102 protein-coding genes and 1 tRNA gene (2 of these 103 cut by a window edge) are annotated in these 114982 nt (G+C 72.8%); 35 read left to right on the plus strand and 68 right to left on the minus strand.

All coding sequences use genetic code 11. The features are described 5' to 3' along the window. Positions 1 to 79: the 5' end (the start) of an ROK family protein gene (locus J3P30_RS00565; RefSeq protein ID WP_210478937.1), read on the minus strand. 842 nt of this gene lie to the left of the window's left edge; 79 of the gene's 921 nt are visible here — the first part of the coding sequence; it begins with the start codon at positions 77 to 79; its stop codon lies off the left edge, out of view. A gap of 105 nt (positions 80 to 184) precedes the next feature. Here J3P30_RS00565 and deoC point away from each other — a divergent pair, with 105 nt between their 5' ends. Genes deoC through J3P30_RS00580 form a run of 3 tightly spaced genes read left to right on the plus strand, consistent with a single transcriptional unit; the run spans position 185 to position 3558 of the window. Then, a complete protein-coding gene (gene deoC, locus J3P30_RS00570) occupies positions 185 to 1225 on the plus strand; it encodes a deoxyribose-phosphate aldolase (protein ID WP_210481787.1) in 1041 nt (346 codons plus the stop codon). Positions 1226 to 1243: 18 nt separating this feature from the next. Then, the gene (locus J3P30_RS00575) at positions 1244 to 2692 is read left to right on the plus strand and encodes an aldehyde dehydrogenase family protein (protein ID WP_210478940.1); all 1449 of its coding nucleotides are present in this window, start codon (positions 1244 to 1246) and stop codon (positions 2690 to 2692) included. Continuing rightward, positions 2689 to 3558 carry an aldehyde dehydrogenase family protein gene (locus J3P30_RS00580; protein ID WP_210478942.1) on the plus strand — a complete coding sequence of 290 codons (870 nt, stop codon included), beginning with the start codon at positions 2689 to 2691 and terminating at the stop codon, positions 3556 to 3558. Before J3P30_RS00575 ends, J3P30_RS00580 begins: the two co-directional genes overlap by 4 nt. A gap of 133 nt (positions 3559 to 3691) precedes the next feature. Here J3P30_RS00580 and J3P30_RS00585 read toward each other — a convergent pair whose 3' ends face one another. Both J3P30_RS00585 and J3P30_RS00590 read right to left on the minus strand, forming a co-directional pair. Then, complete coding sequence (locus tag J3P30_RS00585; protein WP_210478945.1) at positions 3692 to 4648, minus strand: nucleoside hydrolase; 957 nt, start codon at positions 4646 to 4648, stop codon at positions 3692 to 3694. After that, the gene (locus J3P30_RS00590) at positions 4645 to 5889 is read right to left on the minus strand and encodes an MFS transporter (protein WP_210478947.1); all 1245 of its coding nucleotides are present in this window, start codon (positions 5887 to 5889) and stop codon (positions 4645 to 4647) included. The genes J3P30_RS00585 and J3P30_RS00590 overlap by 4 nt, the downstream gene beginning before the upstream one ends. 81 nt (positions 5890 to 5970) lie before the next feature. Here J3P30_RS00590 and J3P30_RS00595 point away from each other — a divergent pair, with 81 nt between their 5' ends. Then, complete coding sequence (locus J3P30_RS00595) at positions 5971 to 6603, plus strand: hypothetical protein (RefSeq protein ID WP_210478948.1); 633 nt, start codon at positions 5971 to 5973, stop codon at positions 6601 to 6603. On the opposite strand, the gene J3P30_RS00600 is transcribed toward J3P30_RS00595, so the two are convergent. The 4 genes from J3P30_RS00600 to truB are packed head-to-tail and all read right to left on the minus strand — an operon-like array spanning position 6594 to position 9292. Beyond that, on the minus strand, positions 6594 to 7541 hold the full coding sequence (locus J3P30_RS00600) for a bifunctional riboflavin kinase/FAD synthetase (RefSeq protein ID WP_210478949.1): 948 nt from the start codon (positions 7539 to 7541) through the stop codon (positions 6594 to 6596). The genes J3P30_RS00595 and J3P30_RS00600 overlap by 10 nt on opposite strands. Then, a complete protein-coding gene (locus J3P30_RS00605) occupies positions 7538 to 7975 on the minus strand; it encodes a hypothetical protein (protein WP_210478950.1) in 438 nt (145 codons plus the stop codon). The genes J3P30_RS00600 and J3P30_RS00605 overlap by 4 nt, the downstream gene beginning before the upstream one ends. Positions 7976 to 8000: 25 nt before the next feature. Next, entirely contained in the window at positions 8001 to 8369 is a 369-nt protein-coding gene (locus tag J3P30_RS00610) for a hypothetical protein (protein ID WP_210478951.1), read from the minus strand. Further along, positions 8366 to 9292 (minus strand): tRNA pseudouridine(55) synthase TruB, encoded by a 927-nt coding sequence (gene truB / locus J3P30_RS00615; protein ID WP_210478952.1) that lies wholly within the window; start codon positions 9290 to 9292, stop codon positions 8366 to 8368. Before truB ends, J3P30_RS00610 begins: the two co-directional genes overlap by 4 nt. A 43-nt stretch (positions 9293 to 9335) precedes the next feature. On the opposite strand from truB, the gene J3P30_RS00620 reads away from it, so the two are divergent. Continuing rightward, positions 9336 to 10328: a ketopantoate reductase family protein gene (locus J3P30_RS00620; RefSeq protein ID WP_210478954.1), complete on the plus strand. Its 993-nt coding sequence runs from the start codon at positions 9336 to 9338 to the stop codon at positions 10326 to 10328. Here J3P30_RS00620 and J3P30_RS00625 read toward each other — a convergent pair. Then, entirely contained in the window at positions 10325 to 13042 is a 2718-nt protein-coding gene (locus J3P30_RS00625) for a BTAD domain-containing putative transcriptional regulator (RefSeq protein ID WP_210478956.1), read from the minus strand. The genes J3P30_RS00620 and J3P30_RS00625 overlap by 4 nt on opposite strands. 81 nt (positions 13043 to 13123) lie before the next feature. Beyond that, positions 13124 to 13399 carry a winged helix-turn-helix domain-containing protein gene (locus J3P30_RS00630; protein ID WP_210478958.1) on the minus strand — a complete coding sequence of 92 codons (276 nt, stop codon included), beginning with the start codon at positions 13397 to 13399 and terminating at the stop codon, positions 13124 to 13126. 125 nt (positions 13400 to 13524) lie between these two features. Between J3P30_RS00630 and J3P30_RS00635 the strand changes: the two genes are divergently transcribed. Next, on the plus strand, positions 13525 to 13923 hold the full coding sequence (locus J3P30_RS00635) for a hypothetical protein (RefSeq protein ID WP_210478960.1): 399 nt from the start codon (positions 13525 to 13527) through the stop codon (positions 13921 to 13923). Between the two features lie 5 nt (positions 13924 to 13928). Here J3P30_RS00635 and J3P30_RS00640 read toward each other — a convergent pair whose 3' ends face one another. Beyond that, positions 13929 to 14531 (minus strand): hypothetical protein, encoded by a 603-nt coding sequence (locus J3P30_RS00640; RefSeq protein ID WP_210478963.1) that lies wholly within the window; start codon positions 14529 to 14531, stop codon positions 13929 to 13931. 42 nt (positions 14532 to 14573) lie between these two features. Here J3P30_RS00640 and J3P30_RS00645 point away from each other — a divergent pair, with 42 nt between their 5' ends. After that, positions 14574 to 15449, plus strand: coding sequence for an A/G-specific adenine glycosylase (locus J3P30_RS00645; protein ID WP_210478965.1), 876 nt, complete (start codon positions 14574 to 14576; stop codon positions 15447 to 15449). Positions 15450 to 15694: 245 nt separating this feature from the next. On the opposite strand, the gene rbfA is transcribed toward J3P30_RS00645, so the two are convergent. The 12 genes from rbfA to J3P30_RS00705 all read right to left on the minus strand — a co-directional run bounded on the left by rbfA (position 15695) and on the right by J3P30_RS00705 (position 29824). Continuing rightward, the gene (gene rbfA / locus J3P30_RS00650) at positions 15695 to 16135 is read right to left on the minus strand and encodes a 30S ribosome-binding factor RbfA (protein WP_210478967.1); all 441 of its coding nucleotides are present in this window, start codon (positions 16133 to 16135) and stop codon (positions 15695 to 15697) included. Between the two features lie 123 nt (positions 16136 to 16258). Then, positions 16259 to 19114, minus strand: coding sequence for a translation initiation factor IF-2 (infB, locus tag J3P30_RS00655; RefSeq protein ID WP_307807337.1), 2856 nt, complete (start codon positions 19112 to 19114; stop codon positions 16259 to 16261). Positions 19115 to 19384: 270 nt separating this feature from the next. Continuing rightward, entirely contained in the window at positions 19385 to 20128 is a 744-nt protein-coding gene (locus J3P30_RS00660; protein ID WP_210478969.1) for a ThuA domain-containing protein, read from the minus strand. A gap of 16 nt (positions 20129 to 20144) precedes the next feature. Then, on the minus strand, positions 20145 to 21182 hold the full coding sequence (locus tag J3P30_RS00665; protein ID WP_210478970.1) for a zinc-binding dehydrogenase: 1038 nt from the start codon (positions 21180 to 21182) through the stop codon (positions 20145 to 20147). A gap of 19 nt (positions 21183 to 21201) precedes the next feature. After that, positions 21202 to 22023, minus strand: coding sequence for a sugar phosphate isomerase/epimerase (locus J3P30_RS00670; protein ID WP_210478971.1), 822 nt, complete (start codon positions 22021 to 22023; stop codon positions 21202 to 21204). A gap of 88 nt (positions 22024 to 22111) precedes the next feature. Next, the gene (locus J3P30_RS00675) at positions 22112 to 22726 is read right to left on the minus strand and encodes a TetR/AcrR family transcriptional regulator (RefSeq protein WP_210478972.1); all 615 of its coding nucleotides are present in this window, start codon (positions 22724 to 22726) and stop codon (positions 22112 to 22114) included. A gap of 9 nt (positions 22727 to 22735) precedes the next feature. Then, positions 22736 to 23548: a hypothetical protein gene (locus J3P30_RS00680; protein ID WP_210478973.1), complete on the minus strand. Its 813-nt coding sequence runs from the start codon at positions 23546 to 23548 to the stop codon at positions 22736 to 22738. Then, a complete protein-coding gene (locus J3P30_RS00685; protein ID WP_210478974.1) occupies positions 23545 to 24603 on the minus strand; it encodes a Gfo/Idh/MocA family protein in 1059 nt (352 codons plus the stop codon). Before J3P30_RS00685 ends, J3P30_RS00680 begins: the two co-directional genes overlap by 4 nt. Positions 24604 to 24796: 193 nt before the next feature. Beyond that, positions 24797 to 25795 (minus strand): transcription termination factor NusA, encoded by a 999-nt coding sequence (nusA, locus tag J3P30_RS00690; RefSeq protein WP_210478975.1) that lies wholly within the window; start codon positions 25793 to 25795, stop codon positions 24797 to 24799. A 212-nt stretch (positions 25796 to 26007) separates the two neighbouring features. Further along, positions 26008 to 27804: a proline--tRNA ligase gene (locus J3P30_RS00695; protein ID WP_210478977.1), complete on the minus strand. Its 1797-nt coding sequence runs from the start codon at positions 27802 to 27804 to the stop codon at positions 26008 to 26010. A gap of 9 nt (positions 27805 to 27813) precedes the next feature. Continuing rightward, on the minus strand, positions 27814 to 28776 hold the full coding sequence (locus J3P30_RS00700) for a hypothetical protein (RefSeq protein WP_210478979.1): 963 nt from the start codon (positions 28774 to 28776) through the stop codon (positions 27814 to 27816). Then, positions 28769 to 29824: a glycoside hydrolase family 43 protein gene (locus J3P30_RS00705; protein ID WP_210478981.1), complete on the minus strand. Its 1056-nt coding sequence runs from the start codon at positions 29822 to 29824 to the stop codon at positions 28769 to 28771. Before J3P30_RS00705 ends, J3P30_RS00700 begins: the two co-directional genes overlap by 8 nt. Before the next feature lie 90 nt (positions 29825 to 29914). Between J3P30_RS00705 and J3P30_RS00710 the strand changes: the two genes are divergently transcribed. From J3P30_RS00710 to J3P30_RS00725, 4 genes are all read left to right on the plus strand, one after another. After that, on the plus strand, positions 29915 to 30973 hold the full coding sequence (locus tag J3P30_RS00710; RefSeq protein ID WP_246852674.1) for a LacI family DNA-binding transcriptional regulator: 1059 nt from the start codon (positions 29915 to 29917) through the stop codon (positions 30971 to 30973). 216 nt (positions 30974 to 31189) lie between these two features. Beyond that, the gene (locus J3P30_RS00715; RefSeq protein WP_210478983.1) at positions 31190 to 32365 is read left to right on the plus strand and encodes a Gfo/Idh/MocA family protein; all 1176 of its coding nucleotides are present in this window, start codon (positions 31190 to 31192) and stop codon (positions 32363 to 32365) included. A gap of 4 nt (positions 32366 to 32369) precedes the next feature. Next, on the plus strand, positions 32370 to 33557 hold the full coding sequence (locus J3P30_RS00720) for a dihydrodipicolinate synthase family protein (RefSeq protein WP_210478985.1): 1188 nt from the start codon (positions 32370 to 32372) through the stop codon (positions 33555 to 33557). Beyond that, a complete protein-coding gene (locus J3P30_RS00725) occupies positions 33557 to 34432 on the plus strand; it encodes a sugar phosphate isomerase/epimerase (RefSeq protein WP_210478987.1) in 876 nt (291 codons plus the stop codon). Before J3P30_RS00720 ends, J3P30_RS00725 begins: the two co-directional genes overlap by 1 nt. Positions 34433 to 34575: 143 nt before the next feature. Here the strand turns inward: J3P30_RS00725 and J3P30_RS00730 are convergent, their stop codons facing one another. From J3P30_RS00730 to J3P30_RS00740, 3 genes are all read right to left on the minus strand, one after another. Beyond that, positions 34576 to 36339, minus strand: coding sequence for an ABC transporter ATP-binding protein (locus J3P30_RS00730; protein WP_210478989.1), 1764 nt, complete (start codon positions 36337 to 36339; stop codon positions 34576 to 34578). 204 nt (positions 36340 to 36543) lie between these two features. Further along, positions 36544 to 37695, minus strand: a complete 1152-nt coding sequence (ispG, locus tag J3P30_RS00735) for a flavodoxin-dependent (E)-4-hydroxy-3-methylbut-2-enyl-diphosphate synthase (RefSeq protein ID WP_210478991.1) — start codon at positions 37693 to 37695, stop codon at positions 36544 to 36546. A gap of 191 nt (positions 37696 to 37886) precedes the next feature. Then, entirely contained in the window at positions 37887 to 39212 is a 1326-nt protein-coding gene (locus J3P30_RS00740; RefSeq protein WP_210478993.1) for a site-2 protease family protein, read from the minus strand. A 98-nt stretch (positions 39213 to 39310) separates the two neighbouring features. Between J3P30_RS00740 and J3P30_RS00745 the strand changes: the two genes are divergently transcribed. The 5 genes from J3P30_RS00745 to J3P30_RS00765 all read left to right on the plus strand — a co-directional run bounded on the left by J3P30_RS00745 (position 39311) and on the right by J3P30_RS00765 (position 44988). Then, the gene (locus tag J3P30_RS00745) at positions 39311 to 40474 is read left to right on the plus strand and encodes a serine/threonine-protein kinase (protein WP_210478995.1); all 1164 of its coding nucleotides are present in this window, start codon (positions 39311 to 39313) and stop codon (positions 40472 to 40474) included. After that, positions 40471 to 41046, plus strand: coding sequence for a hypothetical protein (locus J3P30_RS00750; RefSeq protein WP_210478997.1), 576 nt, complete (start codon positions 40471 to 40473; stop codon positions 41044 to 41046). Before J3P30_RS00745 ends, J3P30_RS00750 begins: the two co-directional genes overlap by 4 nt. Before the next feature lie 84 nt (positions 41047 to 41130). Next, complete coding sequence (locus J3P30_RS00755; protein WP_210478998.1) at positions 41131 to 42486, plus strand: serine/threonine-protein kinase; 1356 nt, start codon at positions 41131 to 41133, stop codon at positions 42484 to 42486. Next, entirely contained in the window at positions 42483 to 43190 is a 708-nt protein-coding gene (locus J3P30_RS15485) for a hypothetical protein (protein WP_210478999.1), read from the plus strand. The genes J3P30_RS00755 and J3P30_RS15485 overlap by 4 nt, the downstream gene beginning before the upstream one ends. Before the next feature lie 103 nt (positions 43191 to 43293). Next, a complete protein-coding gene (locus J3P30_RS00765; RefSeq protein WP_210479000.1) occupies positions 43294 to 44988 on the plus strand; it encodes a serine/threonine-protein kinase in 1695 nt (564 codons plus the stop codon). Here the strand turns inward: J3P30_RS00765 and dxr are convergent. Continuing rightward, a complete protein-coding gene (gene dxr, locus J3P30_RS00770; RefSeq protein ID WP_210479001.1) occupies positions 44985 to 46064 on the minus strand; it encodes a 1-deoxy-D-xylulose-5-phosphate reductoisomerase in 1080 nt (359 codons plus the stop codon). The genes J3P30_RS00765 and dxr overlap by 4 nt on opposite strands. 56 nt (positions 46065 to 46120) lie before the next feature. Between dxr and J3P30_RS00775 the strand changes: the two genes are divergently transcribed. Further along, positions 46121 to 47014, plus strand: coding sequence for a hypothetical protein (locus tag J3P30_RS00775; protein WP_246852823.1), 894 nt, complete (start codon positions 46121 to 46123; stop codon positions 47012 to 47014). Here J3P30_RS00775 and J3P30_RS00780 read toward each other — a convergent pair. Further along, positions 46987 to 47490, minus strand: a complete 504-nt coding sequence (locus tag J3P30_RS00780) for an OsmC family protein (protein ID WP_210479003.1) — start codon at positions 47488 to 47490, stop codon at positions 46987 to 46989. The two genes, J3P30_RS00775 and J3P30_RS00780, sit on opposite strands and share 28 nt — an antisense overlap. A 66-nt stretch (positions 47491 to 47556) precedes the next feature. Here J3P30_RS00780 and gabT point away from each other — a divergent pair, with 66 nt between their 5' ends. After that, the gene (gabT, locus tag J3P30_RS00785) at positions 47557 to 48927 is read left to right on the plus strand and encodes a 4-aminobutyrate--2-oxoglutarate transaminase (protein WP_210479005.1); all 1371 of its coding nucleotides are present in this window, start codon (positions 47557 to 47559) and stop codon (positions 48925 to 48927) included. Between the two features lie 4 nt (positions 48928 to 48931). Further along, positions 48932 to 49957, plus strand: coding sequence for an asparaginase (locus tag J3P30_RS00790; RefSeq protein WP_307807338.1), 1026 nt, complete (start codon positions 48932 to 48934; stop codon positions 49955 to 49957). Between the two features lie 73 nt (positions 49958 to 50030). Here the strand turns inward: J3P30_RS00790 and J3P30_RS00795 are convergent, their stop codons facing one another. From J3P30_RS00795 to J3P30_RS00810, 4 genes are read right to left on the minus strand one after another with little or no spacing between them, the layout of a single operon-like run. Beyond that, positions 50031 to 50864: an ABC transporter permease gene (locus J3P30_RS00795; RefSeq protein ID WP_210481791.1), complete on the minus strand. Its 834-nt coding sequence runs from the start codon at positions 50862 to 50864 to the stop codon at positions 50031 to 50033. A gap of 50 nt (positions 50865 to 50914) precedes the next feature. Next, positions 50915 to 51835: an ABC transporter permease gene (locus J3P30_RS00800; protein ID WP_210479007.1), complete on the minus strand. Its 921-nt coding sequence runs from the start codon at positions 51833 to 51835 to the stop codon at positions 50915 to 50917. Positions 51836 to 51837: 2 nt separating this feature from the next. After that, positions 51838 to 53001 carry an ABC transporter ATP-binding protein gene (locus J3P30_RS00805; RefSeq protein WP_210479008.1) on the minus strand — a complete coding sequence of 388 codons (1164 nt, stop codon included), beginning with the start codon at positions 52999 to 53001 and terminating at the stop codon, positions 51838 to 51840. After that, the gene (locus J3P30_RS00810) at positions 53001 to 54224 is read right to left on the minus strand and encodes a PotD/PotF family extracellular solute-binding protein (protein ID WP_210479010.1); all 1224 of its coding nucleotides are present in this window, start codon (positions 54222 to 54224) and stop codon (positions 53001 to 53003) included. Before J3P30_RS00810 ends, J3P30_RS00805 begins: the two co-directional genes overlap by 1 nt. 321 nt (positions 54225 to 54545) lie before the next feature. On the opposite strand from J3P30_RS00810, the gene ald reads away from it, so the two are divergent. Then, positions 54546 to 55664: an alanine dehydrogenase gene (ald, locus tag J3P30_RS00815; RefSeq protein WP_210479012.1), complete on the plus strand. Its 1119-nt coding sequence runs from the start codon at positions 54546 to 54548 to the stop codon at positions 55662 to 55664. Here the strand turns inward: ald and J3P30_RS00820 are convergent. The 7 genes from J3P30_RS00820 to J3P30_RS00850 form a co-directional block, all read right to left on the minus strand. Continuing rightward, positions 55661 to 58063: an FtsK/SpoIIIE domain-containing protein gene (locus J3P30_RS00820; RefSeq protein WP_210479014.1), complete on the minus strand. Its 2403-nt coding sequence runs from the start codon at positions 58061 to 58063 to the stop codon at positions 55661 to 55663. The genes ald and J3P30_RS00820 overlap by 4 nt on opposite strands. Positions 58064 to 58151: 88 nt before the next feature. Continuing rightward, on the minus strand, positions 58152 to 58658 hold the full coding sequence (locus J3P30_RS00825) for a zinc ribbon domain-containing protein (protein WP_210479016.1): 507 nt from the start codon (positions 58656 to 58658) through the stop codon (positions 58152 to 58154). Further along, a complete protein-coding gene (locus J3P30_RS00830) occupies positions 58655 to 60931 on the minus strand; it encodes a transglutaminase-like domain-containing protein (protein ID WP_307807339.1) in 2277 nt (758 codons plus the stop codon). Before J3P30_RS00830 ends, J3P30_RS00825 begins: the two co-directional genes overlap by 4 nt. After that, positions 60928 to 62328 (minus strand): DUF58 domain-containing protein, encoded by a 1401-nt coding sequence (locus tag J3P30_RS00835; protein ID WP_307807340.1) that lies wholly within the window; start codon positions 62326 to 62328, stop codon positions 60928 to 60930. The genes J3P30_RS00830 and J3P30_RS00835 overlap by 4 nt, the downstream gene beginning before the upstream one ends. After that, entirely contained in the window at positions 62325 to 63296 is a 972-nt protein-coding gene (locus J3P30_RS00840; protein WP_210479018.1) for a MoxR family ATPase, read from the minus strand. The genes J3P30_RS00835 and J3P30_RS00840 overlap by 4 nt, the downstream gene beginning before the upstream one ends. A 17-nt stretch (positions 63297 to 63313) precedes the next feature. Continuing rightward, positions 63314 to 69289 (minus strand): Ig-like domain-containing protein, encoded by a 5976-nt coding sequence (locus J3P30_RS00845; protein WP_210479020.1) that lies wholly within the window; start codon positions 69287 to 69289, stop codon positions 63314 to 63316. Positions 69290 to 69304: 15 nt separating this feature from the next. Then, positions 69305 to 70714: a serine/threonine-protein kinase gene (locus tag J3P30_RS00850; RefSeq protein WP_210479022.1), complete on the minus strand. Its 1410-nt coding sequence runs from the start codon at positions 70712 to 70714 to the stop codon at positions 69305 to 69307. A 605-nt stretch (positions 70715 to 71319) separates the two neighbouring features. Between J3P30_RS00850 and J3P30_RS00855 the strand changes: the two genes are divergently transcribed. Further along, entirely contained in the window at positions 71320 to 72705 is a 1386-nt protein-coding gene (locus J3P30_RS00855) for an HNH endonuclease signature motif containing protein (protein WP_210479024.1), read from the plus strand. Positions 72706 to 72769: 64 nt separating this feature from the next. Here the strand turns inward: J3P30_RS00855 and J3P30_RS00860 are convergent, their stop codons facing one another. From J3P30_RS00860 to J3P30_RS00870, 3 genes are all read right to left on the minus strand, one after another. Further along, a complete protein-coding gene (locus J3P30_RS00860; protein ID WP_210479026.1) occupies positions 72770 to 73609 on the minus strand; it encodes a PP2C family serine/threonine-protein phosphatase in 840 nt (279 codons plus the stop codon). A 63-nt stretch (positions 73610 to 73672) separates the two neighbouring features. Beyond that, positions 73673 to 74965 carry an FHA domain-containing protein gene (locus J3P30_RS15490; protein WP_307807341.1) on the minus strand — a complete coding sequence of 431 codons (1293 nt, stop codon included), beginning with the start codon at positions 74963 to 74965 and terminating at the stop codon, positions 73673 to 73675. Positions 74966 to 74993: 28 nt separating this feature from the next. Beyond that, entirely contained in the window at positions 74994 to 76427 is a 1434-nt protein-coding gene (locus J3P30_RS00870; protein WP_210479028.1) for a gamma-aminobutyraldehyde dehydrogenase, read from the minus strand. Between the two features lie 122 nt (positions 76428 to 76549). Between J3P30_RS00870 and J3P30_RS00875 the strand changes: the two genes are divergently transcribed. The 5 genes from J3P30_RS00875 (at position 76550) to J3P30_RS00895 (ending at position 81179) form a co-directional block, all read left to right on the plus strand. After that, a complete protein-coding gene (locus J3P30_RS00875; protein WP_210479030.1) occupies positions 76550 to 77032 on the plus strand; it encodes an Lrp/AsnC family transcriptional regulator in 483 nt (160 codons plus the stop codon). Next, positions 77029 to 78432 (plus strand): aspartate aminotransferase family protein, encoded by a 1404-nt coding sequence (locus tag J3P30_RS00880; RefSeq protein WP_210479032.1) that lies wholly within the window; start codon positions 77029 to 77031, stop codon positions 78430 to 78432. Before J3P30_RS00875 ends, J3P30_RS00880 begins: the two co-directional genes overlap by 4 nt. Beyond that, positions 78429 to 79850 carry an FAD-binding oxidoreductase gene (locus J3P30_RS00885; RefSeq protein WP_307807342.1) on the plus strand — a complete coding sequence of 474 codons (1422 nt, stop codon included), beginning with the start codon at positions 78429 to 78431 and terminating at the stop codon, positions 79848 to 79850. Before J3P30_RS00880 ends, J3P30_RS00885 begins: the two co-directional genes overlap by 4 nt. A 54-nt stretch (positions 79851 to 79904) precedes the next feature. Continuing rightward, the gene (locus J3P30_RS00890; protein ID WP_210479034.1) at positions 79905 to 80456 is read left to right on the plus strand and encodes a TspO/MBR family protein; all 552 of its coding nucleotides are present in this window, start codon (positions 79905 to 79907) and stop codon (positions 80454 to 80456) included. A gap of 117 nt (positions 80457 to 80573) precedes the next feature. Beyond that, positions 80574 to 81179 (plus strand): DNA-3-methyladenine glycosylase I, encoded by a 606-nt coding sequence (locus tag J3P30_RS00895; RefSeq protein WP_210479037.1) that lies wholly within the window; start codon positions 80574 to 80576, stop codon positions 81177 to 81179. A 33-nt stretch (positions 81180 to 81212) separates the two neighbouring features. Here the strand turns inward: J3P30_RS00895 and J3P30_RS00900 are convergent, their stop codons facing one another. From J3P30_RS00900 to argS, 23 genes are all read right to left on the minus strand, one after another. After that, positions 81213 to 82166, minus strand: coding sequence for an aldo/keto reductase (locus J3P30_RS00900; RefSeq protein ID WP_210479039.1), 954 nt, complete (start codon positions 82164 to 82166; stop codon positions 81213 to 81215). A gap of 20 nt (positions 82167 to 82186) precedes the next feature. Next, a complete protein-coding gene (locus J3P30_RS00905; protein WP_210481796.1) occupies positions 82187 to 82930 on the minus strand; it encodes a YaaA family protein in 744 nt (247 codons plus the stop codon). 1 nt (position 82931) lies between these two features. Further along, positions 82932 to 83192 (minus strand): F0F1 ATP synthase subunit epsilon, encoded by a 261-nt coding sequence (locus J3P30_RS00910; RefSeq protein ID WP_210479041.1) that lies wholly within the window; start codon positions 83190 to 83192, stop codon positions 82932 to 82934. Positions 83193 to 83194: 2 nt separating this feature from the next. Beyond that, entirely contained in the window at positions 83195 to 84658 is a 1464-nt protein-coding gene (gene atpD, locus J3P30_RS00915; RefSeq protein ID WP_210479044.1) for a F0F1 ATP synthase subunit beta, read from the minus strand. Between the two features lie 20 nt (positions 84659 to 84678). Beyond that, positions 84679 to 85578 (minus strand): F0F1 ATP synthase subunit gamma, encoded by a 900-nt coding sequence (locus J3P30_RS00920; protein WP_210479046.1) that lies wholly within the window; start codon positions 85576 to 85578, stop codon positions 84679 to 84681. Beyond that, complete coding sequence (atpA, locus tag J3P30_RS00925; RefSeq protein WP_210479048.1) at positions 85578 to 87215, minus strand: F0F1 ATP synthase subunit alpha; 1638 nt, start codon at positions 87213 to 87215, stop codon at positions 85578 to 85580. The genes J3P30_RS00920 and atpA overlap by 1 nt, the downstream gene beginning before the upstream one ends. Before the next feature lie 28 nt (positions 87216 to 87243). Continuing rightward, positions 87244 to 88032 (minus strand): F0F1 ATP synthase subunit delta, encoded by a 789-nt coding sequence (locus J3P30_RS00930; RefSeq protein ID WP_210479049.1) that lies wholly within the window; start codon positions 88030 to 88032, stop codon positions 87244 to 87246. Continuing rightward, positions 88032 to 88598 carry a F0F1 ATP synthase subunit B gene (locus tag J3P30_RS00935; protein ID WP_210479050.1) on the minus strand — a complete coding sequence of 189 codons (567 nt, stop codon included), beginning with the start codon at positions 88596 to 88598 and terminating at the stop codon, positions 88032 to 88034. Before J3P30_RS00935 ends, J3P30_RS00930 begins: the two co-directional genes overlap by 1 nt. A 5-nt stretch (positions 88599 to 88603) precedes the next feature. Beyond that, positions 88604 to 88837, minus strand: a complete 234-nt coding sequence (atpE, locus tag J3P30_RS00940) for an ATP synthase F0 subunit C (protein WP_210479051.1) — start codon at positions 88835 to 88837, stop codon at positions 88604 to 88606. A gap of 64 nt (positions 88838 to 88901) precedes the next feature. Beyond that, the gene (atpB, locus tag J3P30_RS00945; protein ID WP_210479052.1) at positions 88902 to 89732 is read right to left on the minus strand and encodes a F0F1 ATP synthase subunit A; all 831 of its coding nucleotides are present in this window, start codon (positions 89730 to 89732) and stop codon (positions 88902 to 88904) included. 68 nt (positions 89733 to 89800) lie between these two features. Then, positions 89801 to 90256 (minus strand): hypothetical protein, encoded by a 456-nt coding sequence (locus tag J3P30_RS00950; RefSeq protein WP_210479053.1) that lies wholly within the window; start codon positions 90254 to 90256, stop codon positions 89801 to 89803. Beyond that, positions 90253 to 91467: an MraY family glycosyltransferase gene (locus J3P30_RS00955; protein ID WP_210479055.1), complete on the minus strand. Its 1215-nt coding sequence runs from the start codon at positions 91465 to 91467 to the stop codon at positions 90253 to 90255. The genes J3P30_RS00950 and J3P30_RS00955 overlap by 4 nt, the downstream gene beginning before the upstream one ends. Continuing rightward, on the minus strand, positions 91464 to 92129 hold the full coding sequence (locus J3P30_RS00960; protein WP_210479057.1) for an L-threonylcarbamoyladenylate synthase: 666 nt from the start codon (positions 92127 to 92129) through the stop codon (positions 91464 to 91466). The genes J3P30_RS00955 and J3P30_RS00960 overlap by 4 nt, the downstream gene beginning before the upstream one ends. Positions 92130 to 92347: 218 nt before the next feature. After that, positions 92348 to 93511 carry an MFS transporter gene (locus tag J3P30_RS00965; RefSeq protein ID WP_210479059.1) on the minus strand — a complete coding sequence of 388 codons (1164 nt, stop codon included), beginning with the start codon at positions 93509 to 93511 and terminating at the stop codon, positions 92348 to 92350. Between the two features lie 28 nt (positions 93512 to 93539). After that, on the minus strand, positions 93540 to 94454 hold the full coding sequence (gene prmC / locus J3P30_RS00970; RefSeq protein ID WP_210479061.1) for a peptide chain release factor N(5)-glutamine methyltransferase: 915 nt from the start codon (positions 94452 to 94454) through the stop codon (positions 93540 to 93542). Further along, positions 94447 to 95529 (minus strand): peptide chain release factor 1, encoded by a 1083-nt coding sequence (gene prfA / locus J3P30_RS00975; protein WP_210479063.1) that lies wholly within the window; start codon positions 95527 to 95529, stop codon positions 94447 to 94449. The genes prmC and prfA overlap by 8 nt, the downstream gene beginning before the upstream one ends. 2 nt (positions 95530 to 95531) lie before the next feature. Further along, positions 95532 to 98066 carry a transcription termination factor Rho gene (gene rho, locus J3P30_RS00980; RefSeq protein WP_307807343.1) on the minus strand — a complete coding sequence of 845 codons (2535 nt, stop codon included), beginning with the start codon at positions 98064 to 98066 and terminating at the stop codon, positions 95532 to 95534. Positions 98067 to 98207: 141 nt separating this feature from the next. Beyond that, positions 98208 to 99152: a homoserine kinase gene (thrB, locus tag J3P30_RS00985; RefSeq protein WP_210479072.1), complete on the minus strand. Its 945-nt coding sequence runs from the start codon at positions 99150 to 99152 to the stop codon at positions 98208 to 98210. Further along, positions 99149 to 100237 carry a threonine synthase gene (gene thrC / locus J3P30_RS00990; RefSeq protein ID WP_210479074.1) on the minus strand — a complete coding sequence of 363 codons (1089 nt, stop codon included), beginning with the start codon at positions 100235 to 100237 and terminating at the stop codon, positions 99149 to 99151. The genes thrB and thrC overlap by 4 nt, the downstream gene beginning before the upstream one ends. Positions 100238 to 100239: 2 nt before the next feature. Then, positions 100240 to 101553, minus strand: a complete 1314-nt coding sequence (locus tag J3P30_RS00995) for a homoserine dehydrogenase (RefSeq protein WP_210479076.1) — start codon at positions 101551 to 101553, stop codon at positions 100240 to 100242. After that, complete coding sequence (gene lysA, locus J3P30_RS01000; protein ID WP_210479083.1) at positions 101550 to 102959, minus strand: diaminopimelate decarboxylase; 1410 nt, start codon at positions 102957 to 102959, stop codon at positions 101550 to 101552. Before lysA ends, J3P30_RS00995 begins: the two co-directional genes overlap by 4 nt. A gap of 98 nt (positions 102960 to 103057) precedes the next feature. Further along, a complete protein-coding gene (locus J3P30_RS01005) occupies positions 103058 to 103768 on the minus strand; it encodes a DUF2993 domain-containing protein (RefSeq protein ID WP_210479086.1) in 711 nt (236 codons plus the stop codon). Positions 103769 to 103821: 53 nt separating this feature from the next. Next, a complete protein-coding gene (gene argS, locus J3P30_RS01010) occupies positions 103822 to 105498 on the minus strand; it encodes an arginine--tRNA ligase (protein ID WP_210479088.1) in 1677 nt (558 codons plus the stop codon). Between the two features lie 162 nt (positions 105499 to 105660). Between argS and J3P30_RS01015 the strand changes: the two genes are divergently transcribed. The 3 genes from J3P30_RS01015 (at position 105661) to J3P30_RS01025 (ending at position 107130) form a co-directional block, all read left to right on the plus strand. After that, positions 105661 to 106248, plus strand: coding sequence for a hypothetical protein (locus J3P30_RS01015; RefSeq protein WP_210479091.1), 588 nt, complete (start codon positions 105661 to 105663; stop codon positions 106246 to 106248). Positions 106249 to 106350: 102 nt separating this feature from the next. Further along, entirely contained in the window at positions 106351 to 106998 is a 648-nt protein-coding gene (locus J3P30_RS01020; protein WP_210481797.1) for an NADPH-dependent F420 reductase, read from the plus strand. Between the two features lie 57 nt (positions 106999 to 107055). Next, positions 107056 to 107130, plus strand: a tRNA-Arg gene (locus J3P30_RS01025). A gap of 59 nt (positions 107131 to 107189) precedes the next feature. Here the strand turns inward: J3P30_RS01025 and J3P30_RS14985 are convergent. The 3 genes from J3P30_RS14985 to J3P30_RS01040 all read right to left on the minus strand — a co-directional run bounded on the left by J3P30_RS14985 (position 107190) and on the right by J3P30_RS01040 (position 109495). After that, positions 107190 to 108266, minus strand: a complete 1077-nt coding sequence (locus J3P30_RS14985) for a NosD domain-containing protein (RefSeq protein ID WP_210479094.1) — start codon at positions 108264 to 108266, stop codon at positions 107190 to 107192. Positions 108267 to 108584: 318 nt separating this feature from the next. Beyond that, positions 108585 to 108923, minus strand: a complete 339-nt coding sequence (locus J3P30_RS01035) for a hypothetical protein (RefSeq protein ID WP_210479096.1) — start codon at positions 108921 to 108923, stop codon at positions 108585 to 108587. 227 nt (positions 108924 to 109150) lie between these two features. After that, positions 109151 to 109495 (minus strand): hypothetical protein, encoded by a 345-nt coding sequence (locus J3P30_RS01040; protein ID WP_210479098.1) that lies wholly within the window; start codon positions 109493 to 109495, stop codon positions 109151 to 109153. A 192-nt stretch (positions 109496 to 109687) separates the two neighbouring features. On the opposite strand from J3P30_RS01040, the gene J3P30_RS01045 reads away from it, so the two are divergent. Then, positions 109688 to 110287: a DUF1992 domain-containing protein gene (locus J3P30_RS01045; protein WP_210479101.1), complete on the plus strand. Its 600-nt coding sequence runs from the start codon at positions 109688 to 109690 to the stop codon at positions 110285 to 110287. Between the two features lie 290 nt (positions 110288 to 110577). Here J3P30_RS01045 and J3P30_RS15315 read toward each other — a convergent pair whose 3' ends face one another. After that, the gene (locus J3P30_RS15315) at positions 110578 to 110712 is read right to left on the minus strand and encodes a hypothetical protein (protein ID WP_282593720.1); all 135 of its coding nucleotides are present in this window, start codon (positions 110710 to 110712) and stop codon (positions 110578 to 110580) included. Positions 110713 to 110791: 79 nt separating this feature from the next. Between J3P30_RS15315 and J3P30_RS01050 the strand changes: the two genes are divergently transcribed. The 5 genes in view from J3P30_RS01050 to J3P30_RS01070 are tightly spaced (at most 45 nt apart) and all read left to right on the plus strand, a layout consistent with a single transcriptional unit that may run on beyond the window. Beyond that, on the plus strand, positions 110792 to 111508 hold the full coding sequence (locus tag J3P30_RS01050) for a YcnI family protein (protein ID WP_307807344.1): 717 nt from the start codon (positions 110792 to 110794) through the stop codon (positions 111506 to 111508). A gap of 45 nt (positions 111509 to 111553) precedes the next feature. After that, positions 111554 to 112375, plus strand: a complete 822-nt coding sequence (locus J3P30_RS01055; RefSeq protein WP_307807345.1) for an arginase family protein — start codon at positions 111554 to 111556, stop codon at positions 112373 to 112375. Positions 112376 to 112385: 10 nt separating this feature from the next. Next, complete coding sequence (locus J3P30_RS01060) at positions 112386 to 113177, plus strand: crotonase/enoyl-CoA hydratase family protein (RefSeq protein ID WP_210479105.1); 792 nt, start codon at positions 112386 to 112388, stop codon at positions 113175 to 113177. Between the two features lie 15 nt (positions 113178 to 113192). Next, a complete protein-coding gene (locus J3P30_RS01065) occupies positions 113193 to 114629 on the plus strand; it encodes an NAD(P)/FAD-dependent oxidoreductase (RefSeq protein ID WP_210479107.1) in 1437 nt (478 codons plus the stop codon). Next, a protein-coding gene (locus tag J3P30_RS01070; RefSeq protein WP_210479109.1) for a Fe-S oxidoreductase crosses the window boundary here: on the plus strand, positions 114626 to 114982 show its 5' portion. 24 nt of this gene lie beyond the right edge of the window; only the first 357 of its 381 coding nucleotides appear in the window; its start codon is at positions 114626 to 114628; the stop codon falls past the right edge of the window. The genes J3P30_RS01065 and J3P30_RS01070 overlap by 4 nt, the downstream gene beginning before the upstream one ends.

Raw genomic sequence — 114982 nt, forward strand, 5'->3', positions numbered from 1 at the left:
GCACCACGGCGCCGTTCCCGTCGACGAGGGCCGCCTCCACCTTGGTCCCGCCGAGGTCGAGGGCGAGGGCGAGGTCCACCCGCTCAGCCTAGGAGCGTTCCCGGACGAGCCGTCCCCGCTGACGTAGTCTGGGGACCGCCGCGCGCAGTCCGCTCGGCACCCGAACGGGAGAGAAGCAGTGACCATCGACACCGGCGCCGGGCCCCGCTCGGCGGCGACGACGCGCGGTGCAGCCCGGGCCCTCGACCTCCTCGACGGCCCCGTCACCGACACCACCCTCCGCCGCTACCTCGAGGGCATCCCCGGGGTCGACGCCGTCGGCCTCGACCAGCGGGCGGCCGGGCTCGGCACCCGCTCGATCAAGACCACGTCGAAGGCGATGGCCCTCGACCGCATCATCGAGCTCATCGACCTGACGACGCTCGAGGGCGCGGACACCCCCGGGAAGGTCCGCTCGCTCGTCGCCAAGGGGATCACGCCCGACCCGTCCGACCCGACCTGCCCTCGCGTCGCCGCGGTCTGCGTGTACGGGGACCTCGTCCCCGTCGCGATCGACGCGCTCGGCGCGCTGCACGCTCCCCGGTCGCGCGAGGCCGGCACGGGCCCCGGCATCTCCGTCGCCGCCGTCGCCACCGCCTTCCCGAGCGGCCGCGCCTCGCTGCGGGTCAAGCTCGCGGACGTCGAGGACGCCGTCGCGGGCGGCGCCGATGAGATCGACATGGTCATCGATCGCGGGGCGTTCCTCGCCGGTCGCTACAGCCAGGTGTTCGAGGAGATCGTCGCCGTGAAGGAGGCCTGCCGCCGCCCGGACGGCGAGGACGCCCACCTCAAGGTCATCCTCGAGGTCGGCGAGCTCGTCACGTACGACAACGTGCGGCGCGCGTCGTGGCTGGCCGTCCTCGCGGGCGCCGACTTCATCAAGACGTCCACGGGCAAGGTGACGAGCAACGCGACCCTGCCCGTGACCCTGCTGATGCTCGAGGTCGTCCGGGACTGGCACCGCCTCACCGGCGAGAAGGTCGGCGTGAAGCCCGCGGGCGGCATCCGCACCTCGAAGGACGCCATCAAGTACCTCGTGACCGTCGCCGAGACCGCCGGGGAGGATTGGCTGCAGCCGCACCTGTTCCGCTTCGGCGCCTCGAGCCTGCTCAACGACGTCCTGCTGCAGCGGCAGAAGACGAAGAGCGGGCACTACTCCGGCGCCGACTACGTGACGATCGACTGACCCGGAGGACCCCGGACCATGAGCTTCCTCGACTACGCGCCCGCGCCCGAGTCCCGGGCGATCGTGCGCCTCCGGCCCTCCTACGGGCTGTTCCTCGACGGCGAGTTCGTCGACGGGCACGGCACGCCGTTCCCCACGATCTCCCCCGCGACCGAGGAGCACCTCGCCGAGGTCGCGACCGCGGACGAGCACGACGTCGACCTCGCGGTCGCCGCCGCCCGCCGCGCGTACGACGAGGTCTGGTCGAAGCTCAGCGGATCGGACCGGGGCAAGTACCTCTTCCGCATCGCGCGCCTCGTGCAGGAGCGTGCACGCGAGCTCGCCGTCGCGGAGAGCCTCAACAACGGCAAGCCGATCAAGGAGAGCCGCGACCTCGACATCCCGCTCGTCGCCGCCTGGTTCTTCTACTACGCCGGCTGGGCGGACAAGCTCGACTACGCGGGCCTCGGCGCGAACCCCAAGGCCCTCGGGGTCGCCGGGCAGATCATCCCGTGGAACTTCCCGCTGCTCATGCTGGCCTGGAAGATCGCGCCCGCGCTCGCCGCCGGCAACACGGTGGTCCTGAAGCCCGCCGAGACGACGCCGCTCACCGCGCTGCTGTTCGCCGAGATCCTCCAGCAGGCCGACCTGCCGCCGGGCGTCGTCAACATCGTCACCGGCGCGGGGGCGACCGGGCAGGCCCTGGTCCGGCACCCGGGCGTCGACAAGATCGCGTTCACCGGGTCGACGGCCGTCGGTCGCGAGATCGCGCGGGCGACGGCCGGCACCGGCAAGAAGCTCACGCTCGAGCTCGGCGGCAAGGCCGCGAACATCGTGTTCGACGACGCCCCGATCGACCAGGCGATCGAGGGCGTCGTGAACGGGATCTTCTTCAACCAGGGCCACGTGTGCTGCGCCGGCTCCCGGCTGCTCGTGCAGGAGAACGTCCACGACGACGTCGTGGAGCGGCTCAAGCACCGCCTGTCGACCCTGCGCCTCGGCGACCCCCTCGACAAGAACACCGACATCGGCGCGATCAACAGCCAGGAGCAGCTCGACCGCATCCGGGAGCTGACCGCGGCCGGCGAGCAGGAGGGCGCGACCCCGTGGAGCCCGCCGTGCGAGCTCCCGGCGAACGGCTTCTGGTACGCGCCGACGATCTTCACCGGCGTGCAGGCGAGCTCGCGGATCGCCCGCGAGGAGATCTTCGGACCCGTCCTGTCGATCCTCACCTTCCGGACGCCGCAGGAGGCGATCGCGAAGGCCAACAACACGCCGTACGGCCTCTCCGCCGGCATCTGGAGCGACAAGGGCAGCCGCATCCTGGCCGTCGCGGACGGCCTCAAGGCCGGCGTCGTGTGGTCGAACACCTTCAACCGGTTCGACCCTGCGTCGCCCTTCGGCGGCTACAAGGAGTCCGGCTACGGCCGCGAGGGCGGCAAGCAGGGCCTGTCCGCCTATCTCGCCCCCTCGGGAGGAGCCCAGTGACCCGCCTCGCGGTCCCGAAGACCTACAAGCTCTACATCGGCGGCAAGTTCCCGCGCAGCGAGTCGGGGCGCACCTACGAGGTGGCGTCGAAGGACGGCGCCTTCCTCGCGAACGCCGCCCTCGCGTCCCGCAAGGACGCCCGGGACGCGGTCGTCGCTGCCCGCGCCGCGGTCAAGGGCTGGGCCGGCACGACCGCGTACAACCGCGGGCAGGTGCTTTACCGGATCGCGGAGGTGCTCGAGGGGCGCCGGGCGCAGTTCGCGGACGAGCTGGTCCGCACGGAGGGCCTCCCCGCGGTGACGGCGGAGGCGGCCGTGGACCTCGCGATCGACCGCTGGGTCTGGTACGCGGGCTGGGCGGACAAGTACGCCCAGGTGCTCGGCAACGGCAACCCGGTGGCCGGGCCCTACTTCAACATCTCGGTGCCCGAGCCCACCGGCGTCGTCGCGATCGTCGCGCCGCAGGCCGGGCCGGCGCACTCCCTGGTCGGCCTCATCAGCGCCGTCGCCCCCGCCCTGGTGTCGGGCAACACGGTCGTCGTGGTCGCCAGCCAGGCCGCGCCGCTGTCCGCGATCAGCCTGGGCGAGGTCCTCGCGACGAGCGACGTGCCGGGCGGCGTCGTGAACGTCCTCACCGGGTCCCCGGCCGAGATCGCCCCCTGGCTCGCCTCGCACGCGGACGTGAACGCGCTCGACCTCGTCGGCGCCGGCGCGCTCGACTGGGTGCAGCTCCAGATGGACGCGGCGGAGACGCTCAAGCGCGTGCTGATCCCGGAGGACGGCGCGGACCCCGCGGCCCCGTCCCTCGACCGCATCGCGGCCTTCACCGAGACGAAGACGGTCTGGCACACGAAGGGCCTCCTCTAGTACGCACCCCTCCTGCGCGGATCAGGAGAATCAACGCCGATCAGGAGGAGCCCGCGTTCCCGCACGCGGATCAGGAGGACACGCCGTGCTGCACGGCGGATCTCCTGATCCGCGCACACCCCGAGGTTCCGGTTCACGCGTCGAGGGACTCCAGCCGGGCCACCAGCCGGTCGACGAACCCGCCTGTCGTCCGCAGGACCACACGCACCGTCGCGCCCTCCTGATCCGGGTGCCCGCGGTACCGGCCGCGCGTGTCCGCGACCGTCGCCCCGCGCGCCGGTCCGTTGCCGCACTCCACCTCGACGCGCACCCGCGGGCAGACCGTGGGCACGACCTCCCCGGTGAGCACTCCCGCGGCGAGCGCGTCGTGCTGGGGCGCCGCCCGGCGTCCGAGGATCGGGGTGTAGAAGTCCATGTAGTGGTCGCTGATCGCGGCGACGAAGCGCCCCACCGCGCCGCCCTCCGCCAGCCGGGCGCAGTGCTCCTCGGTGAGCTGCTCGGGCACCGTCACATCGAGCGGGACGAGGGTGACCGGCCACCCGGCCGACAGCACCACCTGCGCGGCCTCAGGGTCGTGGGCGATGTTCGCCTCGGCCGCCGGCGTCCGGTTGCCGGGGACCTCGGCGGCTCCGCCCATCACGACCACGTCCCGGATCCGCGACGGCAGGGACGGATCCGCCCGCAGTGCGAGCGCGAGGTTGGTGAGCGCGCCCGTGGCGAGGATCCGCAGCCGGCCCTCGTGCTCGCGGGAGAGGTCGTCGAGGAGCCGAAGCGCGGGGCGCGGATCGACCAGCGACTCGTCGGCCTCCCCGAGCCCCGCGTCGCCCATCCCGTCGGCGCCGTGCACGTGCGTCGAGTGGGGCAGCGGGTCCGCGAGGAGCGGCCGCTCAGCACCGACCGCGACCGGGATCCCGGTGCGCCCGGCGAGGGCGAGCACGCGCAGCGTGTTGAGCGCGCCCGCACGCGCCGCCGTGTTGCCGGCGACGGTGGTGATCCCCACGATCTCCACGTCCGGGACTGCGAGGAGGTAGAGCAGCGCGACCGCGTCGTCGATGCCGGTGTCGCAGTCGACGAGCACCGAAACCGTCATCGCGCCGTCCCCGAGCGCGGCGCCAGGTCGTCCTCCAGCATCCGGGGCCGCGCGAGCGCGATGGCGGCGGGGATCGCCGCGACGCCCAGCGCGGAGACGAGCAGCAGCGGCAGGGTCCAGCCGCCCGAGACCTGATGGAGCAGTCCGACGAGCAGGGGGCCTGTGGCGCCGACCGTGTAGCCGACGCCCTGCGTGAACCCGCTGAGCGCCGCCGAGCCCTCGTGCGTGCGCGTCCGCAGGTTGATGAGGATGATCGCGAGCGGGAACAGGAGCGGGCCGAGACCGGCGGCGGTCACCCACAGCCACGTCGCCGTTCCGGGCGCCAGCAGGAGCCCGACGTACCCGAGCAGGAAGAACGCGACGCCCGGGTAGACGAGCAGGCCCGCGTTGCGCATCCGCACCGCGAGCAGCGGGACGAGCACCGCGACCGGGAAGCCCGCGATCGAGTAGAGGGACAGCAGCGCGCCGGCGGCGAACATGTCGATCCCAGCGGTGTCCACGAGGATCTGCGGCAGCCAGGCGAACATGGCGTAGGCGTTGAAGCTCGAGGACGCGAACACCGTCGCGGTCGACCAGGCGACCGGCGAGCGCCAGGTGCGGCCGAGCGGCGGCGGCTCCTCGACCTCCGGGTCGTTGCCGAGGGCCGCGGCGGAGCGGAGGCGGCGCTCCCGCAGCCAGACCGCGATCCAGGGCGCCACCGCCGTGAGGGCGACGAAACCCCAGACCGCGAGGTCGAGGCGCCAGCCGGCGGTCGCCGCCAGCGGGGCGGACACGAGCGGCGGCACCGCGGCGCTCGTCGCGAGCAGCGCGCTCGACAGCGCGGTGAGCGTCCCGATCCGGTCCGGGAAGTACCGCTTCACGGCGGGCGGGAGCAGGACGTTGCCGACGCCCACGGCGGCGAGCGTGAGGAGGCTGCCGCCGAACAGCACGCCGTAGTCGGGGGCGATGCTGCGAACGAGGTGCCCGGCCGTCATCGCGGCGGCGGCCACGAGGATCGCGGTGTCGAGGCCGATCCGGCGCCCGATCGCCGGCGCGAGGAGCCCGAAGACCGCGAACGAGATGGGCGGCAGCGTCCCGAGGATGCCGATGCCGACGCTCGTCAGCACGATGTCCTCGCCGATCTCGCCGAAGACGGGCGACAGGGAGGCGACGGCCGTACGCAGGTTGAGCGCCAGCAGCACGATCGCGGCGAGCGTGAGGAGACGGCCGGTCCGCGTCGGGAGGGCTGGCGCGGCGCTCACCGATCCAGCCTAGGCCGCGCCGCGGAACAGGGACGCCGGGTGGGGCATGTGCCGCGGCGCCACGGGACCTAGGCTGTGCGCATGTCGGACCTTCGGCGGCGTCTTCCCCGGCTGAGGCTGAGGCGCGGGGCCGCGAGCTCGGCCCCTCCCCGCGACTGGCGGCCCCGCATCGCCTCGGCCGTGCGTGCGCTCGCCGAGCAGCTCGCCGTGCTGCCGGAGGAGGGCTGGTCGGCGCAGACGCTGTCCCCGCGGCCGGGAGGCGGACGGGTGGAGGACGTCGTGGCGGACCTCGCGCGCCGTCTCTCCTCCCCCCGACTGCGGCTCGTCCTGCCCGCGAGAGCGGACGCCCCGGCCAGGGACGAGCTGCTCCTGCGGCTCCGCTCCGCGGCCGACCGGGCGGGGTCCGGGCGGGGCCGCCACGGCCTCGGCGAGCTGACCGCCGTCGTCCAGGCGTGCTACGACATCACGGTGCCGCTGGGGCTCCCCGACCCGGTGGCGCCCGACGCATCCCAGGCGGTCGCGCGCGGACGTGTCGCGCTGGGCTCCGCCGAGCTCCGCGCGCTGCTGCGGGGTCGCTCCCTCGTCGCGGACGACGCAGGCTGGCGCATCGGATCCGGACCGGAGATCCGCGGCCCGGCAGGCGTGCTGGTGTCCTGGCTCTGCGGCCGTCCCGTCGTGCCGGTCTTCCCGCCGAGGGGAACCGGTCAGGCCTGAGCCGCGAGCAGCGTCCGCGCCTGCGAGACGTCGCGGCCCATCTGCTCGATCAGCGGACCGATGCCCTCGTAGGCCACCATGCCGCGCAGCCGGTGGGCGAACTCCACGTCGACGAGGTGACCGTACAGGTCGAGGTCCTCGTCGAGCACGTACGCCTCGACCTGCTTGCGCGCCACGTCGCCGAAGGTCGGGTTGGTGCCGACCGAGATCGCGGCGGGGTAGCGGGGCGTCCCGGGCGCCGACCGGTCGGTGAGCCAGCCGGCGTAGACGCCGTCCCCCGGCGCCAGGCCCTCCGACTCGGCGGCCAGGTTCGCCGTCGGGTAGCCGAGCTCCCGGCCCCTCCGCAGGCCCGGGACCACGACCCCGCGCACCCGAGGCGCCCTGCCGAGGAGGATGGCCGCGCCGTCCACGTCGCCCTCGTCGAGGAGCGCACGGATGCGGGACGACGAGGCCCGTCCCCCCTCCGACACGACGTCGCCGACGACGACCACCTCGAAGCCGTGGAGGCGGCCGAGCTCGCGCAGGGTCTCGACGTTCCCCGCGCCTCCGGCGCCGAAGCGGAAGTCGTCGCCGACGAGGACGACCCGGGCCTCGAGCGCCGTGGCGAGGACCCGCTCCGCGAACTCCTCCGGCGTCCACGACGCGAGCCGGTGGTCGAAGGCGAGGACGACCGTGGCGGCGACCCCCGCCTCCTCGAGCAGCTCGAGCTTCTGGGGCAGGCTCACGAGGTTCTGCGGGCAGGCCTCGGGGCGCAGCACGGCGAGCGGGTTCCGGTCGAAGGTGACGACGACCGGGGTGACGCCGCGCCGCGCCGCCTCCTCGAGGAGGGCACCGATGACGGCGCGGTGCCCGGCGTGGACGCCGTCGAACTTGCCGATCGTCACGGCGCTCGGGCGGACGCCCTCCGGCACCCGGTCGAGCGACTCGACGACGATCATGACGCGTCCCGGACGGTGCCCGGCCGGTGCCGCGCGAGCCAGAGCATGCCGAGGACGGGCACGACGAGCGGCACGAAGAGGTAGCCGCCTCCGTAGTAGGACCAGACGGTGTCCCGCGGGAAGAGCTCGGCGTCGACGATGCTCAGCGTTCCGACCGTGAGCACGAACAGGAGCTCGAACCCGATCGTGATCCAGGCGACCCGGTACCACCCCCGGCCGGGCGCCACGAGCGCCACCGTGGCGAGGATGTAGACCACCGCCGCGAGCGCGGACAGCGAGTAGGCGAGCGGGGCCTCCGAGTAGTCGCTCAGGATCTGCACGGTGGACCGGCCGGTCGCTGCGAGCGCGAGGATGCCGTACACCGCGACGAGGACGAGCCCGATCCCGCTGATCCGCCGGCGCCGCGAGGTGGAGGCGGGCGAGGTCGCTGTCATGGCCCTTCGATTATCCCGCACCTCGTCAGGCCAGCTGCACCGTCCAGATCACGTGCATGCGGTAGAGCATCACGGCGACCGCGAGGCAGGCGACCCCGACGACGACCGTGCTCCAGCGGCTCCGCTCGAGCAGGGCCCAGAGGATCGCGACCGGCGGGAGGATGAACGCCGAGATCAGGTACGCCCAGAACTCGTACGGGTTGCCGGTCGGGTCGTTGCCGGTGAGCGGGGCGACGATCGCCATCACGATCTGCGCGAGCAGGAGCACCCCGAGCAGCGCGGCGCCCGCCATCGTGAGGTCGGAGGGCGGACGCTTGGCGAGGCCGAACGCCACGGCGAGGAGTCCCGCGAGGACCGCCACGACGATCTGGACGACGGTGTACCACAGGATCATCGGGCCGCCTCCGGCTGCACGGACGAGGGGAAGCCGGTCAGCACCCGCGCTCGGCCCGCCGCCACCGTGACGAGGGCGACGAGCCGCCCCGAGGACACGACGGCGAGCGGTCCCCCGTCCGGGCGCTCGAGCGGGATGCGCTTGCCGTGTCCGAGGTCCACGGCGGCGGCCGCGTCCACCTCGGCGGTCGGCAGGACGCGCGCGGCGGCCTCGGCCGGTGCGAGCAGGGGCGTCGCAGGGCCGAGCCCGTCGAGGGCGGCCGCGTCGGCGACCGAGAAGGGACCGACCGCCACGCGGCGCAAGGCCGTCAGGTGGCCGCCGACGCCGAGCGCGCGCCCGAGATCGCGGGCGAGGGCCCGGATGTAGGTGCCGGAGGAGCAGGCGACCCGCACGTCGAGGTCCACCGCCCCCTCGGCGTCACCGGGGAGGGACCGCCCGAGCACCGCGAACTCGGAGACCCGCACGGGCCGTGCCGCCAGCTCGACGTCCTCGCCCGCGCGCACCCGCGCATAGCTGCGGCGGCCGTCCACCTTGATCGCGCTGACCGAGCTCGGCACCTGCTCCAGGTCCCCGGTCAGAGCCGCCACGGCGTCCCGGATGCGCGAATCGTCGACGGAACGGGCGTCGGCCGGCTCCCCGATCGCCTCGCCCTCGCGGTCGTCCGTCGTGGTGGCGGAGCCGAGGCGGACGGTCGCCAGGTACACCTTGTCCAGCCCGACCAGGTAGGTGAGGAGCCGGGTCGAAGGACCGAGTCCCAGGAGGAGCAGGCCGGTCGCCATCGGGTCCAGCGTCCCCGCGTGCCCGACCTTCCGCGTCCCGTACGCGCGGCGTGCGCGGGCGACGACACCGTGGCTCGTGATGCCCTCCGGTTTGTCGACGAGGACCACGCCGTCGGGCTCGTCGATCTCGAGCGGGCCCGGCATGCTCGCACTCTAACAGCGCCCGTCCCCGGCCTAGGATCGGGGCGTGCGGGTCGGCGTTCTCGGGGTGGGCGCCGTCGGAGGGGCGCTCGCCGCCGTCCTCGACCGCGCCGGCCACCGCGTGTCCGTCGCGGTGCGCGCGGACGCCGCGGCCGGGATCACCGAGCGGGGCATCCGGCTGACGGGCGCCTGGGGCGACACGACGGCGCGCGTCGAGGCGGCCACCGGGCTCACCGAGCCGCACGAGCTGGTGCTGGTGGCGACCAAGGCGATGGACGCCCGGGCGGCGATCGAGGCGAGCCGGGACGCCTGCCGCGGCGGGACCGTCGTGGTGGTGCAGAACGGCCTCGAGGGCGCCGACCGCGCGAGGGAGCTGCTCCCGGAGTCGCGGGTCCTCGGCGGGCTCGCGCTCTTCGCCGCGTCCCTGGTCGGACCCGGCGAGGTCCGGATCACCGCTCCGGGCGACCTGTACGTGGGTCCCGCCGCGCCGGAGGATCCGATCGTCGCCGTCCTCGCCGGGGCGCTGCCCACTCGGGCGGTGCAGGACCTCCGAGGCATGCAGTGGACCAAGCTCGTCGTCAATCAGGTGAACGCGCTGCCCGCCATCACCGGGCTCAGCGTCCAGGAGGTCGTCGCGCATCCCGCCCTCCGCCGCGTCCTGACGCTCAGCATCCGGGAGACTGTGCGCACCGGCCGTGCAGCAGGCGTGCGGTTCGGCAGCATGAACGGTCTCGGCGACCTCGTCCTCCGCGTCGCCGCCGCAGCGCCCGCCGGAGCCGCCGAGCTGCTCCCCCGTCGCATGGCACGCGGGATGGGCGACGTGCCGAACCCGGGATCCACGCTGCAGAGCATCCGGCGCGGCAAGCCGACGGAGATCGACTACCTGAATGGCGCCGTCGTGGCGGAGGCCACCCGGCTCGGGCGGACCGCGCCCGTCAACGAGGCCCTCACCCGCCTCGTGCACGAGGTCGAGCGGACCGGGCGCTTCCTGACGCCGGACGAGGTCGCACGGCGAGTGCGCCTCGCCATCGCGCCCTAGGCGGGGACGGGACGGGGAGCGTCGAGGAGGGCGAAGAGGTCCTCGAAGCCGAGCCGGCTCCCCCTGCGGTACTCGAGGTCGAAGTCCTCGGCGGGGAGTGCCTGGGCCACGCGGTCCCTGTGCTTCCGGGCCTCCTCCCCCTCGGCGACGACCGGGTTGTAGCCGTAGCGCACGCCGAGGCGGTCGACGGCGCCGAAGATGCGCGCCGCCTCCCGGTGCCGCTCGAGGAGGGCGAAGGCGCCGGCCAGCTGGTGGAAGCCGGCGAGCATCGACGCTCCATCGGCCGCCGACGCGGCGAGCCCGATCGAGCGTCGCAGCTCGGCGATCGCGTCCCGCCCCTTCCGCTCGTCGGTCAGCACCTTGGCCGCGACGTAGCTGGCGGAGGCCGCCATCCAGGTGTACCCGAGCCGGATGGACAGGTCGTAGGAGGCGTTGAGGCTCTCGAGCGCCTCCGCCGACTCCCCGAAGGCGCGCAGCATCTGGCCCTGGCACATGAGGAACTCGGCCTTGGCCCAGTCCTCCGCCGACTCGGCGTAGGCCTTCGCCTCCGCCATGCACCGCCGCGCCGTCTCCGGGTCGCCGAACAGCGAGCGCGCATAGCCCGTGCGCGCGAGCGCGACGGCCGGGACGGTCGTGTCCCCGGCCGCCACGGCGAGCTCGTACGCGCGGTCGAGCAGCTGGAAGGTCCGGACGGCGTCGCCCGTCTGGTACGTGAGGACCATGAGGCCGATGAGCGTGTGCGCCTCGATCATCGGGGGCAGCTCGCCCGGCACGGCGAGGGCGCGGTCGATGCTTCGGATGCCGTCGACGAGCAGTCCGCGCGTGAACCAGTGGTGGGCCTGGCTGCCCGCAGTCCTCACCGCCGCGGTCCGGTCCCCCGCCGCGATGCTGTTGTCAAGCGCGACCCGGAGGTCCGGCCGGAGCAGGTCGAGCTCGGCGTTCGCCGCCGGCGCCCGTCCGGTGCGCGTGAGCGGTCCCAGGTGCGCGGCGCGGTCGGCGAGCCACAGCCGGTGCCGCTCGAGCCAGGCGGGATCCGGCTCGTCCAGGGCGGCCGCCACCTGCTTGACCGTGTCGAGCAGCCGGTAGCGCCGATCGCCCTCGTCGCCGCGCGTGACCGCGACGAGGGACTTGTCGGCGAGCCTCGCGAGCACCGCGGCGGGGTCGTCGTCGTCGCACTCGCAGATGCCGAGCACGGCCTCCTCGGGGAAGCCGCCGGCGAAGCGCGAGAGCTGGAGGAGCAGGCTGAGCTGGGCGGGGGTGAGGAGGTCGATGCTCCAGCGCACGGCGTTCTCGACGCTGTCGTGCCGCGCCTCGCCCGAGCCCCGCTCGTCCGGTCCTGCGCCCGCGCGGACGGCCTCCAGGAGCTCCGCCCCGCTCAGCACGTCGAGGCGCGCCGCCGTGAGCTCGAGCGCGAGCGGGATCGCGTCGAGCCGGTCGCAGATCTCGCCGAACAGCTCCTCGTCGTCCCCCCTGCGCCCGCCGCGCGCGTCCGCTGCGCGCTCGGAGAACACGGCGAGGGCGTCCTCTCGGAGCAGGGGCGCGACCGGCACCACCAGCTCGCCGGGCAGGCGGAGCGGCTCCCGGCTCGTGACGAGCACCGTCACCAGGTCGCTGCGGCGGAGGATGCCGGACGCGGCTGCCGCGGCGGCGCCGACCACGTGCTCGGCGTTGTCGAGCACGATCAGCGTGGGGCGGTCGGCGAGGCGGGGCGCGAGAGCGTCGAGCGTGTGGGCGGCCGCCCCCACGGTGTCCGCGATCGCGGGCAGCACTCGGTCCGGGTCGCTCACCGAGGCGAGGTCGACGAACCACTGCTCGTCGTCCTGTCCGGAGGCGCGCGCGGCCTCGATCGCGAGCCGAGTCTTGCCCACGCCACCGGGGCCGACGAGGGTGATGAGCCGGTGCCGGCGGCGGGCTGCGGCGACGGCGTCGAGCTCGTCCTGTCGTCCGACGAAGCGGGTCAGCGGGTTGGGGACACCGGTGCGGGCCGGAGGGCGGGGTGCGCGCCCCAGCGTCGCCGGGTCGCGGCGGAGGATCCCGGATCGCAGCTCCCGCAGACGGGAGGGGATCGGACCGCCGAACCCGTCGAGCGCGTCGAGCGCCTCGGCGACTCGTCCGGAGCGAGCGAGGGCGAGCGCTGTCAGGTGGGCGACGACCTCGTCCCGCGGGTGCGCTCCGCCGTGCCGCTCCAGGGCGGCGAGCGCCTCCTCAGGCCTGCCGGCGGCGAGCAGCTCGTCGGCGTGGCGCTCCAGCACCCCCCTCCGCTCCTCGGCGAGCAGTGACCGGACGCCGGTCGCGAAGGGAGCGTCGATGCCCGCGAGCGGCACGTCGGACGAGTCCTGGAGCAGACGGGCCGAGAGCGCGGCCGCCCTCGGGCTGCCGAGCGGCAGGGCGCGCAGCTCGCCGACTCGGGCGGTGAAGGAGGGGATGTCGACGTCCTCCTCGGCGACGTCGAGGAGGTAGCCCGAGCGGTCTCCGCGGAGGACGCCTTCGAGCCCGGCGCCACGGAGGCGCGAGAGGTACGCGCGCAGGCTCGCCACCGTGTGGTCGCCCGGCTCGTCCCAGACGTCCGCGATCAGGTCCTCGGCGGGCACCGTCCTGCCGGCGTCGAGAGCGAGCCGGGCGACGATCGCACGCGGCAGCATCCCGGGCAGGGGCACAGGGCGGCCGTCGCGGACGACCGTCACGGGACCGAACAGCTCCACCGAGACGCTCATGGGTCGAGGGTACGGAAGCGCGATCGTCCCGTCCGCGCGCACGCTCGGCCTGTTGCGCCCCTGCAACCTTCCGAGACGCGCTCAGTCCTTGGTCAGAGTGCCGAGGAGCTCCCGGATCTGGTGGTGCTGCTCCATCGGGTGGCGCAGCGGCAGGTCGTCGTGGATCTCGTAGTAGTTGCGGCGTCCGTCCTTGTGGCGCTCGAGGTAGCCGGCCTCGGCCAGCTCGGCGACGATCCGCTGTGCGGCACGCTCGGTGATCCCGACCCGCTCGGACACGTCACGCAGGCGGATGCCCGGGTCGCGCGCGACGCAGAGCAGCACGCGGGCATGATTCGTGAGAAAGGTCCAGTCGGCCACGGTCCCAGGTTAGCGGACTCCTAAGACGCGACACCATATGCGCGTACTGTGTGACGCGTCAAGAGTTACGCGACTCTCTAAACGCGTTTGACAAAACACGATTTTCGCGTCGTATATTGGTCCCCATGAACCCCCCGCCGACGCCCCTCGTCCCCTCCGCGCCTCCCGCCGGCTCGTTCGCCACGGACCTGCTCGTCTACGCCGGGCGCCTCCTCGAGACCCCTTCCGGACTCGCACAGGCGGTCCTCGACTACGCGCACGCTGTGGCGCAGCGGGGAACGTCGGACGTCGTCACGGTGCCGGTCCTGCACGACGGGCAGCCCCACGAGGTCCGCCTCCTCGTCGGCGGCGCCGTGCCCCTGGCCGCGCTGTCCCCGGCGGAGGCGAGGACCAGGGAGCAGGCGCAGGCCGACCTGGACGCGCTCCGATCCCGGGTCTCGTCGTCCCCGCGCATCAGCGACGGGAACGGGTCCGAGGACGACGACTACTGGCAGACCGCCGCGTACAGCGAGTGGGAGTACTGAGCGGCTCAGCAGCTGTCGGCGAAGGTCCGCCGGGGATGCTCCGGGTCGGTGGCGTCGATGTTCGCGTTCGCTCTGGCCCGGGGCTGCACCCGGTCGAGGTAGAGCCGCTGCGCCAGGGCCCGCGGCGAGCCGGGCGCGAGACCGGCGCGCGAGAAGGCCTCCTCCGCCGGCACGAAGAGGCAGATGGTCGAGCTCCAGGAGCCGAGGAGCTCCGGTCGCAGCAGGAGAGGCCCGTCGACGATCAGGACCGCATCCCCCTCCAGCCGCCTGTCGGGCTCCTCACCCGCCGAGAGCGCGAAGGGCCGTTCCCGCCGGAAGGGCCGGACCAGCCGCTCCTGGACCGCGGTGTAGTCGTAGGCGTCGGCGTAGTACCGCTGCGCCGCCGCGTCCCCCTCGGGCTCGGCGACCAGGAAGGCGTCGATGGAGGCGCGCACGGGCATGACTCCCGCTCGCCGGAACGCCTCCGCGAGGTCGTCCGCGAACGGAGCCGTGCCGGAGCCGTCCAGACCGTCGACCGCGACGACGAGCCGGCCTCGAGGGTAGTTGTGGCGGATCTCGCCCACGAGCTCGTCGAGGACGTCGGCCTTGGCGGGAGCCCAGCGTGCCATGGCCTCACCCTACGCCGACGGGAGGGACCCTAGAGTGTCCGGGTGACGGAGGAGCTGGCGCCCGCGATCACCGGCTGGTTCGCCGTGGCGGCCCGGGATCTCCCGTGGCGCCGGCCCGGCTTCCCGGCCTGGGGCACGCTCGTGAGCGAGTTCATGCTCCAGCAGACGCCCGTGGCCCGGGTCGTCCCTCTCCTCCTCGAGTGGCTGGAGAGATGGCCCACTCCCGCGCACCTCGCGGCGGTTCCGCCCGGCGAGGCCGTCCGGGCGTGGGGCCGGCTCGGCTATCCCCGCCGAGCCCTGGCCCTGCACGGCTGCGCGGTCGCGATCGCGGAGCGGCACGGCGATCGGGTCCCGGAGGACGTCGAGGAGCTGCTCGCGCTTCCCGGGGTCGGCCCGTACACCGCGAGAGCCGTCGCCGCCTTCGCCTACGGGCACCGTCATCCGGTGGTGGACACGAACGTCCGCCGAGTCCTCGCCCGCGCGATCCGCGGCGAGGCGGAGCCGGGACCGCCGTCGACGGCCCGTGATCTGGCGCTCATGGACGAGCACCTGCCGCTTGCTCGCGAGGAGGCGCGCGCCTTCAACGCGGGGATGATGGAGCTCGGTGCGATCGTGTGCACCGCACGGGCCCCGCGCTGCGCGGAGTGCCCGATCGCGTCGCTCTGCGCCTGGCGGAACGCGGGCTACCCCGAGTACGGCGGCCCCCGGAAGCCGCGGCAGAAGCGCTACGAGGGCTCGGACCGGCAGGCCCGCGGCCGTCTCCTGGCACTCCTCCGGTCGGCCACCGCGCCCGTCGAGGAGGAGGAGCTGCTCGCGGGGTTGGAGGACCCGGAACGGGCGGCACGCGCACTCGAGGGCCTTCTCCGCGACGGCCTGGCCGAGCGGACCGCCCTCGGCGTCGTCCTGCCCGCCGCCTGAGAGGTTCCGCCCCCCCGGACTGGGTCTGTGCTGGGTGGCAGCCGGGAGCCAGCATTGTGGGTGAGCGTCGGCGGCCCGCCACCCGGCCGCCGACGCTCCCTCGAACGGCCGCGCCGGCTCCTTCCGAGCCGCAGCCGCGGGTTCAGCGTTGGAGCGCTGCCGCTGCCGCCGTGAGGGTCGCCACCCGGCCCTCGCGGCGGTCAGTGGCGCCGCAGTCCGGTCACCGCGCGCGCTCCCGGCGAGGATCAGTCCTCGTCGTCGACCTGCTCGCGCGGCTTGACGTACGGGTCGGGCTCCCCCGCGTACTGGGCCGTGCGCGCGAGCGCCCTGGCCTCCTCGTCGCGCTGCCGCGCCTCCTCGAGGAGCGACTGGATGCGAGCAGCGTTCTCGGGGACCGCGTCGAGGATGAACTCGAGGCTCGGGGTCGTCCGAGCCGTGATGTTGCGGCCCACCTCGGTGCGGAGCATCCCGGTCGCCGCCTTGAGCGCGGCGGCGCTGTCCGCCCGCTCCTCCTCGGTGCCGTAGACGGTGTAGAAGACCGACGCGTGCTGCAGATCGCCCGTCATGCGGACGTCCGTGATCGTCACGAAGCCGAGGCGCGGGTCACGGATGCCCTTGTCCAGCCGGCGGGCGATGATCTCCTTGATCCGGTCCGCGAGCTTGGCGGCGCGAGTGGGGTCGGCCATGGCGTGTCTCCTTCGAGAACGGGGTTAACCGGCAGTTCCGGCGCGGGATGCCTCTACAGGCACCCTGCGCCGGAACCCGGCTCGTGGAAAGGGGGTTGCTAGGACCGGACGCTGGTCGCGTCCTTAGGCCCGGACCTTCTCCTTCATCTCGATCGTCTCGATCTCGTCGCCGATCTGGATGTCGTTGAACTTGCCCAGGCCGATACCGCACTCGTAGCCCTCGCGGACCTCGGTGACGTCGTCCTTGAACCGGCGCAGCGACTCGATCGCCAGCTTGTCGCCGACCACGACGCCGTTCCGGATGACCCGGGCCTGGGCGTTGCGGGTGATCGTCCCGGAACGGACGAGCACACCGGCGATGTTGCCGAACTTGGACGAGCGGAAGACCTCGCGGATCTCCGCGACACCCGACTGGACCTCCTCGAACTCGGGCTTGAGCATGCCCTTGAGCGAGTTCTCGATGTCCTCGAGTGCCGAGTAGATGACGGAGTAGAACCGGATGTCCACACCCTCGCGGGCGGCCCGCTCGCGCGCCTTGTTGTCGGGGCGCACGTTGAAGCCGACGATGATGGCGTTGTCGACGGTCGCGAGGTTGACGTCGCTCTCCGTGACCGCACCGACACCGCGGTGGATGATCCGCAGCTGCACCGACTCGTCCACGTCGATCTTGAGCATCGCCTCCTCCAGCGCCTCGACGGCACCGGAGACGTCGCCCTTGATGATGAGGTTGAGCGAGTCGACCTTGCCCTCTTCGAGGGCGCGGGTGAAGTCCTCGAGCGAGATGCGCTTGCGGGCCTTCGCGAGCGACGCGTTGCGCTCGACGGCCTCGCGCTTCTCGGCGATCTGCCGCGCGGTGCGGTCCTCCTCGGTGACGAGGAAGGTGTCACCGGCGCGGGGCACCGTGGACAGACCCTGCACCTGGACCGGACGCGACGGGTAGGCCTCCGCCACCGTCTCGCCGTTCTCGTCCATCATCGCCCGCACACGGCCGTAGGCCGTGCCGGCGACGATCGCGTCCCCGACGCGCAGCGTCCCGGACTGGATGAGCACGGTCGCGACCGCACCGCGGCCCTTGTCGAGGCGGGCCTCGATGGCGACGCCGCGCGCGTCCTTGTTCGGGTTCGCGCGGAGATCCAGGCCGGCGTCGGCGGTCAGCAGCACGGCGTCGAGGAGGTCCTCGATGCCGAGGCCGGTCAGCGCCGAGACGTCGACGAACATCGTGTCGCCGCCGTACTCCTCGGCCACGAGACCGAACTCGGTGAGCTGCTGGCGGACCTTGGCGGGGTTGGCCCCCTCCTTGTCCACCTTGTTCACCGCGACGACGATCGGGACGTTCGCCGCCTGGGCGTGGTTCAGGGCCTCCACCGTCTGCGGCATGATGCCGTCGTCGGCGGCGACCACGAGGATCGCCAGGTCGGTCACCTGCGCACCCCGGGCACGCATGGCGGTGAACGCCTCGTGACCGGGGGTGTCGATGAAGGTGATGGCACGCTCGATGCCCTCGTGTTCCGTCCACACCTGGTACGCACCGATGTGCTGCGTGATGCCTCCGGCCTCGCCCGCGATGACATTCGTCTTGCGGATGGCGTCGAGCAGGCGCGTCTTTCCGTGGTCGACGTGACCCATGACGGTGACGACCGGCGGGCGGACGACGAGGTCCTCGTCGGTCTCGTCCTCGAGCTCCTGGTCGAGGTCGATGTCGAAGCCCTCGAGGAGCTCCTTGTCCTCGTCCTCGGGCGAGACCATCTGGATCTTGTAGCCGAGCTCCTCGCCGAGCACCGCGAAGGTGGCCTCGTCGAGCGACTCCGTCGCGGTCGCCATCTCACCGAGGTGGAAGAGGACCGTGACGATGTTGCCGGGACTCGCGTCGATCTTGTCGGCGAAGTCCGTGATGGACGCGCCCCGACGCAGGCGGATGACGGTGCTGCCGTCGCCGCGCGGGACGCTCACGCCGCCGAGCGACGGGGCCTCCCGCATCTCGAACTCTTGGCGCTTCGTCCGCTTCGACTTGCGAGCCTTGCTCTTGCCGCCGCCACGGCCGAAGGCACCCGCGGTGCCGCCGCCGGGACCGCGACCACGGCCGCCGCCACCGCCGGCCGGGCGGGGACCGCCGAAGCCGGTGCTGGGAGCGCCGCCGGGACGCTGGAAGCCGCCGCCGGCGCCTGCCGGGCGGCCGGGGCCGCCGGGACGCTGGAAGCCGCCGGGACGCTGACCAGGAGCACCGGGACGGGCGCCGGGAGCGCCGGGGCGGGCGCCCTGACCGGGAGCGCCGGGACGCGGCGCGCCGGGACGCGGAGCGGCGGGACGCGGGATGTTGCCCGCGGGGCCGCGGCCCATGCCCTGGCTGCTCGCGAACGGGTTGTTGCCCGGGCGCGGGGCGCCGGGACGCTGCATCCCCTGGCTGCTCGCATAGGGGTTGTTGCCCGGGCGCGGGGCGCCGGGACGCGGAACGGGACGCGGGATCGCGCCGGCACCGGGGGTCTGCGCGGCCGGGGTCTGCGGGGCCGGCGCCTGCGCGGCGGGTCGCTCCGACTCGGCGGGGCGGGGCGCGGCCGGCTGACCCGGGCGGGGACCGGTGCTGCGGGGGCCGTCGGGACGGGGGCCGTCCTGACGGGGGCCGTCCTGGCGGGGGACGTCGGTGCGTGGGGCCTCGGTGCGAGGCGCCTCCGAGCGCGGGGCCTGAGCCCGCGGGGCCGGCGTGCGGGCGGGCTGGGGAGCCTGCGGTGCCGCAGGCGCGGCCGCCCGGGGTGCCTCGGCGGGACGCGCCGGGCCGGGGGTCGGGGCCGACGGGGCCTTGCCGTTGCCGTCGACCTTGCCCTCCGCCTGAAGCGCCGCCCTCAGCTTGCGGGCGACGGGCGGCTCGATGCTCGACGACGGTCCCTTGACGAACTCTCCCATCTCCTTGAGCTTCGCCAGGGCGACCTTGGTGTCGACGCCGAGGTCACTCGCGACCTCGTGCACGCGTGGTTTCGCTGCCACATTTCTCCTGTCTGGGATCCACCCAGACAGGGTGGACCGTTAGTGGTGAGGGGAACTCATTTCGAGTCGCTCATCAGTTGTCCATAAGCCGTTCAGCCTGTTCTCTCGGTCGAACCTCCGTCCCGCATGCAGGCGGGACGCGTCCCGAAGGACGCGTGGAGGAGGGAACCTGTCCAGTGTACCCGCAACCCTGGAGGGCGCGAGGCGGGCCGGTGCGCTCGAGGCGCTTCCGGGACAACGGCACTCGCCGCCGCCGTATTCCGTCCGCCGCTAGGCGAACCACTCCCTCGACGGGTTGGTGACGGCGGGGACCTCCCGCTCGATGCGGGGCTGCGCCGCCCAGCGCGCGCCGTTCGCGAGGACCCGCCGCACGGTCGGGTGGTTGTAGACGGGGTACTCCTGGTCGCCCGGGCTGAAGTAGAAGATGCGCCCGCGCCCGCGGGTGAAGGTGACGCCGGAGCGGAAGACCTCGCCGCCCTCGAAGGAGCTGATGAAGATCAGCTCGTCGGGCGCCGGGATGTCGAAGAGCTCGCCGTACATCTCCTGCTCGGGGATGACGATCGGGCTCTCGATGCCCTCGGCGATGGGATGAGCGGGGGCGACGGTCCAGACGAGCTCCCGGCCGCCGTCGTTACGCCAGGCGAGGGAGCAGGTCGTGCCCATGAGCCGGGTGAAGATCTTCGAGAAGTGCCCGGAATGGAGGACGAGCAGTCCCATCCCGCCGAGAACGTGCCGCTGCACGCGGTCGACGACCTCGTCGGACACGTCGCCGTGCGCGGCGTGCCCCCACCACAGGAGCACGTCGGTGCCGGCGAGCGCCTCCTCGGTCAGCCCGTGCTCGGGCTCGTCGAGGACCGCGGTGCGGATCGTCGCGTCCGGGAGATGCTCGGCGAGGCCCTCGGCGATCGCGCCGTGCATGCCGTTCGGGTAGTTCTGCCCGATCGAGGGCGGGGAGTTGCGGCGCTCGTGCACGCCCTCGTTCCAGACGGTGATCCGCAGCCCTGTGCTCTGCACGTGCCCTGCCCTTCGATCAGACCGGCTGGAGCGGGGATCCGTCCAGCTCGCCGTGCGGGAGGAGGATGATCTTCCCGCACACGCCCGCGTCCTGGATGTCCATCGCCTCCGAGACGTCCTCGAGCGGCAGAGCGTGCGTGACCATTGTGTCGATGAGCGGCCCCGCCTTGCGCACGGTCCGCCACATCTCCTCCGCGTGGGTGAGGCTGTTCCAGTGCCAGACGCCGAAGATGTCGAGCCCCTGCTTCACGAGCGGCGGGAAGGTGACATCGCCTGCCCACGCCACGACGCTCAGCTTGCCGCGTGACCGGATGGAGAGCGCGAGCGCCTTCGCCGCGTTCGGGGCGCCGCTCGTCTCGATGCCCGCATCCGCTCCCCGGCCCGTGAGCTCCCGGACGAGGGCGGGCACGTCCTCCTCCATCGGGTTGAGCACGCGCTCGGCCCCGAGCTTCCGGGCGAGCTCCGCGCGGTAGGGGTGCGTCTCGATCGCGAGCACACGGGCGCCGCGGGTCACGCCCTGGACGATGGCGCCGAGCCCGACCGGGCCGCAGCCGGACACGACGAGCACGTCGAGGGCGTCGACGCCCATCCGCTCCAGGGCGCCGAAGGTGGGGCCGAAGCCGCAGCACGCCATGGCGCCGTGCACGAGAGAGATGTCGTCCGGGATCTTCACGACGAGCCAGTCGGGCTTCAGGAGGTACTGCGCGTAGGTCGCCGCGCCGTACTCCTGCCCGGTCTCGGCCAGGACGTCCCGCTGGTTCGGGCAGTGCATGTAGTCGCCGGAGGTGCAGAGGTAGCACCGGCCGCAGCCGTAGTGCGGCATGACCGCGACGCGGTCGCCGACGGCGACACGGCGGGAGTCGCCCGCGTCCACCACGACGCCCACCGCCTCGTGGCCGAGAGCGCGGTCCTCCTCGCCGTCCCGGCGCTTCTTGAACTCGGTGCACATCGGCGCCACGAGGACCTTCACCACGATCAGGTCCCCGGTCGCCTTCGGGACCGCGCGGTCCACGACCTCGACGACGCCCTGGCCGGTGATCTCCGCCGCTCTCATGCTCGCTCTCCTTCTCGTGTCAGGCGACGCTGGGCTCGGGCTCCGCGAGGAGCTCGGCCAGGCGGTCCCGGCTCCGGACCACCTCGGGGAACGGGTCGTAGTGCTCGGGCTCGTGCTCGACGCTGATGCCGCCGGTGTACCCGATCTCGCGGAGAGCGCGGACGCAGTCCTCGATCGGGACGACGCCGTCCCCGTAGGCGCACGTGTCGTGGGCGCCCGCCGCGCGCACGTCCTTGAGGTGCACGTAGAACACGCTGTCGCCGAGCTCGCGGATCGCCCGCGCGGCGTCGTACCCCTGGGTGGCGAACCAGCCGGTGTCGACCGTCGCGCCGAGCACGCCGTCGTGGTCGGTCCCGATCTCCTCGAGCAGCTCCGCCGACGACTTCTGCGGGTGGTTCTCGAGTCCGAGCACGTTGCCGTGCTCCTTGAGGATCGCGATCACCGAGGCCCGGTCGGACGCGAGCAGGGGCGTCACACCGCCGAGGATGCGAGTGCCCAGAGCGCTCGCGACCTCGTTGGCGCGACGGAACTTCTCGACCGTGTCGCCGTAGTTGCTGCCGTAGCTCGCCACCGTGACCCCGTGCCGCTGCAGCACACGCTGGGCTGCGGCGATGTGCTCATCCGTGGCCCACTCGTAGTTGAGTTGCGGATGCCACACGTCGACGGTGTCGAAGCCCGCCTCGACAGCGCTCGCGACGAAGGCGTCGAAGCGCTCCTCGAACGTCTCGATAGGGCGGTACCACTCGTCGGCGGCCCGCTCGCCCTGGTGCCACCCCTCGGTCATGTTCCAGCCGAGCTGCTGGGCGACCAGGTTCGCGCCCATGAACGAGATGCTGTTCACTGTCCTCCTCCTCGAGGGTCCGAGACGTCGGCGCGGCCGATCCTGCGCCCCTCCTCGCAAAAGTATATGCGTGGATACCTTTCGCGCGTCAGACGCCGGGGCCGCGCAGCCGCTCGAGGACGCGCTCGGTGTAGAGCCGGAACGACCGCTCGAGGTCGAACTCGGGGATGAGCAGGAACTGGATCTCGAGCCCGTCGAGCGCGGCGAGCAGGTACTCCGCCTCGTGGGCGATGTCCTCGTCGGTCAGAGGGCGCAGGTGCCCGGCCTCGGAGGACTCCCGGAAGAAGCGGCGCATGTCCTCGAGCGCGTTCCGGTACCGCCGGGTCATGAACTCGTGAGCCGGGTGCTGCGGCGAGGACGCCTCCGCCGCCATCGTCGTGTACAGCTGGAGCAGCCCCTTGTGCGCGACGTGGTAGCTCATCAGCTTCACGAAGCCGTCGAGGTGCGCGTTCTCGATGCTGCCCTCGAGCACGATGTCCGCGGTCACCCTCCCCCAGTGCTCGAGCACCGCGATGAGGAGCTTCTCCTTGGTGCCGAACAGCTTGAGTACGGCGGCGGGCGTGCCGCCCACGCGGTCCGCGACCTGCTGCAGCGTGCCGCCGCGGAAGCCGTGCTCGCCGAACACCTCCGTCGCGGTGATGACCACCTGGCGCCGCCGCTCGATGCCCCGCTTGTAGGGTCCCCGGAGCACGGGCGTGGTCATCGCGCCAGCCTAGAGGGAGCCGCGGGCCGGGCCGGGCGCCTCCCTCAGGAGGCGCAGGTCTGCCGCGAATCCTGCCAGGTCGTCCGAGTCCTCGCCGTCCAGCACCAGGGCGTGGAGGCGGCGCCACGCCGCCCGGTGGGCCGTCTCGTACCGGGTCTCGAGCAGCGTCTCGCCGTCGCGCCGGCCCACCAGGACCCGACCCGGGGCGGCGGCGGCGGGGGCGGGGACGGTGAGCACGACGGAGTCGACGGGCCCGAGGATGCGCACGGTCGCCGACGGCGGGAGGGAGTCGGTGAGGACGACGCCCAGGGTCGCCGAGGCTCCGCCCTCGACCGCGGCGACCGCGTCCCAGCCGGTCCTGCCCCGGCGCACGACGCGGAGCCCGGCGGCGGGCGCCACGGCGCGCCGCACGAGCGCCAGCAGGTCGAGCGCGCCCTGCTCGGGATCGGACCCCACCGGAAGGTCGGCACGGGCCTCGACGAGCGATCCGGGACCCAGCAGCGCCGAGAACGGCGGCGCGCTCTGCGCCACGGCGGGATTGCCCGCCCAGGGCGAGTCGAGGACCACGGGCACGCGGCGCTCGGTCGCCAGCGCCTCGAGCTCGGCGGTGTCGGCGGCGACGGGCGCGACGACGAGGATGCCGCGCGCGCCCGATCGGATCGCGTCGGCGGCGACGGCGGGCCATCCCGCCGCGCCCCGGATCCCGATCAGGTCCGCCGGTCCCGACGCCTCGCGCAGCGACTCCGGCAGCGTCACGATGGCCGCGAGCTGCTCCGCGAAGGGCGCGTCCGAGGCGGAGGCGACCGTGAGCTGCCGGGTCATGCCGTCACCTCGGCCTTCTCGGCGGCCGCCCGCACGACCGCCGTCGCGGACTCGGCGATCCCGATCGCGAAGACGACGTCGTCGACGAGGACCTGCGTGTCGAGGGGGTCCGCGGCGCCCGTGACGAGCTTCGAGAGATACCGCCACTCCTCCTCGTACCCGTTCGTGTCGTAGGGGCCGAAGATGCGGCTCTCGCCCCGGGCACGGAAGGTCGCGGTCCCGGAGCCCGCGTGCACGTAGGGCGGAGGGAAGTCGACCACCAGCGAGACGTCGTCGGCGATCGCCTCGACGCGCCACTCGGGACGCCAGGAGGTGGTGTGGTGGCCGTACACCTGCACGCTGCGGTCCCCGATCCTCAGGTCGAGGAGGTAGCCGGGCGACAGCGTCTGCGCGGACAGCAGCTCGACGTCCCGGAAGTCGGGGCAGAGCCGTCGCACGAGCGGCAGATCGTGGATGGCGAGCCCCATGATGTTGCCGAACATCTCGCCCGCCGCCCGCTCCGCGGCGCTCAGCTCGGGCGCGGTCCTCGTGGGCCGCGAATGGATCTCGGTGGCGAAGTCCTCCGAGCGCGTGTTGGGAGTGAGGACGATCGAGTACCGGATGGTGTGGATCCGGTCGACGAGGTCGCCCCAGTTCTCGACCGCGGCGATCCATCCGGGGTCGAACGTGTGCATCGCGCCGACGACGACGGGGACGCCCGTCTCGGCGGAGGCCTCCGCGATCCGGCGTGCCTCCTCGCGGGTCACGGCGAGCGGCTTCTCGCAGAGCACCGCACGCTTCCCCGCGCGGCAGGCGGCGATGACCTGCTCCGCGTGGAACTGGTTGGGGCTGCACACGACGACCACCTGCACGTCCTCGTCGGCGATGACCTCGTCGGCGCTGGTCGTCCAGGCGCTGCCTGCCCTGTCCGCGACGGCACGGGCGACCTCGGCGTCGACGTCCATCACCCGGGCGACGTGGAACGTGTCGCGGAACCGGGCCAGCGTCGGCAGGTGGATCGCCTGGGTGACCGGGCCGCATCCCAGGATGCCCACCCCGAGCGTCGCGACGTCCATCCGCACTCCTCCCGCCGTCGGCAGGAAAAGTACATGACCTTTTACCTTTGGCGCTAGTCCTCGTCGAGGATCGACAGCGCCTATGGACTCAGTCCTCGTCGAGGATCGGCAGCGCCTACGGACTCGATCCTCGTCGAGGATCGACAGCGCCTATGGACTCGATCCTCGTCGAGGATCGGCAGCGCCTATGGACTCAATCCTCGTCGAGGATTGAGTCTGGCTGGATGTCGATCTTTGCGCCCGTCAGCTTCGCCGCGAGGCGGGCGTTCTGGCCCTCCTTGCCGATGGCGAGGGACAGCTGGTAGTCCGGCACGAGGGCGCGGACGGCCTTGATGCTCTTGTCGATCACGAACGCGCTCGAGACCTTCGCGGGCGACAGCGCGTTCGCGACGAAGGTGGGCAGGTCGTCCGAGTAGTCGACGATGTCGATCTTCTCGCCGCCGAGCTCCGCGCTCACGGCGCGCACGCGCTGGCCGAGCTCGCCGATGCAGGCGCCCTTCGCGTTGACGCCGGGCTCGGTCGCGCGGACCGCGATCTTGCTGCGGTGGCCCGCCTCCCGCGCGAGGGAGACGATCTCGACCACGCCGCTCGCGATCTCGGGAACCTCGAGGGCGAAGAGCTTCCGCACGAGGGACGGGTGGGTCCGGGATACGGTGATCGAGGGGCCCTTCGAGCCCTTGGCGACACTCGTCACGTAGACGCGGATCCGCTCGCCGTGCGGGTACGTCTCCCCCGGCACCTGCTCCTCGGGCGGCAGGATCGCCTCGACGGAGCCGAGGTCGACGTGCACCATGCGCGGGTTGGGCCCCTGCTGGATGACACCGGCGACGATGTCGCCCTCCTTGCCCCGGAACTCGCCGAGGATGCGGTCGTCGCCGATGTCGCGCAGCCGCTGGTTGATGACCTGCTTGGCGGCGAAGGCGGCGATCCGCCCGAAGTCGCTGGGGCTGTCCTCGGCCTCGCCGATGACGGCGCCCTCCTCGTCCAGCTCGGGGACGAAGACGGACACGTGGCCGGTCTTGCGGTCGAGGTGCACGCGCGCCGGAGCCGGCTCGCCGTGCTTCGGCTCGGGCTTGCCCACATGCTTGAGGTACGCGGTGAGGATCGCCTGCTCGATGATCCGCACCAGCTCCTCGAACGGGATCTCGCGCTCGCGCTCCATGAGGCGCAGAACACTCAGGTCGATGTCCACGGCCGTCTCCACTGTTCGCGCTTGTACACCTCCCCCTGGGGAGGCTCCGTCTACGGTACCCGATCCCGCCGACCCGTTCCCCCACAGTCCTGCGCGGATCAGGAGATCGGGTGACGGGCTCGGCGTGTTCTCCTGATCCGCGCGCGGAAGGCGCCGGAAGTCCTGATCCGCGTGGCATCTCCTGATCCGCGCAGCAGCGGCGGACGGGAGGGTCAGGCGCGGACCGGCACTCCCTGGGCCCGCAACTCCGCGGCGAGCGCCGACGCGGCCTGCTCGACGGGGACGGCGGTGCGGTTCCCGGTCGCGCGGTCCCACAGCTCCACGTTCCCCTCGGCGAGGCCCCGGCCCACGACGAGGATCGTGGGGATGCCGAGGAGCTCGGCGTCGCCGAACTTCACCCCCGGGGAGACCTTGGGCCGGTCGTCGTAGAGCACCTCGACGCCGAGCGTCTCCAGCTCGGCGGCCACAGCGTCCGCCGCCGTGTAGACCGCCTCGTCCTTGCCGGTGGCGACGATGTGGACGTCGAACGGCGCGATCTCGCGCGGCCAGAGAAGGCCGCGCTCGTCCGAGTTCGCCTCCGCGACGAGCGCGAGGTCGCGGGTCACGCCGATCCCGTACGAGCCCATGGTGACGGTCACGAGCTTGCCGTTGGGGTCGAGCACCTGCAGCCCGAGCGCCTCCGCGTACTTCCGGCCGAGCTGGAAGACGTGCCCGATCTCCGTGCCGCGGTCGAGCGCGACCGGGCCGGACCCGTCCGGCGCCGGGTCGCCCGCGCGGACCTCCGCGACCTCCACGATGCCGTCGTGGCCGAAGTCGCGCCCCGCGACGAGGCTCAGCACGTGCTTCTCGTTCTCGTTGGCGCCGGTGACCCACGCGGTCCCGTCGACGACCCGGGGGTCGACGAGGTACCGGATGCCCGTCGCCGACTCGAGCCCGAGCACGGCGCCGAGCGGCGACCACGGCCCGATGTAGCCCTTGACGAGCGAGGTGGACCTGTCGAAGTCGGCCTCGGTCGCTGCCTCCACCTCGGCGGGCTGGAAGGCGACCTCCGCACGCTTCATGTCGACGTCGCGGTCGCCGGGGAGGCCGACGACGACGAGCTCCCGGCTGCCGTCGAGGTGCGTGAGCGCGAGGACCACGTTCTTCAGCGTGTCCGCAGCGGTCCACGCCCGGTCATCCCGCGGCTGCTCGGCGTTGAGGAGGTCGACGAGCGTGTCGATGGTCGGGGTGTTCGGCGAGTCGAACACGAGCGCGTCCGGCTGCCCGTCGATGGGCAGGGGATCCGGGGCGAGGGTCGTGAACGCCTCGACGTTCGCGGTGTAGCCGCCCGCCGAGCGGACGAACGTGTCCTCGCCGATCGGCGTCGGATGCAGGAACTCCTCGCTCTTGGAGCCGCCCATGGCGCCGGCGTCGGCCGCGACGATCACGTACTCGAGGCCGAGCCGGGTGAAGATCCGCTCGTACGCGTCGCGCTGGGCTGAGTAGCTCGCGTCCAGTCCCTCGTCGGTCCAGTCGAACGAGTACGCGTCCTTCATGCTGAACTCGCGCCCGCGCAGCAGGCCCGCCCGCGGCCGGGCCTCGTCGCGGTACTTGTCCTGGATCTGGTAGATCGTGAGCGGGAGGTCCTTGTAGGACGAGTAGAGGTCCTTCACGAGCAGCGTGAAGACCTCCTCATGGGTCGGCGCGAGCAGGTAGTCCGCGCCCTTGCGGTCCTTCAGCCGGAAGATCCCGTCGCCGTACTCCTCCCAGCGGCCGGTCGCCTCGTAGGGCTCGCGGGGCAGCAGCGCGGGGAACAGCACCTCCTGCGCGCCCGCGGCCGCCATCTCCTCGCGGATGATCCGCTCGACCTTCGTCCGCACGCGCAGGCCCAGCGGCAGCCACGCGAAGATCCCCGGCGCCTGCCGGCGGATGTAGCCGGCACGGACGAGCAGGCGGTGGCTCGTGACCTCGGCGTCCGACGGGTCCTCGCGGAGGGTGCGGACGAACAGCTGGGAGAGGCGGGTAGGCACCGGACAAATCTACCGAGCGCCGGGAGCGGGCCCCTCCCCCGACGGAGCGCCCGTCAGCAGGAGCGGAGCGCGCGAGTCCCGGTCGCAGCGCAGGACGCCGCCCTCCACGCGCAGGGGCGCCGCCTGGATCCAGCTGATCCGCGACCGCAGCTCGTCCGCGCCGTCGAGGGCTCCGTCCCACTCCGGGTGCGTGAAGTAGAAGATCCAGGCGGTGTCGCCTGCGACGACCACGTCCGCGTGCCGGCCGACGGTGCCGTCGCCGGCCCGGCTGCCGGGCCGGGCGAGGATCAGTCCGTCGTCCTCCTGCTGCACCTTCCAGTGGATCCCGTCGGTCGACCGGTGGACGCGCAGTCCCCGCCACTCGTCGACGATCAGCCAGTACCAGCCCCCGAGGCGGAAGACGTTCGGGCCCTCGTGCGGTGCACCCGCGATGACGCGCCCCTCCACGGACCAGGTCTCGAGGTCGGGACTCGTCGCCGCCCACGTCGTCGACCCGTCGGCCTCGTCCTTGTACCAGAGTCGCCACACGCCGTCCGCGCACCGCTCGAAGGCCGCGTCGATGACCCTGTCCGAGCTGAGCGGGAGGTCGCGGACGAAGCGCCAGTCGTCGAGGTCGTCGCTGCGGTACTCCGCGATGCGGCGTGGATGCCCCTCCCACCGGTCGGGCACGCCGTCGATCAGGGTCACGTACATCCGGTACCCGTCGCCGTCCGGGATCACCTCGGGCGCCCAGTGGGTGATCCCGGGAGTCGCCAAGCCGCCCGCCGTTCCGCGGTACTCCCAGTGCTCCCCGGTGTCCGAGACGGCCACGCCGATCGCGCTTCCGTGGACCCACGCGACCCCGGGCTCCTCGGCCGTCGCCCGGCGCTGCGTGTAGAACATCCACCACTGCCCTGTGCTGTGAGAACGGACGACGGTGGGGTCGGCGGCGCCGTCGAAGACGGGGTCGCGGAACAGGGGCGCCTCAGGCATGGCGTCCGTACAGGTCCCGCCGGTCCGCGCCCCCGCGGAGATCCTTCGGACCCTCGATCACCTCGTGCAGCTCCGCTCGGACTTTCGGCGTGTTCATGCCCCGGTGGAGCACCAGCAGGAGCGTTCCGTCGAGCGTCTCGAACAGCATCCCGTGGCCCGCGTTGCCGTCCACCAGGACGTCGCGCTGACTCCAGGGTCCTTGGAGGGAACAGCTCTCCGAGACGGCCCAGGTCTCGACGTACTCACCGGAGCCCTGCCCGGCCCGGTACGAGCTCCAGAGCATGGCGAGGCCCCCGCCGGGCAGCCGCCGGAGCTGCGGGCCGTCGGTCACGTAGGGCGGGAGGGCCTGCGCGCTGGGGATGCGGGTGGAGAGCCACGACGCCTCCGAGCCCCGGAAGAGGTGGACGGGGTCCGACACCGCGCGGGACAGGTCCGCGGACAGCCGCACCGCCTCGATCGTGCCGTCGAGCAGCTGGACCCACTCGTGCACGTAGACCATCCAGGGCTCGCCGGCGTCGTCGACGAAGAGCGTGCCGTCGATCGCCATGAAGTCCGGCCTGGTGACGGGGCCGTCCTCCTGCAGCAGCGTGAACGGTCCGAGCGGGCCGTCCGCGACCGCGGTGACGACGCCGCGCCGCACCGGCGGGTAGGGCAGGCCCGTCCTGGCGTTGGAGACCTCGACGAGGTTCTCCCCCTGCCGCACCCGACCCAACGGCGTGGCGGGTTCGTGCAGGGTCACGAAGAGGAACCACCGGCCGGCGTGCCGGTGCACCTCGGGCGCCCACGGCGCCGTCCGCGGGTCCGCCCACGTCCCCTCGGGCACGCGGAACACGACCTGGGGACCGCTCCAGTGGCGCAGGTCCTCGCTCGTGTAGGCGACGACCCCCGTTCCGCGCCCGGCCGCGGCCTCGTCGAAGGCGGTGTAGAGCACGTAGCGGCCGGCGGCGGCATCGGTCACGATGAACGGATCGTGCACCGGGATGTCGGAGAGCGCCACGGCGGGCGGCGCCTCCGTCCTGCGGAGACCGGGGCGGCTGTGCGAAGGCACGGGGGCGAGCATAGCTTGCGGGGAAGCGCTTTCCCACTACCATGAGCCGAGAGCCTGCCCGCTCCTTCGGGCACCGGGGCGCATGGCAGGATGACTGCCACCGAAGGGACGACGATGCCGACAGGGACGCCGAAGGGCGCCGCGACGCTCCACGACGTCGCGCGCGAGGCCGGCGTCTCGCTCGCGACCGCGTCCCGCTCGCTGAACGGCAGTGCCCGCCGCGTGAACGAGGAGTACCGCAGCCGCGTGGTCGCGGCCGCGGAGCGCCTCGGCTACATCCCCAACTTCTCCGCGCAGGCCATCGCGCGCGGCATGTCCCCCACCGTGGCGCTCGTCGTGAGCGACATCGCGGACCCCTACTTCTCCTCCATCGCCGCGGGGGTGATCCGGGGCGCCGACGAGGCGGGTCTGATCGTGACGATGGCGGTCACCGAGCGCAGCGCCGCCCGCGAGCTCGGCGTGGTGAAAGGACTCCGTGGGCAGCGCCCCCGGGTGCTGATCCTCACCGGGTCCCGCTTCCTCGACTCCGGCGAGGAGGAGGCCCTCGCCCGCGAGCTGGCGGCCTACGAGGAGACCGGCGGACGGGTCGTCGTCGTGTCGCAGCGCGCCCTGCCGTTCGACACGCTCCAGATGAACAACTACGACGGCGCCCGGGACCTCGCACGCGCGCTGGCGGAGCGCGGGAACCGCCGCTTCGCGGCCATCACCGGCACCCGGTCCCTCCTCACGTCGAACGACCGCCTGCAGGGCTTCCGCGACGGGCTCGCCGAGCTCGGGCTCGACCTGCCGGAGGACCGCATCCTGCCCGCCGAGTTCACGCGCGACGGCGGCTACCAGGCCGCGGGCGAGCTGCTCGAGCGCGGCATCGACGGCATCGACGTGATTTTCGCGGTCAACGACGTCATGGCGATCGGCGCGCTCTCCCGCCTCCGCGAGGCGGGGGCCGACATCCCGGGCGACATCGGGGTCGCGGGCTTCGACGACATCGCCACCGCCCGCGACGTCTCCCCCGCGCTCACCACGGTGCGCCTGCCCCTGGAGGAGGTCGGCGAGCGCGCGATCCGGCTCGCGCTCGCGGACCGCGACGGGAACGAGCCGACGGTCGAGTCCGTCGGCGGCGAGGTGCTGCTCCGCGCCAGCACCCGCTGACGCCTTCCTCGCGCTCCTGCGGGCCGCCTTTCCGCTGCCGCCGATCGACGGCGCTCGAGAGTCTTCGGCCTCTCGTGGTAGCGCTCCCACGCCGCCACGGCGGTTCCTCTTGCCTGCGCCCGCACTTCCGGCTTATCGTGGGTAAACGCTTTCCGGAGAAGCCGGAGTCACGACAGGAAGAGCACCACCGTGTCAGAGTCGACAGTCGGAATCATCATGAACGGCGTCTCCGGGCGCATGGGCTACCGCCAGCACCTGGTGCGGTCGATCCTCGCGATCCGGGACCAGGGCGGCGTCCAGCTGTCCGACGGTCGCCGCGTGCAGGTCGAGCCGATCCTGGTGGGCCGCTCGGAGGCCAAGCTCGCGGAGCTCGCCGCGAAGCACGGCATCGAGAACTGGACGACGGACCTCGACGAGGCGCTCGCCGACCCGCGCTGGTCCATCTACTCCGACTTCCTCGTCACCAAGGCGCGCGCGACGGCGATCCGGAAGGCGATCGCCGCGGGCAAGGCGATCTACACCGAGAAGCCGACGGCCGAGACGTTCGACGAGGCGCTCGAGCTCGCCCGGCTCGCCACCGAGGCGGGGATCAAGAACGGCGTCGTGCACGACAAGCTCTACCTCCCGGGCCTGCAGAAGGTGAAGCGGCTGATCGACTCCGGCTTCTTCGGCCGGATCCTCTCCGTGCGGGGCGAGTTCGGCTACTGGGTCTTCGAGGGCGACTGGCAGCCCGCTCAGCGGCCGAGCTGGAACTACCGCGCCGAGGACGGGGGCGGGATCGTCGTCGACATGTTCCCGCACTGGAGCTACGTGCTCGAGAACCTCTTCGGCCGGGTCGAGTCGGTGTACGCGCGTGCCGTGACGCACATCCCGCAGCGCACCGACGAGAAGGGCCGGGCGTACGCCGCCACGGCCGACGACGCCGCGTACGCCGTCTTCGAGCTCGAGGGCGGCATCGTCGCTCAGCTCAACTCGAGCTGGACGGTGCGCGTCAACCGCGACGAGCTCGTCGAGTTCCAGGTCGACGGCACGCACGGCTCCGCGGTCGCCGGGCTCTTCGGCTGCAAGATCCAGCCCCGCAACGCGACGCCGAAGCCCGTCTGGAACCCGGACCTCGCCGACACCCACGACTACGACGACGACTGGATCGACGTGCCGGACAACGACGTGTTCGAGAACGGCTTCAAGACCCAGTGGGAGCAGTTCCTCCGCCACGTCCTCGAGGACGCCCCGCACCCGTACGACTTCCTCGCCGGCGCCCGCGGGATGCAGCTCGCCGAGCAGGGCCTCGAGTCCTCGCGCTCGGGCCGGCGCATCGACCTGCCGGAGGTCACGCTCGACGGCCAGGCGGACGAGCTCCGCGTGCCCGATCGCGCGACGGTCGGAGGCTGAGCGCATGAGCACGCTCACCCTCCTCGGCGCGGAGGGGCGGGTCGGCTCGGCCGACCTCGCCCCCGCCCCCGCCTTCTCGCGTCCCGCGCGGCCGCTCGCCAGCCGGAAGGTCTACGCGGCGGCCCACGTCGTGCCGCTCCCCTGGGCGGAGAACGTCCCGGGCGCGCCCGCGGAGCTCGACTGGGACGCGACCCTCGCCTACCGCCACCACCTCTGGTCCTGGGGTCTCGGCGTGGCGGATGCGATGGACACCGCCCAGCGGAACATGGGCCTCGACGCCGCGGCGACGCGCGAGCTCATCGCCCGCAGCGCCGCCGAGGCCGCCTCGGTCGGCGGAGCGCTCGTCGTGGGCGTCAACACCGACCACCTCGCGGACGAGGTCGTCTCGCTGCAGCAGGTCGTCGACGCGTACGTCGAGCAGCTGCACTTCGCCGAGGAGCAGGGCGCCGGGGTCGTGCTCATGGCGAGCCGTCACCTCGCGCGGGCGGCCTCGACCGCCGACGACTACCGGCGGGCGTACGCCGAGGTCATCTCGCGGGCGAGCGCGCCGGTCCTGCTGCACTGGCTCGGCGAGGCGTTCGACCCCGCGCTCGCGGGCTACTTCGGCTCCCCGGTATTCCAGCGCGCGGCGGGAACGCTCCTGCAGATCATCAGCGATGCCGGCGACCGGGTCGCGGGCGTCAAGATGAGCCTGCTCGACGCCGACGCGGAGATCGCGGTCCGGCGCGGGCTGCCCGCCACCGCCACGATGTTCACGGGCGACGACTACAACTACGTCCGGCTCATCGAGGGCGACGACCAGGGCCACTCCGACGCGCTCCTGGGCGCGTTCGCGGCGATCGGCCCCCACGCGTCCGCGGCGGTGCAGGCCCTCGACGCGGGCGACGTTGCCGAGTACCGCCGCATCCTCGGACCCACCGAGGCCCTGTCCCGGCAGATCTTCGCGGCGCCGACCTGGTTCTACAAGACCGGCGTCGCGTTCCTGTCCTGGCTCAACGGGCACCAGCAGGCATTCAGCATGGTCGGCGGACTGCACGCCGGGCGCAGCCTGCCCCACCTGTCCGAGATCGTCCGCCTCGCGAACGAGTGCGGCGCGCTCGAGCAGCCCGAGCTGGCCGCCGACCGCTGGCACCGGCTCCTCGAGCTCAACGGGGTCGAGGTCGCCTCGCGAACCCCGGTGGCGGTGGCCTGATGGCGCACCCGCGGCTCTCGCTCAACCAGGCGACGATCAAGCACGCTCCGCTGCCCGACGCCATCGACGCCACCCGTGCCGCCGGTATCCCGAGCATCGGCCTGTGGCGGGAGCCCGTCGCGGACGTCGGCCTCGACCACGCCGCACGCCTGCTCGCCGACTCCGGCCTGCGCTTCTCGAGCCTCTGCCGCGGCGGCTTCTTCACGACCCCCGACCCGGCGGAGCGCCGCACCGCGCTCGACTCGAACCGGCGCGCGATCGAGGAGACGGCGGCGCTCGTGTCGGCCGGCGCCGCCGGCTCGGCCGCGGTCCTGGTCCTCGTCGCCGGCGGAATTCCCGCGGGCTCCCGCGACCTCGCGGGCGCCCGGCATCGGGTGCAGGACGCCCTCGGCGAGCTGGAGCCGGACGCACGGGCGGCGGGCGTGACGCTCGCGATCGAGCCGCTGCATCCGATGTACGCCTCCGACCGCGCGGTGGTGTCCACGCTCGGACAGGCGCTCGACCTGGCTAGGCCCTTCCCCGCGGAGAGCGTCGGCGTGGTCGTCGACACGTTCCACATCTGGTGGGATCCCGAGGTGCTCCCGCAGATCGCGCGCGCCGGGGCCGAGGGCCGCATCGCGACGTACCAGGCGTGCGACTGGGCGACCCCGCTCCCGGCCGACGTGCTGCTCGCCCGGCACTACCCGGGCGACGGCGTGATCGACTTCGCGTCACTCACTGCCGCGGTGGAGGCCACCGGATACGCGGGCGACATCGAGGTCGAGCTCTTCAACCAGGACATCTGGGCCGACGAGTGGACGGCGGTGGCCCGACACACGGCCGAGTCCTTCGACCGGGCCGTCGCGCCGCACCTCCGGGCTCCCGTCGCCGCCTAGCTCTTCGCCCTCGACAGGCAGAATCGCCGTCGACAGGCTCCGGGGCCTCTCCCGGTGCTGTCGGCGGGGATTCTGCCTGTTGAGCGACAGGGGATGCCCGTGGGGCGCGAGCAGAGCCGGGAACAGGACCCCGCCCGCCCAGGTCAGCCCGCCTGAGTCGCGTGCAGCTCCGCGTATCGGCCGCCGGCGCGAAGCAGCTGCTGGTGCGAGCCGACCTCTACGATCCGTCCCTGCTCCAGCACGGCGATCCGGTCCGCGGAGCGGATGGTCGAGAGCCGGTGGGCCACGACGAGCGTCGTCCGGCCGGCCATGAGCCTGCGGAGCGCGGCGCCCACCTCCGCCTCCGACTCCGGGTCGAGCGCGCTGGTCGGCTCGTCGAGCAGCAGGATGCGCGGGTCGCGCACCAGGGCCCGGGCGATCGAGAGGCGCTGCCGCTGGCCTCCCGACAGCCGCGCTCCGCGCTCGCCGACCATGGTGTCCCACCCGCGCGGAAGCGCCTCGACGATCTCCGTCGCGTTCGCGTCCTCGAGCGCGGTGCGGATGCGCTCGTCCCCGACACCGCGCAGGCCGTAGGCCACGTTCTCGCGGATGGTCCCCTCGAACAGCACGGACTCCTGGGGCACGACGGACACGAAGCGCCGGACGCTGCGCAGGTCGAGCTCCTCCATGTCTTCGCCGTCGAGCAGGATCCGGCCGCTCGTCGGCCGGAGGAACCCGAGCACCAGGTTGAGCAGCGTGCTCTTGCCGGACCCGGAGGAGCCGACGAAGGCGATCGTCTCGCCCGCCCGGATGTCGAGCGAGACGTCCGCGAGCGCCGGTCCCTCGCTTCCGCCGTAGCGGAACCCGACGCGCTGCAGCGCGATGTCGCCCCGGACGGTCGCGACCGCGCGCTTGCCCTCGTTGCGCTCGAGGTCGGGCTCCTGCATGACCTCGCTGACCGACCGGATCGACTCGGTGCCGCGCGCGATGATCGGGAGGAGCCCGAGCACCTGGTTGGCGCTGTTCGTCAGCAGCGCGAAGTAGGAGCTGAGGAGCACGACCTCACCGGCGGTCACCGGGAGGAAGCCCGTGATGGACGCCCAGCCGGCGAGCGCCAGGCAGGCCACGCCGAGGAGCTGGAGCGTCACCCAGGAGACAGAGGCGAACCGGCCGTTCAGCATGTCGAGCTCGAAGCCCGCGACGCGGACGCCCTCGGCTCCGCTCGCGACGCGGTCCACCGCGGTCCGCTCGACGCCGTGCGCCCGGGTGATCGGCAGGAGCGTCGCCATCTCCCCGACCCTCGCCGAGAAGTGCTCCACCTCCCGCCGGAACCGCTCGTTCCGCTCGATGCTGCGCCGGTTGAGCCACGCCCGGAGGAGGACCGCGATCGGCACCGCGAGCGCGTAGAGCGGCAGGAACGCGGGCACGGCGATCGCCGTCATGGTGATCGCGCCGAGGGCGACCATGGTGGCCGAGAGCAGCGGATGCGCCGTCTGCTGCAGCATCACCTCGACGTTCTCGGCGTCGCGGACGACCTTGGTCTGCACCACGGCCGAGCTCGCCCGAGAGTGGAAGCCGATGGACAGCGCCTGCAGGCGCGAGGCGAGGCCGTTCCGGAGCTCGGCGCCGATGCGGCGCACGGCGCCCATGAAGAACCGCGTGTAGAGGACGTGGTTCGGGTAGTTCTGCAGAAGCGCGACGAGCGCGATGCCCACCCAGAGCCACAGCTCGCTGAGCGGCCCGCGGGCGACGACCACGTCGATGATGCGGGCCGTGACCACGGGGAGGAGCCACAGAGGGGTGTCCTTCAGCGCGAAGAAGAACACCGCGAGGAGGACGCGGCGGCGGTGCTGGCCGAGGAGCCGGAAGATCGTGCGCACGGGACGCCGTCCGTCGATCTCGACCTGAGAAAGCGCTTTCCCGTCCATTCCGGCAATTCTCGCACGGCCTGAGCGGCCGCGACGAGGGGGTGGCGCGTCTGCGCGAATCAGGACTTCCGCGTCCGGCAGCGGCGTGTCGTCCTGAACCGCGTGCGGATTCGGCCGGTTCCCCTGATTCGCGTCGGATCTCCTGATCCGCGCAGGTGGTCGCCAGCGCGTCGCGGGGCGCCCGATGGAGCGCCCAGGGCGGGGTCAGGCGGTGACGACCTCGGGAGTGCCGGTCGGGGCGCCCGGGCCCATCTCGTCGGCCAGGCGGTTCGCCTCCGCGATGAGGGTCGCCACGATCTCGCTCTCGGGGACCGTCTTGATGACCTCGCCCTTGACGAAGATCTGCCCCTTGCCGTTGCCGGACGCGACGCCCAGGTCCGCCTCGCGGGCCTCGCCCGGGCCGTTGACGACGCAACCCATGACCGCGACGCGGAGGGGCACGCTCATGCCCTGCAGCCCCTCGGTGACGGAGTCGGCGAGCGAGTAGACGTCGACCTGCGCGCGTCCGCAGCTCGGGCAGGAGACGATCTCGAGCTTGCGCTCGCGCAGGTTGAGCGACTGCAGGATCTGCAGGCCCACCTTGACCTCCTCGACCGGCGGCGCGGACAGGGAGACGCGGATCGTGTCGCCGATGCCCTCCGCGAGCAGGATGCCGAACGCGGTCGCGGACTTGATCGTTCCCTGGAAGGCCGGGCCCGCCTCGGTCACGCCGAGGTGGAGGGGCCAGTCCCCGCGCTCGGCGAGCAGCCGGTAGGCCTTCACCATGACGATCGGGTCGTTGTGCTTGACGGAGATCTTGAAGTCGTGGAAGTCGTGCTCCTCGAACAGGCTCGCCTCCCACACGGCGCTCTCGACGAGCGCCTCGGGCGTCGCCTTGCCGTACTTCTGCAGCAGGCGCGGGTCCAGGGAGCCGGCGTTCACGCCGATGCGGATGCTCACCCCGGCCTCCTTGGCCGCCTTCGAGATGGCGCCCACCTGGTCGTCGAACTTCCGGATGTTGCCCGGGTTCACCCGGACGCCCGCGCAGCCGGCGTCGATCGCCTGGAAGACGTACTTCGGCTGGAAGTGGATGTCCGCGATGACGGGGATCTGGCTCTTCTTCGCGATGATGTGCAGCACGTCCGCGTCGTCCTGACTGGGGACGGCGACGCGCACGATGTCGCAGCCCGACGCAGTGAGCTCGGCGATCTGCTGCAGCGTCGCGTTGATGTTCGTCGTCGCGGTCGTCGTCATGGACTGGACGCTCACCGGGGCGTCGCCCCCGACGAGGACCTTGCCGACGCGGATCTGCCGGGACTTCCGCCGCGGCGCCAGGACCTCCGGGACCGTCGGCATTCCGAGATTGACTGCAGGCACGGCGGAAAGCCTACGCCGCGCGGCTGAACGGAGCCGGGGGCGGGCCGCGCCCGCCGGACACCGGCTAGCCGCCGCGCCTCGCCTCGGAACTCGCGCTCAACAGGCAGGCAGGGCCTTCAACAGGAGAGAACGGCCACGGGGAGCCTGTCGGAGGCGTTTCTGCCTGTTGAGCGCGAGGCCGCCGCCGCGAGTCAGAGGATCGAGATCGGCTTGACGATGTCCGCATAGATGAGCAGGACGCTCATCGCGCCCAGCAGGATCACGACCGCGAACGTGAGCGGCATGAGCTTGGCGGTGTCGACGGGTCCCGGGTCGCGCCGCCGGAACACCTTGGCGAAGGCGCGGCGCAGCCCCTCCCACAGGGCGCCCGCGACGTGGCCGCCGTCGAGCGGCATGAGCGGGACCAGGTTGAACACGAGCAGGGCGACGTTGAGCGACGCGAGCACGCCGAGCAGGCTCGCGACCCGGGACGCGACCGGGACCTCCTCGAGGCTCGCGATCTCGCCCGCGAGCCTGCCGACGCCCACCACGCTGACGGGACCGTTCGGGTCGCGCTCCCCCGGTCCGAACGCCGCGTTCGCGACGTCGATCAGCCGCTGCGGCAGGTTGAGGATGATGCCCGTGACGGCGGCGACGTTCTCGCCGACCATCGGCAGGACGGCGGACGCGGGCTGCTGGACGAGCTCCGCGGTCGGGCCGATGCCGAGGAAGCCGACCTCCTGCGTCCGGGGGTTCCCTGCCGCGTCCTCGAGGATCGTGCCGCGCTCGTCCGTCACGTAGCGCTCGGTGAGCAGCGGCGTCGCCGAGATGGCGACCTCCTCGCCGTCGCGCTCGACCACCATCGCGAGCGGCTCGCCGGGGCTTTCCCGGATCATCGCGGTCGCCTGGTCCCACGTGGTGATCTCGGTGCCGTCGATGCTGATCACCCGGTCGCCCGGCAGGATCCCGGCGGCGGCGCCCGGTGCCTTGGGGTCGGAGGCCTCGCACGTCGTGCGCGAGCTCGTCGCGGGCAGGACGCACTCCGAGACCGAGCCGATCGTCGTCGTGGTCTGGGCGATCCCGAAGCCCATCAGGACGATCGCGTAGAACACGATCGCGAGCACGAGATTCATGAAGGGACCGCCGAGCATCACGACGATCCGCTTCCAGATCGGCAGGCGGTAGAACGCGCGCTGCTCGTCCGCCCCGACCGACTTCTCGCTCGACTCGCGGGCCTCCTGGACCATCGTGTTGAAGAAGCCGGTGCTCGCGTTGCGCATCTTCCCGCCCGGCCGCGCCGGAGGGAACATCCCGATCATCGAGATGTAGCCGCCGAGGGGGATCGCCTTGAGGCCGTACTCGGTCTCCCCGCGCCGGACGGAGAACAGCGTCCGCCCGAACCCGATCATGTACTGCGTCACCTTGACGCCGAACAGCTTCGCGGGGACCAGGTGCCCGATCTCGTGCAGGGCGATCGACAGGGCCAGGCCGAGCACGATCACGAGCACGCCGAGGAGATAGAGCAGGACGCTGTCCACGGCGCAACACTAGTTCTCCCGGTCTCGGAAGCCGCCGAGCGCTGCACCACGCCCCCTCACGGGGCCGCCGCTAGCATGGAGGCGTCCTGGGAGGTGCTGTGTCGACTAGCCCGAGCGCCGTCGCCGACGGCATCCTCGGGGGCCGCTACCGCCTCGGCCCTGTCATCGGACGGGGCGGCATGGCCCTCGTGCACCGGGCGACGGACCTCCAGCTCGGGCGCGAGGTGGCGGTCAAGCTCTTCCGCTCCGACGTCGCGGTCGCCGTCGATCCCCGCCGCATCCAGGCGGAGATCCGGATGCTCGCGAGCGTCAACCATCCGGGCCTCGTGGTCCTGCACGATGCCTCGGCAGGCGACGACACGGAGCCGCCCTTCCTGGTGATGGAGCTCGTCGAGGGCGAGGACCTCGGCCGTCTGCTGCCCGTCCTGTCACCCGCGGAGCTCGCGTCGGTGGCCGCGCAGGTCGCCGCCGCACTGGCCCACGTGCACGAGCGCGGCATCATGCACCGCGACGTCAAGCCCGCGAACATCCTCGTCATCGGCCGTGGATCGGCCATCCGGGCGAAGCTCGCGGATCTCGGGATCGCGCGGCTCATCGACGGCACGAGGATGACCGCGACGGGCACCCTGCTCGGGACGGCGGCGTATCTCAGCCCGGAGCAGGTGCTCGGCGAGCATCCCGGCCCGGCCAGCGACGTGTACGCGCTCGGGCTCCTCGTGCTCGAGGGGCTGACCGGCGAGCATCCGTTCCCCGGCACGCGCGCGGAGTCGCTCGCGGCGCGGACCTCGAGGCCTCCCCGCCTCCCGGCGGGACTCTCCCCCGGCGACGCGGCGCTCCTCGCCGGCATCACGGCCCGCAATCCCGGCGAGCGGCTGAGCGCCGCGTCCGCCGAGGCCGGCTTCCGAGCCTGGAGCTCCCCCGGGCCCTTCCGGACCTCGCCCGTCCTCGCCGAGACCGAGGCGGCACCGGCGCCCACGCTCGTGCTCTCCGAGGGCGGTGCCACCGCGCCGCTCGCCGCGCCGATCGCGGAGGAGCCCGAGGGTGCCCACGATGCGCAGGCAGGGACGCCGCCGCGGCGCGTCCGACGAGGGCTCATGGCGGCCGGGGCGGCCGTCGCGCTCGTCGCGGCCGTCGGAGGCGGCCTCCTGCTCGCCCGTCCGCCGGAGCAGCCGGCGCCGAGCCCCGCCCCCAGCTACCCGGTCGTCGAGGGGCAGCTCGGCGAGCATCTCGAGCAGCTTCAGGAGAGCGTGGTGCCGGAATGACCAGACGGATCCTCGCGGGCGTCGCGCTCGCGGTGTCCCTCTCGCTCGCGGGTTGCGCCTCATCGCCCGAGCTCACCGTGTCGGCGGCGGACCGCCTCCAGCAGCAGGTCCTCGCCGTGACCACCGCGGCCGCGGAGGGCAGGTACGCGGACGCCCGCGCCGCCCTCGAGGTCACGGTGCAGGACCTCGAAGCGGCGGTGGACGCGGAAGAGGTGTCGCCGACGCGCTACCGGGAGATCCTCGCCGCGGTGCGCCTGGTCCGCGCCGATCTCGAGGCCGCCGCGGCCGCGGCCGCAGCGGCCGAGCAGGCCCAGCGGGAGGCCGAGCTCCAGCAGCAGCTCGAAGCCCAGCAGCAGGCCGCGGCGGAGGCCGCCGCCGCGCAGCAGGCGGCCGAGGAGGCGGCGGCTCAGGAGGCCGCGAACGGCAACGAGGGCGGCGGGAACGGCGACGACGGCGGCGGGAACGGCGACGAGGGCGGCGGGAACGGCGACGAAGGCGGCGGCAACCGCAACGAGGGCGGCGGCAACGGCAACGAGGGCAACCAGGGCAACGGGAACGGCAAGGACGACTAGGGCCTGACGCGGCACCCGCGCTACCCCCCGAGGGGTCCCGACGCGGCCGGTACCATGGGGGCACCCGGTGAAAGCGAGCCCTCCGTGACCAGTACCCGTCCCGACACGGGCGCGATCCTGGGCGGACGGTACCAGGTGGGCGAGCTTCTCGGCTCGGGCGGCATGGCGACCGTGCACCGGGCGCACGACCTCGTGCTCGACCGCGACGTCGCCGTCAAGGTGTTCCGCACCGACGTGCGCGAGGCGAGCGACACCAGGCGGGTGCAGGCCGAGATCCAGATGCTCGGGAGCGTCAACCACCCGAACCTCGTCACCCTGCACGACGCGTCCTTCAGTGGCGACAGCGGGACGGCCTTCCTCGTCATGGAGCTGGTCGACGGCGAGGATCTCGGGCACCTGCTGGCCGAGCGCCGGATCAGCCCCCGGGAGGCGCTGCAGATCGGCGCGCAGATCGCGAGCGCGCTCGCGCACATCCACCGCAAGGGGATCGTGCACAGGGACGTCAAGCCGGCGAACATCCTCGTGCGGCGCGACCAGGACGGCCGGGTCGTCGCGAAGCTCGCGGACCTCGGCATCGCCAGGCTCGCGGACGCCACCCATCTCACGAGTGCCGGGCAGATGCTCGGCACGGTCGCCTACCTCGCGCCCGAGCAGATCACCGGCGGCTACGCCGACAGCGCGAGCGACGTGTACGCGCTCGGTCTCGTGCTCATCGAGTGCCTGACCGGCGCGAAACCGTTCGCCGGGACGCCGCAGGAGTCGGCCGCCACGCGCACGGTGCGGCCGCCGGAGCTCCCGCCGGGGCTCCCCGAGATCTCCTCGGCCATCCTCCGGGCCATGACCGCCCTCGACCCCGGCTCGAGGATCAGCGCCGCGCAGGCCGAGGACGCGCTCACCCGGTGGGAGGCGATGAGCGGAACCGCCGCGATCCCGCTGCAGTCCCTGCCGCTCCGCACGGCGGGGACGCCATCCGGCCCGGTTCCCGCCCCCGGCGCCCCTCCTGCCGAGACCGACGGCATCACGCAGCCCCTCGCGACACCGCACGACGGCCTGACACGACCGCTCGCGACGCCCTATCCCGCCCTGACCGAACCCGCGGCGATCGCCGGGCCGGCGCCCGCCACCCCGTACCCGGGCCTCGCTCCGGCGACCCCGCTCCCGCAGCACGCGCCGGCCGCCGGCACGGGCGGGCTGCCCGCGTGGCAGCCCGCGACGGCGCCGACGACGACACCCACCCGCATCCGGAAGGACCGCCGGGGCCGCGCGGTGGCGATCGTGATGTGGGCTCTCGTCGCCGCCGTGCTGCTCGCCGGTGTCCTCCTCGCGCCCGCCGTGATCCAGTCGCTCTCGGGCGACGCCGGGCAGAGCGCGCCCGCCTACCCCGACGTCCCCGGGGAGCTCGGGGACGTGCTCCGCGACCTGCAGGAGAGTGTCGAGTGATCCGGCTCGCCGCGGCGGCGCTCGCCGTCGCCCTCACCCTGTCCGGCTGCGCGCGGCAGGACACGTACCCGGCCGCCGTCGCGGACGACCTTCAGGACACCGTCCTCCAGGTCACGTCGCACGCGGCCGGCGGAGACCTCGAGGCCGCGCTCACCGCACTCGACGAGCTGGAGGCCCGCCTCGAGAAGGCCCGAGCGGACGGCCGGATCCCGGCCGAGCGCTATGAGGCCATCAAGGCCGCGATCACCCGGGCCCGCGCGGAGCTCTCCGAGCGGCTCACGGCGACCGGCGGCACGACGGCCCCGATCCCGGACGGCGGTTCGGACAGCGCGGAGACCGGCGGAGACGGCGGCGGCGGCGGCGGAGACGGGGACTCCTCCGAGGGCGATCCCGCGGCGCCGCCGGCTCCGACGACGCCGACGGAGGACACGTCCGAGACCGACGGAGGCGAGGCGACCCCGCCTGCGGGATCGGGCGAGGACGACGCCACCGGCGGATCCGGCGAGGGTGACGGAAGCGGCGACACCCCGGACGGCGGTGACGGCGGATCCGGAGACGGCGCCGACGGCGGCGGCGACGACACGGACGGCGGATCCGGCGGCGGCTCCGAGGGCGGATCCGGGGGCGACTCCGGATCCCAGCAGGGCGGCACGCCCCAGGAGGGCGGCGACTCCACCGAGTCGACGGAGGAGCCGACGGAGTAGCCGCCCCTCGGACAGCACGCGCGAGCAGTCGCACCCCGGCGATTGGGCGGTCTTCCCCCAGCAGGGCGTGGTAGATCAGGAGTTCATCAGGAAGGGAGGGCTCGTGGCCAGTTCGGCGACCGGTGCGGGCACCCTTCTGGCCGGCCGATACCTCCTCGGGCCCTTGATCGGCGAGGGCGGCATGGCGACGGTGCACCGCGCCCACGACGAGAGGCTGGGCCGTGACGTCGCGGTGAAGCTGTTCCGGCCGGACGTGGCGGACGCGCGGGACCTGCGCCGCATCCGCTCGGAGATCCGCATGCTCGCGGGCCTCAACCACCCCTCGCTCGTCACCCTTCACGACGCTGCGACCGGCGAGGCGGGCGAGCCCGCCTACCTGATCCTCGAGCTGGTCGACGGCCCCAATCTCGCCGAGCTCCTCCGCGACCGTCCCGTCACCGCCGCGGAGTTCACGCGCCTGCTCTCGCAGGTGGCCGACGCCCTCGGGTACATCGGCTCCCGCGGGGTCGTGCACCGCGACGTCAAGCCGGAGAACGTGCTCGTCACCACCGACGAGGACGACCGGCTCCGCGCCAAGCTCGCGGACCTCGGCATCGCACGGATCGCCGACGAGTCCCGGCTCACGACCGCGGGCATGGTCATCGGCACCGCACGGTACCTGAGCCCGGAGCAGGTCTCGGGCGGACTCGTGGGACCGCCGAGCGACGTCTACTCGCTCGGCATCGTGCTCCTCGAGGGGCTGACCGGACGCGCGCCGTTCCCCGGCACGGGGACCGAGCAGGCGATCGCGCGGACCGTCCGCCCGCCCGTGCTCCCGGCAGGGCTCACCCCGCCCGACGCCGAGCTCCTCGCGTCCATGACGGCCGTCGACCCCGCCGACCGTCCCTCCGCCCGGCAGGCGCGGGACGGCCTCCTCGCCTGGTCCTCCCACGGCCCCTTCGCCTCGACGGCCGAGCCCCCGACGCTCCTGCTTCCTCCGGCGGACCGCGGGACTTCGGTGCTGCCCGAGCTCGACGAGGATCCCGAGCGCGAGCAGGCGACCGCCCTCGCCTCCGGCGACCGCACCGAGATCCTCCGGGTCCCCTCCGAGGACCGGACGGCCGTGCTGCCCGTCGTACCGGGCGACCGGACCGCTGTTCCGACCGGTCCCACCTCGCTGCTCCCCCGGCCCGACCCTCCGCCTCCCGCGCCGCACGCCCCCCAGCACGCCCGGCGACGGCGCGCCGCGTGGTCCGTGCTCCTCGTGCTCCTCCTCGCCGGAGGCTCCGTGGGTGTGGTCGCGGCGTGGCCCGCCATCACCGCCTGGATCCAGCCGGGACCGCCCGAGCCTCCGCCGGCCTACCCCGCCGTCGAGGGCGAGCTCGGCACGGGTCTCGCCCAGCTCCAGACCGCCATCGAGGGCGAGGGCCTGACCGACGAGCTCACCCGCCGGCTCCGGGAGGACGCCCTCGCCGTGGCGACCGCCGCCGCGGTGACCGACTATCCGGGCGCCGTCACGTCGCTCGAGGAGCTGGCGTCGCACGTGGACCAGGCCGCGCTGGCGGACCAGGTGACCTCCGCCCGCTACCGCGAGATCCTCGCGTCGATCGAGGGCGTCCGGGAGGAGCTCGAGGCCGCGGTCGCCGCCGAGCAGGCCGAGCTCGAGCGGCTGAGGGAGGAGCACGAGCGGATCCAGCAGGAGCAGGAGGCCGCGGAGGACCGGAACATCTTCGACGGGCTGCGCGACCGGCTGGACCAGCTCGGGCGCGACCTCCAGCGCCAGATCGAGCGCTGGACCGGCGAGGCGGCCCAGGGCTAGCGCAGGAGGCGGTCGGCCTCGGCCCTCGCCCACCTCTCGGTCTCCAGCAGGCCCTCGAGCGTCAGCCCGCCGGAGTCGGGGCTGTGGCGGTCCACGACCGCGCGGACGGTGTCGAGGATCCCGAGGAACGGGATCCTTCCGGCGTGGAACGCCGCGACGGCCTGCTCGTTCGCCGCGTTGAAGACGGCCGGCGCGCTCCCGCCCGCCCGGCCGACGGCCTTCGCGAGCTCCACCGCCGGAAACGCCTCGTCGTCGAGCGGCTCGAAGGTCCAGGCGCTCGCCCTGGTCCAGTCGAGCGGCACCCCGACTCCGGGCACCCGGCGCGGCCAGTCGAGGCCCAGCGAGATCGGCAGCCGCATGTCCGGGGGCGAGGCCTGCGCGATCGTCGACCCGTCCGTGAACTCGACCATCGAGTGCACGATCGACTGCGGATGCACCGTCACGTCGATGCGGTCGTAGGGCACCCCGAAGAGCAGGTGCGCCTCGATCACCTCGAGGCCCTTGTTGACCAGGGTGGCGGAGTTCGTCGTCACCACGAGCCCCATGTCCCAGGTGGGGTGTGCGAGCGCCTCCCGGGGGGTCACGTCCTCCAGGTCCTCGCGCCTGAGGCCGCGGAACGGACCGCCCGACGCGGTGAGGACGAGCCGCCGGACCTCGTCGGGCGCGCCCGCACGGAGAGCCTGGGCGATCGCCGAGTGCTCGGAGTCGACGGGCACGATCTGCCCGGGCCGGGCGGCCCGGGTGACGAGCTCGCCGCCCACGATCAGCGACTCCTTGTTGGCGAGCGCGAGGATCCGTCCGGCTTCGAGCGCCGCCAGCGTGGGACCCAGCCCGACCGAGCCGGTGATGCCGTTGAGGACGACGTCGCACTCGACGTCCCGCACGAGGGCGGCCGCCTCCTCGGCACCGAGTGCGGTCGAGCGCACGCCGAACTCCTCGGCCTGGGCGGCGAGCGCGGCCCGGTCGGTGCCCGCCGCGAGCCCCACGACCTCGAACCGGCCGGGGTTCGCGCGGACCACGTCGAGGGCCTGGGTGCCGATGGAACCGGTCGAGCCGAGGAGGATCAGGCGCCGCACCCGCCCATCCTTCCACCCCCGCCCGGCCCACCCGGGCTGTCTAGAGTGATCGGGTGATGCGCGCGCTGGGGGCGGCGGTGCTCGCCCTCGTGACCGCCGTCCTGTTCCCGGGTCCGCCCGCCGCCGCGACTCCCTCGACGGAGCGGACCGCGATCGAGTGGCGCAGGGCGGACGCCGGGGACTTCCGGCCCGGCCTGCTCATCAGCGACGACCGCTTCTACGACGCGTCCGCGATGCGGGCGGAGGAGGTCCAGGCATTCCTCGAGCGCCGCGTCTGCATCCCGGAGGACGGCGTGCCGTGCCTGGAGGACTTCCGCTCGGACACCCCGGACGTGCCCGATCAGGGCTTCGGCCACTGCGCCCCCTACCGCGGCGCCGAGAGCGAGGAGGCGTCGCGGATCGTCGCGAAGGTGGCCGCGGCGTGCGGCATCAACCCGCAGGTGCTCCTCGTGCTGCTGCAGAAGGAGCAGTCGCTGCTGACCCGGCCGAGCGCCTTCGGCTACGAGCGGGCGACCGGATACGCCTGCCCGGACACAGCAGCCTGCGACGCGCGCTACTTCGGCTTCTTCAACCAGGTCTACCGGGCCGCCTGGCAGTTCCGGCAGTACACCCTCTACCCCACCGACCGGGCCGCCGAGATCGGCAGGGTCAGCATCGCCTACTCGCCGGACGCGTCCTGCGGAGCGGCGCCGGTGGACATCCGCAACCAGGCGACCGCGAACCTGTACAACTACACGCCGTACCAGCCGAACGCGGCGGCGCTCGCCCGGCTCTACGGCTCGGGCGACGCGTGCTCCTCCTACGGCAACCGCAACTTCTGGCGGATCTTCACGGACTGGTTCGGCGATCCCGCCGCCGTCCGGTTCCCCGAGTTCCTGGGCCGGTGCGTGCTCTCCGAGGCCGGCAGCAGCTGCGTCGAGACCTACTGGGTGGCGCCGCCGCCCCGCTGAGCGAGCGCGGCGGCCGTCGTCGTGGGCTCGTGGTGCACGGTGAAGTTCACGGACGCCGCGATGAAGCACTTGCGGTTCGCCTCGGCGTGGAGCGAGTCGGCGAGCGCTGCCTGCGCCGGGTCTGCGAGCTCGACCACGGGGTGGAGGGTGACCTCGCGGAAGCGCCCGCCGCCGTCCGGGGTCTGGGTCATGACCCCCGTCGCGACGTCGGTGTACCCCGTCACGACGACGCCGTGCAGGACGGCGACGTGCAGGTAGGAGAGCATGTGGCACTGGCTGAGCGCCGCGACGAGCAGCTCCTCCGGGTTCCAGCGGTCCGCGTCGCCGCGGAACGCCCGGTCGGCGGAGCCCTCGAGCGGCGGCTTGCCCTCCGCCGTGACGAGGTTCTCGCGCCCGTACGCCTTGTAGGAGGTGGTGCCCTCCCCGCGGTTCCCGGTCCACTCGACGCCGATCCGGTACTGGTGGTCGATCCTCACGAGCGCGATGCTAGCCGCCGCGTCCTCGGGGGTCATGGAGGGCCCGGGCGTAGACTCGCCCGCATCATGACTGACGCCCTGCTGGAGACCCTGTCCGCCTCGTCCGCTCAGCCGATCGAACCTCGCCGCGAAGTGGTCACCGCCATCCCGGGCCCCAAGTCGCAGGCACTGCACGAGCGGCGCGTCAAGGTGGTCCCCCCGGGCGTGCACTCCGTCCTCCCCGTCTACATCGAGGCGGCGAACGGCGCGGTCCTCCGGGACGTCGACGGGAACCAGTTCATCGACCTCGGCGCGGGGATCGGCGTGACGACCGTCGGCCACACGCGCGAGGCGGTGGTCGACGCGGCGAAGGCGCAGCTCGACTCCTTCCTGCACACCCTCTTCACGATCACGCCGTACGAGTCGTACGTCCGGGTCGCCGAGCTCCTCGCCCAGCACACCCCCGGCGACTTCGAGAAGCACACGGTGCTCGTGAACTCGGGCGCGGAGGCCGTCGAGAACGGCGTCAAGATCGCCCGGAAGTACACGGGCCGCCGCGCCGTCGCGGTGCTCGAGCACGCGTACCACGGCCGCACCAACCTGACGATGGCGATGAACTACAAGGCAGCGCCGTACGCGACCGGCTTCGGCCCCTTCGCCGGCGACGTCTTCCACGCGCCCAGCTCGTACCCCTACCGGGACGGGCTCTCCGGCGAGGAGGCCGCGGCCCGGACCATCGCCTACCTCGAGAAGCGCATCGGCGCCTCCGACCTCGCGGCGCTCGTCGTCGAGCCCATCCAGGGCGAGGGCGGCTTCCAGACGCCCGCCGAGGGCTACCTCCCCGCGCTGCAGGAGTGGACCACCCGCAACGGCGTGGTGCTCATCGCCGACGAGATCCAGAGCGGGATGGGCCGCACCGGGCGCTGGTTCGCGAGCGAGCACTTCGGGCTCGTGCCGGACCTCGTGCTCTCGGCCAAGGGCATCGCCGCGGGGCTCCCCCTCGCGGGCGTCACCGGCCGGGCGGAGATCATGGACGCCGCCCAGCCCGGCGGCCTCGGCGGGACGTTCGGCGGCAACCCCGTCGCCGCTGCCGCCTCCGTCGCCGTGTTCGAGCTCATCGAGCGGGACGGCCTCCTCGCCGAGGCCGCCCGGATCGAGAAGACCCTCACCCGCGGCCTCACCGCGCTGCAGGAGCGCTTCGACATCATCGGCGACATCCGCGGACGCGGCGCGATGATGGCGATCGAGCTGGTCCAGCCCGGCACGGCGCAGACGACCAAGGCCCCGAACCAGGAGGCGGTGAACGCTCTGGCCGCGCACGCGGCGCAGAACGGCGTCCTCGTCCTGACCGCGGGCACCTGGGGCAACGTCCTCCGCTTCCTGCCGAGCCTCGCGATCTCCGACGAGCTGCTCGAGGACGCCCTGGGGGTCCTCGCCGACGGCTTCGCCGCGCTCTGACCCGGTGACGACCGGTCCCATCCGCCTGCCCTCCGCGCCCACGGGGACCTTCGCCCTCGAGTCGGCGCAGGAGCTCGCGGTCGTCGAGCGCAGCGGGTTCGCGGAGTCCCGTCACGCGGGGTCCGCGGTCGTGCTGGGTCCCGAGGGGACGGTGCTGCGCAGCGTCGGCGATCCCGAGGCCGCGATCTTCCCGCGCTCCGCGCTCAAGCCGTTCCAGGCGCTCGCCTCGATGGCGAGCGGCGCCGACCTCGCACCGGAGGAGCTCGTGCTCGCCACCGCGAGCCACGACGGCACCGCCGAGCAGGCGAGGATCGTCCGCGACGTACTGAAGAAGGGGCGGCTCCGGCTCTCCGCCCTCCGCTGCCCGGCGGACTGGCCGAAGGACCAGGAGTCCCGCGACTCGATGGTCCGCGACGGGCACGGCCCCCATCCGATCTTCCACAACTGCTCCGGCAAGCACGCGGCGATGCTCCTCGCCTGCGTCCGCAGCGGCTGGGATCCCGCCGCCTACCTCGATCCCGCGCACCCCCTGCAGGATCGAGTGCGCGAGGTCGTGCAGCGCATGACGAGCGGCCCCATCCTCGCCACCGGCGTCGACGGCTGCGGCCTGCCGGTGCACGCGATCACCCTCACCGGGCTCGCGACCGGGTTCGCCCGGCTGCGCACCGCGCGGTCGGACTCGCCCTGGGCGATCTACCGCGACGCGGGCACGCTGACGGAGGCGGTGCTCGCCCATCCGGACCTGATCTCGGGGCAGGGGCGACCGGACGCGGTCCTCATCGAGGAGCTCGGCGCGCTTGCGAAGGTGGGGGCGGAGGGCGTCCTCGCCGTCGCCCTCGAGGACGGCACGGCGGTCGCCGTGAAGGTGCTCGACGGCAGCCTCCGCCCGGCCGCCGCCGTCGCGGTGACGCTGCTCGCGTCGGTCGGCGCGGTCGCCCCCGCGACCCACGCCCGCGTCCTGTCCCGGCTCGACCTGACCGTCTCCGGAGGCGGCGCCCCGGTCGGGGCGATCCGCGTCACCTGCGCCTGACGCTCTGTCGGGTGGAAACGGTCTCCCCGTAGGGGCGACGACCACCGCGGCGAGGCGGTGCCGACCGCGCGGCCTACCGCGTCGCGATGCCGAGGCGCTTCCGGCGGGCCTGTGCACCGACCTGGCCGATCAGCACGACCGCGATCGCGAGCAGGAACACGGCCGAGGACAGCACGTTCGCCTCGGCGGGGATGCCGCGCGTCGCCGCCGTGTAGATGTAGGTCGGGAGCGTGTTCACCGGGCCCGAGTTGAAGTACGTGATGATGAAGTCGTCGAAGCTCAGCGAGAACGACAGCAGCGCGGCGGCGAGGATGCCGGGGAGCAGCAGCGGGAAGGTCACCCGCCAGAAGACCTGCCCGGGCGAGCCGTAGAGGTCGCGGCCGGCGTCCTCGAGCGCCGGGTCGAGGCTCGCGACGCGGGCCTTCACCGTGACGACGACGAAGCTCAGGCAGAACATCGCGTGCGCGACGATGATCGTCCCGATCCCCTTGGGCACGCCGGCCGTGAGGAACTGCGCGGCGAGACCCGCGCCGATGACCACCTCCGGTGTCGCCATCGGCAGGAACAGCAGCAGATTGGTCCCCGATCGGAACCGGAAGCGGTAGCGCGCCAGGGCGAGCGCGATCATCGTGCCGAGGACGGTCGCGATTCCCGTCGCCACGACGCCGATCAGCAGGCTGTTGCCGAACGCCTCGCAGACGCCGGGCTCGTCGCAGACGTTGAGCCAGTTGTCGAGGGTGAAGCCGCGCCACGCGATGTTCGTCCGGACGGAGTCGTTGAACGAGAACGCGATCGTGTAGACGATCGGGACGAGCAGGAAGGCGAGCGCGAGCGCGCAGTACGCCGGCAGCAGCCACCGTCCCGCACCGAGGCCCCACCGGCGTGGACGGCGCGGCGGCTCCCCCAGCTCGGCGCCCGTCTCCTGGCCGAGGACGAGGCCCGCCTGGTTCTGGCCGCTCACAGCAGGTCCTCCGTCCCCGACCGGCGCACGTACACGCCGACGATCACGAGGATCGTCGCCATCAGCAGGATCGACAGCGCCGCGGCCGCCGGATAGTTGAGCTGCACGAGGAAGTTGCTCTGGATCACGTTGCCGACCATGGTCGAGCTGGTCCCGCCGAGGAACTGGCTGCTCGCGTTGACGTAGTCGCCCGCCGCGGGAATGAACGTGAGCAGCGTGCCGGACACGATCCCGGGCATGGACAGCGGCAGCGTCACCGTCCGGAACGTGGTGAACGGGCCGCCGTAGAGGTCCCGGCCCGCCTCGACGACGCGGAGGTCCAGCCGCTCGAGCGTCGTGAAGAGCGGGAGGCACATGAACGGGATGAAGTTGTAGGTGAGCCCGAAGACGACGGCGATCGGCGTCCCGGTGAGGTGGTCCTGCGGCCCGAGGAGGGCGAGGGCCTTCAGCGTCGAGACGACCAGGCCCTCGTCCGAGAGGATCTGCTTCCAGGCAGCGGTGCGCAGCAGGAAGCTGATGAAGAACGGTGCGACCACGAGCACGAGCAGCAGGCTCTGCAGGATGGGGCGGCCGCGCAGGTTGACGCCGAGGAAGTACGCGAGCGGATAGCTGAACAGCAGGGCGAAGACGGTCGCGAGGAGCGCGTAGAGGAAGGACCGGCCGATCTGCTCCCCGTACTGCCCGACCACCTGCAGGTAGTTCGCCCAGTTGAACGTGAAGTCGTACTGCCCGAACACCGTCTCGGACGGGGACTGCAGCGAGGTCATCACGAGCGACAGGAGCGGCGCCAGGAAGAACAGCAGGAGGTAGGCGATCCCGGGCAGGAGGAGGAGCAGCGCGACCCTGCCGCTCCTCCGGGCGGCTCCGCCCCGGCCGGTGGCGGGCGCCGAGGCGCCGGCGAACGCGGGAAGAGCCACGGCTAGGTCTCCGCGCCGCCCACGAGGGCCTCGTGCGCCTGCTGGAGCGCCGATCCTCTCGGCGCGTCGGCCAGCCCGAAGCCGTGCTCGACGCGCCAGCTGAGCCACACGTCGGCGCCCGGCTCGACCACCGGCCCGAAGACGAGGTTCTGCGCGAAGACGATGACCGTGCCGGCGCCCGGCACCTCGACCAGGTACTGCGTGCTCACGCCGCTGAAGGACACGTCGGTGACCCGGCCGGGGCCGAGCACGTTGATCCCGGCGATCGGCGTGGGCTCCTCGGTCAGGAGCAGCAGCTTCTCGGGACGCACGCCCAGGGTGATGGTGCCCTCGGTCCGCTGGGCCCGAGACCGGGGGACGAGGATGCGGTGCCCGGCGACGTCCGCCCCGACGGCATCGTCCCCGGCTTCCCGGACGACGGCGGGGAACAGGTTGGACTGGCCGAGGAAGTTCGCGACGAACGCCGTGCGCGGGAGCTCGTAGACCTCCTCCGGCGAGCCGATCTGCTCGATCCGCCCCCGGTTCATCACGGCGACGGTGTCGGCCATGGTCATGGCCTCCTCCTGGTCGTGCGTGACGTGCACGAAGGTGAGGCCGACCTCGCTCTGGATGCTCTTCAGCTCGAGCTGCATCTGCCGCCGCAGCTTGAGGTCGAGGGCGCCCAGCGGCTCGTCGAGGAGCAGGAGGGCGGGGCGGTTCACCACGGCCCGCGCGAGGGCGACGCGCTGCTGCTGGCCGCCCGACAGCTGAGCGGGCTTCCGGTCGGCGAGGGCGTCGAGCTCGACCAGGCGCAGCGCCGACCTCGCCTTGCCGAGCGGGTCGTCGATCCCGCGGCGCCGCAGGCCGAAGGCGACGTTCTCGAGGACCGTCATGTGCGGGAACAGCGCGTAGCTCTGGAAGACCGTGTTGACCGGACGCCGGTGCGGCTTGGTGTCGGTCACGTCGCGGCCGCCGAGGAGGATCCGGCCGGAGGTCGGCTCCTCGAGTCCCGCGACGAGGCGCAGGGTGGTCGTCTTGCCGCATCCGGAGGGCCCGAGCAGGGCGAAGAACGTGCCGGCCGGGACCGTCAGGTCGAGCTGCTCCACCGCGGTGAAACCGGGGAACTCCTTGCGAATCCCGACGAGCTGGAGATCCGCCCCGGACTCGGCGAAGAGCCCGCGGGCCATCAGGCCCCCAGGCCCACGGACTCGAACTCCGCCTGGTAGCGGGACTGCTCGGCGTTCGTCAGGTCGCGGAAGATGTGCGCCCGGGACAGGGTCTCCTGGCTCGGGAAGATGAGCTGGTTCTCGACGAGCTCCGGCGCGATCTCCGCCATCGCCTCCTGAGCGCCCTCGACGGGGGTGATGTAGTTCACCCACGCGGCCACCTCGGCGGCGATCTCGGGCCGGTAGTAGAAGTCGATGAGCGTCTCGACGTTCGCCTTCTTCGTCGAGCCGATGGGGACGACGAAGTTGTCGCTCCAGAGCGTGCCGCCCGTGTCGGGGAGCGCGAAGCCGAACTTGTCCTCGCCGAGCTCCGCGTTGATGGTCGTGATGTCGCCGGACCACACGATGGCGGCGAGGGTGTCCTCGTTCTTGAGGTCGTCGGCGTAGGAGTTGCCCTTGATGTTGCGGATCTGACCCGACTCGACCTGCTGGCGGAACACCTCGATCGCGGCGGAGAACTGCGCGTCGCCCCAGGCGTCGCTCGCGATGTCGACGCCCTGCGCGAGGAGGATCAGCCCGATGGTGTCGCGCATCTCGGAGAGCACGCCGACGCGCCCCTTCAGGGCGGGGTCCCAGAGCTGCTCCACGGAGGTGAGGCCGTCGGGCAGCTTCTCCCGGTTCCAGGCGAGTCCGGCGAACCCGGTCTGCCAGGGCACCGAGAAGCGTCGTCCCGGGTCGAAGCCCGGATCCCGCAGGCTCGCGCTGAGGTTGGCGAGGTTCGGGATGTTGCCGTGGTCGAGCTCCTGCACGTAGCCCTGCCCGATGAGGCGGCCCACCATCCAGTCGGTGAGGCAGACGGTGTCGGCTCCGATGTCCTGCCCGAGCGCGAGCTGGTCCTTCACCTTCGCGTAGTAGGTGTTGTTGTCGTCGACGTCGACGTTGTAGGTGACCGAGATGCCGGTCTCCTCCTCGAACGCCTGCAGGGTCGGGTAGTTGCCGTCCTCGTCCTCGTCGATGTAGAAGGACCAGTTCGCCCAGGTCAGCGACCTGTCGCTGCCGGAGTCGTCGGCGGCCGCCGAGGGGCGGGCTCCTGTGCCGCCGCCCGTCGAGCAGGCCGCGAGGGCGAGAGTGGCGGCGGAGAGGCCGGCGCCCTGCAGCAGGGTGCGCCTGCCCAGCTGCCAGGAGCGGGCCTGGGCGATCAGGGCCCGCACTGCGGGATCGGCGGGCGATTCGCGGCGGAACACGGGCGCCTCCTTCCGTTCTCTCTCGAGCAGCGCTCGGGTCGGTGGGACGATCCTGGCATACCGCACCCGGGATCCGTGCCGGATCCGGTGGATATCCCCTTCTCCGAAACAGAATCGTCACGAAATCCGTGCTCCGACGGTCCTCCCGGACCCGGATTCCGCGGTTTCCGCATCCCGCCCACGGCGCGGCGATCGGTCCAGCATGGCGCCGGGTGCATGTCTGCGGATCGAGTGGCGTTGATGCACCCGCGGGCGCGGAATCCGCTGCGAGTCCGATGCGGAACGGACGAAAAGGAGTGCGTCGCGAGTAGGGTGGGGCTTATGCGGATCGGGATCCCCAAGGAGATCAAGGACAGCGAGTTCCGGGTGGCGATCACCCCCTCCGGTGTCCACGACCTGGCCGCGGCCGGTCACCGGGTGCTGGTCCAGCGCAGCGCCGGCGAGGGCTCCGGGATCTCGGACGCCGACTACGTCGCCGCGGGTGGCGAGATCGCCGAGGACGCCGACGAGGTGTGGTCCTCGTCGGAGCTCGTGCTCAAGGTCAAGGAGCCCATCGTGTCGGAGTACCGGCACTTCCGCGAGGACCTCGTCCTCTTCACGTACCTCCACCTCGCGGCGGACCGCGAGCTGACGAGCGCCCTCCTGGAGTCCGGCATCACGGCCGTCGCGTACGAGACCGTGCAGCTGCCCGACCGATCCCTGCCCCTTCTCGCGCCGATGAGCGAGGTGGCGGGCCGCCTCGCCCCCCTCGTCGGGCAGTCGACGATGCTGAGTCCGAACGGCGGGCCCGGCCTCCTCGTCCCCGGCGTGCCGGGCACCCGGCCGGCCAGGGTGGTCGTGCTCGGAGGAGGGGTCGCGGGCACCAACGCGCTGCGCATGGCTGCCGGCCTCGGCGCCGAGGTCAGCGTGCTCGACACCAACCTCGCGCGGCTGCGGGAGCTGGACGCGCTCTACGCGGGCAGGGTCCGGACCACGGCGTCGAACGCCTACGAGATCGAGCGCGCCCTGCTGGATGCGGATCTCGTGATCGGCGCTGTGCTCATCGCCGGTGCGCGGACGCCGAAGCTCGTGAGCAACGAGCTCGTGTCGCGCATGAAGCCCGGCAGCGTGCTCGTCGACATCTCCGTGGACCAGGGCGGATGCTTCGAGGACTCGCACCGCACGACGCACTCCGACCCGACCTTCCGAGTGCACGGCTCTCTGTTCTACTGCGTCGCGAACATGCCGGGCGCGGTCCCGCACACGTCGACCTACGCGCTCACCAACGCGACCCTCCCCTATGTCCGCGCCCTGGCCCGCAGCGGCTGGCGCGAGGCGATGCGCGCCGACCCCGCGCTGGCGGCCGGTCTCAACGTGCACGCCGGGTCACTCGCCAGCGCCCCCGTCGCCGCGGCCCACGGGCTCCGCTCGGTCGCGCTGGAGACGGCACTGGCCGCCTAGCCGTCGAGGCGCAGGACGGCGCGCACGGCCGCGGTTCCCGGCCGGACGAGCCACGCCCGCCCGGGGAGCGGGGCGAGGGGCGGCGGAAGCTCCCGGCGGCCGGTGATCGCCCGGTGGTCGGCGGCGGCGCAGCCCACGAGGAGCAGCGGAACGCGCGCGGCGAGGGGCCACAGCTCCGGCCGGGACCGCCAGTCCTCGGGAGTGACGGCCGTGATCCCGTCGGCCGCCGGGAGCCCCGGCATCCGGGAGACCACGACGAGCGGCTCCCGGAGCGCGATCCGCTCGACCGCCGGCCGGACCGCGGCCGCGGGGGACGCGGGCGCCCACGCGACCTGGACGCGGTCGCCGCGCCACCAGCCGGCTCCCGGCGGCGGCGCCGCCTCGGCGGGCGGGACCGGTCCCCCGAGGAGCAGCGCGTGGTCGTCCCGCGGCATCCGGAGTCCGAGGGTGCGCGCGAAGGACGACGCGAGGGGTCTCGCCCAGCCCGCGAGGGGCGCCTGCACCGCGGCGGCGGCGCGGACCCGTCCCGAGCGCAGGGCGTGCGCGAGCCTCTCCGTGAGCTCGATCCGGTGCTCGTCGCCGAGACCGCCGAGGGCGAGGTCGAGGTCGTCGACCAGGAGCAGACCCGGCGGCGGCGAGATCACGCTGTCCCACAGCGCCTCGGCCCCGTCGTCCGCGCCACCGCGGACCAGGACGGAGTCGCCCTGGGCAGCGAGCGCCGCGAGCAGCGTGGACCGTCCGGATCCTCGCTCGCCCGCGACCAGGAGAGGCCCCTCCTCGCCCGGACGCCACACCGCCGGCGCCTGCCTGCGGCGCTCCGGCTGGTCCGCGAGCCCGAGCACCAGCTCATCGGGCGATCGGCGGGGCAGGTCCGCGAGCCGCACGAGGGGAGGCAGGGGCGGGAGCCACACCGGCTCCACGCGCCGACCCCGCCGGATGCCCGCGAGGTCCCCTGGCGAGGCCGGGACGACCCGGCAGGGCAGCGGAGGCTCGCCCTGCCGGGAGACGACGCATCGCCCGGGTGCGCCGGAGGGCAGGAGAGCCGCGTCGGCGGTGCCGAGCAGCACCCGGCTGTCCTCCGTCGCCAGCATGCGGAGGCCGATCCGGAGGCCACAGTTGGCGAGGAGGGCGTCGCGCATGGCGCCGGCGGGGCGCTGCGTGCAGAGGACGAGGTGCACGCCGAGCGCGCGCCCCCTCGACGCCGCGTCGGTGAACACCTCGGCGAGTGCGGGGTGCGCCGCCAGCAGCGCCGCGAACTCGTCGACGACCACGACGAGCCGGGGAAGGCCGGGAGCCGCCTCCACGCTGCGGGCCCCCGCGTCCCGGAGCACCTGCTCCCGGCGCACGAGCTCGCTGCGAAGGCCGGTGGCGAGCCGGGCGAGGGCCGCCGGGTCGAGGTCGGTCACGACGCCTGCGGTGTGCGGAAGGACCGCGAGCGGGTCGAAGGCGGTCCCGCCCTTGAAGTCGACGAGAAGGAGCGCCAGCCGCTCGGGCGGGTGGGCTCGGGCGAGCGCGGTCATCCAGGCCACGAGCAGCTCGCTCTTCCCGCTGCCCGTCGTGCCGCCGACCACGGCGTGCGGACCGTCGCGGACGAGGTCCAACTCCAGCGGCCCGTCGGGACCGGTGGCGAAGCGGGCCGGCAGCCCCGACCCGCCCGCCGCGGGCAGCCCCAGCTCGCCCAGCGAGGCCGGCCCCCGACTGTCCGCAGCGGCCACCGCGGGGCGCGAGACGAGCTCGGGGCGCAGGTGCCCTCCTGCCTCGTCCGGCGTCAGCAGGACCGCCCTCCCGACCCCGTCCAGCCGGAGCACGACGCTGCAGCGCGGCGGGAGGTCCTCGATCGCCCGCGCCTCGTCGACCGGGGGATGGCGGCCCTGCGCCTCGATGGCCCGGCGCACGGCGCTCGTCAGCGGCGCGGGACCTGCGACGCCGACCGGCCCCGTGCGGGGAACCGTGATCGGGCAGTCGGCGAGGACCGCCGCGTCCCGGGTGATCCCCTCGTCCTCCGGCTCCGCCGGTCGCAGGCGGATGCCGCTCGGGACGGGGCCGAAGCCCAGCACGAGCCGGTCTCCCGGCGCCCGGCCCGCCAGCACGTCCGCCGCCGGCGGCGACGCCGCGAGCAGCTCGGCCCGCCGGCGCTGGTGCTCCTCCTCGAGCTCCTCGCGCAGCGCCGACAGCGCCTGCCTCCGCCGGGCGACCGCGCGGCTGCGCGTCTTGCGTCGCCGGCGGAGCCCGTCGAGGACTCCCGCGATGCCGGCGACCGGCCCCAGCGCGGCGAGGGCGAGCGTGAGCGGTGACCGGGTCAGCGCGAACAGGACGGCGCCGGTGAGCACCGGCACCAGCACCACGGCGAGGGGGAAGGGGACCGGCTCCGGGTCGGGCAGGGACGGCGGCAGCTGCACCCCGGCACTCTCCCTCGGGGTGCCGGCACTGCGGGAGCGGGAGGGCGCCGCCGTGGACGGTGCCGCTCACCGGCATCCCCGGGAGGGGTCAGCTGACCACGAAGAACTGCTCGCCCATCTCCACGCGCGAGCCGCGGGCCACCCGGGTGCGCATCCCGGGTGCGCACAGCCGGGCGGAGCGGTCCGGTTCGCGCACGACGGTGCCGTTGGCGGAGAAGCGGTCGCTCACCCAGAACGCGCCACCCTCCTGCCCGAACTCGAGGTGCGTCTTCGAGACGGAGCGCCCGGGATCGTCGATGGCGACGAGGACGTCGAACTCCTCGCCCGGCTGCGCCTGCGGCCGGCGGCCGATCAGGCCGGTGCCGCTGACCGTGACGGCCTCCCCCGTGCTGAACTGGAGCACGAACCGGGCGGCGGTGGGCGTGGTTCGGATCGCGGGGAGCCGAGTGCGGTCATCGAGCACCAGCGCGGGTCCCGTGGGCGCGGGACGCTCGGCCGGAGCCGCGGCGGGGATGCGCCCGGTCGCGGCGGTGCCGCACTCGCCGCAGAACATCGCGCCGGGCGGAAGGTCCGCTCCGCAGGCCGCGCAGGTCATCGGCGCCTCTCCTCCCCGCGGCGGAGCGACCGCAGCGAGACGAGCGCCTTGAGCCGCTCCCAGCGGGTGCGGCCGCGCCCGAGCTCGGCGCGCAGCTCCGTCACGGCCGCCCACACGCGCTCGACGTCCGTTTCCTGCGGATCGCCCGGGGCGAACGTCGCCCGGTCGACGGCGGACGCGAGCACCAGCGGGCGGCGGCCGCCCACGGCGATCGCGAGCTCGTTGCGCGTCGCGGTCCGCGCCGTGTCGACGCCGAAGTCGGCTGCGGCGTCCGCGAACTCGTCCCAGCCGCCCACGACCCGGTCGAGCGGCTCGCCCGCGGTCCGCCGCCGCCGGCGCCGGCGCCACTTGGCACCCACGATGGCGAGGAACGGCGCGAGCAGGATCGCCGCGACGAGCACGGTCCACGCCAGGACGCGGAGGACCGTGAGCAGGATGCCCAGCCAGAGCGGGGGCTCCTGCTCCTGGTCCTCCTCGGACACGTCCGGCGGGAGGATCTCGTCCTGCTCGACGGCGTCGTCCGGAGGCGGCGGGACGACGGACTGGGGCCGCGACACCGTCGCCGCGTCGTCCGGCTGCTGCTCGGGCACGTCGCGGACCGGGGGGTTGGGGTCGACGGCGACCCAGCCCGCGCCCGCGCCGTGGACCTCGATCCAGGCGCTCGCGTCCTCGCCGCGCAGCGTGGAGGGGTCGTCGTCCGGAGCGACGAAGCCGACGACCACCCGGGCCGGGAAGCCCAGCCGCCGGGCCATGATCGCGGCGGTCACCGCGTACTGCTCGGCGTCCCCGAGCATGGGCTGCGCGGTCAGCAGCTCGGTGATCCGGTCGGCGGAATGGCCGGAGCGGCTGAAGGGCTCTCCCTCCCCGCCGTGGCTGACGTACCCGTCCTCCCGGAGGCCGCTGATCGCGGCGACGAGCCGCTCCCCGGGGGTGTCCTCCCCCGCCGCGTACCGCTCGAGCGCGGCGTCGAGCTCCGCGGGCACGAGCGGGAGCTCCGGAACGGGCGCCGTGCCGGGTCGCAGCGCCGCCAGCTCGCCCTCGTCCGGGGTCGCGGGCAGGACGGCGTCCAGCCGGTAGGAGTCGCCCGCGGTGAGGCCCTGCAGGACGGCGCCTGTGCCGCTCACCCGGTTGAAGTAGAAGGAGTCCTGCAGCGAGGCCGCGTTCTCTCCGGAGAAGTCGATGCTGCGCAGCGCGCCGGCGTCCGGGACCCACACGCCGCGGTAGCCGTGCACGGTGACGTCCAGAGTCGCGTCGCGGCCCGACACACCGACCGGGTCGATCGCGGACGGGACCCTGGTGAAGGCCGCCGACGCGCTGCTGACCCGGTCGCTGCCGACGGTGTAGACGACGCCGTCGTACGCGTCCAGGGTCGCGACCCGCACCCGGTCGCCGGCCCGCAGCCCCTGGACCTCGAGCATCGTCTGCGACGCCCGCTCGTCCTGGAACCAGCGCCGGAAGCCGGACAGCGGGCTGGCGTAGTCGCGGGGGTCGAAGGGGATCTCGACGGCGGAGCGCAGCACCTGGCGCGGAGCGGACGCGGGCGCGAGCGCGGAGGCCGCCGCGCCTCCCGAGGCCGCCAGCGTGAGGATCGCCGCGGCGCCCGCCGTTGTGCGCAGCACCGCACGCCGGCGGTCCCGGGACTCGGGCGCGACCCTCGCGAGCAGCGATCGCCGGCGCACCGACCGGCGCCAGATCAGGAACGCGAGCGCGGTCACGAGCAGCGCGAGCGACAGCGGGAGGCGCGCGGGCGTCGTGGGCCCGAGCAGGATCGCGGCCGCGAAGAGCGCGACGGGCGCGAGGATGCCGAGCTCGCCCCAGCGCGCCCGGAGGGCTGTGGAGAGCCCCGCGGTCGTGAGCACGAGGACGAGCAGGAACACCGGCACGAGCAGCGACTGGTAGCTGCCGACCGGGAGCGAGATCGTCAGCAGCTCCTTCCAGCTGAGCCCGGCCGCCGCGAGGAGCTCGAGGATGCCGGGGACGGTCGGCAGTACCCCGGCGACGGCGAGCGACGGCACGGCCGCCGGCACGCCGAGCAGGAGATAGGCGGCGAGGACGGCGGCGCCCACCGCCCATCCCGGCCACCGCAGCGCCGCGCCGAGGACCGCGATCGCGATGCCCGCGATGAGGGCGACCGCCACCGCGACGACGAGGGACTCGCTCCGGTAGACGGGCCAGAACGCGGCCGCGGAGATCGCCATGGCGAGGGCGAGGAAGCCGGTGTTGAGGAGCACGGAGCCGGGGCGGCGGCGCACTCGCTCGAGCGGTGCGGTCACGCGGCCCTGCTCCGGGAGAGGGCCTTCTGCAGGTCGTCGAGGAAGCCGATCGTGAGCACGGTGAGCCCGCCCACGCGGCGCAGGGCGGGTGCGAAGCCGGGGTCGCACACCACGGCGACCACCTCGACCCCGGACGGGAAGGACGCCGAGGCCGCCCGAAGCTGCGCGGGCGCCGGCGGGGAGCCGAAGACGAGGAACGCGACGGAGGTCCCGCCCACCTGATCCGCCGCGACCCGTGCGAGGTCGACGAGCGACAGGGCGGAGTCGGCGCGCTCGACGCGCGCCAGGTCGTCCAGCAGGCGGACGGGCGTCAGCGTGCTCAGCTTGCGCACCGACAGCACCTTCCGCTTGGCGAACTCGGGGGTCGCGCCGCTCGCGACGACCGAGATCGTGCGGGCGTCCCGGATGGCGCGCACGCCGAGGGATCCGGCGACGCTCACCGCGAGCTCGAACTGCTCGTCGTTCGCGTAGTCGGCCGACGACAGGCTGAGCGCCACGAGGAGATGGCTGCGCCGGGTCTGCTCGAACTCGCGCACCATGTGCACGCCCTGCTTCGCGGTGGACTTCCAGTGGATGTACCGCCGGTCGTCGCCCGGCTGGTACTCGCGGAGGGCGTGGAACGCCACATCGCTGGCCGTCAGGTCGCGCGTGGCCTGCCCCTCGAGGTCGCGCACGAATCCGGTGCTCGTGGCGGCGATCGGCACCGTCCGCGGGTGCACGAACAGCTCCACGCTCGTGTCCCACACGTGCTCGCGGCGCACGAGGCCGAGCGGATCGGCGCGGACGTGACGCACCGGCCCGATCGCGACGACGCCGCGCCGGTCGGCGGGCACGGCGAAGTCCTGCTTCTCCTCGCCGCCGGGAGGCAGGGCGGGGAGGGCGAGCTCGAGGAAGCGCTCGCCGACGGGGACCTCCACCGTGGCGCCGAGCAGCCGGTGTCCCGTGGGGTTCCGCTCCGTGATCCTGCCGCTCGCGGTCTGCCCGACCACGACGCGGGGATGCGGCAGCTCGAGCTCGACCCGCCGGGCGTGGCCGCCGAGCAGGAAGAGCGCTGCGACCGCGAGCACCACGACGCCGGCCCAGGCGACCGGGACCGCCTCGTCCCAGCCCGCGACGTAGCCCGCGACGAAGGCGACCGCCGTCACGGCCAGCATGCTCCAGCCGAGCGGCGTGACGACGGAGCCGATGCCGCGCGCGGCCGCGAGGACGCGCGACCGCACCTCCCGCCACGCCCGGACGAGGAGGACGACGAGGTCGGCGGCCATGCCGGTGCGCTCTCCCACGATGCGCGTCCGCGCGTTCGTGAGCGGCGCGGCGGCGGTGTCCGTGCGCGAGACCGTGGAGCCGGCGACCGTGCTCCCCCGGGTGCCGCTGCGGTGCCGCGAGGTGGTGCTCACACGGCCTGCCGTTCGCTCGGTGGCGGGACCTCGAGGAGCAGCTGCGCCATGATGCCGCCGGGGGTCACGCCGTCGAACTCCGCCTCCGGGTCGAGCACGAGGCGGTGGGCGAGCACGGGCTCGCCGAGGGCCTTCACGTCGTCCGGGATGACGTAGTGCCGGCCGTTGGAGGCCGCGAGCGTCTTGGCCGTCCGCAGCAGGGCGATCGCGGCGCGGACGCTCGCACCGAGACGGACCTCGGGGGCGTTGCGCGTCGCCTCGATGATCCGCGACACGTAGTCGCTGACCGACGGGTCGACGTGCACGGTGCGGGCGAGCTGGGTCATGTCCACGACGACCTCGGCCGGCACGATGGCGGGCACGATCACCTCGTGCGAGCGCACCGTGGAGGCCTCGAGGATCCGCAGCGTCGCCGCATGGTCCGGGTAGCCGATCGAGGTCTTCAGGATGAAGCGGTCGAGCTGCGCCTCGGGCAGCCGGTAGGTGCCCGCCTGCTCGATCGGATTCTGGGTGGCGATGACCATGAACGGCGCGCCCACCGGGTGGCGGACGCCGTCGACCGTGACGGCCCCCTCCTCCATGACCTCGAGCAGGGCGGACTGCGTCTTCGGGCTCGCACGGTTGATCTCGTCGGCGAGCACGATGTTCGCGAACACCGGCCCGCGGTGGAAGTCGAACTGGCCGGTCCGCTGGTCGTAGATGCTGACGCCCGTGATGTCGCCCGGCAGCAGGTCCGGAGTGAACTGGACCCGGCTCGCGGTGCCCTGGACGCTCTGCGCGATCGCGCGCGCGAGCGACGTCTTGCCGGTCCCCGGGTAGTCCTCCAGCAGGAGGTGCCCCTCGCTGAGCAGCGCCGTGAGCGACAGCCGGATGACGTGGCTCTTGCCGAGAAGCACCTGCTCCACGTTCGCCGCCATGCGCGCGAAGATGTCGCTGAACCACGCGGCCTGCTCCGGGGTCATCGTCATGTCGTGTGTGTCTCTCGTCAGTCGAAGTCGGCGTAGCTGTAGGTCGGGCTGGAATAGGCGCCGGACGGCGTGGTGACGCGGACCTGGAAGGTCGCGCCGGCGCCCGCGGCGCAGCTGCCGCTGGCCGGCATGGTCTCCGACCAGCGCGCGCCCCCGTCGCACGTGTACTGCACGGCAGAGTAGCCGGATCCGGAGGGGGCACCGGTCCAGGTCCACGTGCCGGACTCGGCCGTGCCGCTGAACCGCAGGCCGCTCGGACGGGTGTCGACGGGCGTGAAGACCGCCGAGGGCGCCGACCAGTCGGAGCACAGCGTCCGCTCGGGGTAGGTCTCGCAGACCTGGACCTCGATCGACACCGCCCGCCCGTAGAGCGAGCCGTCGCCCAGGATGGTCCCGCCCGGGCGGATGCCCCAGGTGCCCGCGCCGCCCGAGACGCGGTAGGCGTACCCGACCTCGGGCGTTCCCCCGCCGCTCTCGTACTGCACCGAGTCGAGGCGGAAGTCGTGGCGTCCGTCGCCGCTGTCGACCGGTCCGCCGATGCCGACCGCGGTCGGCGTGCCCGGCGCCTTGCGCGTGACCGCGCGGATCTCGCCGCTCGCCGTGCAGCCCTGCCCGTTGTAGGCGAACACCAGGAAGCTGTACTGCTCGTTCGCGGGCACCTGGAACTCGGTCGAGGTCGCGGATCCCATGTGACGGAAGGTCGGGCTCGCGGGCGGCACGTCGAGGTCGGTGCCGCGGCCTCCGCTGTCGGAGGCCGAGCACCGCGGCGGGTCGCCCTGGTACATCGCCGCGAAGTACTCGCCGACTCCGGCGCCGTTCCCGGCGAACACCCCCGTCCAGTCGAGGATCACGCCGCCGTTGCCGTCCTCACCCGCGTTCCCGGCGCTCGCGCTCGGCGCTCCCACGAGCACCGGCGCGCCGGCCGGGGTGCCGGAGCCGGTCACCGAGTTCCAGTTCGTCAGGCCGCTGTACGCGTCGTTGCGCGCGCTCACGCGCACCTGCACCGCCGTGCCGTTGGCGAGGGACGGATCCCGGACGTCCACCGAGTACTCGGTGCCGACCGCGTCGCCCGCCGGCACGGTGAGCGTGCGGCTGATGCCCGCGACCGTCACCTCGTAGTAGGTGATCCGGCTGCCGCCCGTCTCCTCGGGCTTGCGCCAGAAGACGCGGAGGCCGTTGTCGAGGGGACGCGTCTCGAGCGCGACGGGGGCGGCCGGGACGACGTCGGACCACACCGGCTGGCCGAGCGAGGTGGCGGCCGACTCCCCGACGGCGTTGACGGCGACGACGTCGATCAGGACCTGGTTGGCCGGCCCGTTGCCGGGGGTCGGGATCGTGCACGTCGTCGACGCGCAGTCCGTCGTGCCGAACCGCTGACCGCCGGGGCGGGTCGCCGTCACGCGGAAGCCGGTGATGTCCGCGTTGTTCGAGGGGCCGGGGTCGAACGCGACGGTGACGGCCCGGTCGCCGAAGCCGGTCGCGCGCAGGCCCGTGACGGGCTCCGGGCGGTCCTGCACGGAGACGGTGACCGTCCCCCATGCGGCGCGGTCGGGATCCCGGGTCGCGTCGATCACCTGGTACTGCAGCGTGATGTCCTGCGGGCTCGCGTCCGCGGCGACGTCGACGGTGAGCGTCGACTTGTCCTCGCTCGGCGTGATCCGGACGCCCGCGGGCAGGGACGCGGAGTCGATGCCGCGGACCGACGTCACCTGGAGGGGCGTCGCGGGGAACGGGTTCGCCGCCTGGTCGTTCGCGAGCACGTCGACCGTGGTGGTCCTGCCCCTCGGCGCGACCGCGGTGTCGGCGGCGGGGCTCGCGGTGGGCCTCGTCGAGGCGACGACGCGGAGCTCGAGGCGGCCCGGCTCGCCCTCGACGGCGCCGTCGCGGACCCCGACCACGACCGACGCGGTGCTGCCCTTGCGGAGGGAGTCGTCCGCCCGGATCGACAGCGTCCGTCCCTGGATGGACACGTCGAAGCCGCTCGGGACCGAGCCGAGCACCGAGTACGCCAGCCCGCCCAGGTCGTCGGCGTAGGGGTAGGTCGTGAGCCGGCTGAGCTGCACCGTGCGCTCGGCGCCGGGCTCGAACTCCAGCACGCCGCCGTCGAAGACCGGCGGCTGGTCCTCCTGCGGCGTCACCGTGAGCGGCAGCACGAGCGTCGCCACGCGGCCGTCCGGGTCGTCCGCCGACTCGCCGTCGGTCACCTGGAAGGAGATGGAGGCGGGGCCGAAGTAGCCGCCCTCGCTGCGGAAGCGGAGGGTCGTCTCGTCGACGACGGGGTCCGAGCCGTCGGAGTGCGTGGCCCGGACCGTGCTCGAGTCGGTGAGGCGGACCCCGTCCCCGCCCACGGCGACGACGTAGTCCTCCAGCCGGATGGTGACCGCCTCGCCGCTCGGCACCGTCAGCCGCGGCGCGCCCTTGCGGAGTTGCGGCAGCGCGTCGTCGAAGCCCGGCACGCGGATGAACGCGATCGCTGAGACCTCGGGGTCGTCCGGATGCCGGACCACGAAGGGCACGATCCGGCTCCGGTCGCCGATGGTGACCCGGATGCGCTGGTCGGGCCGGACCTCGGCGCCGCCGCCGTACCCCGGCAGCACCGCGAGCGCCACGTCGGACGCATCCCCCTCGGGGAAGAAGACTCCGGACAGGACGTTCACGTCCACGGTCTCGCGCCCGAGGATGTCGCTCAGCCCCAGCACGGTGTCCCGGGCGACCGGACGCGCGAGCGGCGCCTCGGGGTCGACGACGATCGTGAGGAAGTTCGAGCTCGTGCCGCCGCGCTCGTTCTCGATCGTGTACACGAAGCCGTAGCGCCCGGCCCGCTGCGGAGCGGTGACCCGCACGACGCTGCCGTCGACGCGGGCTCTGCCGCCCCCGCTCGTCGCCTCCACGTCGGTGATCGACAGGTTCTCGCCGTCGGGGTCGGAGTCGTTCGCGAGGACCTGGACCGAGATGGTCCGGCCGGGCCGCACCGTCACCTCGTCCTCGACGGCGACCGGGTTGCGAGCGCCCTCGAGCCGCGGGCTGATCCCGATCCGGATCGTGCCCGTCGCCTGGCCGCCGAGGCCGTCGACCACGCGGTAGGAGAAGGAGTCCGTGCCGGCCGAGTAGTCGCCCGCCTCGAAGACGACCCAGTCCGTGCCGACCTCGGTCACCGCGCCCTTCTCGGGGTTCGACTCCTGGCCGAGGAGCTGCACCGAGTCGCCGTCGGGGTCGATGCCGGTCAGGGGGATCGGGATGCGCACGGTCTCGCCTGCGAGGACCCGGGCCTCGACCGTCCGGGGCACGGGCGGGTTGTTGGAGGCGGGGTCGGCCTCGCGCACGGAGATCTCGACGGCGGCGGTGGCCCACTGCCCGTCCGGGCCGTTGACCCGGTAGACCGCGGTGAAGTTCCCCGTCGTGTCCGGGGCCAGGTAGCGGAGCCGGTTCTGCGAGGCGAAGAGCAGGCCGGAGCCCGACGGGAGCGGCGTGACGAGCTCGGGGTCCAGGGCGAGCGCCTCCCCGTCGGGCTGCTCGTCGTTGGCGAGGACCGGGATGTCGATCGCGTCGCCGACGCGGACGGACACCGAGTCCGGCCGGGCGAGCGGCGGCTGGGTCCGCACCGGGCGCGGGATCTCGATCACCGTGACCGTGCCGTCGGCCTCGGCGAGGCCGTTGCTGACGCGGTAGCCGAACGTCACCGGGGCCTCGAGCGGCGCGGTGAGCGTGATCCGGAGGAGCCGCTGCTCGAGCACCTCGACGCGGACACCCGAGTCGGCCGGCACATCGCTCACGCCCGTGACGAGGAGCACTCCCCCGGCGGGATCGATGTCGCTCGCCAGCACGTCGACGTTCTGGCTGCCGCCCTCACGGACGAACGCGGTGTGCGGCACCGTGATGGGCGTGCTGTTCGCGTCCGGCGGCGTCTCGACGTCCACCCGCACCGACCCGGTCGCGGTGGTCGCTCCGTCGCTCACGGTGTAGTCGAGGTAACGCGTCCCGACCTCCCCCGCGACGAGGCGGAAGGTGCCGCCCTCGTAGTCCGGCGAGACCTCGACGCCCGGCTTCTCGGGGACGTTGGTGAGCCGGAGGACGCCGTTGCCGCCCCGAACGCGCGGCAGCGGGGACACGGTGACCTCCTCGCCGACGTAGGCGCGGATCGCGAACGGCTCGGCCACGATGGGGACCTCGCCCGCGGGCCGCACCGTGAGCGAGAGCGTGCCGGCCCCGTCCGCGCGGCCGTCGGACACGGCGAGCGCCACGTCCTTGCGGTCGCCGCCCGAGGCCGAGTCGACGAACACGAGCTCGCCTCCGGGCTTCCACGTCGCGGTGTCCGGAGCGCCGACCGACGCGCTCGTGAGGTAGAAGGCGTCCCCGTCCGGGTCGAACCAGTCGCCCAGCGTCTGGACCGACACCCGGCCGCCGCTCGCGACGGTCGCCGTGGTCCTGCGCACCTGCTGGGGCGGGGAGTTCTCGTCGTCGGTGCGGACATCGACCGTGACGGTCGCGCTCGCGGTGCCGCCTCGGCCGTCCGAGATCGTGTAGCCGAAGGACACCGCACCGCTCGCGTCGTCGGGCAGCGTCAGGAGCACCTGCTGGGCGCCGCTCACGAGCTCGAGCGTCCCGGCCTCGGGCGCGAGCGCGGTCAGCTCGTCGATCACGAGCACGTCGCCGTTCGGGTCGTAGTCGTTGAGCAGCACCGGGAGCACCGTCGAGCGGCCGGGACGCGCGCCCAGCTCGTCGTTCACGGCGATGGGAGGGGCCTGCAGCGCCTCGTACTGCGGAGGCGTGTCCTCGTCGTTCTCGGGCTCGGCCTCGGTGTCCTCGTTGCGCTCGAGCAGCTGCGCCCAGTTGTCGATGGGCGCGTTGCCCTCCTGCACCGCCCAGGTGCCGCCGCTGCGCGAGTCGTTGAGGACGACCCGGCTGCCGTTGACCTGGAAGCCCAGCTGAGCCGATGACGGCATGCCGGCGATCGTCGCGAGTTCCGGAGCCGCGCCGTCGATGCCGGCTCCGCCGCTCCCCGGGGCGCAGTGCCTCCAGACGTCACCCGTCGCCCAGGCGGCGAAGGCGCAGCCGGCACGGTACACCGGCGGGGCGGGGGTTCCCGCGCGGCCCTGCGCCGAGAGTCCCGCGACCTCCTCCGGCGTCCCGCCGTCGAGCGGGACGCGCACGAGCCCGCCGGTGTGCGCGACATAGAGGTCGTCGACCCCGTCCCGCCCCGCCGCATCGGCGGTGACCGCCTGCTCGAGCACGGGTCCCGCCGCGGCGGCGACCAGCTCGGAGAGGTCGACCCGCCGTCCCTCGAGGAAGACGGTGCGCGTGGTCGCGTCGAGCACCGCCCATCTCCCGCCGATCGACGTGACCGCGAAGTCGTCGTCGACGGGCCCCGCATCGAGCTCCCAGGTCTGGGCGACGACGCTGCCCGCGACCGTGTCCACCCGGTAGAGCTCGCCCGCCTCCGGCGAGTAGACGAAGAGCGTGCCGTCCGGCTCCATCGAGGACACCGACCCGGCCCCGAGGCTGAGATCCGGCTGGGCGAGCGCGTCGAAGGACCCGAGGTCGTCGAGCGGGACGATCCAGACCCGGCCTGTCGCCGTCGAGTGCAGCACGGCCGTGCCGTCCGCCACGTCCGGCCCGGTCGTGTGCAGCACGGTGTCCTGAGGCGGGACCGGGACCGACTCCTCCACGGTCGACGTGGCCGGGTCGACGACGTCGAGCGTGCTGTTGCCCCGGTCGTAGAGGAAGACGTCCTGGCCGCGCTGGTGGACCTCGAGGGAGCTCGTCGCGCTCGCGACGATGGTGTCGAGCTGGAGCACCTGGGTGTTCGCCCGGCCGATGACCTGCTTCGACCCGTTCGCCACCCAGACCGACCCGTCGTCGAGGTCCATCCGCTGCGCGGTGTATCCCGACGACACCACGGCCACGGTCGCGACCGTGGCGACGACGGCTGTGCCGCCGACGAGGGAGACCAGCTTCGACCGGTAGCGCGCGAGCCACGCGGCCGCGCGCCGCATCGGGGACACCACCACCTAGGCGTCCACGCACTTCTCGTTGCTCGGCTCGCCCACCTTGCCGCTGCGGTTCACGGTGACGCTGATGCAGACCCGGCTGCCGGGCGCGGCGTCGGCGAGGAAGGTCGTGCCCTTCTGCACGCTCGAGCGACCGTCGTGCGTCGTGATCTCGTAGCTGTCCCCGGCGCTGAGGCCCGGGTCCTGCCAGGAGAAGCGCACGGTCCCGTCGTCGACGCTCGCCGAGATGTCCGAGACCCGCGGGATGTCTCCCGAGGCGCCCCGGATGAGCACGACCATCGCCGTGGCGCCGAGCGCGATGACGACGGCCGAGACCGCGACGAGCATCCAGGAGAGCCACTGCACGCGCTTCGACTGCGGCCCGCGCATCCCGCTGCCGTGGTCCGCCGATCCGCTTCCGTCCCGCGCGACGGTGGCGATCCCGCCGCTCGCGGTGAGCGTGCGCGCCCGACGGCGACGGCGATCCGACCCGCCGAGCGCCGTGACGCTGCGGACGCGGGTGCGATCCTCGAGGTCCGCGACCGTCGCGAGCGCCCAGTCGTCCATGGCGACCTCGAGGGGCGTCTGCGGGAGCCCGAGCTCGGTCTCGACCGCCTGCAGCTCGCGGATCAGCTCCAGCACGCTGCCGGGCCGCTGCTCCGGCTTCTTCGACATCGCGCGCTGGAGCACGAGCTCGAGCCGGGCCGGCACGTCGGCGCGGTCGATCGGCTCCGGCTTCGCGCGGTTGATCCGGTTGATGAGGTCGGTCGACTTGTTGTCGGTGCCGGGCACCTCGAACGGCGAGCGCCCGGCGAGCAGGCTGTAGACCGTGGCGGCCATCGCCCAGACCTCGCTGGCGATGGTGCCGGAGGTCTCGTCCATCAGCACCTCGGGCGCCGACCACGGGATCGAGAGACCGACCGACTCCGTCCGCTCCGACTCGGCGAGGGTGGCGGCGATGCCGAAGTCCGACAGGACCGGATGCCCGTATGCCGTCATGAGGATGTTCGTGGGCTTGATATCCCGGTGCAGCACCCCGGCGCGATGAGCCGTCTCGACGGCGCTCGCGATCTTGATCGCGATCCGCAGGACCTCCGGAACCGGGATCCGCTCGCGGCGGTAGCGCTCGCTCAGGCTCGCGGAGCAGAGCTCCATCACGAGGTACGGGCGCCCGTCCGAGGACACGCTCGCCTGGTACACCGTGAGGATCGAGGGGTGCGTGCTGAGCTGGGCCATCAGGTTCGCCTCGGCCTGGAACATCTGGCGCACCTGGTCGTTGACGACATCGGCGAGCATCACCTTCACCGCGACCTGGCGGCGCGGCATGTTCTGCTCGTAGAGGAAGACGTCCGCGAAGCCGCCGGAACCGAGGGCCCGCACGTACGCGAAGCCCGGCAGGGTGGGCGGGGTCGACGGCAGACGCCTCGTCATGTCATCCCCTCGCGGTTCGGCGGACGAGCACTCCAGCAGCTGGACTGCGGGGCCGGCACCGGGTGCCCGGAAGGCATTGTAGACAGCGTGTCCCCCGGAACCGGCCGCACAGAGCGGGCGGTTCCCCAACGCAGAAGCGCCCCCAGAGCGGGGGCAGACCCCGCGGTGCACCCCGATCAGCGTAACCGCTCGTCCGGGAACGTGTATTCCTTCGGGGTCCCGGCGTCCCCGATGAGGTCCGCCCGAGGCTCTGAGGGAGGCGCATCGCGCTGGCACCCGCTGCACCGACTCGGTTCCCACACCGCGAGTCGAGGCCCGGCCGCAGGGCTGCGCCGCGAAGCCAGCGGACCCCGCTCAGAAGAAGGAGCGGACATCATCCGCGACCGCGCACAAGCAGCGCATCTCGACAACTCCCTCACTGTCCTTGGAGAATCAGCCGAACCGGCCCCTCGCCACCAGCAGCACCCACTGGCGACCCCGACACCGGCGTTCGAGCGACGCCCGCACGCCCTGGTTCAGATCGCTTCAACTAGTAGTTGAGGTTGCTGTGGAAAACCGTCGCCGGTGAGGTCGGAGTGTCGGTGGTGGCGGGCAGAATCAGGCGCGTGGAAAGGCCCACCGACACTCTCGCGGCGCAGGCGGCCGCGCTCGCTCAGCGGGTGGCGGAGCTGGCCTGGGCCGGGGAGGCGGCGTCGCTGGCGGAGGTCGCCGACGGGCTCACCGACGCGGCGCTGATCGAGTGCCTGGAACGGATCGGGAGCCTTTCGAACCTGGTCGATGCGATCGGCAGCCGGCTGGCCGGAGTGTTCGCGGGCCGCTCCGCCCGCGACGGGGAGGAGCCGCTGGCGAAGCGGCTGGGCAGCCGGTGCGCGCCGCTCGCGGTCGCCGCGGTCGCGCACGTGTCCACCGGCACCGCGACCGGCTGGTGCCGCATCGGCGGACAGCTCGGTCTTCGCCGCTCGCTCACCGGGGAGCTGCTGCCCGAGCCGCACCCGGTCACCGCCGCGGCGTTGGAGACCGGGTCGATCGGCGCCGACGCCGCCTCGCTCATCCTGGACACCCTCGGCGCCGTCGCCGACAAGGCCGCCCCGGAGCGGGTGACCGCGTGGGAGGAGTTCCTGGTCGGTGAGGCCCTCACCGAATCCAGCACCGGGCTGCGGCAGGCCTGCCGCGCACTGATCGCGCACGCCGACCCCGACGGCATCCAACCTCGCGAGGAGGAACTGCGCGCCAAAGCCGGCGTGAGGATCCTCACCCGCCGCGACGGCATCACCCGCTACCTCATCGACGCCGACCCGGAAAGCGACGGCTGGCTGCGCACCGCCCTCGATGCCCGCACCGCACCCCGCCGCGAGGTCCGCTTCACCGACCAGGACCAGCCAGAGCCCGACCCCGCCCTCGAAGACACCCGCACCCTCGCCCAGAAGCGGCTCGACGCCCTCGTCGGCATCGCCCGCGACTCACTCAGCCACGACCCCGGCGAGATCTCCGGCACCGCCGTGACCATGCTGGTCACCATCACCCACGACGCGCTCGTCACCGGCATCGGCGCCGCCACCATCGACGGCATCGACCAGCCCATCTCCGCCGCGACCGCCCGCCGGCTGGCCTGTGAGGCGAAGATCATCCCGGTCGTGCTCGGCGGCGACTCCCAGCCGCTGGACCTCGGCCAGAGCCGGCGCCTGTTCAGCCAGGCCCAGCGCTACGCCATGACCATCCGCGACCGCGGCTGCATCTGGCCCGGCTGCCACGAACCACCCGGCAGATGCGAAGCCGCCCACCTCACCGCCTGGCACCAGAGCCCAGGCCGGCCGCACGGACCCACCGACCTGAGCAACGGCGTCCTGCTCTGCCGCTTCCATCACCGACGACTCGACAACGACGGCTGGACCATCCGATTCATCGACCGGATCCCGCACCTGATCCCACCACCCTGGATCGACCCCACCGGCACCCCACGACCAGCCGGACGCCACACCCTCGCCGCCTAGAACGCTGCCCAAGAATCAGCGCGACGTGAGGCGCGGCCGCCCGCGCCAGCCGGACGCCGCGGACTCAAGAGTGGCGACCGGTCCCCCGCCGCGGAACCGTCTGATCGACGTCGAAGTCGCCGCTCGTGCCGAGCACGTCGATGATCACCACCGTGATGTTGTCCCGCCCGCCGCGGTGCAGTGCCGCGTTGACGAGGTCGTGCGCCGTGTCGCGGGCGGAGCGGCCGGCGACGAGGGAGGAGCGGATGTCCGCGTCCGTGAGCTCCTTGGTCAGCCCGTCCGAGCAGAGCAGGAGCCGCAGGCCCTCGACGACCGGGATCATCCAGTAGTCGGGCGCCGGCATCTCGTTGAAGCCGACGGCGCGGGTGATCACGTTGCTGTCGGGGTGGTTCTCCGCCTGCTCCTTGCTGATCACGCCGGAGTCCACGAGCTCCTGCACGACCGAGTGGTCGACCGTGACCTGCTCGAAGAGGCGGCCGCGCAGCTGGTACACCCGGGAATCGCCGACGTTGAAGACGGCCCAGTACGGATCCGTCCCGACGAGCGTCAGGGCGGCGCCGGTCACGGTGGTCCCCGTGCCCAGGGCGGTCTTGCCGGAAACCTGGGAGATGTCGCGCGCGGCGCTGCCGAGGGCGTGCTCCACCACGTCCGGATCGATGAAGTCCGTCTCGATGACCTCGGCCAGGCGGGAGACGACCGCCGCGCTCGCGACGTCGCCGGCGGAGTGGCCGCCCATGCCGTCCGCGACCGCGAAGACGGGGCTCTGGGCAAGGAAGCTGTCCTCGTTGACCGTGCGCTTCCGGCCGACGTTCGTCACGCCGGCCCAGCTGAGGGTCACCTTGAGGTCGGGACGGCGGGGCACCGACACGGTATGGCCGGAGTTGCTGCGGCCGATCTGCGTCACGGAGGTCCTGCCTGGAAGGGGAAGAGCCCGGAAGGACCGGGGCTGGATGCGGAGCGCCGTCCGCTATCGGATCGGCAGGATCTCGATGACGTTGCCGTCGCCGATATCCACAAGAGTGCCAGGGGTCACGACCATCGATTCCCCCTGCCGCAATTTTATGGGAGCCGATCCGGGCTGCGAAACGAAGGTCCCGTTGGTCGAGCGCATATCCGTGACGACGACGGACGCGCCCTCCTGCCGCAGCTCCACGTGCGTGCTGCTGACCTCCATGGAGGGGGACGCGATGCGGAGCAGCCGGGGAAGCGTGCCGGTGACGATGCGCGGGCTGCTCGGCTTCCGGCCGATGTAGACGGGCGTGTCGAGGCGGTACACCTGGCCGTTGCCGATGCGGAAGCAGTAGTAGCCGGACGAGCGCTCCTGGCCCGGTGAGAACCGGGGGTCGAACTCGATCCGCGACGGCGACCAGGTCGTGAGCGGCGGGACGTCCGCGCGATGGCGCCGCCGGGACGTGACGATCGTGTCCCCGATGTCCCCGGCCGCCTCGCTCGCGCGGCTCACCTCGGCCACGCGGTCGTCGCCGCGGAACCGTCCCGTGCCGAGGCCGCGGACGGTGTCGTCGAGGTCCCTCGTGTCGCCGGTGTTGCCCACCGCGGCGCGCGAGGGCGGCATCGGTGGCACGGGAGCGGACGCCGCGGGGATCACCGGGATCGGGGTCGTGATCGGCGCCCGGTAGGGCCCGGGTGCCGCGGCGAGGTTCTGGACGGGGATGGACCCCGTGATCGTCGGCACGGACTGGGGCGGCGCGATGGTGGCGGCCGCCCGGCGCGCACGCCGGCGCTCCGGCGCGGGAGCGGGTCGCTGCGGCTGACCCGGATCCAGCGGCGTCCAGGCGAGCCACGGCGCGCGGACGACTCCGCTCATCAGGGGCAGATCGGCGGAGGTGGGGGCCGTGTCGACTCCCACCGGGCGCTCGACGGAGCCGAGGGCGAGGCCCTGCACGCCGTCGAACTCGGCCAGGTACCAGGGCTGCATGTTGCGGGAGTCGATGCGGCGCTGCCCCGCTGCCGTCTGCACGTCCACGCTGCCCCGCCCGCGCAGCACAAGGGTCGTGCGGGAGCCGATGACGACGACCGCGAAGGAGCCGACCGCCGCCGGACCTCGCGTGGGGATCGCGGCCACGACGGACTCGATCGAGGCGTCCGGCGCGGTGGCCGTCCGCCACAGCGACATCACCACCTCGGTGGATGCGGCCGGCTCGAAGCCCGCCAGCACGCGTCCGGCGGCGAAGAAGATCCAGTTCAGGCCGCCGCCGACGTCAGCCGCGAGGGGAGAGTAGAAGGCGTGGCCGGAGGACACTGATCGGCTGCCTCCCCCCGGCCCCCGGTCATTGGCCGATATAGCTCATGACGTGCTTCACGCGAGTGTAGTCCTCGAACCCGTACATCGAGAGGTCCTTGCCGTAGCCGGAGTGCCGGAAGCCGCCGTGCGGCATCTCCGCGACGAGCGGGATGTGCGTGTTGATCCAGACGCAGCCGAAGTCGAGGACCTTCGCCGCCCGCATCGCCTTGCCGTGGTCCTTCGTCCACACCGACGAGGAGAGGCCGTACTCGACGTCGTTCGCCGAGCGGAGCGCCTCCTCCTCGTCCCGGAACCGCTGGGCGGTGATGACCGGGCCGAAGACCTCCTGCTTGCTCATCTCGTCGTCGGGCATGAGCCCCGACACGATGGTCGCCGGGTAGAAGTACCCGGTGCTCCCCTGCCGGGAGCCGCCCAGCACGACCTCGGCGTGGTCGGGCAGGCGCTCGAGGAAGGCGCTCACCCGCGCCAGCTGGTTCGCGTTGTTGACGGGACCGAAGTAGACGCCCTCCTCACGGGGCGCTCCGGTGCGCGCGTTCTCCTTCGCGTACTCGGCGAGCGCGGCGACGAACTCGTCATGGATGCCGTCCTGGACGAGCACCCGGGTCGCCGCCGTGCAGTCCTGACCGGCGTTGAAGTAGCCGGCCCCGGCGATGCCCTGAACGGCGAGCTCGATGTCCGCGTCGTCGTAGACGATGACCGGCGCCTTCCCGCCGAGCTCGAGGTGCACGCGCTTGAGGTCACTCGACGCCGCTCGTGCCACCTCCATGCCGGCGCGGACCGAGCCTGTGATCGACACCATCTGCGGGATCCGGTGCTCGATCATCGCGGCGCCCGTGGTCCGGTCCCCGGTGATCACGTTGAGCACGCCCGGCGGCAGGAACTCGGCGGCGACCTCCGCGAGCAGCAGGGTCGACGACGGCGTGGTGTCGGACGGCTTGAGGACGACGGTGTTGCCCGCCGCGATCGCGGGGGCGAACTTCCACGTCGCCATGTTCAGCGGGTAGTTCCAGGGGGTCACCTGGCCGATGACTCCGACGGGCTCCCGCCGGATGAACGACGTGTGGTCCTTCATGTACTCCGCGGCGGCCCTGCCCTCGAGGACCCGGGCGGCGCCCGCGAAGAAGCGGATCTGGTCGACGGAGACGAGGATCTCGTCGTCGACGAGGGACGCGAGCGGCTTGCCCGTGTCCTTGGACTCGATCTCGGCGAACTCGTCCGCGCGGCGCTCGATCGCGTCCGCGATCCGGAAGAGGGCGAGCTGGCGCTCCCCCGGCGTCGTGTCCCGCCACTCCTCGAAGGCGGCCGCCGCCGACGAGAACGCCGTGTCGACGTCCTGGGCGTTGGAGACGGGGCTCTGCCCGTAGACCTCCTCGGTGACGGGATCGACGAGGTCGAGAAGCTGGTCCGAGGACGACTCCACGTAGGCGCCCCCGATGAAGTTCCGCAGGGTTCCGGTCATGGCCGCCAGCCTACTGCGGCGCCCCCGATAAGCGTAGGGAAATCAACCGATTCCGTCGCTCGGAGGGTACGACACATCCGGATTCGCTTGCTCGGGCCCCTGCGCACTGCCAGAATCGCAGGGTGAACGAGCAGCGCCGAGGGGCTCCGGCCAGGCCACTCCAGCTCGACTCCGTCTCCAAGGCGATCGTCGAGCAGCTCCAGCAGGACGGCCGGCGCTCGTACGCCGAGATCGGCAAGGCCGTCGGCCTCAGCGAGGCCGCGGTGCGCCAGCGGGTGCAGAAGCTGACGGAGTCGGGGGTCATGCAGATCGTCGCCGTCACCGATCCGATGCAGCTCGGCTTCTACCGGCAGGCGATGATCGGCATCCGCGTGAGCGGGGACACCCGGATCATCGCGGACAAGCTGGCCGCGATGCCGTCGGTGGACTACGTCGTACTGACCGCCGGCAACTTCGACATCCTCGCCGAGGTCGTCTGCGAGAACGACGACGAGCTCATCGACCTGCTCAACTCCGAGATCCGCACGCTGGAGGGCGTCTCCTCGACGGAGACGTTCGTCTACCTCCGGCTGCACAAGCAGCTCTACGACTGGGGAACGCGATGACCGCCACCGAACAGCTCGTGACCGCCACGGGCAGCGAGCAGGACCTGCAGGCGAAGGCCAGGGACCACCTCTGGATGCACTTCTCCCGGCAGTCGGTCCTCGAGGACCACGGCGTCCCCGTCATCGTGCGGGGCGAGGGCCACACGATCTGGGACTCGACGGGACGCAGCTACCTGGACGGCCTCTCCGGCCTCTTCGTCGTGAACGCGGGACACGGCCGCCGCCGCCTCGCGGAGGTGGCCGCGCGCCAGGCGGAGCAGCTCGCCTTCTTCCCGATCTGGTCCTACGCGCACCCGGCCGCGATCGAGCTCGCGGACCGGCTCGCCGACCTCGCTCCGGGCGACCTCAACCGCGTCTTCTTCTCGACCGGCGGCGGCGAGGCGGTCGAGACCGCGTTCAAGCTCGCCAAGCACTACTGGAAGCTGCAGGGCCGCCCCACCAAGCACAAGGTCATCTCACGGGCGGTCGCGTACCACGGGACGCCGCACGGCGCGCTCGCGATCACGGGGATCCCGGCGATGAAGGAGATGTTCGAGCCGGTCGCGCCGGGCGGCTTCCGGGTGCCGAACACCAACTACTACCGCGCCGACGAGATGGGCTTCTCCGGATCACCCGAGGAGTTCGGCCTCTGGGCCGCGAACCGGATCGAGGAGATGATCCTCTTCGAGGGTCCCGAGACGGTGGCCGCGGTGTTCCTCGAGCCGGTGCAGAACTCGGGCGGATGCTTCCCGCCGCCCCCGGGCTACTTCCAGCGGGTCCGGGAGATCTGCGACCGGTACGACGTGCTCCTCGTCTCGGACGAGGTGATCTGCGCCTTCGGCCGCATCGGCAACTGGTTCGCGTGCGACACCTACGGCTACGTGCCGGACATGATCACCTGCGCCAAGGCGATGACGAGCGGCTACTCGCCCATCGGCGCGACGATCGTGAGCGACCGCATCTACGAGCCGTTCCGGCACGGGCAGACCGCGTTCTACCACGGGTACACGTTCGGCGGTCACCCGGTGTCCGCCGCCGTGGCGCTCGAGAACCTGCGCATCTTCGAGGAGGAGGGGCTCAACGAGCGGGTCCGCGAGAAGAGCCCGGTCTTCCGGGCGACCCTCGAGAAGCTGCTGGACCTGCCCATCGTCGGCGACGTCCGCGGCGACGGCTACTTCTTCGGCATCGAGCTCGTGAAGGACAAGGCGACGAAGGAGACCTTCTCCGACGAGGAGTCGGAGCACCTCCTGCGCGGCTTCCTCTCGAAGGCCCTGTTCGAGGCGGGGCTCTACTGCCGGGCCGACGACCGCGGCGACCCCGTCGTCCAGCTCGCCCCGCCGCTCACCGTGGGCGAGACCGAGTTCGATCAGATCGAGCAGATCCTCCGCGGAGTGCTCAGCGAGGCCTGGTCGCACTTGTGAGCCGTGCGGGCGCGGGCACCCGGGCGGTCCCCGAACCGGCGCCCTCGGCGCGCCGCTACCGCGACGTCAGCTTCTGGATGGACGAGCTCGCGGCGTCCGGCGACGATCCCCTCGTCCCGCGCCCGCCGCTCGACGGGGACCTGTCGGTCGACGTCTGCATCGTGGGCGGCGGACTCACCGGCCTCTGGACGGCGCACTACCTGCTCTCGTCGCACTCCAGGCTGCGGATCGCGGTCCTCGAGAAGGAGATCGCGGGTTTCGGCGCATCCGGGCGCAACGGCGGCTGGTGCTCCGCGCTGTTCCCCCGCGGCACGGCGTCGCTCGAGCGGACGCACGGCCGGTCCGCCGCGCTCGCCCTCCGCCGGGCGCTGCGCGACACCGTCGACGAGGTCGGGCGGGTGACCGCCGAGCTCGGCATCGAGTGCGGGTACGCGCGAGGCGGCACGATCTCCTACATCCGCTCGCGCGCCCAGCGCGCCGCCGCGGAGCGCGACCTGGCGGAGGCACGCCGGTTCGGCGTCGACGAGCTGGAGCTCCTCGGCCCGGAGTCCGTCGGCGCCGCCCGCGCGACGGGAGCCGTGTACGACCCGGCGTGCGCCCGGGTCCAGCCCGCCCGCCTGGTCCGCGGCCTCGCCGCATCCCTCGAGTCGCGCGGAGTGACGATCTACGAGCAGACGCCCGCGCTCGAGCTGCTGCCGCGGCAGGTGCGGACCCCGACAGGGACGGTCTCCGCCGGCACCGTCGTCGTCGCGCTCGAGGGGTACACGCCGACCCTCGCCCCGTACCGCAGGCGCCTGCTGCCGCTGTACTCCCTGATGATCGCCACCGAACCCCTTCCGGAGTCGACCTGGCGCGAGCTCGGGATCTCGCACGGCCAGACCTTCACCGACTACCGGCACCTGCTCATCTACGGCCAGCGGACCCAGGACGACCGCATCGCCTTCGGCGGCCGCGGCGCCCGGTACCACTTCGGGAGCCGCGTGCGGGACGACTACGACCGCGTGGACCGCGTCTTCGGCCACCTCCGCCGCGCGCTCACCGACCTGTTCCCCGCGACCGCGGACGTCGAGGTGACGCACCGCTGGGGCGGACCGCTGGGAGTCCCGCGGGACTGGCACCCGACCGTCTGGCACGATCCGCGCCGCGGCCTCGCCTTCGCCGGGGGGTACGTCGGGGACGGGCTGTCCCTCACGAACCTGGCGGGGCGGACCCTCGCCGAGCTGATCACCGGCTCCGGCACGGGCCTGTCCACCCTCCCCTGGGTCGGGCACCGGTCGCCCCGCTGGGAGCCGGAGCCCCTGCGCTTCCTCGGCGCCAACGCGGGCCTGGCGGCGATGACCGCCGCGGACCTCGAGGAGCGCGTGCGCCGGCGTCCGTCGCTGGCCGCTCGCCTGATGGGACCGCTGATCGGCGGGTGATCCCCGCCCCGGAGCCCTAGAATTCGGGGACCGGCCACCCGCGGAGACCCACCCATGTCCTACAGCTCGACCTCCCCTCCCCCGGGACTCGTCGGGACGCCCCGCCGCCGCCTCGACGGGAGGTCGATCCTCGCCCTCGTGCTGTTCCTCGCGGCCTCGTTCGCCGCGGCGGCCTTCGGGGTCGCGACGACGACCTCGGCGATCGAGGGCTGGTATGCGGAGGCCGCCAAGGTGGCGTGGACGCCGCCGAACTGGCTCTTCGGTCCCGTCTGGACGGTCCTGTACATCCTCATGGCGGTGGCCGCCTGGCTCGTGTGGCTCCGGCGGCGCTTCGAGCACGTCACGCCGGCGCTCACGCTGTACGGGGCGCAGCTCTTGCTCAACGCGGTCTGGAGCCCGATCTTCTTCGCGGGCTACACCCTGATCGGGCCCTCTGCGCTCTGGGTGGCGCTCGCGGTCATCCTGCTCCTCGACATCTGCGTGCTCGCCACGATCCTCACCTTCCGGCCGGTGAGCCGGACGGCGGCGGTGCTGCTCCTGCCGTACCTGGCCTGGATCCTGTACGCCACGACGCTCAACTGGGGCATCGCGGTCCTCAACAGCTGATCCCTCCCCCGCCGCTCGGGGAGGCTCACCGTCCACGCCGGCAGGACCACGGCGGAGCGCTCGCACTGCTCGCCCTACCGTCCCGGCATGATCCTTCCTGCCCCTACGCTGGCCGAGATGACGACGACCATCGGCGAGGACGGCCTCGCCCGCTGCGGATGGTCCGCCCGGGACCCCGAGTACCGCCGGTACCACGACGAGGAGTGGGGCACCCCGCTCCACGGCGACCGCCCGCTCTTCGAGAAGCTCTGCCTCGAGGGATTCCAGGCCGGGCTGTCGTGGATCACCATCCTGCGGCGGCGCTCCGGCTTCCGTGAGGCGTTCGCCGGCTTCGACCCGGCCGTGCTCGTGGACTGGGGTGAGGCCGAGGTCGAGCGGCTGCTCCAGGACACCAGGATCATCCGCAACCGGGCGAAGATCGAGGCGACCGTCGCGAACGCGGCGGCGCTCTCGGCCCTCGTCGCCGAGGAGGGCGAGGGCGGGCTCGACCGCCTCGTCTGGAGCTTCGCCCCGCCCGCCCGGGAGCGCCACCCCGAGTCGTTCGAGGAGATCCCCGCCGTCACGCCCGAGTCCACGGCGCTGTCGAAGGAGCTGCGGCGTCGCGGCTTCCGCTTCGTCGGACCGACGACGGTGTACGCGCTCATGCAGTCGGCGGGCCTCGTCGACGACCACCTCGCTGGCTGCTGGCGCGCGGGCGTCAGCGGATCGGCGGCGCGCTCGTAGGGCTCCGAGCCGGCGGGGATCACGGCGATGCCATCACGAGAACAGCGCGGAGATCTCCTCGGCCTCCTCCGGCGTGGGCCGCCAGGCCTCGCCCGCCTCCGCGTTCTGGCGGATCTGGTGCGGCGTGGTCGCACCGGCGATGACGCTCGAGAGCCCCTCGACCGACAGCAGCCAGCCCACCGTCGCCTGGAGCATCGTGATGCCGCGCTCCGTCGCGAAGGCCTCGAACCGGTCGAGGGTGTCCCAGGGCACCGTCTCCAGGAGGCTCCGCCGCTGCCGCATGATCCGGCTGCCCTCGGGGCCGCCCGCGCGCGTGTACTTGCCGGTGAAGATGCCGTTGTAGAGCGGGAAGTACGGCAGGAATCCGATGCCGTAGCGCCGGGCGAGCGGTAGCAGCTCCGTCTCGGCGCCGCGGGCGAGCAGACTGTACTCGTTCTGCGCGGACACGAACCGCTCCCGCCCGCCGGACCTGGCGGTGAGCTCGGCCTCGACGAGCTGCCATGCGGCGAAGTTCGAGGACCCCAGGTAGCGGATCTTGCCCTCCTGCACGAGCTCGTCGAGGGCCGCGAGGGTCTCCTCGATCGGCGTGTTCGGGTCGGGCGTGTGCAGCTGGTAGAGGTCGATCCAGTCGGTCCGCAGCCGGCGCAGGGAGCCCTCGACGGCCCGGCGGATGTACCGGCGGGAGCCGCGGTCCTGCCAGGACGGGATCGGGCTGTGGGCCCCGCTGTGGCCGAACTTGGTGGCGACGATCACCTGGTCGCGCCGGCCCGCGAGCGCCTCGCCCAGGAGCTCCTCGCTGAGGCCGAACCGTCCGCCGTAGACGTCGGCGGTGTCGAACAGGGTCACCCCGGCGTCGATCGCGGCGCCGACCACGGCCTCGGCTCCCTCGGGGCCCTCGCACGCGGTCCCCGGCCTGCCGAGGTTGTTGCATCCGAGTCCGACGGCGGACACGCGGAGGCCGGACCGGCCGAGGCTGCGGTACTCCATCCGCCCAACCTACCCGGGGCTCAGACGGTCAGGGCCAGCTCCCCTTGCGCTCCCGGCGCGAGCCGGAAGCCCGCTCCGGCGGCCCAGTCCAGCAGCTCGTCCACGGTCTCCGGGAGAGCGTCGGCCGCGAGCAGGGCGCGTGCGAGCTCGCCCTTCGCCTTCTTGTTGAAGTGGTTGAGCGCCCGCACCGCGCCGTCCGGTCCCTGGCCGAGCACGCGAAGGTACACGGCACCGGGACGGGCCGGAGCAGGTCCGAGCGCGGCGTAGCCCTCGGAGCGCAGATCGAGGATCAGGCCCGGCACGGCCTGCAGCTCGCGCGCCACCCGGTCCGCCCAGTGCGCCTTGAGCGGGAGCTCCGGGAGCCGGGAGTCGGCCGACAGCCGGTAGGCGGGGATGGGGTCGAGGGCGCCGACGAGCCCGAACAGCGCCGACGCGATCGCCACGGACGAGGCCGCTCGGTCCCGCGCCGCAGAAGGCAACGACGGAGCGTCGAGCGCGTCGTAGAGCACGCCGATGAAGCGGTCGATCGCGGGCAGCGTCGGCGAGGTCGTGATCCGCCGGTTGCGGTCGATCTCATCGCGCTGCCGCGCGCCCAGCTTGAGGGCGGCGGCCATCGCGTCCGGGTCCTTGGCCAGGGCGCGCACCGCGCGCACCACTGTGCGGCGCCCCGCGTTCAGCCGCGGGAACGACAGGGATCCGTAGTCGAGCGCACCGCCGTCGCCCCCGTCCCGCTTGGTCTCGGACGGGGGCAGCAGCAGGAGCAGGTCAGCCCACCAGTTCCGCGGCGCTCGCGACGACCGTCACGGTGTCGTTCTGGACCGAGATGAACCCGTCCTCGGCGTTGGCCGTGATGCGGCGGCCGCCGACCTGGGTCACCCGGACCTCACCGCCCGCGAGGACGGCGAGCAGCGGGGTGTGACCGGGCAGGATCCCGATCTCCCCCTCGGTCGTGCGAGCGACGACCATGGTCGCCTCGCCGGACCAGACCTGCTGGTCCGCCGAGACGACGTTGACGGTGAGCGCCACGGCTAGCCGTTCTCCTTCTGGATCTTGGCCCACTTCTCCTCGACGTCGCTGATCGGGCCGACGTTGAAGAACGCCTGCTCGGCCACGTGGTCGAAGTCGCCGCGGACGATCGCGTCAAAGGACTCGATGGTGTCCTTGAGGGGCACGGTCGAGCCCTCGACACCGGTGAACTTCTTCGCCATGTAGGTGTTCTGCGAGAGGAACTGCTGGATCCGCCGCGCGCGCGAGACGGTGACCTTGTCCTCCTCGGAGAGCTCGTCGACACCGAGGATCGCGATGATCTCCTGGAGCTCCTTGTTCTTCTGCAGGATCGCCTTCACGCTCGTCGCGACCCGGTAGTGGTCCTCGCCCAGGTAGCGCGGGTCCATGATCCGGCTCGTCGACGCCAGCGGGTCCACGGCCGGGTAGAGGCCGCGGGACGCGATCTCGCGGGAGAGCTCCGTCGTCGCGTCGAGGTGCGCGAACGTCGTGGCGGGAGCCGGGTCGGTGTAGTCGTCGGCCGGAACGTAGATCGCCTGCAGCGAGGTGATCGAGTGGCCGCGCGTCGAGGTGATGCGCTCCTGGAGGACGCCCATCTCGTCGGCGAGGTTCGGCTGGTAGCCCACCGCGGAGGGCATGCGGCCGAGCAGCGTCGACACCTCGGAGCCGGCCTGCGTGAACCGGAAGATGTTGTCGATGAAGAGCAGCACGTCCTGCTTCTGGACGTCGCGGAAGTACTCCGCCATCGTCAGGGCGGACAGGGCCACGCGCAGACGCGTGCCCGGCGGCTCGTCCATCTGGCCGAACACGAGCGCGGTCTTGTCGAACACACCCGCCTCGTCCATCTCGTGGATGAGGTCGTTGCCCTCACGGGTCCGCTCGCCGACGCCCGCGAACACCGACACACCGCCGTGGTCCTGCGCGACGCGCTGGATCATCTCCTGGATGAGGACGGTCTTGCCGACGCCCGCGCCGCCGAACAGGCCGATCTTGCCGCCCTGCACGTACGGGGTGAGGAGGTCGATGACCTTGATGCCGGTCTCGAACAGCTGCGTCTTGCTCTCGAGCTGGTCGAAGGCGGGCGCCTTGCGGTGGATGGACCAGCGCTCGGTGACCTCGATGGTCTCGCCGTCCGGGAGGTTGAGGACGTCACCGGTGACGTTGAACACCTTGCCCTTGGTGACGTCACCCACGGGGACGGTGATCGGGCCGCCGGTGTCGCGGACCTCCTGGCCGCGGACGAGGCCGTCCGTCGGCTTGAGCGCGATCGCCCGGACGAGGTCGTCGCCCAGGTGCTGGGCGACCTCGAGGGTGATCTCCTGGCTCTGGTCGCCGATGACGATCGTCGTCTTCAGCGCGTTGTAGATCTCCGGGAGGGCGTCGCTCGGGAACTCGATGTCGACGACCGGACCGGTGACACGGGCGACGCGACCCACGCCGGGGGCGGCGGGGTTGGCGTCGGCGCGGTCGGGAGCGGTGAGGGTCATTCTGTGCTTCCTTCTGAATGCTAGGTCGCCAAGGCGAGGGCGTCGGCGCCGCCCACGATCTCGGAGATCTGCTGGGTGATCTCGGACTGGCGCGCGTTGTTCGCCAGCCGGGTGTAGTCCCTGATGAGGGCGTCGGCGTTGTCGCTCGCCGACTTCATGGCCTTCTGCCGCGCCGCGTGCTCCGACGCGGCGGACGCCAGCATGGCGTTGAAGATCCGGCTCTCGATGTACACCGGGAGCAGCGCGTCGAGGACGGCGTCCGGGTCGGGCTCGAACTCGTACAGCGGCAGCACCTCGTGCTGGCCGGGAGGCTCCACGCCCTCGACGACCTCGAGCGGCAGGAGCCGCACGACCTCGGGGGTCTGCGTCACCATGCTGACGAAGCGGTTGTAGACGATGTGGATCTCGTCGACCCCGCCGTCGGCCGCATCCCGCTCGAAGGCGGAGACGAGCTCGTCCCCGATCTCCTTCGCGGTCGCGAACACGGGCTGGTCGGTGCCGCCGGTCCAGCTGCGGGCGTACTCCCGCTTGCGGAACGAGAAGTACGCGACGGACTTGCGGCCGACGAGGTAGTGCACGACCTTCTTGCCCTGGGAGCGAAGCAGCTCGGTGAGCTCCTCGGCCTCCTTGATCACGCTGGCGCTGAAGGCACCGGCGAGACCGCGGTCGGAGGCGAAGATCACGACGGCTGCGCGCTCGACGTGCTCTTTCTCGGTCGTCAGCGGGTGGTCGACGTTGGAGTACGCCGCCACCGCCGACACCGCCTGCGTGACCGCGCGGGCGTACGGCGTTGACGCCGCGACCCGCTGCTGGGCCTTCTGGATCCGCGAGGCGGAGATGAGCTCCATCGCGCGGGTGATCTTCTTCGTCGTCTGCGCCGAGCGGATCTTCTGGCGGTAGACGCGGAGCTGGGCTCCCATTACCGGCGCGCCCGCACGATCTTCTCCTGGTTCACGTCCTCCTGGTCGATGGGCGTGAACTCCTCGTGCCCCGCCGACGCGAGCGGCCTGCCCTCGCCGGTCTGGAACTCGAGCTTGAAGCGGTCGACGGCACGGTCGAGCTCGGCGACGGTGTCGTCGTCCAGCACGTTGGTGTCGCGGAGCCGGGTGAGGATCTGCGTGTTGCGGCCGAGGTAGTCGAGCAGCTCGCGCTCGAACCGGAGCACGTCGGGGACGGGCACCTCGTCGAGCTTGCCGTTCGTGCCGGCCCAGATCGAGACGACCTGCTCCTCGACGGGGTACGGCGAGTACTGCGGCTGCTTGAGCAGCTCGGTGAGGCGGGCGCCGCGCGCGAGCTGACGGCGGCTCGCCGCGTCGAGGTCGGACGCGAACATCGCGAACGCCTCGAGCGAGCGGTACTGGGCGAGCTCGAGCTTCAGCGTGCCGGAGACCTTCTTGATGCTCTTCACCTGGGCGTCGCCGCCGACGCGGGACACCGAGATGCCGACGTCCACGGCCGGGCGCTGGTTCGAGTTGAACAGGTCCGACTGCAGGAAGATCTGGCCGTCGGTGATCGAGATCACGTTGGTCGGGATGTACGCCGAGACGTCGTTCGCCTTCGTCTCGATGAGCGGCAGACCGGTCATCGAGCCCCCGCCGAGCTCGTCCGAGAGCTTCGCGCAGCGCTCCAGCAGACGGGAGTGCAGGTAGAACACGTCGCCGGGGTACGCCTCGCGGCCCGGCGGGCGGCGGAGGAGGAGCGAGACGGCGCGGTAGGCCTCGGCCTGCTTCGACAGGTCGTCGAAGATGATCAGGACGTGCTTGCCGCCGTACATCCAGTGCTGGCCGATCGCCGACCCGGTGTAGGGAGCGAGGTACTTGAAGCCGGCCGGGTCGGACGCGGGAGCGGCGACGATCGTCGTGTACTCCATGGCGCCGGCGTCCTCGAGGGCGCCCTTGACGCCCGCGATGGTCGAGCCCTTCTGGCCGATGGCGACGTAGATGCAGCGGACCTGCTTCTTCGGGTCGCCCGACTCCCAGTTCGCCCTCTGGTTGATGATCGTGTCGATCGCGATCGCGGTCTTGCCGGTCTGGCGGTCGCCGATGATGAGCTGGCGCTGGCCGCGGCCGATCGGGATCATCGCGTCGATCGCCTTGATGCCGGTCTGCATCGGCTCGTGCACGCTCTTGCGCATCATCACGCCGGGGGCCTGGAGCTCGAGGGCACGGCGGCCCTCGGTCGCGATCGGGCCGAGGCCGTCGATCGGGTTGCCGAGCGGGTCGACCACACGGCCGAGGTACCCGTCGCCGACGGCCACGGAGAGGACCTCGCCGGTGCGGTGCACCTCCATGCCCTCCTCGATGCCCTGGAACTCACCGAGCACGATGGTGCCGATCTCGGTCTCGTCCAGGTTCTGGGCGAGCCCGAGCGTGCCGTCCTGGAAGCGGACGAGCTCGTTGGCCATGACGCCCGGCAGGCCCTCGACGTGGGCGATGCCGTCTGCGGCGTCGATGACGTACCCGACCTCGGTGGTCTGCGCGCCCGCCGCCTCGTAGGACGAGACGAAGTCCTTCAGCGCACTGCGGATCTCGTCGGGGCTGATCGTCAGGTCTGCCATGATGTTTCCTCTTTCCGGAAGCGCCGGCTCAGCCGACGAGTTGAAGTCGAAGATCGGAGAGGCGTGTCGCGACGCTGCCGTCGATCACGTCGTCGCCGATGGAGATGCGCAACCCGCCCACCAGCGTCTCATCCACAACCTGGTTGACGCTGAGCTTCCGCCCGTAGCGCCGGCTGAGGACGTCCTGGAGCCGGGTGAGCTGGGCCAGGGTGAGCGGCGTCGCCGTGCGGACCACGGCGATGCCGAGTCCTGCCTGATCGGCGGCGACGGCGGCGGCGTTCCGGAGGGACTCGCCGATCCGGCGCCCGCGCGGCTGGCGGACCAGGTGGCTCACGAGGACGCGGGTCTGCGGCGACGCGCCGCCGAGCAGGCGCTCCACCAGGGTGCTCTTGGCCTCCGGGCTGCCGAGCTTGCTGCTGACCGCCAGCTCGAGAGCCGAGTCGGAGCGCACCGCGTTCTCGAACGCGAACAGCTCGCTCTGGACGTTCGTCTCGGGACCGGCCGACGCCACGAGGGCGCGGATGCCGATCTCCTCGATGCCGGCCACGAACTCGTCCTGCGTCGACCAGCGCTCGGCCGCCATCGCGGCGAGCAGAGCGACCGCGGTGCGGTCGAGCTTCGCGAAGACCCGGCCGACGAGCCCGCCCTTGTCCTCCGGCGAGATGCCGGGGTCGGCGAGGAGGGAGCGGAGCTGCGCGGACGAGGCGATCGTCCGCGCAGCCGCCAGAACCTCTTCGCCCACCCGCTCGCTGCGGACGGGCATGCTCGCGAGGACCGTCTTCGATGCCTCGAGGGCGGAGCGACTCGCAGAGCCCATCAGGCCCTCGTCCTCGCGCCCGCGGTCCGAGCGCCGTCGCCCTCGGCCTCGAGCTCGGCCAGGAACCGGTCGACCAGGGCGCGGGCCCGGCGGTCGTCCGTGAGGCTCTCGCCGACCACGCCGGAGGCGAGATCGATCGCGAGCGAGCCGACCTCCGAGCGCAGCGACGTGACCGCCGCCTGGCGCTCGGCCTCGATCTGCGCCTGCGCGTGCGCAGTGATGCGCGCGGCCTCGGCCTGCGCCTGCTCGCGCATCTCGACGAGAATCCGCTTGCCGTCCTCGCGGGCCTGCTCACGGATGCGAGCCGCCTCGGCGCGGGCCTCGGCGAGCTGCGCGTTGTACTTGTCGAGTGCCGCGGCCGCCTCTCGCTGCGCCTGCTCGGCGCGCTCGATCCCGCCCTCGATCTTGGCTGCGCGCTCGTCCAGCAGCTTCTTGACCGCCGGGAGCACCTTCCACCAGAACAGGGCGAGGATGATCGCGAAGCAGACCGCACCCCAGAGGAGGTCCGGGAGCGCGGGGATGAGCGGGTTGTGCGCCGCCTCTTCCGCGTGAGCTGCCCGAAGCATGAGGACTACGCCCCGAAGATGTAGTACGTGGCGATGCCGATGAGGGCCAGGGCCTCGGTGAAGGCGATGCCGATGTACATCAGGGTCTGCAGCCGGCCGGAGAGCTCGGGCTGGCGCGCGGTGCCCTCGATGGTGCGGCCGACCACGATGCCCACGCCGATGGCGGGGCCGATGGCGGCGAGACCATAGCCGACGGTCGCGATGTTGCCGGTGAGCTCGGCGACAACGGTTGTGTCCACGTTGGGTTCTTCCTTTCGTTGTGGTCCGGATTGTTGTTAGCCCGGACCTGCAGGGGTCGTTAGGTCAGTGCTCTTCAGCGAGCGAGAGCTGGATGTAGACCGCAGTCAGCAGGGCGAAGACGTACGCCTGCAGGAAGGCCACGAAGATCTCGAACAGCGTGAAGGCGAAGCCGAAGGCGAAGGTGCCGACGCTGAACAGCCTCATCAGCCCGGCGTCCTGCCACTCGTAGAGGAAGAAGCTCGTCGCCGAGAAGAACAGCACGAGGAGCAGGTGCCCGACGATCATGTTCATCGTCAGACGGAGCGTCAGCGTGACCGGCCGGAGGATGAAGGTCGAGACGAACTCGATCGGCGTCACGATGACGTAGAAGTACCAGGGCACGCCGGGCGGGAAGAGCGTGTTCCTGAGGAACTTGCCCGGGCTCTTGCGGAGCCCCGCGTAGACGAAGGCGAACCACACCACGATGGCGAGCAGCAGCGGGATCCCGATCACGGACGTGCCGGCGATGTTGAACGGCGGGATGATGCCCGTGATGTTCATGCCGAGCACGAGGAAGAAGATCGTCGTGATCAGCGGGAGGAAGCGCTGGCCGTCCTTCTTGCCCAGCAGGTCCTCGGCGATGTTGACGCGCACGAACTGGAGACCCAGCTCGACGACGCTCTGGAATCGCGTCGGGACGAGGCGCATCCGCCGCGTGCCGAGGTAGAAGAAGAGCACGATGGCGAAGGTCACGATCAGGCGGATGATCATGATCCGGTTCAGCTCGAACGGAGTGCCCTCGAAGAGGACGACCGGCGGGAAGAACTCCTCGATCGACGGTGCGTGGAACTCGGCTTCGCCGGCGGCGAGCGGAAGGGCAGGAAAGAGTGCGCTTAGCAGGTCATGCTCCAACATCGGGGCGTGCGACAACGCGGCGATTGGGACTTCCTCACCCTAGCAGAAGGGCACTGTCCCGCCCGGCGTCAGTCGATCCGGCGGGACGGGGGGAGGTCGGTGACGGCGGGCATCCGGCCCTTGACGGTGACGAGGACGTCGACGACGAGGGAGCCCACGACGACGACGATGAGGGTCAGCCCGAGGACCGACGGCTCGAGCCAGGGCTGGTCGCGCAGCAGCACCGTGACGATGAGGAAGAGCACGAGCTTCACGAGCCACCCGCCCATCACGACGCCGAGGAACACGGCCGGGTACGCGTCCGATGACGCGAACCGGTTGGCGACCAGGATGCTGAGGGCCGTGGCGCCCATGAACACGAGGCCCATGGCGGCGCCGAGGAGCCCGCCGACGAGCCCCGGGACGCCCGCCACGGCGTAGCCGAGGGGCGCGGCGACGACCGCGATGCCTCCCGCCAGGACGGCGCCCCACAGGAGGACTCGGCTCATCACGATGCTCGAGCTCGGTCGGGTGGACGCGGTCATGATCCGCTCCTCTGCTGGGTCTGCGGCTCGGGCTGCTCCGAGGCGGCGTCGAGCGGGTCGAACTGGGCGGCGGCGACGGCCGGCGGCGCGGACTGGACGGCCGCCTCGACGGCCTTCCGGCGGGATAGGGGGGCGAGCGTGAGCGCCGCGCAGACGAGGAGCCCCACGGCGAGGAACGCGATCGCCCAGGCGTAGGGCTTCACGACGAAGAACAGGAACGCCCCGATCGAGACGACGGCCGTCCACGCGTAGAAGAGCAGGACCGCGTGCACGACGCTGTGCCCCATGTCGAGGAGCCGGTGGTGCAGGTGCTGGCGGTCCGCGCTGAACGGCGACTTACCCGCACGCAGGCGCCGCGTGACGGCGAGCGCGAAGTCGAGGAACGGGACGACGAGAATCGCGATCGGCAGCAGGATCGGCAGGAACGCGGGGAACAGTGAGGCCCGGCCGAACTCGGAGATCTGCGCGGGATCGACCTGGCCGGTCACGGCGATCGCGGACGTCGCCATGAGCAGCCCGACGAGGTACGCGCCCGCGTCGCCCATGAACAGCTTCGCCGGGTGCCAGTTGAGCGGCAGGAAGCCCACGCACGCGCCGATGACGACCGCCGAGATGAGGGAGGCCAGGTTGAAGTAGTTGTTCGGGCTCGTCATCACCACGAGCAGGTAGCTGTAGAGGAAGAACACGCCGTTGGCGATGATCGCGACGCCCGCGACGAGCCCGTCCAGGCCGTCGATGAAGTTGACGGCGTTCATCACGAAGACGACGGCGAACACCGTGAGGATGAGCGACATCCAGGAGGAGCCGACCGTGAGCTGGCCGAGCGGGAGCGTCGTGATCGCGACGCCCTGCCAGGCGAGCACCCCGCCCGCGAGGATCTGACCCGCGAGCTTGATCATCCAGTCCAGGTCGAGCAGGTCGTCCGCCACTCCGATCGCGACGATGATCAGCGCGGCGAGGAGGATCGCCCAGATCTTGCCCGGCTCGGCGTAGACCAGGCGGAAGAACGGGATCTGCGACGCGACGCCGAGCGCGACGGCGACGCCCGCGAACATGGCGACGCCGCCGAGCCGGGGCGTCGGCCGGGTGTGGACGTCCCGCTCGCGGATCTGCGGGTGCAACCGGAACTTCATGCCGAGCCGGTAGACGACCCAGGACAGCACGAAGGTGACGACCGCGGACAGGAGCCCCATGAGGGCGAGCAGGGTCACGGGGATCGCTCCAGCGCGTCGCCTGCGACCCCGCGCAGCTCGTCCTCGGTCAGGACGCCGGCGCGGACGGTGCGCAGCGGTCCCGTGCCCGCCGCATGCGCGGTGGCGTCGAGGATCGTCGACGGGACGGGACCCGGGGTCGGCCCGCCGTCGAGGTAGACGGCGATGGAGTCGCCGAGCTGGTCGACGGCCTCCTGGATCCGGGTCGCGGGCGGCTGCCCGGTGAGGTTGGCGCTCGAGACGGCGAGCGGACCCGTCTCGCTGAGCAGCTCGAGGGCGATGCGGTTGTCCGGCATCCGCAGCGCGACGGTGCCGCCGGTCTCCCCCAGGTCCCAGGCGAGCGAGGGGCGGGCGGGCAGGATCACCGTGAGCGGCCCCGGCCAGAACCGGGTCACCAGCTCGCGCACGACGTCGGGCACCGTCTCCGCGAGCGCGTCGAGGGTGGGGATCCCGGGCACGAGCACGGGCGGCGGCGACTGCCGGCCCCTGCCCTTCGCGTCGAGGAGGCGCTGGACGGCGTCCGGGGAGAAGGCGTCGGCGGCGACTCCGTACACCGTGTCGGTGGGGAGGACGACGAGTTCGCCGCGCCCGATGGCACCCCGCGCGAGGCGCATGCCGGGGAGGAGATCGGACTCGGCGGAGCAGTCGAAGATGCGCGCCATGTCGCATCCGAGTGTAGGGCGTGGCGCACGGCCTCCCCTGTGCCCTCGGGCCCCCTCCCGCGCGGCGGGCCTCCGGCGGCCCTTCGCGCGGCCCCGCGGCCTCCCTGTCTGCGCGGATCAGGAGTTTCCACGCGGATCAGGACGGAAGGGCCGATCCGCACGCGGATCAGGACCCGCTGCGGCGTGTCGCGGCGGATCTCCTGATCCGCGCAACACCGTCAGGCGGCACGACGGAAGGCGGGGAGGAGGAGGGCGACCACCGTGAGGGCGGCGAAGGCGGCGGCGCACACGGCGATCGCCGTCGTCGCGTCGAAGGCGGCGATCGCGGCGCCGATGGCGACGGGCGCGAGCGGTGCGGCCGCGCCGACGACGAGGCCGAGGGTCGACTGCGCACGGCCGACGAGGTGGTCCGGGCACCGCTCGGACAGGGCGCCGAAGAGGCTCGCCTGGACGGCGGGTGCGAGGAGGAAGGCGGCGGCGCCGGCGAGCCCGATCGCGATCGGCGAGGTGAGCGGGAGCAGGGCGAGCGTCGCCACCGTGTCGACGAGGGCGGCCGCGCGGAACACGGTCGCGGGCCTCCACCGGCGCTGGATCGCGGGCGTCAGCAGGGCGCCGACGAGACCGCCGCCTGCGCTCAGGGCGAAGAGGACGCCGAGCTCGGCCGGAGCCGCGCCGCGCTCCCGCGCGAACACGAGGATCGCGAGCCCCACGGCGCCGAACACCGCCACGAGCGCCGCGACCCAGAGGCCGGCGGGCAGGAGGAGCGGATCCGAGCGCAGCCAGCGCCAGCCGCCCGCGAGCCGCTCCCGGACGGGCGGCGGCGTCCACCGGGGCGCGCGGACCGCGACCACGAGGAGGGAGGAGACGAGGTAGCTCCCGGCGTCCGCGGCGAACGGCAGCGCGGGGTGGATCCCGTACAGCCCTCCGCCGGCCACCGGCCCGACCAGCCCGGCGATCGCGGTCCGCGACTGCATGCGCCCCACGGCGAGAGCGCGCTCCTCGGCCGGAACCACCGCGCGGACCAGGGAGAACTCCGCGGGACCGAACACCGTCCCGAGCGCGACCTCGAGGGCGACGGCCACGAGGACGAGGGGCAGCGAGGCGGCGCCGGCCAGGATCGCGAGCGCGAGGCCGCCGATGAGGGTCGCGCGGGCGAGGTCGGCGGCGATCATGAGGAACCGCGGCGCGCGGCGGTCCGCGAGGATGCCGCCCGGCACCTTGAGGAGCAGGCCCGTCCCCGCCGTCACAGCGCCGACGAGTCCCGCCTGCACCGGGTCGCCCGTCAGGTCGAGGACGAGCAGCGGATACGCGAGCGACGAGATGCTCGTCCCGAGCGCCGACGCGGCCTGGGACACCCAGAGGAGCGCGAAGGACCGCCGCATGGCCGGATTCTAGGAACGGCGGCGCCGGCTACGGGCGCAGGGCGGACGTCGCGCGCGGGCGGCCGGTGAGGTCCACCACCGTCGCGGCGGCGCGCCAGCCGTCGGCCGTGAGGAGCGCGCGCACGTCGGGGCCCTGGGTCTCGCCGTGCTCGAGGACCAGGGTGCCGCCGGGGCGGAGCAGGCGCAGGGCCGTGCGGGACACGACGCGGATGACGTCGAGGCCGTCCTCGCCGCCGTAGAGCGCGGCCTCGGGGTCGTGGAGGCGCACCTCGGGATCGCGCGGCACGGCGTCCCGCGGGATGTACGGCGGGTTGGACACCACGACGGAGACCCGGCCGTCGAGCTCGGGGAGCGCGTCGGCGAGGTCCGCGAACACGAGCCGCGCGTTGCCGAGGCCCGTCCGCTTGAGGTTCTCCCGCGTCCAGAGGAAGGCCTGCGGCGAGTTCTCGACGCCGACGACGAGGGCGTGCGGCACCTCGGCCGCGAGCGACAGGGCGATGGCGCCGCTGCCCGTGCCGAGGTCGACCGCGATCGGCTCCGGAGTCGCGTCCGCCCGGAGCGCGTCGATGGCGACCTGGGCGACCTGCTCGGTCTCCGGCCGGGGCACGAAGACGCCCGGCCCCACGGCGAGCTCGAGCGTGCGGAACGCCGCGACACCCGTGAGGTGCTGCAGCGGCTCGCGCGCGGCGCGCCGCTCGACGAGGCGCGCGAACCGGTCCGCGGCCTCCGCGGCGAGGTCCGAGCCCGCGAGGGAGAGCGCCTGCACCCGGCCGCGCGTCACGCCGAGGACGTGCGCGAGCAGCAGCTCGGCGTCCACGTCGGGCGAGGGGACGCGAGCGCGTGTCAGCAGCTCGACGGCGTCGCGCAGGGCCTGAGCCACCGACCCGCCCGCGCGGGCCGAGGCTCCTGTGGCAGGACCCGCGGAAGCCGGCAGGTCACGCATCGGCGGACGCGAGGGCGGCGAGCCGCGCCTCCTCGTCGGCCTGGATCGCCGACTGCACGATCGGCTCGAGCGCCCCGTCCATCACCTGATCGAGGTTGTAGGCCTTGTACCCGGTGCGGTGGTCCGCGACCCGGTTCTCCGGGAAGTTGTAGGTCCGGATGCGCTCGGAGCGGTCGACGGTGCGGATCTGGCTCTTGCGGGCGGCGGAGGCCTCCGCGTCGATCGCCTCCTGCTGCGCGGCGAGCAGCCGGGCGCGCAGGACGCGCATCGCGGCCTCGCGGTTCTGCAGCTGGCTCTTCTCGTTCTGCATCGAGACGACGATCCCCGTCGGCAGGTGCGTGATGCGGACCGCCGAGTCCGTGGTGTTGACGGACTGCCCGCCGGGCCCGGACGAGCGGAACACGTCGATGCGCAGGTCGTTCGGGTTGATGTCGACCTCCTCCGGCGCGTCCACCTCCGGGAAGACGAGCACGCCCGCCGCCGAGGTGTGGATGCGCCCCTGCGACTCGGTCGCCGGCACGCGCTGGACGCGGTGCACGCCGCCCTCGTACTTGAGGTGCGCCCAGACGCCCTCCGACGGATCCGTCGAGCTGCCCTTGATGGCGACCTGCACGTCCTTGTAGCCGCCGAGGTCACTCTCCGTCTTGTCGAGGAGCTCGGTGCGCCAGCCCTTCGACTCGGCGTAGTGCAGGTACATGCGGAGCAGGTCGGCGGCGAACAGCGCCGACTCCTCGCCGCCCTCGCCGGCCTTGACCTCGAGGATCACGTCGCGTCCGTCGTCGGGGTCGCGCGGGATGAGGAGCCGTCGCAGCCGCTCCTGGGCGGCGGCGTGCTGCTCCTCGAGCGCCGGGATCTCCTCCGCGAAGGACGCATCCTCGGACGCCAGCTCGCGCGCGGCCTCGAGGTCCTCCCCCAGCTGCGTCCACGTCTGGTACGCCGCGACGATCTGGCTCAGCTCGGCGTAGCGCCGGTTGATCCGTCTCGCGCGAGCGGCATCCGCGTGGACCGCCGGGTCCGCCAGCTGCTCCTGCAGCTGCTCGTGCTCGGCCAGCAGCCCTGCCACCGACTCGAACACGCTCAGCCCTCGCGGGAGTGGTGGCTGCCGCCGTTCCCGTTCGCGCCGGGCAGCGACTTCTGGATCTGCATGAGGAACTCGACGTTCGACTGCGTCTCCTTGAGCTTCCCGAGCACGACCTCGAGCGCCTGCTGGGTCTCGAGACCCGCGAGCGCACGGCGCAGCTTCCAGGTGACCTTCACCTCGTCCTCGCCCATCAGCATCTCCTCACGGCGGGTGCCGGAGGCGCTGACGTCGACGGCGGGGAAGATCCGCTTGTCGGCGAGGTGGCGGGAGAGCCGGAGCTCCATGTTCCCGGTGCCCTTGAACTCCTCGAAGATGACCTCGTCCATCTTGGAGCCGGTCTCCACGAGCGCGGTCGCGAGGATCGTGAGCGAGCCGCCGTTCTCGATGTTGCGCGCGGCACCGAAGAAGCGCTTCGGCGGGTAGAGCGCCGCCGAGTCGACGCCGCCCGACAGGATGCGGCCCGAGGGCGGCGCGGTGATGTTGTACGCGCGGCCGAGGCGGGTGATCGAGTCGAGCAGCACGACCACGTCGTAGCCGAGCTCGACGAGGCGCTTGGCGCGCTCGATCGCGAGCTCCGCGACCGTGGTGTGGTCCTCGGCGGGACGGTCGAAGGTCGAGGCGATGACCTCGCCCTTCACCGTGCGCTGCATGTCGGTGACCTCCTCGGGGCGCTCGTCGACGAGCACGACCATGAGGTGGACCTCGGGATTGTTCTTCGCGATCGCTCCCGCGATGGCCTGCAGGATCAGCGTCTTGCCGGCCTTCGGCGGCGAGACGATGAGCCCGCGCTGGCCCTTGCCGATGGGCGCGACGAGGTCGATGATGCGCGTCGACAGCTTGCCCGGCTCGGTCTCGAGGCGAAGGCGCTCCTGCGGGTAGAGCGGGGTGAGCTTGCCGAACTCGACGCGGTTCGCCGCCTCCTCGACGGCGAGGCCGTTGATCGAGTCGATCTTGACGAGCGCGTTGTACTTCTGGCGGCCGGCCTCCCCGTCGCGGGGCTGGCGGATCGCGCCGACGACGGCGTCGCCCTTGCGCAGGTTGTACTTCTTCACCTGGCCCAGCGAGACGTAGACGTCATTCACACCCGGGAGGTATCCGGTGGTGCGCACGAACGCGTAGTTGTCGAGAACGTCGAGGATGCCCGCGACCGGGATGAGGACGTCGTCCTCGCCGATCTCCGGCTCGAAGTCGTCGCCCACAGGGCCGCGGCGCTTGCGGTCGCGGTAGCGGCTGCGGCCGCCGCGCTCCTGCCGGTCGGCCTCGGTCTGCTGGCCGTTCTGGCCCTGCTGCTGGCGGTCGCCCTGCTGCCGGTCGCCCTGCTGCTGGCGGTCGCCCTGCTGCTGGCGGTCGCCCTGCTGCCGGTCGCCCTGCTGCTGCCGGTCACCCTGCTGCTGCCGGTCGCCCTGCTGCCGGTCACCCTGCTGCTGCCGGTCACCCTGCTGCTGCCGGTCGCCCTGCTGGCGGTCACCCTGCTGCTGCCGGTCGCCCTGCTGCCGGTCACCCTGCTGCTGCCGGTCACCCTGCTGCTGGCGGTCCTGGTTGCGGTCGCGGTCGCGGTTGCGGCCCCGCCGCCCCCGTCCCTCGCCCTGCTCGCGGCCGCCGGTCTCGGCGCCGGACTCCTCCGCCGCCTCGGGGTGGGTGCCGTCGTGCTGGCCCTCCTGAGGGGCCTCGTCGGTGGACGCCTCCTCGGCCGTGGCCTCGACGTCCTCGGTGATGCCGGTCTCGCCGCGGTTGACGTGCTCGGCGGCCTTCTTCGGCTCGGCCGGCTGGTTCTCCTGGTCCGCGGCGACGTCGGCGCTCGTGGCGCGGCGTCCGCGGCGGCGGGGCGGGATGACCGTCTCGGTGGCGTCGGCGGGCTCCTCGACGGGAGCGGGCTGCTCCGCGTCGGCGGGCTGCTCGGCGGGCGCGGGCTCCTCGGCGGCGGGCTGCTCGGCCTCGACCGGCTGCTCCGCGACGTCCGCGCCCTGCTCCTCGACGGGACCGCCGAGCGCCTCGGCGACGTTGTGCGCGGGCATGTCCTGCTCGGCGGCAGGCTGGTCGGCGGCCGGCGCCTCGTCCGCGGCAGGCTGGTCGCCGGCCGGCGCCTCGTCCGTGGCGGGCTGCTCGGGCGCTGCGGGCACCTCGGCGGCCGCGGCGGAGGGCTCGTCAACGGGCTGCTCGCCCTCGTCGGCGGCAGCGGGCTGCTCCTCGCCGGTCTGCTCCTCGCCGGCCGCGGCGGGCTGCTCATCAGCGGCGGCCGGAGCGGCCTCGGCCGCCTGCTCGTCGGCGGCGGGAGCCGCGTCGTCGGCGGACGGCGCCTCCGGCGCGGCGTCGCCCGTCGGCTGCTCCCCGCTCTGGTCGTCGGCGGGCGTGGGGTCGAGCACGTCGGTGCCGGATTCGGCCTGTGCGTCGGAGATTGCCTCCACGAGTTCTCCCTTTCGGAGTCGGGCTGCGTTCCTGATGCCGAGGGCGGATGCGATCGCCTGCAGCTCCGCGAGGCGCAGCGCCGTCAGCGGGGCCGCAGACGCGGCGCTGATGTCGACATCAGTCACGAAGAAGGTTTCCTTGATCCCAAGATCGGGCATGCGCCGCGTCCCGGACTGTTCCAGTCTGGACGCTCGCGAACCCTCGGGTTTCGATAGCACCCGGTGTGCCGGATCCCGGAGACCGGGTGAGGGCGGGAGATCCCGACGCTAAGAGGACAGCGTCGATCGCACCGGATGCGGGACCACTGTAGCACCCTTGAAGTCGACGGCCAGCATCAGCGGCTCCCAGCGGGTCTCGGCGTGCCGGGCGACGAGGTCGGCCGCGTCGAGGCGCTGAGCGGGCCCACTGGCGAGCACGAGGATGGACGGGCCGGCGCCGGACACGACGGCGGCGTAGCCGTTCTGGCGCAGCAGGCGGACGAGCCGATCGGTCTCGGGCATCGCCGCCGCACGGTAGTTCTGGTGCAGCTTGTCCTCGGTGGCGGCGAGCAGGAGCTCCGGGCTCTGCACCAGCGCCGCGACGAGCAGCGCGGACCGGGAGACGTTGAACGCGGCGTCCTCGTGCGGGACGGACAGCGGCTGGAGGCTGCGCGCGAGCGAGGTCGACATCGTGTGCTCGGGCACGAACACGAGCGTCGACACCCCGCGGTGGACGATGAGCTTCTTGTGCTGCGGCCCGGTCGGGTCCACCCACGCGATCGTGAGACCGCCGAAGAGCGCCGGCGCGACGTTGTCCGGGTGCCCCTCCATCTCCGTCGCGAGGGCGAGGAGGGCGTCCGCGTCGAGCTCGACCTCCCCCTCGAGCAGGCCCTTCGCGGCCATGATCCCCGACACGACGGCGGCTCCCGAGGACCCGAGGCCGCGGCCGTGCGGGATCGAGTTGCGCGCCACGAGGTGCAGCCCGGGCAGCTCGCGCCCGACCGAGCGGAACGCGTGCGCGATCGACCGCACCACGAGGTTGGTCTCGTCGGTCGGCACCTCGCCCTCGCCGACCCCATGGACCTCGACCGTGACGCCGGGGCCGTCGGTCGCGGTGACGATCAGCTCGTCGTAGAGCGACAGCGCGACGCCGAGCGAGTCGAAGCCGGGACCGAGGTTCGCGCTGGTGGCGGGCACCCGGACGGTGACCGTGCGCCCGTCGAGCGCGGTCACGCGGCGGTCCCGGCCGGCGCCAGACCGAGGAGGGAGGCGATCGAGTCGGCGTCGACGGGGACGCTGGTCGGCGTCACATCGGACCCGTCGGCCGCGCGCAGTGCCCACTGCGGGTCCTTGAGGCCGTGCCCGGTCACGGTGAGCACGACGGTCGCGCCCTTCGGGACCACGCCGGCCGCGCTGCGCTCGAGGAGACCGGCGACGCTGATCGCCGACGCGGGCTCGACGAAGATGCCGACCTCGGCGGAGAGGATCCGGTGCGCCTCGAGGATCGCGGCGTCCTCGATCGCGCCGAAGTAGCCGTCGCTGTCGTCACGCGCGGCGAGCGCGAGCTCCCAGGACGCCGGGTTCCCGATGCGGATGGCGCTCGCGATGGTCTCGGGATGCCGCACGGGCGCGCCGAGGACGATCGGCGCGCTGCCCGCGGCCTGAAACCCGAACATGCGCGGCAGGACGTCGGTCTCGCCGCGGTCGAGCTCCTCGCGGTAGCCGCGGTGGTAGGCCGTGTAGTTCCCCGCGTTGCCCACCGGGATGAAGTGGAAGTCGGGCGCGCGGCCGAGGGTCTCGACGACCTCGAACGCCGCCGTCTTCTGCCCCTCGATCCGGTCGGGGTTCACCGAGTTGACGAGGTGCACGGGGTACTTCTCGGCGAGGTCCCGAGCGAGGTCGAGGCAGTCGTCGAAGTTGCCCTGCACCTGGAGCAGCTGCGCGTTGTGGGCGATCGCCTGGCTCAGCTTGCCCATCGCGATCTTGCCCTCGGGCACCAGCACGGCGGCGGTGATGCCGGCGTGGGTCGCGTACGCCGCGGCGGACGCCGACGTGTTGCCCGTTGAGGCGCAGATGACGGCCTTCGCACCGTGCTCGAGCGCCTTCGAGATCGCCATGGTCATCCCGCGGTCCTTGAAGGACCCGGTCGGGTTCATGCCCTCGAACTTCACCCAGACGTCGGCGCCGGTGCGCTGCGAGAGCGCGGGTGCGGGCAGGAGCGGCGTGCCGCCCTCGCCCAGGGTGACCACGGGGGTCGCGTCACTGACGTCGAGCCGGTCGGCGTATTCGCGGATGACGCCGCGCCACTGATGCGCCACGCTCACTCTCCTTCGATTCGGAGCACGGATTGGACGGCGACGACGGCCTCGAGCCCGTTGAGTGCTGCCACGGTCGCGGAGAGTGCCGCCTCCGTCGCCGTGTGCGTGCCGATGACCAGGGTAGCGGTGCCCTCGACGGTCGGTGCCGCGACCGTCTGCTCGACCGTCTCGACGCTCACCCCGTGCTCGGAGAAGATGGCGGCGATCGTGGCCAGGACTCCGGGCCGGTCCTCGACCGCGAGGGTCACCCGGTACTGCGTCGTGACCCGCGAGATGTCGAGCACGGGCAGGTCGGCGGACACCGACTCGGCGACGCCGGGACCGCCCGCGACGTGCCGCCGGGCCGCGGAGACGAGGTCGCCGAGCACCGCGGACGCGGTCTCCACTCCCCCGGCCCCGGCGCCGTAGAACATGAGGCTGCCGGCGGCCTCCGCCTCGACGAACACCGCGTTGTTCGCGCCCCGCACCGCGCCGAGCGGATGCTCCCGGGGCACGAGCGCCGGGTACACCCGGGCGCTCACGCCCTCCTGGCCGGTGTCGGGGTCCGCGAGCCGCTCGCAGATGGCGAGGAGCTTGACCACGTACCCCGCCTTCCGGGCGCCCTCCACCTCTGCGGCGGTCAGCCGGGTGATGCCCTCCCGGTGCACGGCCTCGACCGGGACGCGGGTGTGGAACGCGAGACTCGCGAGGATCGCGGCCTTCTGCGCCGCGTCGTGCCCCTCGACGTCGCCGGTCGGGTCCGCCTCGGCGTACCCCAGCGCGGTCGCGGTCGCGAGCGCCGTGCCGAAGTCGTCGCCCGCGGTCTCCATCCGGTCGAGGATGAAGTTCGTCGTCCCGTTGACGATGCCGAGGATCCGCTTCACCCGGTCGCCCGCGAGGCTGTCGCGGAGGGGCCGGATGATCGGGATCGCGCCGCCGACCGCCGCCTCGTAGTAGAGCTGGGCGCCGACCTGCTCGGCGAGGTCGAACAGCTCGGGACCGTGCGTCGCGAGGAGCGCCTTGTTGCCCGTGATCACGTCGGCGCCCGAGCCGAGCGCGAGGAGCAGGTACTCGCGGGCGGGCTCGATGCCGCCCATCAGCTCGATGACGATGTCGGCGCCGAGGATCAGGTCGCGGGCGTTCGTGGTGAGCAGCTCGCGGGGGATGCCGTCCGCGCGCGGGGCGTCGAGGTCGCGCACGGCGATCCCGCGCAGCTCCAGCCGGGCGCCGGTGCGCGCCTCGAGCTCGTCGCCGTGCTGGAGGAGCAGCCGCGCGACCTGCCCGCCCACCGATCCCGCTCCGAGCAGAGCGATCGACAGCGTGCGGTACTCGATCACGGGGCCTCCTGGGGGCGGGCGTCGGCGTCGCGCCGGAGCAGGTCGGCGACCGTCTCGCCGTGCACGAGGATGCGGGACGCGCCGTTCTTGACGGCGACGACGGGCGGACGGCCGATGTGGTTGTAGTTGCTCGCGAGCGACCAGCAGTAGGCGCCGGTCGCGGGGACGGCGAGCAGGTCACCGGGACGCACGTCGCCCGGGAGGTACTCGGCGTTCACGACGATGTCGCCGCTCTCGCAGTGCTTGCCGGCCACGCGCACGAGCGCGGGCTCGGCGTCCGACTCGCGGGAGGCGATCCGCGCCGAGTACTCGGCGCCGTACAGCTCGGGCCGCGGGTTGTCGCTCATCCCGCCGTCGACGCTCACGTAGCGGCGGACGGCCGAGCCGTTCTCGGTCTCGACGCGCACGTCCTTGATCGTGCCGACCTCGTAGAGCGTGACGCCGGCCGGGCCGATGATGGATCGTCCGGGCTCGATCGCGATGTCGGGGACCGGGATGCCGAGGCGCGAGCACTCCCCGGCGACGATGTCCGCCATCTCGCGGGCGATCTCGGCGATCGGCCGGGGGTCGTCGGCGCCCGTGTAGGCGATGCCGAAGCCGCCGCCGAGGTTGAGCTCGGGGACGGGGCCGCCCTCCAGCAGCCCGCGCTGCACCTCGAGGAGGCGGCGAGCCGCCTCACCGAAGCCGCCGGTGTCGAAGATCTGCGAGCCGATGTGCGAGTGCAGCCCGACGAACTCCAGGGCGGGCTCCGCCCGGATCGTCTCGACGATCTCCGGGATGTCCTGCACCGGCAGCCCGAACTTCTGGTCCTCGCGGGCGGTCGCGAGGAACTCGTGCGTCGAGGCGTGCACGCCGCTGTTGACCCGGATGCGGACCCTCTGGCGGGCGCCGCGCTCTCGCGCGACCCGGGCGAGGTTCTCGAGCTCCATGCGGCTGTCGAGGATGATCGTGCCGACGCCCGCCTCGACGGCGGCCTCGAGCTCGCGCGTCGACTTGTTGTTGCCGTGGTAGCCGATCCGGCCCGGGTCGAACCCCGCGGCGAGCGCCACCGCGAACTCGCCGTCGCTCGCGACGTCCAGGTGCAGCCCGAGCTCCTGCATCCAGCGCGCGACGCCGACCGAGAGGAAGGCCTTGCCGGCGTAGTACACCTTGACCCGGGCGCCGAGGGCTCCGAACGCGTCGCCGAAAACCCGCACGATCTCGGCGGCACGGGCGCGGGCGTCCGCCTCGTCGACCACGTAGACGGGAGTGCCGTACCGCTCGGCGAGCTCGCTCGCGCGCACACCGGCGACCTCCAGCTCGCCGTCGCGGCGCGACGCGCCGGAGGGCCAGATGGCCGGGGAGAGCTCGTTGGCGTCGCGCGGCACGGCGAGCCACGCAGGCGCGAGCGGGTTCGGGGCGGTCACGAGAGCTCCGGTCGAAGTCGGCGAGGGCGAGCGAACCCGGATTGGTTCCTGAAGCCTGGAGAAATCCGCCGACGATCCTACCGAACGGCGCGCCCGGCTCAGGCGCAGGAGCCCGTGCGGGCGAGCGCCTCCTGCGTGAGCACCACGTCGTCGCCCGAGAAGTCCACCGTGGCGATCCCCTCGCGGACCTCGAGGGAGTCCAGGGTCACCGTGTCGGGCACGAGCGCGGCGAGGCAGATCGAGATCCCGTCGGGAGCCACGAGGTCCAGCAGCCGCCGCGCGTCGAGGTCGAACGGTCCCTTGCTCACCCGCGCCGACTGGGGCACGAGGTCGAGCCGTCCGCCCGCGAGCGAGGGGCGGGCCGTGACGGTGTAGTCGAGGTCGACGCCGAGAACGCTGGTCGTGTCCGAGTACTCCACGACCCCGTCCCCGAGGCGTGTGTCACCGAGATAGCCCTGCTGCTCGAGCAGCGCATCCACCGCCCGCTCGCGCAGGACGACGGTGCCGGTCGCGCGATCGACCGGCCGCGTCGGATCGAGCGGAGCGCCCTCCAGGCGGAGGGTGCCGCGCACGGGGATGCCGCCGACGACGAGGTCCTCGGAGGTGAGGCGCACGTCCCGCATCCGCCCACCGAGGTACTGGGGCAGGAGCAGCCCGCCGCCGAGGCGGACCGCAACGTCCCCGGTGACGCCGTCCGGCAGGCTCTCCTCCACGCGCTGCTCGACGTAGTCCTCCGCCACGCCCCTGCCGACAGTCTCGACGAGGAGGACGGCCACAGCGGCGAGCACCAGGAGGAGGACGATCGGCACCGCGAGCCAGGCGAGGCGCCGTCGCGGGGCGCGGGGTTGCTCCCCCGCCGGCATCACATGCGCTCCGGCGCGCCCACCCCGAGAAGGCCCAGGCCGCTGCGCAGGACCTGCCCCACGGCGTCGTTCAGCCAGAGGCGGCTGCGGTGCACGTCCTCGATCGGCGCCTCCCCCAGCGGGATGACGCGGCAGTTGTCGTACCAGCGGTGGTAGGACCCGGCGAGCTCCTCGAGGTACCGGGCGACGCGGTGGGGCTCGCGCAGCTCCGCGGCCTGGGCGACGATGCGCGGGAACTCCTGGAGGACGCCGAGCAGGATCGACTCGGTCTCGTGCTCGAGGGTCGCGGGGTCGAACGCGGTCTGGCCGTCCTCGACCCTGCGCACCCCGGCCGCCTCCGCGTTGCGGTCGACGGCGGAGGTCCGGGCGTGGGCGTACTGCACGTAGTACACCGGGTTGTCGTTCGTGTTCCGCGTGAGGAGATCGAGGTCGACGTCGAGCGTGCTGTCGACCGAGGACCGGACCAGGGCGTAGCGCGCGGCGTCGACGCCGACGGCGTCCACGAGGTCCTCCATCGTCACGACGTTGCCCGCGCGCTTGCTCATCCGCACCGGCTCGCCGTCCTTGACGAGATTCACGAGCTGGCCGATCAGGATCTCGAGGTTGACGTAGGGGGTGTCGCCGAATGCGGCGACCGCGGCCTGGAGGCGACCGATGTAGCCGTGGTGGTCCGCGCCGAGCATGATGATGTTCCGCTCGAAGCCGCGCTCGCGCTTGTTCAGGTAGTACGCGAGGTCGCCGGCGATGTAGGCGGGCTGCCCGTCGCTCTTGATGACGACCCGGTCGCGGTCGTCGCCGAACTCGGTGGTGCGCAGCCAGACCGCCCCGTCGGCGTCGTAGATGTGGCCGAGCTCCCGCAGCCGTGCCACGGCGTGCTCCACCGCGCCGGTCTCGTGCAGCGAGTTCTCGTGGAAGTAGACGTCGAAGTCGACGCCGAAATCGTGCAGCGAGGCCCGGATGTCGCCGAACATCAGCTCGACGCCGACCGCGCGGAACACCTCCTGCGCCTGATCGTGCGGCAGCGCCGTGAGGTCGCCGGGATAGTCGGCGACGACGCGCGCGGCGATGTCGTGGATGTAGGCGCCCGCGTAGCCGTCCTCGGGGGTGGGCTCGCCGAGGAAGCTCGCGAGCAGGCTCCGGCTGAAGCGGTCGATCTGCGCGCCGTGGTCGTTGAAGTAGTACTCGCGGGTGACGTCCGCGCCCTGGGCCTGGAGGATCCGGGCGAGGCTGTCGCCGACCGCGGCCCAGCGCGTGCCGCCGAGGTGGATCGGCCCCGTCGGGTTCGCGGAGACGAACTCGAGGTTCATGCGGGTGCCGGCGAGGGCGGAGCCCCGCCCGTACTCCCCCTGCGCCTCGACGATGGTCCGGACGAGCGCGCCCGCGGCCGCCGTGTCGAGCGTGATGTTGATGAAGCCGGGCCCGGCGACGTCCACGCTGCGGACGCCCTCGACCGCCGCGATGCCGCTCGCGAGCTCCGCGGCGAGCTCGCGCGGGTTCGTGCCGAGCCTCTTCGCGAACCGCATCGCGACGTTGCTCGCCCAGTCGCCGTGCTCCCGGTTGCGGGGCCGCTCGAGGGCGACATCGGCGGCCGTCGGGGCGACGTCGGCGACACCGCGCCGCTGCGCCGCATCCGTGATGAGGCGGGCGACGGTTTCGGCGAGGGCGGCGGGAGTCACGGCGATCAAGCCTACGCGCGGCCCGCGGCGCCCGTGCCGCCCGCCCGGGACACGCTCCCGGTGCTGGTCCGGGAGGCGCAGGACCGTTGCTAGCCTTCTGCGGGATGCCGCAGGAGGACCGCCTGTCGGCGGCCGCGTCCGGGCACGCAGAGGGGATCGACAGTGGCGGGACGCGTGTTCGCGGCGGCGGTGCTGGGCATGCTGGTGCTGGCGGGGTGCACATCGAACCCGGTCGCGCCCGTCGAGCAGCCCACGGGGACCGTCGCCCCTGCTCCGTCCGCGACGGCGACGTCGCCCGCCGGGGAGCCGTCGCCGACCCCGACCGGGCCCACCACGGTCCCCGTCACCCAGACCTGCGACGAGCTCCTCCCGGCTCAGGCGCTGTTCGACTTCAACCCGAACTACGCGCTCGATCCCGACTACGCTCCCGAGCCGGACTCGATCCCCGCGCTGATGGTCTCGTACGAGGGTGCCGCCTGCGGCTGGATCAACCTGTCGAGCGGCGACACCATCGAGGTCGCCGTCGCCCACCTGGGCACGGGCGACATCGAGAAGGTGCAGAACGAGCTCGTCCTCACCACGCCCTCCGTGCCCACCTATGGCGGGGTCGACTACTTCGAGTACGCCGACGGGGTCGGGACGGCCACCGTCTTCAAGGACGACTTCTGGATCGTGCTGAGCTCCGTCGAGTTCTTCGAGCCGGGCGACGCGGTGACCCTGGTGGACGCCGTCAAGACCGCGCTGGGCTGATCGGCTCCTGAGCCCGGGAGCCGGCGGCTCCTGAACCGGCGCGAGCCGCCGGGAATACCGGCCCGCACGGTCCCGGTTGGCGCCTCCATGACGGTCTCGGGAATCTCCACCATCGGTCTCATCGGCTCCGGCCACATCGGCTCCCAGCTCGCGCGGCTCGCGGTCGAGCGGGGGTACGACGTCGTGCTCAGCAACTCCCGGGGACCGGAGACCCTGCAGGACCTGGTCGCCGAGCTCGGCGAGCACGCCCGCGCGGCCACGCCCGAGGAGGCCGGCGCAGCCGGAGACATCGTCGTGGTGACGGTCCCCCTGCACGCCTACCGGGACGTTCCCGTCGCCCCGCTCGCGGGCAAGGTCGTGATCGACACGAACAACTACTACCCGGCCCGCGACGGCCACATCGCGGAGCTCGACGACGAGTCGACGACGACCTCGGAGCTCCTGCAGACCCATCTGCCGGAGTCCCGCGTCGTGAAGGCGTTCAACCACATCCGCGCCGCCGAGCTGACGACCGACGGGGCTCCCGCCGGCACTTCCGCCCGCCGCGCCCTCGTGATCGCGGGCGACGACCCCGAGGCCCGGGCGACCGTCGCGGCGCTCATCGACGAGCTCGGGTTCGACGTCGTCGACCTCGGTCCGCTCGCCGAGGGATGGCGCATCCAGCGCGACACGCCGGGCTACGTGAAGCGGGTCGGCGCGGACGAGCTGCGTGCTTTCCTCGCCTCGGCGAAGCGCTACCGCGACATGTGAGCGGGCCGTCGGGTCGGCGACCCCGCCGGCCGGATGCTAGCCTTGATCGTCCCTTCAGCCCCCATAGCTCAGGGGATAGAGCACTGCCCTCCGGAGGCAGGGGCGCAAGTTCGAATCTTGCTGGGGGCGCCACAGCGAAGAAGGCCCGGCAGTGCCGGGCCTTCTTCCGTTCCCCCTCGCCTGCCGGGGCCTCACCTGCCGGCGCAGACCACCCCGGTGCACTGCGGCTCGATCCCGTTCCCGTACGCGACGTTCCCGCCGAGGTCCGTCGCTCGCGGCGCGTAGATCCCGTAGCCGCTGTTGCGGATCGCCGTCGTCTCCTTCAGCTCCGACGGGATCTCGAGGAGGACGGCGTCACCGTTGCGGGCGAAGTAGTTGCCGTCCAGACGGGCGATGGGGATGAAGATGTGGAAATCGTCCTCGTGGTACGGGCCGGACTTCAGGGCGGTGCCGTTCTGGGTGAACTCGTTGCCCGTCAGGGTCACGTTGTCCTCGGTGTAGATACCGATCGTGTTCTTCGTGAAGACGTTCCCGACGATGTCGTAGCCGCTGCCCGTGAACGTCGTCGCGTGCAGCGCCGTTCCGTTGCCGGCGAAGCGGTTGCCCTCGATCGTGCCGCCGGTCCACCAGCCCCGGATCGCCGTGTCGTTCCCCTCGAAGGTGCTGGTGTAGATGTCGAAGGACCCCTCGCTCGCCCCGACGGCCGACCCGTTGCCGGAGAAGCGGGAGTCGCGGATTCCCATGTAGCCGCCGCCGGACAGGGACATCCCCTCCGTGTTGTTCCGGAAGACGCTGCTGTCCACCGACACGATGCCGAACAGCCCGCTCATCGCGACGGCGTTGTCCTCGAACCGCGAGTCGACGATGTCTCCGCCGGCGCCGATGAAGGTGTAGGCGGTCCCGTTGCCGGTGAAAGCGACCCCGGACACGTTCGTCCTGCCACCCGTCCCGAAGTTCGACGCGCCGACCCCCCAGCCGGAGATGCGGCCGTCGACGACGTGCACATCGGCGGGCGAGTCGACGGTGATCGCCACCGTGCCGCCATCCGCTCCCGCGAGCGTCTTGCCGTTCAGGTCGAGGACGGCCCCGGCCGTGACGGTGACGCCCTCGGTGCACGTGAGGTTCCGCGCGAGGTACGCGTCGGAGGCGATCGTGGCGCCGCAGGTGATCTCCACACCTGCGGGCGGCGCGGCCTGGGCGGGCGAGGCGCTGAGAGCGCCGGTGAGGACGAGGGCAGCCGTGACGGCTGCGGCAGCTGACGTGCGCACGCGGATCCGATCTCGAGTAGCTGGGCCGTCCGGGATGACGGCTCTCCGGGTTGCGCAAGTGTTACGCCGGCAGACCGCCCTGTCTACCGACCTTGGTCACGTCGGGAGGGGAATCGCGGGGTTCGCGGGGGCGCCCCGCAACCTGTCCCCCTTCGTGGGCGGCCGTGCTTCCGGAGCCGGGCGCCGGGGAGTACGGTGCGCGCCAGGCCAGAGCCGCGGCGAGAACTGCCGAGGCAACGTGGAGTTCGAGGAAGTAGGCGACAACGAAAGCGGGAGGGGAGCTCCGCGTCGAGCTCCCCTCCCGCTTCTCCGCATCCGTCAGCTCAGGCGCCTCGTCACGCAGTAGATGACGTGGCTGATGTCCTTGCCGTTGGTCGGTGAGTACGTCCCCAGCTCCGCGGGCCATTCGAACGGCTCGCTTCCCGTCCCGGCCTTGAACACCAGGAGCGAGTACTGCTGACCGGAGGGGAGGTCCGGGAGCGTGTAGGACGCGACCCCGTCGGGCAGCTCGATCTTGTAACAGGTGTCCGCCACGGCCGTGTAGGCCTCCCAGTAGGAGGTCTTGTTCTGGTCCGTGTCCACAGCGGCGTGGGCCGGAGCTGCGGCGCCGACGGCAGCGGCGGCGCCGACGGCGAGGGCGGCGAGCGTCTTCTTCATGTTCTCTCCAATCGGGTGAGGAGAACCCGCGGGACGCGGAGGACAGCACGGGTCGGCGCCTCGGGAAGGGACGCGTATCGAGCTGCGAAGCACCCGTCGGGTTCGGGTTTCGTGCTCACCATAGCCCCGGACAGCCGTCACCAGTAGGGCCTCTTTCGAGGATCGGGAAACTCGATCGCCGCGCGTTTCCTGAGGGAGGGGAGTCCGACTCCCCTCCCCCTCCAGCCTCAGCTGACGCGCTTGGTCACGCAGTAGATGACGTGGCTGATGTCCTTGCCGTTGCTGGGCGAGTATGCGGTGAGCTTGCGGGGTCGCGTGCTGATGATCTCGCTTCCCGTTCCCGCCTTGAGCACGAGGAGCGAGTACATCTGGCGTGAGGGGATGTCCGGAAGGGAGAAGGACGCGACTCCGTCGCCGAGCTCCACCTTGTAGCAGGTGTCCGGCACGTACGCCGTGTAGGCCTCCCAGTACGACGTCTTGTTCTGGGCCGGGTTGGCTGCAGCGTGCGCCGGGACGGCAGTCCCGGCGACGAGTGCGGCGCCGACTGCGAAGGCGGCGAGCATCTTCTTCATCTTTCGTCTCCGTTCGGGTGTGGAGAACCCGCGGAGGCACAGCAGGGCAGCCGGCGAGCGTCAGGGTGATGGCTCCCCGGAGTGCAGCACCCGTCGGGTTCGGGTATCGCGCCCAGACTCTCCTAGAAGAATGGATCCCCGAAACGCCTCGTTCGGGGGCTACCGTGTCGGTACCGACTTGCGGGCTGGATCATGACGGACAAGAGACGACGCAGCGACTCCCGCCTCGCCGCCGCGCGATACCAGGTGGAGCGCGCGGCGGGAGCGGACGCCGCCGGATCCGAGGAGGACACCTCGGCGGTGGGCCGCCCCACGATGGACCAGCGGGCGCAGTACGTCGAGATCGCCATCCAGCAGGCGATGCGGCGCGGCGACTTCGACGACCTGCCGGGCGCGGGGCGGCCGATCCCGGGGCTCGATCGGGCGCATGACCCGGACTGGTGGATCCGCCGGAAGATCGAGCGGGAGGGCCTGACCGGCCTCGGTCCGCCGGCGCTCACCCTGCGCAAGGAGGACGCGGAGCTCGAGGCGCGGATCGACGCCCTGACGGTCGAGGCCCAGGTCCGCGAGCTGCTCGAGGACTTCAATCGGCGCGTCGTCGAGGCGCGCCGGCAGCTGCTCGGCGGCCCCCCCGTCGTCACTCCTCTGCGGGACGTCGACGAGGAGATCCGCCTGTGGCACGAGCGCCGGGCGGCCCGGCTGCGCGCCCTCCAGCAGGAGCGGGAGCGCGAGGCGGCCGCGCTCGCCGCGATGACCTGGAGGGAGCGCCGCCGCGCCAAGCGGCGGCGGTGACGCGAGGATCCGTCACGACAGGGCACACGCCCGGGTCCCGGCGACGCCCTCTCGAGGGGAGGAGTGTTGCGCGGATCAGGAGATTCCCTCCGACACGCCGCCGCCGGTCCTGAACCGCGCGCGGAACGGCCCGAATGTCCTGATCCGCGCAATCGACGGCGCACGAGGGTCAGCCGATCGGAGGACGGATCCCGGTCGAGGCGGCGTCCCCGCCTCCCGGGCGGCGCGGCGGCAAACCGATAGGGTCGACGGCGTCGAAGGCTGTGCGAGGGCGGGCGCCGGAGACGGCGTCAGCTTCGCGCGTAGGCGAGAAGGACCGTCGTGAGGACCACGGCGAACACGATCAGGAACGCGAACAGCCAGCGCGGCGCGCCTGCGTGCTCGACCCGGAGCCACTGGGCGACCGATGTGAGAGTCCTGCGCACGCGAAGAAGGTTAACTGCGCGAAGTTTCAGGAAGATGACGGGTCCGTCCCCAGTTCGGGGCGGCGCGGAAGGAGAACCGGTGACAGTGCTCGGACGGATCGGAGCGGCGGCAGCCGCAGTCGGGATCGGCACCGCCCTGGCGCTGGCATCCCCTCTCGCCGCAGCCGCGCACGTCTCGGTCAACCCCGCCGAGGCGGAGCCCGGCGGCTACTCGCAGCTGACCTTCCGGGTGCCCAACGAGAGCGACACGGCCGGCACGGTCCGCCTCGAGGTGACCCTGCCCGAGGACACGCCGTTCGCCTCGGTCTCCTATCAGCCCGTGGCGGGATGGACGACGACCGTCACGACCACTCCCCTGGCGGAGCCGGTCGAGGTCGCCGGCAACGAGCTCAGCGAAGCCGTCACGAGCATCGTGTGGGAGGCGCAGCCGGGAGTCCAGATCGCGCCCGGCCAGTTCCAGGTGTTCCCGATCAGCGTCGGCCCGGTGCCCGAGGTCGGCAGCATCGCGCTTCCCGCGGTGCAGACCTACTCGGACGGCACGGTCGCCGAGTGGACCGGTGCGCCCGACGCCGAGTACCCCGCCCCGGTCCTGTACGTCGAGGACGCGCCGGTCGACGCCCACGGCCACGGCGAGGAGGAGCCCGAAGCGGACCCGGAGGCGACCTCGTCCGTCGGGACCGCGGCTCCGGACCCCGTCGCCCGCGGGGTCGCGATCGCCGGCCTCGGCCTGGGCGCGCTCGCGCTGGTCCTCGCGACCTTCGCCCTCCTGCGCCGCCGCTCCGCGCCGCGCTCCTAGCTCCCGGAGACCCGCGCGGACCGGCTCGTGGGCTAGCCTGCGGGAGTGAGGTTCGTGGTGGTCCCCCAGTGGCAGGGATCCGGGTCGAGCCGGGCGATGCGGTTGAGCGAGGGGGCGATCGCCATCCAGGGCGATCTGCCCGCGAGCAGCACGACGGTCGTCGACGTCCCGCTCGGCGCGGGTGAGCCGCTCGGCACGGGCGTCGCCCGCTTCAGCTCGCTCCGCATCGTCCGGGACCGGCTCGCGGAGGCGCTCGCGGGCAGCAGCGAGCCGGCGATCGTGATCGGCGGGGACTGCGGCGTGGAGCTCGCCGCCGTCGAGCACGTGGTGCGCCGCGACGGCTCCGCTCCCGCCCTCGTGTGGCTCGACGCGCATCCGGATCTCGGCGCCGTCGACGGCGCCCGGCCGCGCGCCTTCGGCGGCACCGTCGCCCGCGCGATCCTCGGCGATGGGGCGGACGGGCTCACCGCCGATCCGCCCCTGCCCGCACAGCACCTCGTACTCGCGGGGGTCCGGTCGATCGACGACGACGAGCGGGAGCTCATCGAGGAGCAGGGCATCCGCACGATCCCCGTGCAGGAGCTCGGGGGCGGCGCTCTCGCGGAGGCCGTGGCGGCGACCGGCGCGCGGTCGGTGTACGTCCACATCGACCTCGACGTGCTCGACCCGGGCGTCCTCGCGAGCGTCGCGGATCCGCAGCCGTTCGGGGTCGGGCTGGCCGAGCTCGTCGCGGAGCTCCGCGCCCTGGTCACTCGGTTCCCGCTCGCCGGGGCCGGCATCGCGATGTTCTCGCCGGAGGGCCCCGACAGCGCCGGTGAGGACCTGCCGACGATCCTCCGCGTGCTGTCCGCGCTCACCGCCGCCTGAGGGGACCACGATGGCCGACGACAACGCACCCCGGGTCCTCATGGAGCGGGTGGGCGACGTCCTCACCATCACCCTGAACCGCCCCGACAAGCGGAACGCCGCGGATCTGCGGATGCTCCAGGAGCTGTCGCTCGCGTACGGCGAGTTCGCGCGGGACGACGCACTGAGGGTCGCCGTCGTCGCTGCGGCGGGCGACCACTTCACCGGCGGGCTCGACCTCCTCGACATCGGACCGCGGCTCGGCGCCTGGCTCGACCTCGTGCCGGAGGGCGGCATCGATCCGTGGCAGCTGACGGGACCCGTGCTCGACAAGCCGGTCATCGTCGCCGTGCAGGGCACCTGCCTGACGCTCGGGATCGAGCTCATGCTCGCGGCCGACATCGCGGTCGCCGCGGACTCCGCCCGTTTCGCGCAGCTCGAGGTCAGCCGCGCGATCCTGCCCTTCGGCGGGGCGACGCTCCGCTTCCCGCAGGTCGCGGGCTGGGGCGACGCGATGCGGTGGATGCTCACGGGCGAGGTCTTCGACGCCGAGGAGGCCCGGCGGATGGGCCTCGTCCAGGAGATCGTGCCCCACGGCCGCCAGCTGACCCGGGCGATCGAGCTCGCCGAGCGGATCGCGGCCCAGGCGCCACTCGCCGTGCGCGCGACGCTCGCCAATGCGAAGGTGGCTCGCCGCGAGGGTCCCGCCCACGCCATCGCGCGCCTTCCCGGTGAGCTCGCGCGTCTGGCGGCCACGGAGGACGCCCGCACGGCGATGACCGCCTTCCTCAGCCGCACGCCTCCGAACTACCGAGGACGCTGAGCCGGAGGAGGACACGTGACGCGGACGTACGACCTCATCGTGCTGGGGGCGGGACCCGTCGGAGAGAACGTGGCGGACTACGCGTCGAAACGGGGCCTGTCGGCGGTGGCGGTCGAGGTGGAGCTCGTCGGCGGCGAGTGCTCCTACTGGGCGTGCATCCCCTCGAAGGCGATCCTGCGCCCCGGTCTCGTGCTCGACGCCGCTCGCCGTGTCGAGGGCGCGAAGGCCGCCGTGACCGGACGGCTCGACGCGGAGGCCGTGCTGCGGCGCCGCGACTCGTTCGTCCACGACTGGGACGACTCCAGCCACGTGCACTGGATGTCGGACGCGGGCATCGACCTCCTCCGCGGCCGCGCGCGCATCACGGGCCGGCGCACCGTGACGGTCACACCGGAGGTCGGCGAGCCGATCGAGCTCACTGCTAGGTTCGCCGTCGCCGTGTGCACCGGCAGCGCCGCGATGCTCCCCGACGTGCCGGGACTGGCGGAGGCGGAGCCGTGGACCAGCCGGAACTCCACCGAGGTGAAGACCGTGCCGGCCTCGCTCGCCATCCTCGGCGGCGGGGTCGTGGCGGCCGAGATGGCGACCGCCTTTCTCGCCCTCGGCAGCCGCGTCACCGTCGTCGCGCGAGGTGGACTCCTCGGCCGCATGGAGCCCTTCGCCGGCGAGCTCGTCGCGGAGCAGCTCGAGCGGTCGGGTGCGACCCTGCGGCTCGGCGTCCGGCCCACGGCCGCCCGCCGGACCGCGGACGGCGTGAGCCTCGAGCTCGACGACGGCAGCGCCGTCACGGCGGAGGAGCTCCTCGTCGCGACGGGACGCCGGCCGCGCACCGACGATCTGGGCCTCGCGACCGTCGGGCTCGAGGACGGCGACTGGCTGAACGTCGACGACACGATGCTCGTCCGCGCGGACACGAACGACGGCGATCCCTGGCTCTATGCGGTCGGCGACGTCAACCACCGGGCGCTGCTCACCCACCAGGGGAAGTACCAGGCGCGCGCGGCCGGCGAGGCCATCGCCGCGCGGGCGCAGGGGCGCGCGCTCGACGACGGCCGCTGGGGCCTGCACGTCGCGAGCGCCGACTCCGGCGCGGTGCCGCAGGTCACCTTCTCGGACCCCGAGGTCGCCTCCGTCGGGCTCACCGAGAAGGCGGCCCGGGACGCGGGCCTCGACGTCCGCGTCGTCGACTACGACATCGCCGCCGTGGCGGGGGCCTCGCTGCTCTCCGACGAGTACACGGGCCGCGCCCGGCTCGTCATCGACCCGGCCCGGGACGTCCTGCTCGGGGCGACCTTCGTGGGCCAGGACGTGGCCGAGCTGCTGCACTCGGCCACCGTCGCGCTCGTGGGCGAGGTGCCGCTGCGCCGCCTGTGGCACGCCGTCCCCTCCTTTCCCACCACCAGCGAGGTGTGGCTGCGCCTCCTCGAGACCTATGGAAGGCCGGACGCATGAGCGATCGACCGCCCCGCCGCCGGCTCCTGCGCGAGTTCGGCTTCCTCTACGCGACCGTCGTCGCGCTCGCCTTCGGCCTCCCGCTCAGCACCGGCCGCGTGCGCAAGGACGGGGACCTCATCATCCTCACGGGACTCCCGCGGTGGGCGTTCCGCCGCGGCGGCACGACGGTCGGGCGGGTCTATCTGACGCACGACAACGTCGGGGAGGCGGTGATCCGGCACGAGAAGGTGCACGTGGAGCAGTGGCGCCGGCTCGGCCTCTGGATGCCGATCCTCTACTGGCTGGCGGGCACGGACCCGCTGAAGAACCGCTTCGAGATCGAGGCGGGCCTCGAGGACGGCGGCTACCTC

The sequence above is a fragment of the Naasia sp. SYSU D00948 genome (assembly GCF_017916515.1).
In the GTDB taxonomy this organism is placed as follows: Bacteria; Actinomycetota; Actinomycetes; order Actinomycetales; family Microbacteriaceae; genus Naasia.

Excerpts from the sequence above, each read along its gene's own strand:
- J3P30_RS00575 (WP_210478940.1), top strand. The coding sequence starts at position 1,244 with ATGAGCTTCCTCGACTACGCGCCCGCGCCCGAGTCCCGGGCGATCGTG.
- J3P30_RS00585 (WP_210478945.1), bottom strand. The coding sequence starts at position 4,648 with ATGACGGTTTCGGTGCTCGTCGACTGCGACACCGGCATCGACGACGCG.
- J3P30_RS00595 (WP_210478948.1), top strand. The coding sequence starts at position 5,971 with ATGTCGGACCTTCGGCGGCGTCTTCCCCGGCTGAGGCTGAGGCGCGGG.
- J3P30_RS00600 (WP_210478949.1), bottom strand. The coding sequence starts at position 7,541 with ATGATCGTCGTCGAGTCGCTCGACCGGGTGCCGGAGGGCGTCCGCCCG.
- J3P30_RS00605 (WP_210478950.1), bottom strand. The coding sequence starts at position 7,975 with ATGACAGCGACCTCGCCCGCCTCCACCTCGCGGCGCCGGCGGATCAGC.
- J3P30_RS00610 (WP_210478951.1), bottom strand. The coding sequence starts at position 8,369 with ATGATCCTGTGGTACACCGTCGTCCAGATCGTCGTGGCGGTCCTCGCG.
- truB (WP_210478952.1), bottom strand. The coding sequence starts at position 9,292 with ATGCCGGGCCCGCTCGAGATCGACGAGCCCGACGGCGTGGTCCTCGTC.
- J3P30_RS00625 (WP_210478956.1), bottom strand. The coding sequence starts at position 13,042 with ATGAGCGTCTCGGTGGAGCTGTTCGGTCCCGTGACGGTCGTCCGCGAC.
- J3P30_RS00635 (WP_210478960.1), top strand. The coding sequence starts at position 13,525 with ATGAACCCCCCGCCGACGCCCCTCGTCCCCTCCGCGCCTCCCGCCGGC.
- J3P30_RS00640 (WP_210478963.1), bottom strand. The coding sequence starts at position 14,531 with ATGGCACGCTGGGCTCCCGCCAAGGCCGACGTCCTCGACGAGCTCGTG.
- rbfA (WP_210478967.1), bottom strand. The coding sequence starts at position 16,135 with ATGGCCGACCCCACTCGCGCCGCCAAGCTCGCGGACCGGATCAAGGAG.
- J3P30_RS00665 (WP_210478970.1), bottom strand. The coding sequence starts at position 21,182 with ATGAGAGCGGCGGAGATCACCGGCCAGGGCGTCGTCGAGGTCGTGGAC.
- J3P30_RS00675 (WP_210478972.1), bottom strand. The coding sequence starts at position 22,726 with ATGACCACGCCCGTGCTCCGGGGACCCTACAAGCGGGGCATCGAGCGG.
- J3P30_RS00680 (WP_210478973.1), bottom strand. The coding sequence starts at position 23,548 with ATGACCCGGCAGCTCACGGTCGCCTCCGCCTCGGACGCGCCCTTCGCG.
- J3P30_RS00685 (WP_210478974.1), bottom strand. The coding sequence starts at position 24,603 with ATGGACGTCGCGACGCTCGGGGTGGGCATCCTGGGATGCGGCCCGGTC.
- J3P30_RS00700 (WP_210478979.1), bottom strand. The coding sequence starts at position 28,776 with ATGCCTGAGGCGCCCCTGTTCCGCGACCCCGTCTTCGACGGCGCCGCC.
- J3P30_RS00710 (WP_246852674.1), top strand. The coding sequence starts at position 29,915 with ATGACTGCCACCGAAGGGACGACGATGCCGACAGGGACGCCGAAGGGC.
- J3P30_RS00715 (WP_210478983.1), top strand. The coding sequence starts at position 31,190 with ATGAACGGCGTCTCCGGGCGCATGGGCTACCGCCAGCACCTGGTGCGG.
- J3P30_RS00720 (WP_210478985.1), top strand. The coding sequence starts at position 32,370 with ATGAGCACGCTCACCCTCCTCGGCGCGGAGGGGCGGGTCGGCTCGGCC.
- J3P30_RS00725 (WP_210478987.1), top strand. The coding sequence starts at position 33,557 with ATGGCGCACCCGCGGCTCTCGCTCAACCAGGCGACGATCAAGCACGCT.
- J3P30_RS00730 (WP_210478989.1), bottom strand. The coding sequence starts at position 36,339 with ATGGACGGGAAAGCGCTTTCTCAGGTCGAGATCGACGGACGGCGTCCC.
- J3P30_RS00750 (WP_210478997.1), top strand. The coding sequence starts at position 40,471 with ATGACCAGACGGATCCTCGCGGGCGTCGCGCTCGCGGTGTCCCTCTCG.
- J3P30_RS00775 (WP_246852823.1), top strand. The coding sequence starts at position 46,121 with ATGCGCGCGCTGGGGGCGGCGGTGCTCGCCCTCGTGACCGCCGTCCTG.
- gabT (WP_210479005.1), top strand. The coding sequence starts at position 47,557 with ATGACTGACGCCCTGCTGGAGACCCTGTCCGCCTCGTCCGCTCAGCCG.
- J3P30_RS00805 (WP_210479008.1), bottom strand. The coding sequence starts at position 53,001 with ATGGCCCGCGGGCTCTTCGCCGAGTCCGGGGCGGATCTCCAGCTCGTC.
- ald (WP_210479012.1), top strand. The coding sequence starts at position 54,546 with ATGCGGATCGGGATCCCCAAGGAGATCAAGGACAGCGAGTTCCGGGTG.
- J3P30_RS00825 (WP_210479016.1), bottom strand. The coding sequence starts at position 58,658 with ATGACCTGCGCGGCCTGCGGAGCGGACCTTCCGCCCGGCGCGATGTTC.
- J3P30_RS00840 (WP_210479018.1), bottom strand. The coding sequence starts at position 63,296 with ATGACGATGACCCCGGAGCAGGCCGCGTGGTTCAGCGACATCTTCGCG.
- J3P30_RS00845 (WP_210479020.1), bottom strand. The coding sequence starts at position 69,289 with ATGCGGCGCGCGGCCGCGTGGCTCGCGCGCTACCGGTCGAAGCTGGTC.
- J3P30_RS00850 (WP_210479022.1), bottom strand. The coding sequence starts at position 70,714 with ATGACGAGGCGTCTGCCGTCGACCCCGCCCACCCTGCCGGGCTTCGCG.
- J3P30_RS00870 (WP_210479028.1), bottom strand. The coding sequence starts at position 76,427 with ATGACCGGAACCCTGCGGAACTTCATCGGGGGCGCCTACGTGGAGTCG.
- J3P30_RS00880 (WP_210479032.1), top strand. The coding sequence starts at position 77,029 with ATGACCGCCACCGAACAGCTCGTGACCGCCACGGGCAGCGAGCAGGAC.
- J3P30_RS00890 (WP_210479034.1), top strand. The coding sequence starts at position 79,905 with ATGTCCTACAGCTCGACCTCCCCTCCCCCGGGACTCGTCGGGACGCCC.
- J3P30_RS00895 (WP_210479037.1), top strand. The coding sequence starts at position 80,574 with ATGACGACGACCATCGGCGAGGACGGCCTCGCCCGCTGCGGATGGTCC.
- J3P30_RS00900 (WP_210479039.1), bottom strand. The coding sequence starts at position 82,166 with ATGGAGTACCGCAGCCTCGGCCGGTCCGGCCTCCGCGTGTCCGCCGTC.
- atpD (WP_210479044.1), bottom strand. The coding sequence starts at position 84,658 with ATGACCCTCACCGCTCCCGACCGCGCCGACGCCAACCCCGCCGCCCCC.
- J3P30_RS00920 (WP_210479046.1), bottom strand. The coding sequence starts at position 85,578 with ATGGGAGCCCAGCTCCGCGTCTACCGCCAGAAGATCCGCTCGGCGCAG.
- atpA (WP_210479048.1), bottom strand. The coding sequence starts at position 87,215 with ATGGCAGACCTGACGATCAGCCCCGACGAGATCCGCAGTGCGCTGAAG.
- J3P30_RS00930 (WP_210479049.1), bottom strand. The coding sequence starts at position 88,032 with ATGGGCTCTGCGAGTCGCTCCGCCCTCGAGGCATCGAAGACGGTCCTC.
- J3P30_RS00935 (WP_210479050.1), bottom strand. The coding sequence starts at position 88,598 with ATGCTTCGGGCAGCTCACGCGGAAGAGGCGGCGCACAACCCGCTCATC.
- atpB (WP_210479052.1), bottom strand. The coding sequence starts at position 89,732 with ATGTTGGAGCATGACCTGCTAAGCGCACTCTTTCCTGCCCTTCCGCTC.
- J3P30_RS00950 (WP_210479053.1), bottom strand. The coding sequence starts at position 90,256 with ATGACCGCGTCCACCCGACCGAGCTCGAGCATCGTGATGAGCCGAGTC.
- J3P30_RS00960 (WP_210479057.1), bottom strand. The coding sequence starts at position 92,129 with ATGGCGCGCATCTTCGACTGCTCCGCCGAGTCCGATCTCCTCCCCGGC.
- J3P30_RS00965 (WP_210479059.1), bottom strand. The coding sequence starts at position 93,511 with ATGCGGCGGTCCTTCGCGCTCCTCTGGGTGTCCCAGGCCGCGTCGGCG.
- prmC (WP_210479061.1), bottom strand. The coding sequence starts at position 94,454 with ATGCGTGACCTGCCGGCTTCCGCGGGTCCTGCCACAGGAGCCTCGGCC.
- J3P30_RS01035 (WP_210479096.1), bottom strand. The coding sequence starts at position 108,923 with ATGAAGAAGACGCTCGCCGCCCTCGCCGTCGGCGCCGCCGCTGCCGTC.
- J3P30_RS01040 (WP_210479098.1), bottom strand. The coding sequence starts at position 109,495 with ATGAAGAAGATGCTCGCCGCCTTCGCAGTCGGCGCCGCACTCGTCGCC.
- J3P30_RS01045 (WP_210479101.1), top strand. The coding sequence starts at position 109,688 with ATGACGGACAAGAGACGACGCAGCGACTCCCGCCTCGCCGCCGCGCGA.
- J3P30_RS01060 (WP_210479105.1), top strand. The coding sequence starts at position 112,386 with ATGGCCGACGACAACGCACCCCGGGTCCTCATGGAGCGGGTGGGCGAC.